The sequence below is a fragment of the Escherichia sp. B1147 genome, from assembly GCF_001660175.1.
Classification (GTDB): Bacteria; Pseudomonadota; Gammaproteobacteria; order Enterobacterales; family Enterobacteriaceae; genus Escherichia; species Escherichia whittamii.
This window is the reverse complement of the sequence record NZ_LFHY01000008.1, coordinates 172196-287538: the sequence shown is the minus strand read 5'-3', so window position 1 is coordinate 287538 and position 115343 is coordinate 172196. Positions and strand designations below refer to the sequence as shown.

General features: G+C 50.0%; 100 protein-coding genes, 1 tRNA gene, 1 other RNA gene and 1 pseudogene (2 of these 103 running past the window's edge). 58 read left to right on the top strand and 45 right to left on the bottom strand.

All coding sequences use genetic code 11. From position 1 onward, the window contains the following. A protein-coding gene (locus tag A9180_RS08665; protein ID WP_064527927.1) for a YiiG family protein crosses the window boundary here: on the top strand, positions 1-993 show its 3' portion. Its footprint begins 63 nt before the window's first position; only the last 993 of its 1056 coding nucleotides appear in the window; the start codon falls outside the window, past its left edge; its stop codon occupies positions 991-993. 125 nt (positions 994-1118) lie between these two features. Here A9180_RS08665 and A9180_RS08660 read toward each other — a convergent pair whose 3' ends face one another. Further along, positions 1119-3098 carry a glycoside hydrolase family 127 protein gene (locus A9180_RS08660; RefSeq protein WP_064527925.1) on the bottom strand — a complete coding sequence of 660 codons (1980 nt, stop codon included), beginning with the start codon at positions 3096-3098 and terminating at the stop codon, positions 1119-1121. Between the two features lie 10 nt (positions 3099-3108). Beyond that, the gene (locus tag A9180_RS08655; protein WP_064527923.1) at positions 3109-4509 is read right to left on the bottom strand and encodes an MFS transporter; all 1401 of its coding nucleotides are present in this window, start codon (positions 4507-4509) and stop codon (positions 3109-3111) included. Positions 4510-4734: 225 nt separating this feature from the next. On the opposite strand from A9180_RS08655, the gene A9180_RS08650 reads away from it, so the two are divergent. Continuing rightward, complete coding sequence (locus A9180_RS08650; RefSeq protein ID WP_064527921.1) at positions 4735-5550, top strand: helix-turn-helix domain-containing protein; 816 nt, start codon at positions 4735-4737, stop codon at positions 5548-5550. Between the two features lie 31 nt (positions 5551-5581). Here the strand turns inward: A9180_RS08650 and A9180_RS08645 are convergent, their stop codons facing one another. The 9 genes from A9180_RS08645 to yiaK all read right to left on the bottom strand — a co-directional run bounded on the left by A9180_RS08645 (position 5582) and on the right by yiaK (position 13872). After that, positions 5582-6442 (bottom strand): L-ribulose-5-phosphate 3-epimerase, encoded by an 861-nt coding sequence (locus tag A9180_RS08645; RefSeq protein ID WP_064527919.1) that lies wholly within the window; start codon positions 6440-6442, stop codon positions 5582-5584. Continuing rightward, positions 6435-7097 (bottom strand): 3-keto-L-gulonate-6-phosphate decarboxylase UlaD, encoded by a 663-nt coding sequence (gene ulaD / locus A9180_RS08640; protein WP_064527917.1) that lies wholly within the window; start codon positions 7095-7097, stop codon positions 6435-6437. Before ulaD ends, A9180_RS08645 begins: the two co-directional genes overlap by 8 nt. Next, complete coding sequence (gene lyxK, locus A9180_RS08635; protein ID WP_064527915.1) at positions 7094-8590, bottom strand: L-xylulokinase; 1497 nt, start codon at positions 8588-8590, stop codon at positions 7094-7096. Before lyxK ends, ulaD begins: the two co-directional genes overlap by 4 nt. A 3-nt stretch (positions 8591-8593) precedes the next feature. After that, a complete protein-coding gene (gene yiaO, locus A9180_RS08630; RefSeq protein WP_064527913.1) occupies positions 8594-9580 on the bottom strand; it encodes a 2,3-diketo-L-gulonate TRAP transporter substrate-binding protein YiaO in 987 nt (328 codons plus the stop codon). A gap of 12 nt (positions 9581-9592) precedes the next feature. Beyond that, positions 9593-10870 carry a 2,3-diketo-L-gulonate TRAP transporter large permease YiaN gene (gene yiaN / locus A9180_RS08625; protein WP_064527912.1) on the bottom strand — a complete coding sequence of 426 codons (1278 nt, stop codon included), beginning with the start codon at positions 10868-10870 and terminating at the stop codon, positions 9593-9595. Between the two features lie 2 nt (positions 10871-10872). Next, positions 10873-11340 (bottom strand): 2,3-diketo-L-gulonate TRAP transporter small permease YiaM, encoded by a 468-nt coding sequence (yiaM, locus tag A9180_RS08620; protein WP_064527910.1) that lies wholly within the window; start codon positions 11338-11340, stop codon positions 10873-10875. A gap of 114 nt (positions 11341-11454) precedes the next feature. Further along, positions 11455-12375 carry a DUF4862 family protein gene (locus tag A9180_RS08615; protein WP_064527908.1) on the bottom strand — a complete coding sequence of 307 codons (921 nt, stop codon included), beginning with the start codon at positions 12373-12375 and terminating at the stop codon, positions 11455-11457. Positions 12376-12397: 22 nt separating this feature from the next. Beyond that, on the bottom strand, positions 12398-12862 hold the full coding sequence (locus A9180_RS08610) for a YhcH/YjgK/YiaL family protein (protein ID WP_064527906.1): 465 nt from the start codon (positions 12860-12862) through the stop codon (positions 12398-12400). A gap of 11 nt (positions 12863-12873) precedes the next feature. Beyond that, positions 12874-13872, bottom strand: coding sequence for a 3-dehydro-L-gulonate 2-dehydrogenase (gene yiaK, locus A9180_RS08605; RefSeq protein WP_064527904.1), 999 nt, complete (start codon positions 13870-13872; stop codon positions 12874-12876). Positions 13873-14088: 216 nt separating this feature from the next. On the opposite strand from yiaK, the gene yiaJ reads away from it, so the two are divergent. Then, complete coding sequence (gene yiaJ, locus A9180_RS08600; protein ID WP_064527903.1) at positions 14089-14922, top strand: IclR family transcriptional regulator YiaJ; 834 nt, start codon at positions 14089-14091, stop codon at positions 14920-14922. Positions 14923-15023: 101 nt separating this feature from the next. Continuing rightward, the gene (locus tag A9180_RS08595; protein WP_064527901.1) at positions 15024-15497 is read left to right on the top strand and encodes a 4Fe-4S binding protein; all 474 of its coding nucleotides are present in this window, start codon (positions 15024-15026) and stop codon (positions 15495-15497) included. Positions 15498-15639: 142 nt separating this feature from the next. Here the strand turns inward: A9180_RS08595 and avtA are convergent, their stop codons facing one another. Next, on the bottom strand, positions 15640-16893 hold the full coding sequence (gene avtA, locus A9180_RS08585) for a valine--pyruvate transaminase (RefSeq protein ID WP_064527892.1): 1254 nt from the start codon (positions 16891-16893) through the stop codon (positions 15640-15642). Between the two features lie 174 nt (positions 16894-17067). Next, the gene (gene malS, locus A9180_RS08580; RefSeq protein WP_064528033.1) at positions 17068-19098 is read right to left on the bottom strand and encodes an alpha-amylase; all 2031 of its coding nucleotides are present in this window, start codon (positions 19096-19098) and stop codon (positions 17068-17070) included. A 320-nt stretch (positions 19099-19418) separates the two neighbouring features. Between malS and A9180_RS08575 the strand changes: the two genes are divergently transcribed. Beyond that, a complete protein-coding gene (locus tag A9180_RS08575; RefSeq protein WP_064527890.1) occupies positions 19419-20243 on the top strand; it encodes a protein bax in 825 nt (274 codons plus the stop codon). Between the two features lie 128 nt (positions 20244-20371). Here the strand turns inward: A9180_RS08575 and xylR are convergent, their stop codons facing one another. From xylR to xylF, 4 genes are all read right to left on the bottom strand, one after another. Then, positions 20372-21550, bottom strand: a complete 1179-nt coding sequence (gene xylR / locus A9180_RS08570; protein ID WP_064527888.1) for a D-xylose utilization transcriptional activator XylR — start codon at positions 21548-21550, stop codon at positions 20372-20374. Positions 21551-21627: 77 nt separating this feature from the next. Then, positions 21628-22809 carry a xylose ABC transporter permease XylH gene (xylH, locus tag A9180_RS08565; protein ID WP_064527887.1) on the bottom strand — a complete coding sequence of 394 codons (1182 nt, stop codon included), beginning with the start codon at positions 22807-22809 and terminating at the stop codon, positions 21628-21630. Continuing rightward, positions 22787-24328, bottom strand: coding sequence for a xylose ABC transporter ATP-binding protein (locus A9180_RS08560; RefSeq protein ID WP_064528031.1), 1542 nt, complete (start codon positions 24326-24328; stop codon positions 22787-22789). The genes xylH and A9180_RS08560 overlap by 23 nt, the downstream gene beginning before the upstream one ends. 77 nt (positions 24329-24405) lie before the next feature. Beyond that, the gene (gene xylF / locus A9180_RS08555; protein WP_064527884.1) at positions 24406-25398 is read right to left on the bottom strand and encodes a D-xylose ABC transporter substrate-binding protein; all 993 of its coding nucleotides are present in this window, start codon (positions 25396-25398) and stop codon (positions 24406-24408) included. A 366-nt stretch (positions 25399-25764) separates the two neighbouring features. On the opposite strand from xylF, the gene xylA reads away from it, so the two are divergent. From xylA to yiaA, 4 genes are all read left to right on the top strand, one after another. After that, positions 25765-27087 (top strand): xylose isomerase, encoded by a 1323-nt coding sequence (xylA, locus tag A9180_RS08550; RefSeq protein ID WP_064527882.1) that lies wholly within the window; start codon positions 25765-25767, stop codon positions 27085-27087. Positions 27088-27157: 70 nt separating this feature from the next. Beyond that, positions 27158-28612 carry a xylulokinase gene (gene xylB / locus A9180_RS08545; protein WP_064527880.1) on the top strand — a complete coding sequence of 485 codons (1455 nt, stop codon included), beginning with the start codon at positions 27158-27160 and terminating at the stop codon, positions 28610-28612. 166 nt (positions 28613-28778) lie between these two features. Continuing rightward, a complete protein-coding gene (gene yiaB, locus A9180_RS08540; protein ID WP_064527878.1) occupies positions 28779-29120 on the top strand; it encodes an inner membrane protein YiaB in 342 nt (113 codons plus the stop codon). Positions 29121-29161: 41 nt separating this feature from the next. Further along, a complete protein-coding gene (yiaA, locus tag A9180_RS08535) occupies positions 29162-29599 on the top strand; it encodes an inner membrane protein YiaA (protein ID WP_064527876.1) in 438 nt (145 codons plus the stop codon). 41 nt (positions 29600-29640) lie between these two features. Here the strand turns inward: yiaA and wecH are convergent, their stop codons facing one another. Further along, on the bottom strand, positions 29641-30636 hold the full coding sequence (gene wecH / locus A9180_RS08530) for an O-acetyltransferase WecH (RefSeq protein WP_064527874.1): 996 nt from the start codon (positions 30634-30636) through the stop codon (positions 29641-29643). A gap of 173 nt (positions 30637-30809) precedes the next feature. Between wecH and A9180_RS08525 the strand changes: the two genes are divergently transcribed. From A9180_RS08525 to glyS, 3 genes are all read left to right on the top strand, one after another. Beyond that, positions 30810-31109: a YsaB family lipoprotein gene (locus A9180_RS08525; protein ID WP_064527872.1), complete on the top strand. Its 300-nt coding sequence runs from the start codon at positions 30810-30812 to the stop codon at positions 31107-31109. Positions 31110-31204: 95 nt separating this feature from the next. Further along, on the top strand, positions 31205-32116 hold the full coding sequence (glyQ, locus tag A9180_RS08520) for a glycine--tRNA ligase subunit alpha (RefSeq protein WP_001168544.1): 912 nt from the start codon (positions 31205-31207) through the stop codon (positions 32114-32116). Positions 32117-32125: 9 nt separating this feature from the next. Beyond that, complete coding sequence (glyS, locus tag A9180_RS08515; protein ID WP_064527871.1) at positions 32126-34195, top strand: glycine--tRNA ligase subunit beta; 2070 nt, start codon at positions 32126-32128, stop codon at positions 34193-34195. A gap of 122 nt (positions 34196-34317) precedes the next feature. Here glyS and A9180_RS08510 read toward each other — a convergent pair whose 3' ends face one another. Then, on the bottom strand, positions 34318-35205 hold the full coding sequence (locus A9180_RS08510; RefSeq protein WP_064527869.1) for a LysR substrate-binding domain-containing protein: 888 nt from the start codon (positions 35203-35205) through the stop codon (positions 34318-34320). A 133-nt stretch (positions 35206-35338) separates the two neighbouring features. On the opposite strand from A9180_RS08510, the gene A9180_RS08505 reads away from it, so the two are divergent. The 5 genes and pseudogenes from A9180_RS08505 to A9180_RS08485 all read left to right on the top strand — a co-directional run. Then, positions 35339-36349 carry an aldo/keto reductase gene (locus A9180_RS08505; RefSeq protein WP_064527867.1) on the top strand — a complete coding sequence of 337 codons (1011 nt, stop codon included), beginning with the start codon at positions 35339-35341 and terminating at the stop codon, positions 36347-36349. 19 nt (positions 36350-36368) lie between these two features. Continuing rightward, positions 36369-37166 (top strand): SDR family NAD(P)-dependent oxidoreductase, encoded by a 798-nt coding sequence (locus A9180_RS08500; protein WP_064527865.1) that lies wholly within the window; start codon positions 36369-36371, stop codon positions 37164-37166. A gap of 25 nt (positions 37167-37191) precedes the next feature. Then, the gene (locus A9180_RS08495; protein ID WP_064527863.1) at positions 37192-37608 is read left to right on the top strand and encodes an SRPBCC family protein; all 417 of its coding nucleotides are present in this window, start codon (positions 37192-37194) and stop codon (positions 37606-37608) included. A gap of 154 nt (positions 37609-37762) precedes the next feature. Beyond that, on the top strand, positions 37763-37978 hold the full coding sequence (locus tag A9180_RS08490; protein ID WP_064527861.1) for a DUF1471 domain-containing protein: 216 nt from the start codon (positions 37763-37765) through the stop codon (positions 37976-37978). Beyond that, positions 37971-38158 (top strand): annotated as a pseudogene (locus A9180_RS08485) (alkene reductase); the annotation flags it as partial. The gene A9180_RS08490 and the pseudogene A9180_RS08485, both read left to right, overlap by 8 nt. A gap of 176 nt (positions 38159-38334) precedes the next feature. On the opposite strand, the gene cspA reads toward A9180_RS08485, so the two are convergent. Both cspA and A9180_RS08475 read right to left on the bottom strand, forming a co-directional pair. Next, entirely contained in the window at positions 38335-38547 is a 213-nt protein-coding gene (gene cspA, locus A9180_RS08480; protein ID WP_000014594.1) for an RNA chaperone/antiterminator CspA, read from the bottom strand. A 280-nt stretch (positions 38548-38827) separates the two neighbouring features. Further along, on the bottom strand, positions 38828-39118 hold the full coding sequence (locus A9180_RS08475) for an HTH-type transcriptional regulator (RefSeq protein ID WP_064527856.1): 291 nt from the start codon (positions 39116-39118) through the stop codon (positions 38828-38830). Positions 39119-39537: 419 nt separating this feature from the next. On the opposite strand from A9180_RS08475, the gene A9180_RS08470 reads away from it, so the two are divergent. Continuing rightward, positions 39538-40248: a DUF3053 domain-containing protein gene (locus A9180_RS08470; protein WP_064527854.1), complete on the top strand. Its 711-nt coding sequence runs from the start codon at positions 39538-39540 to the stop codon at positions 40246-40248. Positions 40249-40296: 48 nt separating this feature from the next. Here A9180_RS08470 and ghrB read toward each other — a convergent pair whose 3' ends face one another. Both ghrB and A9180_RS08460 read right to left on the bottom strand, forming a co-directional pair. Continuing rightward, a complete protein-coding gene (gene ghrB, locus A9180_RS08465; protein WP_064527851.1) occupies positions 40297-41271 on the bottom strand; it encodes a glyoxylate/hydroxypyruvate reductase GhrB in 975 nt (324 codons plus the stop codon). 103 nt (positions 41272-41374) lie between these two features. Further along, positions 41375-42034 (bottom strand): OmpA family lipoprotein, encoded by a 660-nt coding sequence (locus tag A9180_RS08460; protein WP_000747625.1) that lies wholly within the window; start codon positions 42032-42034, stop codon positions 41375-41377. A 152-nt stretch (positions 42035-42186) separates the two neighbouring features. On the opposite strand from A9180_RS08460, the gene bisC reads away from it, so the two are divergent. Continuing rightward, entirely contained in the window at positions 42187-44520 is a 2334-nt protein-coding gene (gene bisC, locus A9180_RS08455; protein WP_074399499.1) for a biotin sulfoxide reductase, read from the top strand. Here bisC and A9180_RS08450 read toward each other — a convergent pair. Beyond that, positions 44489-44929: an N-acetyltransferase gene (locus A9180_RS08450; protein WP_064527847.1), complete on the bottom strand. Its 441-nt coding sequence runs from the start codon at positions 44927-44929 to the stop codon at positions 44489-44491. The two genes, bisC and A9180_RS08450, sit on opposite strands and share 32 nt — an antisense overlap. Then, positions 44926-45489, bottom strand: coding sequence for a DNA-3-methyladenine glycosylase I (tag, locus tag A9180_RS08445; RefSeq protein WP_064527845.1), 564 nt, complete (start codon positions 45487-45489; stop codon positions 44926-44928). The genes A9180_RS08450 and tag overlap by 4 nt, the downstream gene beginning before the upstream one ends. A gap of 157 nt (positions 45490-45646) precedes the next feature. Between tag and A9180_RS08440 the strand changes: the two genes are divergently transcribed. The 15 genes from A9180_RS08440 (at position 45647) to dppF (ending at position 62784) form a co-directional block, all read left to right on the top strand. Next, on the top strand, positions 45647-46345 hold the full coding sequence (locus A9180_RS08440) for an autotransporter outer membrane beta-barrel domain-containing protein (protein ID WP_064527843.1): 699 nt from the start codon (positions 45647-45649) through the stop codon (positions 46343-46345). 228 nt (positions 46346-46573) lie between these two features. After that, positions 46574-47776: an MFS transporter gene (locus tag A9180_RS08435; RefSeq protein WP_064527841.1), complete on the top strand. Its 1203-nt coding sequence runs from the start codon at positions 46574-46576 to the stop codon at positions 47774-47776. Positions 47777-48096: 320 nt separating this feature from the next. Continuing rightward, complete coding sequence (gene lpfA / locus A9180_RS08430) at positions 48097-48621, top strand: long polar fimbrial major subunit LpfA (RefSeq protein WP_064527839.1); 525 nt, start codon at positions 48097-48099, stop codon at positions 48619-48621. 83 nt (positions 48622-48704) lie between these two features. After that, positions 48705-49391, top strand: coding sequence for a long polar fimbrial biogenesis chaperone LpfB (gene lpfB, locus A9180_RS08425; protein ID WP_064527837.1), 687 nt, complete (start codon positions 48705-48707; stop codon positions 49389-49391). Between the two features lie 23 nt (positions 49392-49414). After that, complete coding sequence (gene lpfC, locus A9180_RS08420) at positions 49415-51946, top strand: outer membrane usher protein LpfC (RefSeq protein ID WP_064527835.1); 2532 nt, start codon at positions 49415-49417, stop codon at positions 51944-51946. Positions 51947-51956: 10 nt separating this feature from the next. Beyond that, positions 51957-53009: a long polar fimbrial protein LpfD gene (lpfD, locus tag A9180_RS08415; protein WP_064528029.1), complete on the top strand. Its 1053-nt coding sequence runs from the start codon at positions 51957-51959 to the stop codon at positions 53007-53009. A gap of 5 nt (positions 53010-53014) precedes the next feature. Beyond that, positions 53015-53536 carry a long polar fimbrial protein LpfE gene (gene lpfE, locus A9180_RS08410; protein WP_064527833.1) on the top strand — a complete coding sequence of 174 codons (522 nt, stop codon included), beginning with the start codon at positions 53015-53017 and terminating at the stop codon, positions 53534-53536. 419 nt (positions 53537-53955) lie between these two features. Continuing rightward, positions 53956-55647 (top strand): kdo(2)-lipid A phosphoethanolamine 7''-transferase, encoded by a 1692-nt coding sequence (gene eptB / locus A9180_RS08405; protein WP_064527831.1) that lies wholly within the window; start codon positions 53956-53958, stop codon positions 55645-55647. 91 nt (positions 55648-55738) lie between these two features. Beyond that, a tRNA-Pro gene (locus tag A9180_RS08400) sits at positions 55739-55815 on the top strand. Positions 55816-55849: 34 nt separating this feature from the next. Continuing rightward, positions 55850-55984: non-coding RNA, RtT sRNA (locus A9180_RS08395), on the top strand. Between the two features lie 958 nt (positions 55985-56942). Next, the gene (gene dppA, locus A9180_RS08390) at positions 56943-58550 is read left to right on the top strand and encodes a dipeptide ABC transporter substrate-binding protein DppA (RefSeq protein WP_001222876.1); all 1608 of its coding nucleotides are present in this window, start codon (positions 56943-56945) and stop codon (positions 58548-58550) included. A gap of 307 nt (positions 58551-58857) precedes the next feature. Continuing rightward, positions 58858-59877 carry a dipeptide ABC transporter permease DppB gene (gene dppB, locus A9180_RS08385; protein WP_064527829.1) on the top strand — a complete coding sequence of 340 codons (1020 nt, stop codon included), beginning with the start codon at positions 58858-58860 and terminating at the stop codon, positions 59875-59877. Between the two features lie 9 nt (positions 59878-59886). Next, on the top strand, positions 59887-60789 hold the full coding sequence (dppC, locus tag A9180_RS08380; RefSeq protein ID WP_064527826.1) for a dipeptide ABC transporter permease DppC: 903 nt from the start codon (positions 59887-59889) through the stop codon (positions 60787-60789). Positions 60790-60799: 10 nt separating this feature from the next. Continuing rightward, complete coding sequence (dppD, locus tag A9180_RS08375) at positions 60800-61783, top strand: dipeptide ABC transporter ATP-binding protein (RefSeq protein ID WP_064527824.1); 984 nt, start codon at positions 60800-60802, stop codon at positions 61781-61783. Continuing rightward, a complete protein-coding gene (dppF, locus tag A9180_RS08370; protein WP_064527822.1) occupies positions 61780-62784 on the top strand; it encodes a dipeptide ABC transporter ATP-binding subunit DppF in 1005 nt (334 codons plus the stop codon). Before dppD ends, dppF begins: the two co-directional genes overlap by 4 nt. Positions 62785-62813: 29 nt before the next feature. Here dppF and A9180_RS08365 read toward each other — a convergent pair whose 3' ends face one another. Further along, positions 62814-64085, bottom strand: a complete 1272-nt coding sequence (locus A9180_RS08365; RefSeq protein ID WP_064527820.1) for an aromatic amino acid transport family protein — start codon at positions 64083-64085, stop codon at positions 62814-62816. A gap of 475 nt (positions 64086-64560) precedes the next feature. On the opposite strand from A9180_RS08365, the gene A9180_RS24200 reads away from it, so the two are divergent. The 3 genes from A9180_RS24200 to A9180_RS24190 all read left to right on the top strand — a co-directional run bounded on the left by A9180_RS24200 (position 64561) and on the right by A9180_RS24190 (position 65634). After that, positions 64561-64668 (top strand): type I toxin-antitoxin system toxin Ldr family protein, encoded by a 108-nt coding sequence (locus A9180_RS24200; RefSeq protein ID WP_074399497.1) that lies wholly within the window; start codon positions 64561-64563, stop codon positions 64666-64668. 375 nt (positions 64669-65043) lie between these two features. After that, on the top strand, positions 65044-65151 hold the full coding sequence (locus tag A9180_RS22805; protein ID WP_074399497.1) for a type I toxin-antitoxin system toxin Ldr family protein: 108 nt from the start codon (positions 65044-65046) through the stop codon (positions 65149-65151). 375 nt (positions 65152-65526) lie between these two features. Next, positions 65527-65634: a type I toxin-antitoxin system toxin Ldr family protein gene (locus A9180_RS24190; RefSeq protein WP_074399495.1), complete on the top strand. Its 108-nt coding sequence runs from the start codon at positions 65527-65529 to the stop codon at positions 65632-65634. 86 nt (positions 65635-65720) lie between these two features. Here A9180_RS24190 and bcsG read toward each other — a convergent pair whose 3' ends face one another. From bcsG to bcsE, 3 genes are read right to left on the bottom strand one after another with little or no spacing between them, the layout of a single operon-like run. Further along, the gene (gene bcsG, locus A9180_RS08340; protein ID WP_064527816.1) at positions 65721-67400 is read right to left on the bottom strand and encodes a cellulose biosynthesis protein BcsG; all 1680 of its coding nucleotides are present in this window, start codon (positions 67398-67400) and stop codon (positions 65721-65723) included. Beyond that, the gene (gene bcsF, locus A9180_RS08335; protein WP_064527814.1) at positions 67397-67588 is read right to left on the bottom strand and encodes a cellulose biosynthesis protein BcsF; all 192 of its coding nucleotides are present in this window, start codon (positions 67586-67588) and stop codon (positions 67397-67399) included. The genes bcsG and bcsF overlap by 4 nt, the downstream gene beginning before the upstream one ends. Continuing rightward, positions 67585-69156, bottom strand: coding sequence for a cellulose biosynthesis c-di-GMP-binding protein BcsE (gene bcsE / locus A9180_RS08330; protein ID WP_074399494.1), 1572 nt, complete (start codon positions 69154-69156; stop codon positions 67585-67587). The genes bcsF and bcsE overlap by 4 nt, the downstream gene beginning before the upstream one ends. Before the next feature lie 273 nt (positions 69157-69429). Here bcsE and bcsR point away from each other — a divergent pair, with 273 nt between their 5' ends. The 9 genes from bcsR (at position 69430) to A9180_RS08285 (ending at position 85171) form a co-directional block, all read left to right on the top strand. Next, positions 69430-69618 (top strand): cellulose biosynthesis protein BcsR, encoded by a 189-nt coding sequence (gene bcsR / locus A9180_RS08325; RefSeq protein ID WP_064527810.1) that lies wholly within the window; start codon positions 69430-69432, stop codon positions 69616-69618. Positions 69619-69629: 11 nt separating this feature from the next. Beyond that, on the top strand, positions 69630-70382 hold the full coding sequence (gene bcsQ, locus A9180_RS08320) for a cellulose biosynthesis protein BcsQ (RefSeq protein WP_064527808.1): 753 nt from the start codon (positions 69630-69632) through the stop codon (positions 70380-70382). After that, positions 70379-72997, top strand: coding sequence for a UDP-forming cellulose synthase catalytic subunit (gene bcsA, locus A9180_RS08315; RefSeq protein ID WP_064527806.1), 2619 nt, complete (start codon positions 70379-70381; stop codon positions 72995-72997). Before bcsQ ends, bcsA begins: the two co-directional genes overlap by 4 nt. Positions 72998-73007: 10 nt before the next feature. Next, a complete protein-coding gene (bcsB, locus tag A9180_RS08310) occupies positions 73008-75347 on the top strand; it encodes a cellulose biosynthesis cyclic di-GMP-binding regulatory protein BcsB (RefSeq protein WP_064527804.1) in 2340 nt (779 codons plus the stop codon). A gap of 6 nt (positions 75348-75353) precedes the next feature. Next, positions 75354-76460 (top strand): cellulose synthase complex periplasmic endoglucanase BcsZ, encoded by a 1107-nt coding sequence (bcsZ, locus tag A9180_RS08305; RefSeq protein ID WP_064528023.1) that lies wholly within the window; start codon positions 75354-75356, stop codon positions 76458-76460. Continuing rightward, positions 76442-79915: a cellulose synthase complex outer membrane protein BcsC gene (gene bcsC / locus A9180_RS08300; RefSeq protein WP_064527802.1), complete on the top strand. Its 3474-nt coding sequence runs from the start codon at positions 76442-76444 to the stop codon at positions 79913-79915. Before bcsZ ends, bcsC begins: the two co-directional genes overlap by 19 nt. 82 nt (positions 79916-79997) lie before the next feature. Further along, positions 79998-81986 (top strand): biofilm formation regulator HmsP, encoded by a 1989-nt coding sequence (gene hmsP / locus A9180_RS08295; RefSeq protein ID WP_074399493.1) that lies wholly within the window; start codon positions 79998-80000, stop codon positions 81984-81986. A 182-nt stretch (positions 81987-82168) separates the two neighbouring features. Then, a complete protein-coding gene (gene dctA, locus A9180_RS08290) occupies positions 82169-83455 on the top strand; it encodes a C4-dicarboxylate transporter DctC (protein ID WP_064527800.1) in 1287 nt (428 codons plus the stop codon). Between the two features lie 219 nt (positions 83456-83674). After that, positions 83675-85171, top strand: a complete 1497-nt coding sequence (locus A9180_RS08285) for a M16 family metallopeptidase (RefSeq protein ID WP_064527798.1) — start codon at positions 83675-83677, stop codon at positions 85169-85171. A 104-nt stretch (positions 85172-85275) separates the two neighbouring features. On the opposite strand, the gene kdgK is transcribed toward A9180_RS08285, so the two are convergent. After that, positions 85276-86205, bottom strand: coding sequence for a 2-dehydro-3-deoxygluconokinase (gene kdgK, locus A9180_RS08280; RefSeq protein ID WP_064528019.1), 930 nt, complete (start codon positions 86203-86205; stop codon positions 85276-85278). A gap of 231 nt (positions 86206-86436) precedes the next feature. Between kdgK and pdeH the strand changes: the two genes are divergently transcribed. Together pdeH and A9180_RS08270 are read left to right on the top strand one after the other, a co-directional pair. Then, positions 86437-87204 (top strand): cyclic-guanylate-specific phosphodiesterase, encoded by a 768-nt coding sequence (gene pdeH, locus A9180_RS08275; protein WP_064527796.1) that lies wholly within the window; start codon positions 86437-86439, stop codon positions 87202-87204. Between the two features lie 68 nt (positions 87205-87272). Beyond that, positions 87273-89333, top strand: a complete 2061-nt coding sequence (locus A9180_RS08270; RefSeq protein ID WP_064527795.1) for an AsmA family protein — start codon at positions 87273-87275, stop codon at positions 89331-89333. Between the two features lie 40 nt (positions 89334-89373). Here the strand turns inward: A9180_RS08270 and A9180_RS08265 are convergent, their stop codons facing one another. From A9180_RS08265 to A9180_RS08255, 3 genes are all read right to left on the bottom strand, one after another. Further along, positions 89374-90696 (bottom strand): MFS transporter, encoded by a 1323-nt coding sequence (locus tag A9180_RS08265; RefSeq protein WP_064527793.1) that lies wholly within the window; start codon positions 90694-90696, stop codon positions 89374-89376. A 388-nt stretch (positions 90697-91084) separates the two neighbouring features. Continuing rightward, on the bottom strand, positions 91085-92098 hold the full coding sequence (yhjD, locus tag A9180_RS08260) for an inner membrane protein YhjD (protein ID WP_064527791.1): 1014 nt from the start codon (positions 92096-92098) through the stop codon (positions 91085-91087). Positions 92099-92146: 48 nt separating this feature from the next. Next, positions 92147-93046 (bottom strand): LysR family transcriptional regulator, encoded by a 900-nt coding sequence (locus A9180_RS08255; protein WP_064528017.1) that lies wholly within the window; start codon positions 93044-93046, stop codon positions 92147-92149. Positions 93047-93561: 515 nt separating this feature from the next. On the opposite strand from A9180_RS08255, the gene A9180_RS08250 reads away from it, so the two are divergent. Continuing rightward, positions 93562-94164 carry a helix-turn-helix transcriptional regulator gene (locus A9180_RS08250; protein WP_064527789.1) on the top strand — a complete coding sequence of 201 codons (603 nt, stop codon included), beginning with the start codon at positions 93562-93564 and terminating at the stop codon, positions 94162-94164. Positions 94165-94213: 49 nt separating this feature from the next. Here A9180_RS08250 and A9180_RS08245 read toward each other — a convergent pair whose 3' ends face one another. Continuing rightward, positions 94214-95863 carry an alpha,alpha-trehalase gene (locus A9180_RS08245; RefSeq protein ID WP_064527787.1) on the bottom strand — a complete coding sequence of 550 codons (1650 nt, stop codon included), beginning with the start codon at positions 95861-95863 and terminating at the stop codon, positions 94214-94216. Positions 95864-96359: 496 nt separating this feature from the next. Between A9180_RS08245 and A9180_RS08240 the strand changes: the two genes are divergently transcribed. The 3 genes from A9180_RS08240 to gadW all read left to right on the top strand — a co-directional run bounded on the left by A9180_RS08240 (position 96360) and on the right by gadW (position 100066). Further along, positions 96360-97760 carry a glutamate decarboxylase gene (locus A9180_RS08240; protein ID WP_064527785.1) on the top strand — a complete coding sequence of 467 codons (1401 nt, stop codon included), beginning with the start codon at positions 96360-96362 and terminating at the stop codon, positions 97758-97760. A gap of 394 nt (positions 97761-98154) precedes the next feature. Continuing rightward, positions 98155-98970: a DNA-binding transcriptional regulator GadX gene (gene gadX / locus A9180_RS08235; protein ID WP_064528016.1), complete on the top strand. Its 816-nt coding sequence runs from the start codon at positions 98155-98157 to the stop codon at positions 98968-98970. A gap of 367 nt (positions 98971-99337) precedes the next feature. Further along, entirely contained in the window at positions 99338-100066 is a 729-nt protein-coding gene (gene gadW, locus A9180_RS08230; protein ID WP_064527783.1) for an acid resistance transcriptional activator GadW, read from the top strand. 363 nt (positions 100067-100429) lie between these two features. Here gadW and mdtF read toward each other — a convergent pair whose 3' ends face one another. Further along, positions 100430-103543 (bottom strand): multidrug efflux pump RND permease MdtF, encoded by a 3114-nt coding sequence (mdtF, locus tag A9180_RS08225; RefSeq protein WP_064527781.1) that lies wholly within the window; start codon positions 103541-103543, stop codon positions 100430-100432. A 24-nt stretch (positions 103544-103567) separates the two neighbouring features. After that, entirely contained in the window at positions 103568-104677 is a 1110-nt protein-coding gene (gene mdtE / locus A9180_RS08220; RefSeq protein WP_316246027.1) for a multidrug transporter subunit MdtE, read from the bottom strand. Positions 104678-104784: 107 nt separating this feature from the next. Between mdtE and A9180_RS24915 the strand changes: the two genes are divergently transcribed. After that, positions 104785-105138, top strand: a complete 354-nt coding sequence (locus A9180_RS24915) for a hypothetical protein (RefSeq protein WP_404825885.1) — start codon at positions 104785-104787, stop codon at positions 105136-105138. On the opposite strand, the gene gadE is transcribed toward A9180_RS24915, so the two are convergent. Continuing rightward, positions 105089-105616, bottom strand: a complete 528-nt coding sequence (gadE, locus tag A9180_RS08210) for an acid resistance transcriptional activator GadE (protein ID WP_064527778.1) — start codon at positions 105614-105616, stop codon at positions 105089-105091. The two genes, A9180_RS24915 and gadE, sit on opposite strands and share 50 nt — an antisense overlap. A gap of 721 nt (positions 105617-106337) precedes the next feature. After that, positions 106338-106907 (bottom strand): acid-resistance protein HdeD, encoded by a 570-nt coding sequence (hdeD, locus tag A9180_RS08205; RefSeq protein ID WP_064527776.1) that lies wholly within the window; start codon positions 106905-106907, stop codon positions 106338-106340. A 254-nt stretch (positions 106908-107161) separates the two neighbouring features. Here hdeD and hdeA point away from each other — a divergent pair, with 254 nt between their 5' ends. The 3 genes from hdeA to A9180_RS08190 all read left to right on the top strand — a co-directional run bounded on the left by hdeA (position 107162) and on the right by A9180_RS08190 (position 108648). After that, the gene (gene hdeA / locus A9180_RS08200; protein WP_064527774.1) at positions 107162-107494 is read left to right on the top strand and encodes an acid-activated periplasmic chaperone HdeA; all 333 of its coding nucleotides are present in this window, start codon (positions 107162-107164) and stop codon (positions 107492-107494) included. A 116-nt stretch (positions 107495-107610) separates the two neighbouring features. Further along, a complete protein-coding gene (hdeB, locus tag A9180_RS08195) occupies positions 107611-107937 on the top strand; it encodes an acid-activated periplasmic chaperone HdeB (protein WP_016158878.1) in 327 nt (108 codons plus the stop codon). Positions 107938-108000: 63 nt separating this feature from the next. Further along, positions 108001-108648, top strand: coding sequence for an MgtC/SapB family protein (locus A9180_RS08190; RefSeq protein ID WP_064528013.1), 648 nt, complete (start codon positions 108001-108003; stop codon positions 108646-108648). A gap of 42 nt (positions 108649-108690) precedes the next feature. Here the strand turns inward: A9180_RS08190 and A9180_RS08185 are convergent, their stop codons facing one another. The 3 genes from A9180_RS08185 to A9180_RS08175 all read right to left on the bottom strand — a co-directional run bounded on the left by A9180_RS08185 (position 108691) and on the right by A9180_RS08175 (position 111636). Next, positions 108691-109221, bottom strand: coding sequence for a helix-turn-helix domain-containing protein (locus A9180_RS08185; protein WP_064527773.1), 531 nt, complete (start codon positions 109219-109221; stop codon positions 108691-108693). A gap of 155 nt (positions 109222-109376) precedes the next feature. After that, positions 109377-109946, bottom strand: coding sequence for a Slp family lipoprotein (locus A9180_RS08180; protein ID WP_064527771.1), 570 nt, complete (start codon positions 109944-109946; stop codon positions 109377-109379). Positions 109947-110559: 613 nt separating this feature from the next. Beyond that, positions 110560-111636, bottom strand: a complete 1077-nt coding sequence (locus A9180_RS08175) for a permease (RefSeq protein WP_064527769.1) — start codon at positions 111634-111636, stop codon at positions 110560-110562. 105 nt (positions 111637-111741) lie between these two features. Between A9180_RS08175 and A9180_RS08170 the strand changes: the two genes are divergently transcribed. After that, positions 111742-112062 (top strand): ArsR/SmtB family transcription factor, encoded by a 321-nt coding sequence (locus tag A9180_RS08170; protein ID WP_064527767.1) that lies wholly within the window; start codon positions 111742-111744, stop codon positions 112060-112062. A gap of 20 nt (positions 112063-112082) precedes the next feature. Here A9180_RS08170 and arsC read toward each other — a convergent pair whose 3' ends face one another. Genes arsC through arsR form a run of 3 tightly spaced genes read right to left on the bottom strand, consistent with a single transcriptional unit; the run spans position 112083 to position 114218 of the window. Further along, positions 112083-112508 carry a glutaredoxin-dependent arsenate reductase gene (gene arsC, locus A9180_RS08165; protein ID WP_064527765.1) on the bottom strand — a complete coding sequence of 142 codons (426 nt, stop codon included), beginning with the start codon at positions 112506-112508 and terminating at the stop codon, positions 112083-112085. Between the two features lie 9 nt (positions 112509-112517). Continuing rightward, positions 112518-113810, bottom strand: coding sequence for an arsenite/antimonite:H(+) antiporter ArsB (arsB, locus tag A9180_RS08160; RefSeq protein ID WP_064527763.1), 1293 nt, complete (start codon positions 113808-113810; stop codon positions 112518-112520). 54 nt (positions 113811-113864) lie between these two features. After that, positions 113865-114218, bottom strand: coding sequence for an As(III)-sensing metalloregulatory transcriptional repressor ArsR (gene arsR / locus A9180_RS08155; RefSeq protein ID WP_064527761.1), 354 nt, complete (start codon positions 114216-114218; stop codon positions 113865-113867). Positions 114219-114962: 744 nt separating this feature from the next. Between arsR and dinQ the strand changes: the two genes are divergently transcribed. After that, positions 114963-115046 (top strand): damage-inducible type I toxin DinQ, encoded by an 84-nt coding sequence (gene dinQ, locus A9180_RS23865; protein WP_001295215.1) that lies wholly within the window; start codon positions 114963-114965, stop codon positions 115044-115046. 53 nt (positions 115047-115099) lie between these two features. On the opposite strand, the gene gorA is transcribed toward dinQ, so the two are convergent. After that, positions 115100-115343: the 3' end of a glutathione-disulfide reductase gene (gene gorA, locus A9180_RS08140; RefSeq protein ID WP_064527757.1), read on the bottom strand. 1109 nt of this gene lie beyond the right edge of the window; only the last 244 of its 1353 coding nucleotides appear in the window; the start codon falls outside the window, past its right edge; the stop codon is at positions 115100-115102.

Sequence of the window (115343 nt, the reverse complement as noted above, 5' to 3'; positions counted from 1 at the left end):
TGTGATGATAAAAAAGCCGAAACAGAAACTCCCCCGCCCGCCAATAGTCAACCTGCCGCGCCAGCTCCTGAAGCGAAACCTACTGAAGCCCCCGTTGCAAAAGCAGAAGCTAAACCTGAAACGCCTGCGCAACCGGTGGTCGATGAGCAAGCAGTTTTCGACGAAAAAATGGATGTCTATATCAAGTGCTACAACAAGTTACAGATCCCTGTACAGAGCAGTCTGGCGCGTTATGCTGACTGGCTGAAAGATTTTAAACAGGGGCCGACGGGTAAAGAGAGCCATGTTTATGGGATCTACAGCATTAGTGAATCCAATCTCACTGAGTGTGAAAAAGGAATAAAAAGAGTCGTGGCGTTAACGCCTGTGCTGGAGCCCATTGATGGCGTGGCGTTGAATTATATTAATGCCGCAGTCGCGTTGGGGAATACCATTAACGAAATGGATAAGTATTACACACAGGAAAATTATAAAGACGATGCGTTTGCGAAAGGCAAAACGCTGCACCAGACATTCTTAAAAAATCTTGAAGCCTTTGAGCCTGAAGCAGAATCTTATCACGCGGCGATTCAGGAAATTAATGATAAGCGCCAGCTTGCAGAACTGAAAAATATTGAACAAAGAGAAGGGAAAACATTCCACTACTACTCTTTGGCGGTCATGATTTCAGCGAAACAAATTAATAACCTGATATCGCAAGAGAATTTTGACGCCGAAGCGGCAATGAAGAAAGTGACTGAACTTGAAACGCTGGTGGCGCAGGCCAAAGAAGTGAGTAAAGACAGTATGAATTCTCTCTTCACAGGTGCAGCAGACCGATATCAACTCGCAGCTAAAAAATATGTTCGCCGCGTCAGAGATAAAGTCCCGTACTCTGACTGGGATAAAGAGCAACTTCAGGATGCAAATACAAGCTGGATGGTCGACGACTCATTTCCGCGAGCTTTACGCGAGTACAACGAAATGGTCGATGATTATAATCGCCTGCGTTAAACGTTTTTGATTTTGCTGAGAAAATAATGTCGGATGTGGCATAAACGCCTTATCCGACCCTTACAGTCACACCGACTTTTATGCCTGATAAGATGTGTTAAGCGTCGTATCAGGCAATCTGCGCTTTATCCTACCTGAGGATGGCGACGGTTCTCTTCATTCACCCAGATCCGCATTTCGCCCTCGCCACGGTTGGCCCAGCTAAACCAAGGGATAAACGTCATGGTTTGTGGCTGACGTTTGGCTGGGGCATTGTCGTAATGCCATAACGGTTGCTGCTCTGGATTGCTCTGTTCAAGCCGATAACCAGGCGCCTGAATGAGGATTTTATGGCTGAATAATCCCTTGCCTTCGAATGTTGTAAACGGCGCATCGGCGGGTAGCCACAGGTTATGCAATGACTCGCCGTTGTCGGCCTGCTCCAGACAATACACCAGCGGACCGCGCTGAATTGCTACTTTCCCAGCCACATGACGCACCAGCGGGTTGCCGTAAACGCGACGCACTGGCATCGGCAGCGTCAGATTCAGCGTATCGCCTTCCTGCCATTCACGGGTAATGTGCAGATAGCCTTTACGAATATCCTGCTCGACGATTTCTCCATTCAATGTGACCTGCGGCTGCGAGCACCAGTCCGGCAGACGTAAAGCCAGGGTATGACGCACTGGCTGCGGAGATTCAACCGCAATCGTCACCTGTTCATGCCACGGATAGTTCCCGCTAACCCGCAGGCGCAGCGTGCCATTTTCTACCGGCACTTCCATACTGTTTCCCGCATACATGTTGATATATAACGCATCCTCACGCGGCGTATAGAGATAATGGCCAATCGAGGTCAGCACGCGGGCGATAATTGGCGGACAGCAGGCGCAGCCGAACCAACGCTGGCGGATCGGTTTAACGTGATCGTAGATATGGTTGAATTTTAAGGTTTTTGGATGCACTTCCAGCGGATTCACGTAGAAGAAATGTTTACCATCCAGCGCCATTCCGCCGAGCACGGTGTTGTACAGCGCGCGCTCCATGACATCGGCATACTGACTATCGCCCTCCATTTCCAGCATTCGCCGGGCAAACATCATCAGACCGATGGAAGCGCAACTTTCGGCGTATACCGTGTCATTCGGTAGATCATAGTCGCTACTAAACGCTTCGCCACTGCCCTGTGAGCCAATGCCGCCGGTAATATATAACTGACGCTGGGCCATGTTGTTCCATAGCCGCAGGCAGTCCTGACGCTTGCTTTCATCGTGACTTAAACGCGCCAGATGTGCGACGCCAGTCATCAGGTAGACAAAGCGTACTGCATGGCCGATGGCGGTTTGTTGCTGTGCGATGGGCAAATGCGCCTGGCTGTAGGCTTTGTCTTTCACCATCCATGCCGGGCCGTAGGTGTGCCAGTGCGATGTCTGTCCGCGCTTTTCATATTCCAGGTCGTAATAGTGCGGTTGCGCACCGCGCTGTTCGACAAAATAGTGGGTCAGCGCCAGATAACGCGGCTCTTTGGTGACTTCGTACAGGCGCATCAGTGCCAGTTCAATTTCCGGGTGGCCGGGATAACCGTGTAACTTACTTTCATCTGGGCCAAATACGCTGTCGATATGATCGGCCAGATGGCAAACCACGTCCAGCAAGCGCCGCTTACCCGTTGCCTGGAAGAAGGCTACGCCCGCTTCAATCAGATGACCGGCGCAGTAAAGTTCATGACACTCCGCCAGATTGCTCCAGCGTTCTCCCGGCGCTTTCACCGTAAAGTAAGTATTGAGATAGCCATCTTCGCACTGAGCGGAGGCGACCAGTTCAATCACCTCGTCGGCGGTTTTTTCCAGTTCGGCGTCCGGCTTCTGGCACAGTGACCAGGCTACCGCTTCCAGCCATTTGGCGACGTCGCTATCCTGAAATACCATGCCGTAAAACTCCCCGTCTTGCAGTCCGGCGGCAATGCGAAAGTTTTCAATCGCATGGCTAGGTTCCGCTTCGGGAATGCGATCGTTTAACGCATCCCACTGATAAGGAATCACCACGTCGCGGACCAGTTGCTGATACTGGCCGAGGAACGGATCGCTAACCGTCAGTTTGTGCAGATCGACTTCCGAAATGTTCATCTTGTGCTCCTTAAGGCTGGACATGACGCTGACGCAGGTCGGCGGCAATGCGTGACATCATAGGGTTATTGAGTTTGCAAAAGCGGATTGCCAGCGCCAGCAGCAGGTGGAACAGCGCAGGCAGCAGAGTTTCCATTGCTGTGATACCCCCCAGCGAACTGGCGGTCTGGTTTTCTACGCCAGGCTGATAGGCAACAAAAATAAATAGCAGGCTGATGATCCCGGCGCTGGAGGCCCAGGCCAACTTGATGAAAAACAAATTAAAAGCAAAGTTCATGCCGGAGGAACGCACACGGGTTTTCCATTCGCCATAGTCATCGGCAAAAGCCATCAGCGAGAAGTGCAGCGGCAGAGTGAAACCGAGAATCACGCCGTTGCCGAGGATCACCGCCAGCCACAGCGTTTGGTAAGCGGGGCCGGAGGGCAGGAACCACATCAGTCCCGCCAGCGCGGCGAGAATCAGGTTGGTGTAGTAGTAAATTTTGACGGTATCAAAGCGTCGCGTTAATGGACTGACAATCACCGAGCCGATAATGGAGGCGAAAGTTACCATGGTGAAGAACAGCGACGTGTAGCCCGTACTGCCCTGTAGCACGTAGGTTATGAAGTACATATACCCGCCGCCGCGAATATTAAAGACGTTAATTAGCAGGAAGGACATTACCAGCATCAGCAGCAACTGGTCGTTGTTACGCAAACCGGCAAGGTGCTCGCGCAGAGTAAATTTCCCCATCGTGGAGAGCGGCACTCGTTCACGAACCCAGAAGAAACAGCACAGGAACATGACGACGGCGATGGCGCACAGCACGCCGACGCCCAGCTGATAGCCGCGTGCAGCGTTACCCTGACCGAAGAGATCCACCATCCACGGTAAGCCAACCGAAACCAGAAATCCCGCTACGCCGCAGAGAACGAATCGCCAGGACTGGCAGGAAATCACTTCGTTATGGCGGGTCGTCATGGTGTTGATCAGCGCGCAGTACGGCACGTTGATGGCGGTATAACCGACGGAAAGCAGCAGGTAGGTGCCGAACGCCCAGGCGATTTTCATCCCCATGCTGGCATCCGGTACGGTGAACGTCAGGATGCCGATAATGCCAATAGGGACGGCAATCCATAGCTGCCACGGACGAAAACGCCCCCAACGGCTTTGCGTCCGGTCGGCAATGATGCCCATCACCGGGTCGGAGATGGCATCAAACACGCGTAGTGCAATAAACAGTGTGCCAACCAGCGCAGGAGTTAAACCAAAAACGTCGGTGTAGAAAAAAGTAAGAAAGTTCATGATCAGGCAGGTTATGACGGTACCGCCTGCGTCACCCAGGCCGTAGCCTATTTTTTCCCGCACAGATAACGCATCGTCAATTTGACCATTGGCGATATCAGCGGTGGTAATCGGTGTAGAGGTCATAGATATTCCTCGCGAATAGGGAGCAATTTTTTGTTTTATTGAAATGACCTGATTAATTCTGCCGTGATCTGCAATATCAACAAGGCGAGAAAAGAGTAAAAAAAGGTGACGATTCCGACCTGAATTTAAAAGTGTGAAACAGATCGAGTGAAATTAATATTTTTGATTAATAATCAAAAGGTAATCTGTTTAATCCTCACCAGTTAAGCGGGAAAATACATATCGATGCTCGAATTATCCATAACATTACCGATTAAAGTACAAAACGGCGGATTATTTATTTCCCGTGGCATCGGGAGGCATCCGGCAAGGCGGCTTGAGTCATGGGAAATTATCTTTGTCGAAAAAGGTCGATTAACGATTCAGGAAGAAGAGCAGATATTTCAGGTTGATGCGGGAGAGAGTTTATTGCTCTGGCCGGAACGTCAGCACGTTGGTGTTGAGGATTTCCCCGCTGACCTTAAATTTTACTGGCTACATTTTGAGGTTAAAGCGCCAGACAACGATCCGCGCTGGCTCACTCATCTTAGCGTGCCGCAGCAAACCAAAGTCGCCGACCCTCAGGCGTTGAGTGCACTGTTTCGCCAGTTTTTAAGCGAGCAGGAAAAGCATCAGCGTAGCCCTGCACTGGAGTTTATTGTGTTGTTGATTTTACAGCAGATTACCTTCGATGTACGTCTTGATGAACAAGCCGATACTGCAGGCACCGCCCTTGCCTGGAAAGCACAAAAGCTGATCCGCACGCAATATCATCGCCCGCTTTCCACGGCAATTTTGGCCCGCGAACTCTACTGTAATGCCGATTATCTTGGGCGCGTGTATCGTAGGGTATTTCGTTTGACGTTGACGGAAGCTATCCATCGCCAGCGAGTGCGCGAAGCCGAAAAGCTGTTAATTAGCGACGCGCGATCGCTTACTGAAGTGGCAGCGTTGTGCGGATTTAATGACGTCGGCTATTTCAGGCAGATTTTTCGCAAACACACCGGTTTAACACCTGCGGTGTGGAAACGACGTTACAGCAAGGAACATATTAATTCGTAGCTCCGGAGCAACAATGCCCCGGAGTGAGAGATTACTCGCCGAATCCAGCCTCTGACATGCGTTCTTCAATCCACCGCCGCGCCTGAATAATCTCCAGCACCGGCTCTTTGGCTTTTTCGGTCCACATCTCAATCAGAAATGATCCGCGATAGTTCAGTTCATGCAGCGTTTTGAAAATGCCAACAAAATCGACGCAGCCTTCGCCAAACGGCACGTCGCGGAACTGGCCTGGGCTTTGCTCGGTGACTGGTTGAGTATCTTTCAGGTGGATCGCGGCGATACGGTCAATGCCCAGTTTCAGTTCGGCGGGAACATCATTGCCCCAGGCGCTAAGATTGCCGACATCCGGGTAGACGGTGAACCACGGCGAGGCGAGCATCTTGTCCCACTTTTTCCATTTGCTGATGGAGTTCATAAACGCGGTATCCATAATCTCTACCGCCAGCATCACCTGCGCGGCAGCGGCCTGTTCGACCGCCCACGCCAGCCCTTCGGCAAACCGTTGCTGGGTGCCTTCGTCATGCTCTTCGTAATAGACGTCGTAACCCGCCAGCTGGATGGTGCGAATGCCGAGATCGCGTGCCAGACGAATCGCTTTGCTCATAATCTCCCGCGCCCGCTGACGTACCGCCTCGTCCCGGCTGCCAAAAGGGAAACGGCGATGTGCGGACAGACACATTGACGGAATGGCGACGCCCGTTTCGATCATCGCGGTAACCAGCGAGGCACGTTGCGCGGTGCTCCAGTCAAGGCGTGACAAACGTTCGTCAGTTTCATCTACCGACATTTCGACAAAATCAAAACCGCAGCTTTTTGCCAACACCAGCCGCTCCGGCCAGGAGAGATCTTTCGCCAGCGCCTTTTCATAAATCCCTAACGGATGATTACGCACGCGCGCCTCCCCAGATAGCGTCGATTTGTGCATGGAAATCGGCAGCCACCTGTGCCGGATTTATTGCGCCTGCCAACGCCCGCCCGGCAATAAACGCTTTCACGCGGATATCTTTAAATAGCGGCAGGTCGGCAGGCGTAATACCGCCGGTAATGGAAAGTTCAAGACCGATATCAGAAAGCGCTTTCATGCGTGCCAGATCGGCCTCGCTCCACTGCTGCCCGCTGGCCTGCGCATCACGACCACGATGATATATCGCCTGCCGCACGCCAATACGATGCCAGTCGCGGGCGTCGTCCAGCGTCCAGTTACCAAACAGCTCTATCTGGATTTCACCACCGCAACTCTGCGCCACAGCGTGGCCTTTTTCCACCGTCGCGAGCGGTGCAGCGCAGATAATGGTCATCCAGTTAGCGCCTGCAGTAAATGCTTGTTGAGCGAGCGTTTCACCAGCGTCGGCCACCTTCCAGTCGGCGACGATGATTTTGTCCGGGCACTGTTCACGCAAGGCCTTCACCGCGCCAATCCCTTCGTTTAAGCAGAGAATCGTGCCTGCTTCGACAATATCGACGCTGTCTTTTAACAGCGTAACGTCGCGCTGCGCGGCTTCAAGTGATGAATGGTCGAGGGCCAGTTGCAGAAGTGGTCTGCTCATAATGTGTGCTCCTTGATGCGGGCGTGATAACCCTGAAGTGCGGCAATGAGATGCTGATAGCGTTGATATTTTCGTTGGTAAAGCTGATGCGCAGTCATATCCGGCAGCAGGATGCGCACCGGGTGCTGTAAGTCACGTTGGGCTTCGCTGAAGTTGCAATAAACCCCGGTGCCGACGCGGGCGGCAAGCGCTGCGCCAAAACAGCCGGTTTCTTCGACCTGCGGCAGCTCGATACGCAGACCGCTGACGTCCGCCAACATTTGCATCCAGACATCGGAATGCGCCGGGCCGCCAGTGACGCGCAGGGTGTGCACATCAGTAAAACGTTCGCGCATCCGGTTGAGATGGGTCATATGGCTGAACACCACGCCTTCATAGATGGCCTGCAACAGGTTCGCGCGGGTGTGAATGGCCTGCATCCCGTAGAAACCGCTGGTCATCTCGAGTCCAGCGTTACTGCCGTACAGGAACGGCAGGAAAAACAGATCGCCACCGGCTTTCGGTAAGCTGGCAACGGCCCGATTAATCTCATCAAACGAGATTTCGCCCCACTGCGCGGTAAACCATTCGAGGTTGCCGGAAGAGGTGGGGCTGGCTTCGTGAACGATAAATTGACCATCATTAACGTAGCGGCCATAGACATACGGATGCGCTTCACCGTCACCTAAACCACTGGTTATGCCGCTGGTCACCGCCCAGGTGCCCATTACCGCATTGAGGGTGAATTCGTCTTCTATTCCGGCGCAGAGTGCGGTAGAAACCACATCAAACAAGCCGCCGACAACGGGCGTACCCGCTTGCAGACCGGTCAGTGCGGCTGTCTGAGCGGTGATTTCTCCGCAGATTTCGGCAGATCCAACCACAGGCGGCAGGGCGTGGTTGATTTCACTGATCCCCAGCCAGTCGGTGAGGCACGGGTCATATTGACCGCTGCTCATGTTGTAAAGATTGGATTCGGAAATATTGCTCTCTTCGCAGCCTTTGACGCCGGTTAAACACCAACGCAGATAGTCGTGCGTCATCATCACGCAGCCAATTTGTGCGTAGCGTTGCGGTTCGTGCACTTTAAGCCAGCGTAACAATGACACCGGATGCCCGGTCCACAAGGTTTGTCGGGTCAGCGGGTAGAGTTTTTCCGGGATGCCATCTTCCTGCCAGCGACGAACGATTTCCATCGCCCGGCGGTCAGAGGACAAAATGGCGTTACCGAGCGGTTTGTCGTTTTTATCCAGCAAAAATAAGCCTTTCCCTTGTGCAGAGATACCGATACCAACTATTTGTTCCCCGCTAACGCCGGAATGGGTAAGCAGGGAGCGAATGACAGCCATGCAGCATTGCCACAGTTCTGCCATATCGCGCTCTACCCAGCCTGGCTGTGGGCTTAATGCGCACAGCGGCAGGCGCTGCACGCCTGCCTCCCGGCCTTCGCGGTCATACAGCCCGGCTTTCAGCCAGCTACCGCCACAATCTAACCCCAGCCAGTATTGCGTCATGGTTTATTGCACCTCATCCACGGCTTTCAGCAGTTCTGCGCCCTGCGGAACATCTTTAACAAACATGTCGCGGACTTGAGTACCCAGTGCGTCGCTAAAGGCTTTGCGGTCAAGATCGGTAATCACTTCCACGCCTGCTTCTTTCATGCCGTCGATGATTTTTTGCTGATCTTTGGCAACCAGTTTGCGCTGGTAGTTACCCGCTTCTTGTGCAGATGAAATTAGCGCTTGCTGGAACTCCGGAGTTAAGCCATCAAACTTCGCTTTGTTGATCACCACCAGAAGTGGGGAATAGGCGTGGTGCGTCAGAGAAAGGTACTTCTGTACTTCATAAAATTTTGCTGACCAGACGACGTTGATCGGATGTTCCTGTGCGTCGATAGTGCGGGTTTCCAGCCCGGTATAGACTTCGGCAAACGGCATTGGGATCGGGTTAGCGCCAAAGACTTTGAATGCGGCGATATTCATCGGGCTATTGTTGGTGCGAATTTTCAGGCCTTTCAGGTCGGCAGGCGTTTTAACCGGTGCGCGTGAGTTGGTAACATCTCGCCAGCCGTTTTCCCAGTAAGCCAGTACTTTCAGCCCTTTATCTTCAAGGGAGACTTTCAGGTCATCACCGACTTTGCCGTCGAGCGTTTTATGCGCATGGGCGGTATCGCGGAACAGGAAAGGGACGTCGAGCAAGTTCATCACTGGTGATAATCCGGCAAAGTTATTCGAACCGGACATCTCCATATCAATAGTGCCGCCACGCACGCCGCTAATCATCGCCTGCGCATTGCCGAGGGTGCTGTCCGGGAACAGTTTTAATTTCAGTTCGCCTTTGGTTTTTTCCTGCAATAATTCATTGAATTTTTTGGCCGCAATATGTTGTGAATCGGTTTGTGATGTTTCATAACCGAAACGTAATGATTGTGCCGCCATTGATGACGTGCTGAATGCCGCCACTCCGGCAATTAATAATGCGTAGGTTACAGAACGTAATTTCATTATGATTTCCTTTTAACTCATCCATTTAAGAGGAGCGGTAATCAGCTCCGGTATAAAAATAAATAATGCTAACAACATGAATAAAACCATGACGTAAGGCGCAACGCCTTTTACCGCATCGTCAAATTTAAGTTTCGCCACGCCGCATATCACGTTAAGAACGTTACCCACCGGAGGCGTAATCAGTGATATTGAACAGTTGATAATAAACATGATGCCGAAATAGACCGGATCTATTCCCGCTTCTTTCACCAAGGGCATTAATACTGGGGTAAGAATTAATACGGTGGGCGTTAAGTCCATTACCGTACTGATCACCATAATAGCGAGCATAATGACGATGAATAATAAGCGAGGTGAATCAACCAACGGTTGTAATAGCTCCGATACCATCATGGGTAATTCGGCGATAGTAATAAGCCATGCAGATACCGCAGCAGAGGCCACCAGGAACATGACTACGGAAGTGGTTTTCGCCGCGTTGATCAGGACATGATAAAGCGTGGAGAAGGTCATTTCGCGATAGACCACCACCGAGACGAACAGGGCATAGAAGGCGGCAACCGCGCCTGCTTCGGTAGGTGTGAATAACCCCGAACGGAAACCGCCAATAATAATTATTGGTAAAAAGAGCGCCCAAATACCGGAAATTAAGGATTGCCAGACTTCCCGCAGTGAGGCTTTCGGCTGACAAGGTAAATTCAGTCGTTTTGCCTGCCACCACCAGGTAACCATCAGCGTGACGCCCATCATGATGCCCGGCGCGATACCCGCCATAAAAAGTTTACTGATGGAGAGCCCGCTGGAGACGCCGAAGATAATGAGTGGAATAGAGGGAGGGATAATGGCCGCAATAATACCGCCGGAACCGATAAGCCCGGCGGCGCGGTTTACCGGATAGTTGGCCTGACGCATCATCGGCACCAGCAGCGCCGCGACGGCTGCGGTATCAGCAACTGCAGAACCGGAAAGGCTTGCCATGATCATTGCCGCCAGCACGCCAACGTAACCCAGACCGCCAGGTCTGTGGCCCACCAGTTTCATCGGTAAATCGACAATACGTTGCGACAGGCCGCCCGCGTTCATGATCTCACCCGCCAGCACAAAGAAGGGGATCGCCAGCAGGGAGAAACTGTCTGCACCGTTGACCAGCGTTTGCGCCAGAATTTGCACATCAAAGATATCCATCCAGAACATCAATGAGATGCCGCACAGTAATAATGCCCAGGCGATGGGAACGCCAAGGGCGATAGCCCCTAACAAGCTGACAATAAATATAAGGATTGTCATCGTCAGGCTCCTTGTTGGTTTCGGCTGGGGGCACTTGTTAACTGCCGATATAAATGACGCAATTCCAGCATTGCGATAATCAGGCTGGTGGGGATAGCGGCGGCGTACATTAAACCAACGGGTACGCCAAGAATGGGGGATAAGTTGCTCCAGTCCTGCGCTGTTTTTTCTATTGCCCCCCAGGCCAGGCCCAGACACAGCAATAAAATAAGCGTATGCGTTAGAAACGAGACGCGTTGTTGGTTGGTGGGGGATAGTTTTTCGACTATAAAAGTGACCTGTACATGACTGTTGTCCATATAAGCAACAATAGCGCCAATAAAGGTTAACCAGACAAATAAAAGGCGAGATAATTCATCAATCGATAATATACTTGTGTGGAATCCATATCGAAGAATTATATTAATAAAAATAATACAAGACAGTATTGCGATGATGACCGCAAGAATGCCTTCGAGTATCCGTTTCATAACGAGTCCTTCTTGTTATGCCATATGTTTTCATTAATTGATGTTGTTGGTATTCGTAATATTTATTGGAAAACGACTAATAAGACATTCAGTGTGCTATTTAAGTGAAACGGATTAACGAGATTCATTCAGAGAGTGAATGCCGTTGCGTAATATTTCGATTCGATGTTGCACATCAGACGTCGCATTTATTTCTAGCAGCTTGATGCCAGAAAAATGCAATGTTGACGGTTTTGCTGCATTAAATAACTCGCGAACATGCTCTGTGGTCATCAGGCTTTCCGCACAGAATGGAGCAAACGGTGCGTGCAAATCCTGCCATTCGCCGTATGTTCCGTTTAACGTCGTACCAGAGAACATCAGTGCGCCGAGTTTTCCGGCCTGTTTCGCCATTTGGGTGTGCGTCAGCGGCAGCGTTGTATTGCGCCCTTCAATAGCGGAGCGCGCCCAGTTGATACAGATGCTGACGTCATAATCGGCAATGACCTGCAGGGCATTTTCTAAAGGCAGAAAACCTTTGCGGGGTGCTGAAGACGTCATGGCATCGCAGTGTTCCAGCACCAGTTTGCACGGCCAGTCCCAGCTGGCGATTTCTTTCAATGAGCGGGCAAAAGCGTCTGTCGCTTGCATAACATTGGGATTCGTTGCTAATGGTGCAGCCTGGATCTCCAGTGCGAGTACTTTATTTGCCGGCAATGAGTTTATTTTATTTAACAAGTGGCGATAGTACGCCACGCAGGCCTGACGTTGCTCTTCATCGCTGGAGGCGAGGCCAAAACCGTGGTTTTCGTTGCGGCGGCGCATGGTTTCCATCACAGCGGTGACGACAAATTTCCAGCTCTCCGGCGTATGACGGAGCAACCATTGGTCGCCCAGCGGGTGGAAGTTTTCCAGGCAGGGTTGTTCCAGCCCGAAAATATCGGGTGTATCAGATAATTGTCGCCAGAATTCCTTCTCTTCCTCTTCACTTCTTTGATGAAAAGAAGGTGCACAGGGATACGCACCGATAATATAACCGGCATTATTCGCTTTCATTTTGTGCTCCAGTAATAACTTTTTATAAAGCGCAGAGGGCCACTTTAACCACGATTTTCCGGATTGCCGTTGGGGCATTTTTATTACATGCCGGGCGGTGAACATCTTGCGGGAAGAAAATCGCGTAACTACCCGGTATCATTTCTATAAATGATTCATGTTCATTGTCGTGATAAAAAATAATATCGCGCTGTTCTAATAATTCTTCGCTGACTTTATTATTCCCCGTGTCAATGGAAATGCCGATTTTCTCTTCGCCCCACGCCAGAAACTGAATATCGATATACCGACGATGCACTTCTGGACGGTTTTCGATTTTATCTCGCGTCGTTAAATCGATAATTTGCGCAAAAATATTTTTGCCGTCGATTTCGACAACGCCCGGCTCCTGGGCGTTGAAGTTGGTAGTGCGCAGAAAATCGAGCGCCTTTTCAATGGCTGCGGGCAAACGGCACGGATTGGGCTGCGCGATATGTCCAAAGATCATGGCTTATCTCCTTATAACGCCTGAATTTTTGCCCATACGCTGTCATCAACGGTGATGCCGTTACGGCGATTTTCAGCCAGCAGGGTAGTAAATTCGTGGCCGGGTAAACGAATGGCCTGATTTTCGTCAGCGCGCTCGGCACTGGTAACGTAATCCATGATGCGTTGTAGCTTGGCGTCGCGGGTGGTGCCTTCGATCAGTTTGTCTACTTCAATGGCGATAAAGATTTGCGAAACGCCGTATTCGTCGCTGTTATCCTGGGTGACTTCTGCAACCGATGCGCCATCAGAAAGGAGAGTGGCGATCATATCCAGCACAATCGACATGCCGGAACCTTTCCAGTAACCCATTGGCAAAATGCGGCGGTTTTTCTCAATGACGCCCGGCTCTTTGGTTAGGTTGCCTTCATCGTCGAAGCCACCGTCTACAGGCAGCTCGCGACCCGCCAGGCGGTTTACTTCTAACATGCCGTAGGAGAACATCGACATCGACATATCGACCATCGTAATAGGTGAGGAAGGAATAGCGACGATCAGCGGATTGGTGCCGATACGACATTCTTTTGCACCCCACGGCGGCATCACTGCGATGGAGTTGGTCCAGCAGATGCCAATGTAGCCTTTCTCCGCCGCCTGCCAGCCGTAGCTGCCGCCACGCATCCAGTGGTTGGCATTACGTAACGCCACCAGGCCAATCCCATGATTTGCCGCCAGTTCAATGGCACGATCCATCATCTTTTTCGCCGTCAGGTTACCGATCGAACGCTGGGCGTCCCACTGCTCAATTGCGCCGAGGCTGGTCACGCGTTTTGGTTGGGCGTCAGGAATGATATCGCCATTATCCAGTTGCTGAATGAAGCGTGGGAAACGGTTAACGCCGTGAGAATAAACGCCGGACTCGGTGGTACGGGCGAACATCTCGGCGCAGGCATCAGCCGTTTCGTTGTCAACGCCACGTGAAACTAGTACCCGATTAAAGGCTGCTTTTAACTGCTCAAATGTCACTTTCATCCCTGTCTTCCTTGTGTTTGTTGATCGCTTTTTTAGCTTAAAATTCCACTATGCGAAATTTGATTTCAAATATATCGATCGCTTTTTAACAAAGCAATCCGCACCATGATTTTCAAAAATCATATAAATCAAATAGTTATAAATTATCTGTCGAGATCGTGAACTACGACACACTTTGCGTTACCATCAGGGCGCGATAAAAAGGGGAAGAAAGCGATGGGAAAAAAAGAGCACGAGTTGGCGCAGGAAAAAGAGCGCCCAGCTGGAAGTCAGAGCCTGTTTCGTGGGTTGATGCTGATTGAGATTTTGAGCAACTATCCAAACGGTTGCCCGCTAGCGTATCTTTCGGAACTGGCAGGTTTAAATAAGAGTACCGTCCATCGCTTATTGCAGGGATTACAATCCTGTGGCTATGTGACTACCGCGCCCGCCGCAGGGAGTTACCGCCTGACCACTAAATTTATTGCCGTCGGTCAGAAGGCGCTGTCTTCGCTAAATATTATTCATATTGCTGCGCCGCATCTTGAGACGCTGAACATTGCCACCGGTGAAACCATTAACTTCTCCAGCCGCGAAGATGATCACGCTATTTTGATTTATAAACTCGAGCCCACCACCGGAATGCTGCGTACCCGCGCCTATATTGGCCAGCATATGCCGCTCTACTGTTCGGCGATGGGCAAAATCTACATGGCATTTGGTCACCCGGACTACGTGAAGTCGTACTGGGAAAGCCATCAGAATGAAATCCAGCCGTTAACCCGCAACACCATTACCGAGTTACCCGCGATGTTCGACGAACTGGCGCACATTCGTGAAAGCGGAGTCGCGATGGACAGAGAAGAAAATGAGCTCGGCGTCTCCTGTATTGCTGTTCCAGTATTTGATATTCATCGACGGGTGTCGTATGCCGTGTCGATTTCGCTTTCGACATCACGGTTGAAACAGGTGGGGGAGAAGAATCTTCTGAAACCACTGCGTGAAACCGCTCGGGCTATCTCTAATGAACTGGGATTTACTGTCAGGGACGACCAGGGCGCGATCACATAACGCTTTAGACAGGTGACAGAACTTTAACATATCCTTCGTTGGATCAAAGCAGTAGGGGGGCGCTCTCTGGCACTCTGCTGTTTTAGTGCAAAGGAGTGATCATGAACCGGTTTATTATTGCGGATGCGACGAAATGTATCGGTTGCCGTACCTGTGAAGTGGCTTGCGCGGTGTCGCATCAGGAAAATCAGGATTGCGCTGCGTTGTCGCCGGGCGAGTTTATTTCGCGAATTCGTGTCATCAAAGACCATACCTGGACCACGGTAGTTGCCTGTCATCAGTGTGAAGATGCGCCGTGTGCGAATGTCTGCCCTGTGGCGGCGATTCGCCGCGAACATGGGCATATCTTCGTTGAACAATCACGTTGTATTGGCTGTAAAAGCTGCATGGTGGCTTGCCCGTTTGGCGCGATGGAGGTGGTTTCGGCGCGCACAAAGGCGAGGGCAATTAAGTGCGATCTGTGCTGGCATCGGGCGACGGGACCGGCCTGTGTTGAAGCCTGCCCGACAAAGGCGTTGCAGTGTATGGATGTCGAAAAAATCCAGCGTCAACGGTTACAGCAGCAACCTGTTTGAGATGCTATTCAGTTTGTTGACACAGTGCGCTTTGTTTATGCCGGATGCGGCGTAAACGCCTTATCCGGCCTACAAAATATCGCAAATTCAATATATTGCAGAAATTCTGTAGGCCTGATAAGCGCAGCGCATCAGGCTATTTTTAATGGCTTTCAGCCCAGGCGTTTTCAATCTCTTCTGCCAGAATCTTCACGCCCGCCTCAATTTTCTCCGGATCCGGCACGTAGTTCATGCGCATACATTGATGTGTATGCGGCCACGGTTTATCCAGCCCCGGGAAGAAGTTGTGGCCCGGCACCATCAGCACGCCGCGTGCTTTCAGGCGCTGGTAGAGTTGCTCGGTGGTAATCGGCAAATCCTTAAACCATAACCAGAGGAATATTGCCCCTTCTGGTTTATGAATAAGGCAGCGATCTTCCGGTAAATAGCGGCGAATGATGGCGATAGTTTCCTGAACACGCTGGTAATAGAACGGCTTGATGACCGTTTCTGACAGGCGCAGCAGATCGTTACGCTTTATCATTTCACACATCATCGCCGGACCAATGCCGCCAGGCGCGAGGCTGATAATGCCGTTCATATTAGTGATGGCGGTGATGATTTTTTCATTGGCGATGATAATGCCGCAGCGCGAACCAGGTAGACCTAGCTTGGAAAGGCTCATGCATAGCACGATATTCGGATTCCACAGCGGGCGCGCTTCGCTGAAGATGATGCCCGGGAAAGGGACGCCATAGGCGTTATCAATCACCAGCGGGATCCCGTGCTGATTCGCCAGCGCATCCAGCTTCAGCAACTCTTCATCGGTTATCACATTACCTGTTGGGTTCGTCGGTCGCGAGACACAAATCATCCCCGTCTCTTCGCCAATGTGCAGATGTTCGAAATCGACGTGATATTTAAACTGGCCCTCTGGCAGTAGTTCGATATTCGGGCGCGTAGAGACAAACAGATCCTCTTCCAGCCCGGCATCCGCGTAGCCAATATATTCCGGTGCCAGCGGGAACAATACTTTTTTGACCCGGCCATCGGCACGGCGTCCGGCAAACAGGTTAAATAAGTAGAAAAAGGCGCTCTGGCTACCATTTGTTAGTGCAATATTCTGTGGTTCGATATCCCAACCCAGCTTCTCGCGTAACATACCGGCAAGCAGAGACAGCAGCTCCGTTTTCCCCTGTGGCCCATCGTAATTGCACAGCGCATCAGTGGCTTTGCCACTTTCCAGCATGTCGGATAGCAGCGTCTGGAAATAGTCCTGCATTTCCGGGATCTGCGCCGGATTGCCACCGCCAAGCATAATCGCGCCGGGGGTGCGTAAACCGTCATTCAGATCTTCCATCAGCAGCGTAATGCCGGAGTGGCGGGTAAATTTGTCACCAAAAAGGGAGAATGTCATAGCGGGATATCTGTCGAACTCTGTAGCAAGGAAGGTAACAATAACGCTACATTTGCCAGGGTGCAAATCACGCTGCGGACGGTGGATTGACACTTTATGCTGTAGTTTTCGATTAGGTTGGTATTTTAGGCTGGATGGCTTCCCGACGTACTGCCGCACGGGAAGCCAGAAAAATTACCGTTGCCCCGCCCAGACGACCATTACTTTATCGTCGCCGTGTTCACGGACAAATCCGTACCCCTGTTTCAGCGAAATCGCCGTTTGTTTGCCTGCGCCAATAGCTGGATGTCGTGCGCGGAACTGACTGATGCGTTGCCAGTGTGCGACGCTGGCGGCAGATTTACTGCTGATATCCTGCCAGTTCATATCAGAACGTGTGCCTTGTAGGGGATCAGAACCGGTAGGACCGAACGGACGTAAGGATTCATCACCATAAAAGATTTGTACTGCACCTGGCGCGAGTAACAATAACTCAGCTGCTTTGTCGCCCCCTTCGCGGAACAAGCGGGTATCATGTGAGGATAGGTAGCTCAACACGTTGAAATCTTGCAATTTCTCTGCCATTTGCTGCCAGGTGGTATCCATCTGAGCCAGGCAATCGACCGCTTTCGCCGCCTGTTCCTGATAATCAAAATTGATCATCGCGTCGAATCCGTGGCGATAGTAGTCGCTTTGCATTACGCCGTGACCCCAGGCCTCGCCGGTCATCCAGAAAGGTTTGTCATCTAACGCTTTCTCGGGGTTAGCTTTTTTCCATTCGTGAAGTGCGGCGCTGGCCTGAGTTTTCAGTTGCTGCCAGGCGGGCAATTCAACATGTTTAGCGGTATCGACCCGAAAACCATCAATACCGTAGTCGTGGACCCATTGGCTTAACCAGAGGGTTAAGTAATCGCGTGGCGTATAGCCGTCGATGGCTTTGGCGTGGGTATTCAGTTTGTTTTTATAGAACACCGGCAGACCAGAAGCGGTGGTGGATTCTGTTTTGATATCCGGCAAAAAGGCCAGCGACATGGTGAGATCGTCGAATCCAGGATTGTCGTAATCGCCGATATCCGTTCTGATCCAATTTTTCCCCCACCATTTATCCCAGCCAGCTTTGTCGCTGAAATTGATGTAATCGTTAAAACTATGCCAGGTTTGCCCGGCGGCGGGCTTCCAGTCGTTCCAGCGGTCACCCAGCGTTTTTTTCAGCTCATCACCAGAAAGGTATAACGCACCAAACTGATACTCCTGCATATCCGCCAGCGTGGCATAGCCAGTATGGTTCATCACCACATCAAAAATAATGCGGATACCGCGCTGGTGCGCGCCGTCAACCAGCGCACGCATATCGGCTTCGTTGCCCATATTTGCATCAAGATTCGTCCAGTCCTGTGTGTAATAACCGTGGTAGGCATAATGCGGGAAATCGCCTTTTGTACCACCGCCCACCCAGCCGTGAATTTGCTCAAACGGGGCGCTGATCCATAAAGCATTGACGCCCAGCTGCTGGAGATAATCCAGTTTGTTGGTCAGGCCGCGTAAATCGCCGCCGTGAAAAGTGCCAATTTCCGCCATACCGTCTTTATGACGACCGTAGCTCTGGTCATTGCTGGGATCGCCGTTTTCGAAACGGTCTGTCAGCACAAAGTAAACGGTGGCGTTATGCCAGTCGAAAGGGGCCGAGGTGTCAGTTTCTGCCCGTTCCAGTAGTAGTAAGCCGTTACTGGTGGCGGCAGGTTGTAATGTTATTTGGCCGTTTTTCACCGTCGTGATTTGCTGGCTGTAATAATCCCGGACTGCCGCACCTTCCGGGAAGGTGGCACTGACATCAAGCGTAAGTGGTCGTCCATCCCATTTCGGGCATTCACGGAGCTGGTTTGCTACCGGTTCGGCGTTGTTCTGGAGAGAAATCATCAACGTTGGCGTGCCGGAGCGGGTATCTATTTGCAGCGTATATTCACCGTTCCTGAACAATCGCCACTGGGGGGGCGTGCTATCGCAAGGTTTGAGAGAAAGCATCTGATTGAGTTTTATCGCATCCGCAGGCTGCCAGCACTGTTGGTTAAAATTTAGCGTTAGCGGTCGCGTACCTTTGGTCAGCTGCGCGTGACTAACAAATGTTCCTGTGCTTTGTTCAGCAAAGATGGGAAATCCCTGAGATGTCCAGTCGGCAGCAATGGCAACACCGGGCAGGAGTATCAGAAAACAGGCGGCAAGTTTCATAACGGGTGAGTCCTTGTTGCTGCGAATTTCACCAGTTTGCCAGTGATAATGCTGGTAAAACTCCTCCCTGATGCTCATTGCACCAGGATGAGACGAAAGGGGGAGTAGTTCACCTGAGATTTAAGCTTATTTTTTGCGATAAACCCCACATTTTCTGCGATTTAGCGCCAATCTGAACGGTTTATACGTGACATAGTTTCAGATTTGGACTATTCCTTGGGGTGCGTTTGACCGCTATTTTTGATATGATTTGAGATTCAACTCTCAAATTTGTGAAAAATATAAGGCGTTGGAATGATTAAATCCGACCAGGAGAACTGATGATTTTGACTCCCATACGACGATATGGGGCGATGATTCTTATGTTACTCACTCTGATGTTTTCGAGTGAGGTGTTAGCGAAAACGCACACGACAACAGCGAGTCAAAAGTCCCACATAACCAAAGCTAGTAATAAACAGGTAAGCAGTAAACAAGAGTATTCTCGCAATAGTGCAAAGAGTAGTTCACTTCCTGATTTGCGAAAATACCCTTCCGGAACACCAAGGAAAAAAGCGTTTCTCCGGACTGTAATGCCCTATATTACCAGCCAAAATGCTGCCATTACGGCGGAACGTAACTGGCTGATTTCAAAGCAGTACCAGGGTCAATGGTCACCTTCAGAGCGTGCACGTCTGCAAGACATTGCCAAACGCTATAAGGTGAAGTGGTCTGGTAATACACGAAAAATCCCGTGGAATACGCTACTTGAACGCGTAGACATTATCCCGACCAGTATGGTGGCGACGATGGCTGCGGCAGAAAGTGGTTGGGGTACGTCGAAGCTGGCGCGTAACAACAACAACCTGTTTGGCATGAAGTGCATGAAAGGGCGTTGTACCAATGCGCCGGGTAAAGTGAAGGGCTACTCACAGTTCAGTTCTGTAAAAGAATCGGTGAGCGCCTATGTCACTAACCTGAATACGCATCCGGCTTATGCTTCTTTCCGCAAATCACGTGCACAATTGCGTAAAGCGGATCAGGAAGTTACCGCTACGGCGATGATTCATAAGCTGAAAGGTTATTCCACGAAAGGACAGAGTTATAACAACTACCTGTTCGCGATGTACCAGGATAACCAGCGGTTAATCGCTGCGCATATGTAATTGCATTCCCTCGAGCCTTATCCGGCTTGTTGGTCGGATAAGGCTTTTGCTCGCATCAGGTGGTTGTGCTGCGTTACCTGATGCGACGCTGGCGCGTCTTATCATGCCAGGCGGCTTTTCCCCTCCCGCTACAACATGACCTCGCTATTTACATCGCGATACTCTTTTGGCGTCGTGTCATACGCTTTTTTAAATACAGAGTAGAAATATTGCAGCGATGGATAACCACACATTTGCGATATCTCATTGATCGACAAGGTAGTAGAAATCAGCAGGCTGCGCGCTTTTTCCAGCTTCTCGGCATGAATCATTGCGTGAATAGTTTCACCTACTTCTTCTTTAAACCGTTTCTCAAGATTGGATCTCGATATGCCCACCGCATCCAGCACCTGATCCACTTTAATCCCTTTGCAGGCGTGATTACGAATGTAATGCATGGCCTGAATAACAGCCGGGTCGGTCAACGAACGGTAATCCGTAGAACGCCGTTCAATGACGCGTACTGGTGGGACCAAAATCCGCTGCAACGGCATCGCTTCTTTATCTAACAACCGATGCAGAAGTTTTGCCGCCTGATAGCCCATGTGCCGCGCACCCTGGGCAACCGAAGAAAGCGCGACGCGAGAAAGATAGCGGGTCAGCTCTTCGTTATCGATGCCAATTACGCATAGTTTTTCCGGTACGGGAATATGCAGATGCTCGCAAACTTGCAGAATATGCCGCGCCCGAGCGTCAGTAACGGCAATAATTCCGGTTTGCGGTGGCAGCGTTTGCAACCAGTCGGCCAACCGGTTTTGCGTGTGCTGCCAGTTTTCTGGTGCTGTTTCCAACCCCTGATAAACGACACCACGGTACTTTTCCTCAGCAACGAGCTGGCGAAAAGCATATTCGCGTTCGGCTGCCCATCTTTTGCCACTCGACTCTGGCAGACCATAAAAAGCAAAGCGGTTAACGCCTTTTTCTTTTAAGTGCAAAAATGCGCTTTCAACCAGCGCATAGTTATCAGTGGCAATGTAATGTACGGGCGGGTAGCTTTCTGCCAGGTGATACGAGCCGCCAACCCCGACAATGGGGACGTCAACATCAGCCAACGCTTGCTCGATTTGGTTATCGTCAAAGTCGGCAATAACGCCATCTCCTAACCAGTCCTTGATTTTATCAATGCGGGCGCGGAAATCTTCTTCAATGAAAATATCCCATTCCGATTGTGACGCCTGTAAATATTCCCCCACACCTTCTACAACTTGACGGTCATAGGCTTTATTAGCATTGAACAGTAATGTGATTCGGTGACGTTTAGTAAACATGGTTCTTTTCCTGCTGAATCATGCAAAAACTCAGAACCGGCAACACGTTACCGGTTTTGAGAAAATTTTTATCAAAATCAGGAACGGCGTTTGGTTGCGGAGTCCATCCATACTGCCAGCAACAGAATCGCACCTTTGACGATATACTGCCAGAAGGTCGGAACATCCATCATACTCATGCCGTTATCCAGCGAAGCCATGATGAATGCCCCCATCACAGCCCCCGCAACACTCCCTACGCCGCCAGCCAGACTGGTGCCGCCAATCACGCAGGCTGCAATCGCGTCCAGCTCGGCGATATTACCGGCAGAAGGCGAGCCTGCGCCAAGCCGCGAACTGAGAATTAACCCAGCGATGGCCACCATCAAACCGTTGATAGCAAACACGGCAAGTTTGGTGCGTTCTACGTTAATCCCGGAGAGTCGCGCTGCTTCCAGATTGCCGCCAATAGCGTAAATGCGCCGCCCGAAGGCTGTCCTTGTTGCCATAAACATGCCGCCGAGTAACAGTAACGTCAGCAGCAGGACCGGAGTAGGAACGCCACGGTAATCATTCAGCAGCCAGATTGCGCCTAATACGATGATGGCGGTCAAAGCCTGACGACCGACCACCGCTGTAGATGCCGGAGACTGTAAACCCAAAGCCTGTCGGCGCATTCTTCCACGCCATTGCCAGCCGACAAAAGCCATTAAGCCAAGCGCGCCGATGATGAAACCGGTGCTGGCGGGTAGATAGCTTTGCCCAATTTGTGACATTGCGGCGCTGGTGGGGGAAACCGTCGTGCCGTTGGTGATACCAATAAGGATGCCGCGAAATGCCAACATACCTGCCAGGGTGACAATAAATGAAGGCACTTTGCGGTACGCGACCCACCAACCATTCCAGGCGCCGAGAAGCAGGCCCAGAACTAGCGTCACAATGATGGTGAATGGTAGAGGCCAGCCTAACCAGACGTCGCAGATAGCAGCGACGCCGCCTAATAGCCCCATCATCGAGCCGACCGAGAGGTCGATTTCGGCAGAAATTATGACAAACACCATCCCTACCGCAAGGATGCCGGTAATCGCGGTCTGGCGCAGCAAGTTGGAGACGTTACGGGCGCTTAGATAGGCACCGTCAGTAGTCCAGGTAAAGAACAGCATGATAGCGATGATTGCTGCAATCATCACGAAGACTTGTAAATTCAGTGATTTCAGCACAGAGAAGCCACCGGATGTCGGTACGGCTAATTTCACTTCAGACGGATTGCTTTTCGACATGATGTTCGCTCCTCAATGCGGCTTCCATCACCTGCTCCTGAGTCAGGTTATGATTTTTCAGGTTGGCTTTTAGTTTCCCTTCATGCATCACCAGTACGCGATCGCTAAGACCAAGCACTTCAGGTAATTCAGAAGAGATGACAATAACGGCGATACCCTGCTGGACGAGTTGGTTAATTAATTTGTAGATCTCGTATTTCGCGCCAATATCGATACCCCTGGTAGGTTCATCAAGAATGAGAATGCGCGGGTTGAGTAACAGACAGCGCGCCAGGATCGCTTTTTGCTGATTGCCACCGCTTAAACGTCCAATAGCAAGGTCGGGGGAAGATGTTTTCACTTTGAGTTGCTGGATGGATTCCAGAATACATTTTTGCTCTGCGGCATCATCAAGTTGGCTAATACCCCCGGTAAATTTATTGAGTGCGGCAAGGGTAATATTTTTACCAACCGCCATTACTGGAACGATGCCGTCGCGTTTTCTGTCTTCTGGCACCATCGCAATACCCTGGGCGATGGCTTGCTGGCAATTACGAATATCCACTTGTTTGCCATCAATATAGATTTCCCCTTCCCATTGCCCGGGCCAAACACCAAAAAGGCATTGAATAGTTTCGGTGCGACCAGCGCCAACCAGTCCGGCAATCCCCAGTATTTCGCCACGTTTCAGGGAAAACGAGACATCGTTAACCCGTTTAATATGACGATTAACCGGATGCCATGCCGTCAGGTGCTCGATACGTAATATTTCATCGCCAGTAGTATGCGGTTCGTTTGGGTAAAGTGCCGTTAATTCTCGCCCAACCATCATGGTGATAATATCGTCTTCGCTCATTCCGACTGCATCACGCGTACCTATGTGCTGACCGTCGCGAATAACACAAATTGTGTCGGAAATCGCTTTGACTTCGTTGAGCTTGTGAGAAATATAGATACAGGCGATGCCGTGTTGTTGCAGATCGCGAATAATATCCAGTAAAACTGTGGTTTCCAGCTCAGTTAATGAGGCTGTCGGTTCATCGAGAATTAATAAACGCACCTGTTTATTGAGTGCCTTGGCAATTTCAACGAGTTGTTGTTGCCCAAGCCCTAAATCACCAACGCGGGTATCTGGTGAAATGGATAAGCTGACTTGCGCTAACAGTTTCTGACAGCGTAGCGTCATCAGGTCATAATCCATAATCCCATTGCGGGTTATCTCATTGCCAAGAAAGATATTTTCCAGCACGGTCAACTCTTTCACCAATGCTAATTCCTGGTGAATGATGGCGATACCTTTGCGTTCGGTATCACGGATGTGACTTGCCTGTATTACTTCACCAGCAAAAGTAATTTCGCCTTCGTAACTGCCAAAGGGATAAATTCCGCATAGCACTTTCATTAATGTTGATTTACCAGAACCGTTCTCACCACAAAGTGAGACGATCTCACCAGCATTTAGCCGCAAACTGACGTTATCTATCGCCTTTACGCTGCCGAAAGATTTGGTAATGCTCTTCATTTCAAGTAGATAAGACATAACGACTCCACCTAAGCCAATCAGTTCATGCGGCATGGAGAGAAATCACGTCCCTGTTATCGACAGGGACGTAACGCTTAAAGCTCGCTCTCTTGGTGGAAACCGTCTTTAATCACCGTGTTTTTGATGTTGTTTTTATTCACATCAATAGGTGTCAGCAGGCGGGATGGCACATCTTTCAGCCCATTATTCAGCGTGGTATCTGCTTTAGGTTGTTGATTGTTACCCAGTTCAACGGCAATTTCTGCAGCAGTATTTGCCAGTAGAGTAATCGGTTTATACACCGTCATGGTTTGCGTACCCGCAGCAATACGTTTAATGCCGGCGAGATCTGCATCCTGGCCGGAAATGGCGACTTTCCCTGATAAACCTTGCGCGCTTAACGCCTGAATCGCCCCGCCAGCAGTAGCATCGTTAGAAGCAACAACAGCGTCAATTTTGTTATTGTTGGCGGTCAACGCGTTTTCCATAATTTTCAGCGCGTTTTCTGGTAACCAGCCATCAACCCATTGGTCACCGACGACTTTAATTTTCCCGGAGTCGACGTAAGGTTTTAATACTTTCATTTGCCCGGCGCGGAAAAGCTTGGCGTTGTTATCTACCGGAGAGCCGCCCATCAGGAAATAATTTCCTTGCGGGACGATATCGACCAGCGCTTTTGCTTGTAGTTCGCCCACTTTTTCGTTATCGAAAGAAATATAAAAGTCGATATCAGCATCATTAATCATGCGGTCGTAAGCTAATACTTTAATACCTTCTTGTTTTGCCTCTTTTACAACGTTACTTAATACCTGTCCGTTATACGGAATAATGACAAGAACATCGACTCCCCGGTTAATCATGTTTTCAATCTGCGACATTTGAGTTTCTTCATTACCATTTGCAGACTGCACAAATACTTTTGCGCCGAGAGATTCAGCTTTTTTCACGAAAATATCCCGGTCTTTCTGCCAGCGCTCAAGACGGAGATCATCAATAGCCATACCGATTTTGACTTCTTTGGCATGTGCCGCAACGTTGGTTAGCAGAAGTGATGTGCACAGGGTGAGTAAAATGTTCTTTATTTTCATGGTTCAGAGGCCTTCTTTTGTTAGAGGGTAGCTTTAAAAAGTAACAATCACCGCGTTAAACGTAACCAAGTTTTAGCAACTAAATAGGGGAAAACAATTACAGATTTTTATCTTTCGATTATGATTTTTAGTTTATTTCTTGATTTATGACCGAGATCTTATTTTTGTTGGTTAATCGAATTTGTTGCATTTTTCTCTTCGAGTAATTACCCAATTTCATCATTCCATTTTATTTTGCGAGCTAGCGCACACTTGTGAATTATCTCAATAGCAGTGTGAAATAACATAATTGAGCAACTGAAAGGGAGTGCCCAATATTACGACATCATCCATTACCCGCGGCATTACCTGATTATGGAGTTCATTATGCAGGCTTATTTTGACCAGCTCGATCGCGTTCGTTATGAAGGTCCCAAATCCTCTAACCCGTTAGCATTCCGTCACTACAACCCCGACGAACTGGTGTTGGGTAAGCGTATGGAAGACCATTTGCGTTTTGCCGCTTGCTACTGGCACACCTTCTGCTGGAACGGGGCGGATATGTTTGGTGTAGGCGCGTTTAACCGTCCGTGGCAGCAACCTGGCGAGGCGCTGGCATTGGCGAAGCGTAAAGCAGATGTCGCATTTGAGTTTTTCCACAAATTACATGTGCCTTTTTATTGCTTCCACGATGTGGACGTTTCTCCAGAAGGCGCATCGTTAAAAGAGTACATCAATAACTTTGCGCAAATGGTCGATGTGCTGGCAGGCAAACAAGAAGAGAGCGGAGTGAAACTGCTGTGGGGAACCGCTAACTGCTTTACTAACCCACGTTATGGCGCGGGCGCAGCTACGAATCCAGATCCGGAAGTTTTCAGCTGGGCAGCAACACAAGTCGTTACGGCGATGGAAGCGACGCATAAACTGGGTGGTGAAAACTATGTATTGTGGGGCGGTCGCGAAGGTTACGAAACTCTGCTGAATACCGATTTGCGACAGGAGCGTGAACAGATTGGCCGCTTTATGCAGATGGTGGTTGAGCATAAACATAAAATCGGTTTCCAGGGTACCCTGCTTATCGAACCGAAACCGCAAGAGCCGACCAAACATCAATATGATTACGATGCCGCGACGGTCTACGGCTTCCTGAAGCAGTTTGGCCTGGAAAAAGAGATTAAACTGAATATTGAAGCAAACCACGCAACGCTGGCGGGTCACTCTTTCCACCATGAAATTGCCACTGCCATTGCGCTCGGACTGTTCGGTTCTGTTGATGCCAACCGTGGTGACGCGCAGTTGGGCTGGGATACTGACCAGTTCCCGAACAGCGTGGAAGAGAATGCGCTTGTGATGTATGAAATCCTCAAAGCAGGCGGTTTCACTACCGGCGGTCTGAACTTCGATGCCAAAGTACGTCGTCAGAGCACCGATAAGTATGACCTGTTCTACGGTCATATTGGCGCGATGGATACGATGGCACTGGCGCTGAAAATTGCAGCACGCATGATTGAAGACGGTGAGCTGGATAAACGCGTAGCGCAACGTTATTCCGGCTGGAATAGCGAACTGGGCCAGCAAATTCTGAAAGGCCAAATGTCATTGGCGGATTTAGCAAAATATGCCCAGGAACATAATCTTGCACCGGTGCATCAGAGTGGTCGCCAGGAGCAGTTGGAAAATCTGGTAAACCATTATCTGTTCGACAAATAACGGCTAATTGTGCAGTCCGTTGGCCCGGTTATCGGTAGCGATGCCGGGCATTTTTTAAGGAACGATCGCTATGTATATCGGGATAGATCTTGGCACATCGGGCGTGAAAGTCATTCTGCTCAACGAGCAGGGTGAGGTAATCGCTTCACAAACAGAAAAACTAACCGTTTCGCGCCCGCATCCCCTCTGGTCGGAACAAGACCCGGAACAGTGGTGGCAGGCAACTGATCGTGCGGTGAGAACGCTTGCGCAACAATATTCTTTGCAAGAGGTTAAGGCGTTAGGGATTGCCGGACAGATGCACGGAGCAACGTTACTTGATGCTCGACAACAAGTATTACGTCCAGCCATTTTGTGGAATGACGGGCGCTGTGCGCAAGAGTGCGCTTTGCTTGAAGCACGAGTCCCGGATTCGCGCGCTATAACCGGCAATCTGATGATGCCAGGATTTACCGCGCCTAAGCTGCTGTGGGTGCAACGCCATGAGCCGGAGATATTCCGCCAGGTAGACAAAGTTTTATTGCCGAAAGATTATTTGCGTCTGCGTATGACCGGAGAGTTTGCCAGTGATATGTCTGATGCGGCAGGCACCATGTGGCTGGATGTCGCGAAGCGTGACTGGAGTGATGTCATGCTGCAAGCTTGCCAGCTGTCTCGTGACCAGATGCCAGCATTATACGAAGGCAGTGAAGTTACCGGGACTTTGCTACCCGAGGTGGCAACAGCATGGGGAATGGCGGCAGTGCCCGTTGTCGCGGGCGGCGGCGATAACGCGGCTGGCGCGATTGGTGTGGGTATGGTTGATGCCAACCAGGCAATGCTGTCGCTGGGAACTTCTGGTGTTTATTTTGCGGTGAGCGAAGGCTTTTTAAGCAAGCCGGAAAGCGCCGTACACAGCTTTTGCCATGCATTACCACAGCGTTGGCATTTAATGTCGGTGATGTTGAGTGCGGCATCGTGTCTGGATTGGGCCGCGAAATTAACCGGCCTGAGCAATGTCCCAGCCTTAATTGCAGCTGCGCAACAGGCAGATGAAAGTGCCGAGCCAATCTGGTTTTTGCCTTATCTTTCCGGCGAGCGCACCCCGCACAATAATCCACAGGCGAAGGGGGTTTTCTTTGGCCTGACCCATCAGCACGGCCCTAATGAACTGGCGCGAGCAGTGCTGGAAGGCGTGGGTTATGCGTTGGCCGATGGCATAGATGTAGTGCACGCCTGCGGCATTAAACCGCAAAGTATTACGCTGATTGGTGGTGGAGCGCGTAGTGAGTACTGGCGTCAGATGCTGGCGGATATCAGCGGTCAGCAGTTGGATTACCGCACGGGTGGTGATGTAGGGCCAGCACTGGGCGCAGCAAGGTTGGCGCAGATTGCGGTGAATCCAGCTAAATCGCTCAGTGAATTGTTACCGCAACTGCCGTTGGAGCAATCGCATATGCCGAACGCGCAGCATTATGCCGCTTATCAGCCACGACGCGAAACATTCCGTCGTCTCTATCAGCAACTTCTGCCACTAATGGCGTAAACGTATCCCCTGCCTGACCGGGCAGGGATAATTCCCGTCTATATATATTATCAATTCATTAATATTTAATATGAATTTATTCTGAAAATCATTTGTTAATGGTGTTTTTCAGTTTTGTCTTTCGTTGGTTACTCGTAATGTATCGCAGGTAGATACGGAGATCATTATGAAAACCTCAAAGACTGTGGCAAAACTATTATTTGTTGTCGGGGCGTTGGTTTATCTGGTTGGGCTATGGATCTCATGCCCATTGCTAAGTGGCAAAGGTTATTTTCTTGGCGTGTTAATGACGGCAACGTTTGGCAATTATGCTTATCTTCGCGCAGAAAAACTCGGGCAACTGGATGACATGTTTATTCGCATCTGCCAGTTAGTTGCGTTAATCACTATCGGTCTGTTGTTTATCGGTGTTTTAAATGCCCCCGTTAACGCTTATGAAATGGTGATTTATCCCATTGCCTTCTTCGCTTGCTTGTTTGGTCAGATGCGGTTATTGCGTTCAGCATGAGCTATGTAGCTCTTACAATGTAATATGAAAGGAACTCTGTGATGGAAAACAAAATATCAACCTATTCTCCGGCATTCAGTATTGTGTCATGGATAGCTCTCGTTGGTGGCATCGTTACTTATCTGTTAGGGCTATGGAATGCGGAGATGCAGTTAAATGAAAAAGGGTATTATTTTGCCGTGCTGGTTTTAGGACTGTTTTCTGCGGCGTCTTATCAAAAGACCGTTCGGGACAAGTATGAAGGCATACCGACCACCTCCATTTATTATATGACCTGCCTGACTGTCTTTATTATCTCTGTTGCATTACTGATGGTAGGCCTGTGGAATGCAACGTTATTACTCAGTGAAAAAGGCTTTTATGGTCTGGCCTTCTTTTTAAGCTTGTTTGGTGCAGTAGCGGTTCAGAAAAATATCCGTGATGCCGGAATCAACACCCCAAAAGAAACGATAGCTGCGCAGGAAGAATATAGCGAATAATCTCCGTAAGCCCGGTCAGTCCAGTGTGACCGGGCTTTTACTTAACTCACTAATCTGTTTTTATCGATTCGTTGCACCAGCACAGAAAGTAACAGACTTGCTGCCAGCGTCGCGCAAAAGATCCAAATAATATCCAGTATTGGCCAGCTTTTAAGCTCAATCCCTCGGGTGCGCAGCGCATGGATAATCAACGCGTGGAACCCGTATATACCCAAAGAATGGCGTGATATCAGCCCAAGCCAAGGAACAGTGCGTGTATCCAGCGTATTTTTTACCAGAATCAGTAACGCAATTGCGCAGATAAAAACCATCGGCCCACAGTAAAGATACCAGGTATCAGCAAAGTTTCCGCGCCACTGTAATTCATATAATGTCCCACGAGAGATAATAAATACCCCCGCAACAAACAGTGCGGCGCTCATCCACGACAGTGGTTTATGTTGCGTATCCATCATGCCAATGGCGCGGCCCAACATGCCATACAGGATGTAGTAAAAAGTATCGCCATTGATATATAAGTTAATCGGTAGCCATTCGAAGCCGTCGATCTTCTGTGGAACGGTGTTTGGGTTAGCGATGATGCCAATCACCCCCATTAGTACCAGCAACATTTTACCGCTAACGTTTTTCACCTGAACCAGTGGCGAAACCAGATAAATCACCGCAATCGCGAAGAAAAACCATAAGTGATAAAACACAGGCTTTTGTAGCAGGTTTTTCAGTGCTAACTCCACATTGATAGCGGTAAAAAGTGCAATGTAGATCAACGCGATGACACTATAAAACAGCAGGCATAAGCCGATACGCAAGAAATGACGCGGCTGGGCGCTACGCTCGCCAAAAAAGAGATAGCCGGAAATCATGAAAAATAATGGCACGCTGACACGGGAGGCAGAATTTAGAACATTCGCGATATCCCAGGTTACGGGGCTAACGCTATGGGCGTTGGTTACATACCAGGTGGTGGTATGAATCATCACCACCATTAAACAGGCTATCCCTCGCAGGTTATCAATCCAATAAATTTTGGGTTGCATCTGTGTCTCTGTAACTGGTTAAAAAAGGTCTGACCGATAAATCATTCGGCTGGTGCACTGGAATAATCCGAGTTTTATCTCTACAGCTTATAGGGGCTTGAGGAAATTCGTTAGAGTCAGCCACTATACCGATATTAATAATAAGACTCACCTGCAAATAAGACGGTAATTTAATGATGATGAACTATTTCTTTCCGGCAATGGCGCTTATTGTGTTAGTGGGATGCTCGACACCGCCACCCGAGCAGAAAGCACAGCGGGTAAAGGTTGAGCCGCTGCGTTCATTGAATATGGAAGCGTTGTGCAAGGGGCAGGCGGCAAAACGTTATAACACCGGCGAGCAAAAAATCGACGTCACTGCATTTGAACAGTTCCAGGGGAGCTACGAAATGCGTGGTTATACCTTCCGGAAAGAGCAGTTTGTCTGTTCTTTTGACGCAGATGGCCATTTTTTGCATCTTTCCATGCGTTAAGGCCAGCCTTTTTCCCGTTTCGTACTGTATATCTTCCATCCAGCGGGTATACTGATCCCTTCCTTTAAATCCACACGTATCCAGCACGAAATAATATGCAAAAGTTTGATACCAGGACCTTCCAGGGCTTGATCCTGACCTTACAGGATTACTGGGCTCGCCAGGGCTGCACCATTGTTCAACCATTGGACATGGAAGTCGGCGCGGGAACCTCTCACCCAATGACCTGTCTGCGCGCGCTGGGGCCAGAACCGATGGCGGCTGCTTATGTCCAGCCTTCTCGTCGCCCGACCGATGGTCGCTACGGCGAAAACCCCAACCGTTTACAGCACTACTATCAGTTCCAGGTGGTGATTAAGCCATCACCGGACAATATTCAGGAGCTGTACCTCGGTTCTCTGAAAGAGCTGGGCATGGATCCGACTATCCACGATATCCGTTTTGTGGAAGATAACTGGGAAAACCCGACGCTGGGTGCCTGGGGTCTGGGCTGGGAAGTGTGGCTGAACGGCATGGAAGTGACACAGTTCACTTACTTCCAGCAGGTTGGCGGTCTGGAATGTAAACCGGTTACCGGCGAGATCACTTACGGTCTGGAGCGCCTGGCCATGTACATTCAGGGCGTAGACAGCGTTTACGACCTGGTCTGGAGCGACGGCCCGCTGGGTAAAACCACCTACGGCGACGTATTCCATCAGAACGAAGTGGAGCAGTCCACTTACAACTTCGAATACGCGGATGTGGACTTCCTGTTCACCTGCTTCGAGCAGTACGAGAAAGAAGCCCAGCAGTTGCTGGCGCTGGAAAATCCGCTGCCGCTGCCAGCCTACGAGCGTATTCTGAAAGCCGCCCACAGCTTTAACCTGCTGGATGCGCGTAAAGCCATCTCCGTCACCGAGCGTCAACGCTACATTCTGCGTATTCGCACCCTGACCAAAGCAGTGGCAGAAGCATACTACGCTTCCCGTGAAGCCCTCGGCTTCCCGATGTGCAACAAAGATAAGTAAGAGGCGGCCATGTCTGAGAAAACTTTTCTGGTGGAAATTGGCACTGAAGAACTGCCACCAAAAGCACTGCGCAGCCTGGCTGAGTCCTTTGCTGCGAACTTTACTGCGGAGCTGGATAACGCCGGCCTCGCACACGGCACCGTTCAATGGTTCGCTGCTCCGCGTCGTCTGGCGCTAAAAGTGGCTAACCTGGCGGAAGCACAGCCAGATCGCGAAATCGAAAAACGCGGCCCGGCAATTGCCCAGGCGTTCGACGCCGAAGGCAAACCGAGCAAAGCGGCGGAAGGTTGGGCGCGTGGCTGCGGGATCTCCGTTGACCAGGCCGAGCGCCTGACTACTGACAAAGGCGAATGGCTACTGTATCGCGCCCACGTGAAGGGCGAAAGCACCGAGGCGTTGGTGCCGAATATGGTCGCGACTTCTCTTGCGAAGCTACCGATCCCGAAACTGATGCGCTGGGGCGCGTCTGACGTGCACTTCGTACGTCCGGTTCACACTGTGACTCTGCTGCTGGGCGACAAAGTCATTCCGGCAACTATTCTGGGTATTCAGTCCGATCGCGTGATTCGCGGCCACCGCTTTATGGGCGAGCCGGAAATTACTATCGATAATGCCGATCAGTATCCGGAAATTCTGCGTGAGCGCGGTAAAGTCATCGCCGATTACGAAGAACGTAAAGCGAAGATTAAAGCTGATGCCGAAGAAGCGGCGCGTAAGATTGGCGGTAACGCTGACTTAAGCGAAAACCTGCTGGAAGAAGTGGCTTCTCTGGTTGAATGGCCGGTTGTTCTGACTGCGAAATTCGAAGAGAAATTCCTCGCGGTGCCATCTGAAGCGCTGGTTTACACCATGAAAGGTGACCAGAAGTACTTCCCGGTGTACGCGAACGACGGCAAACTGCTGCCGAACTTTATCTTCGTTGCCAACATCGAATCGAAAGATCCGCAGCAAATTATCTCCGGTAACGAAAAGGTTGTTCGTCCACGTCTGGCGGATGCCGAGTTCTTCTTCAATACCGACCGCAAAAAGCGTCTGGAAGATAACCTGCCGCGTCTGCAAACGGTACTGTTCCAGCAACAGCTGGGTACGCTGCGTGATAAAACTGACCGCATCCAGGCACTGGCTGGCTGGATTGCTGAACAGATTGGCGCTGACGTTAACCACGCAACCCGTGCGGGCCTGCTGTCTAAGTGTGACCTGATGACCAACATGGTCTTCGAGTTCACCGACACCCAGGGCGTTATGGGGATGCACTACGCGCGTCACGATGGTGAAGCGGAAGATGTGGCAGTGGCGCTGAACGAGCAGTATCAGCCGCGCTTTGCCGGCGATGACCTGCCGTCTAACCCGGTAGCCTGTGCGCTGGCGATTGCTGACAAGATGGATACTCTGGCGGGTATCTTCGGTATTGGTCAGCATCCGAAAGGCGACAAAGACCCGTTTGCGCTGCGTCGTGCGGCACTTGGCGTGCTGCGTATTATCGTTGAGAAGAACCTCAACCTTGATTTGCAAACGCTGACCGAAGAAGCGGTGCGCTTGTACGGTGATAAGCTGACTAACGCCAATGTGGTTGATGATGTTATCGACTTTATGCTCGGTCGTTTCCGCGCCTGGTATCAGGACGAAGGTTACACCGTCGACACCATCCAGGCGGTACTGGCACGTCGTCCGACTCGTCCGGCAGATTTCGATGCCCGTATGAAGGCGGTATCGCACTTCCGTACGCTGGATGCAGCGGCAGCACTGGCGGCGGCGAACAAGCGCGTATCTAACATTCTGGCGAAATCAGACGAAGTGCTGAGTGATCGCGTTAATGCCTCCACCCTGAAAGAGCCAGAAGAAATTAAGCTGGCGATGCAGGTGGTTGTGCTGCGCGACAAACTGGAGCCGTACTTCGCGGAAGGTCGTTACCAGGAAGCGCTGGTTGAACTCGCCGAGTTGCGTGAACCGGTAGATGCTTTCTTCGATAAAGTGATGGTCATGGTTGATGACAAAGAACTGCGTATCAACCGTCTGACTATGCTGGAGAAACTGCGCGAATTGTTCCTGCGCGTTGCGGATATTTCTCTGTTGCAGTAATAACTCCTTTAATAAAAAACCTGCCATCTGGCAGGTTTTTTTATCGCTATAACCCGTCCTGAATAGTGTTGACACGTTCTGGTCGGGGCTCAAGCGGGAACTAATGGTTCCCGCTTAACGTTTTATTCACCGCGCAGAATCTGGCGGAAATGGGAAACCAGCGGACGTTGGTTGGCTTTATGCCATGCTGCCCATAATTGCGTTGAATAATTCATCCACGGCAATTCACGTAATACCACCCCTTCCGGCGCATTATGACGCAGACTATGTTGAATTAAGGCCAGACCTAATCCCGCAGCGACCAGACCTAATGCCGTGAGTGGTTCACCCGCTTCCAGGCGAATATCAGGATTAAACCCGGCGTTAACACAGGCGGCGACAAAATGATCGCGAGAATGCGCATCGTCGTTATGAATCACCGCAATCCACTGCTGATCGCCAAGTTGCGGCGCAACAAGGTTTTCCTCCTGCGCCAGAGGATGATTTTGCGGTAAGGCCAACAACATTCGATCATCCAGAACCTGAATATATTCCAGATCCTGCTCGCTGTCGGCGGGCGGCGTATCGACCAGGGAAAAATCGAGACTGCGCTGGCGCAGGCCTTCAATCTGGGTGGCCGGTGGTTGGCTGTAAAGTGCGATATGCACATTCGGACGCGATACACGTAACGTACGTAGCGCAGTAGAAAGCACACCGGAATGCATGGCGTTTTCAATATAGCCAATACACAAGCCGCCATCTTCACCACGCCCCAGGCGTTTGCCTAACGACTCCAGACGGTTGGCGTGTGTCAGCAACGAACGTGTTTCGGCAAGGAATGTATGTCCATCAGCGGTCAGGCGAATGCGCTGCTGATTACGCTCAAACAGCGTCAGCCCCAGCCGTTCTTCCAGTTGTGCAATCTGGCGGCTCAGTGGTGATTGCGAGATATGTAATCGCTCGGCTGCGCGTCCCACATGCTCTTCTTCTGCGACCACCACGAAGTACTTCAGTTGGCGTAAATCAATCATGTTAGACCTCAAAGGACTTAAGTCAGACGAATTATGTCCTATCAGGTCACAGCATTGCAATGTATTGTGATCCTCGTCACAGGGCGATAGCAAAAAAACGCCCGAACCCAAACTGAATAATTGAGGACATCTTATGAGCATCAAAAATTTACTTCCCGGCAAAATTGGCTTAGGCGGCGCACCACTCGGCAACATGTTCCGTGCCATTCCGGAAGAAGAGGCCCACGCCACCGTGAGCGAAGCCTGGAACCTGGGCGTGCGTTACTTTGATACCGCGCCGCTGTACGGCTCTGGCCTTTCTGAAATCCGCATGGGTGAAGCGCTGTCTCAATATCCACGCGATGAATACGTTCTGAGCAGCAAAGTCGGCCGCATCATGCTGGACGAAATGGAAGATCCGGCAAAACGTGATTTCGGTGAAAAAGGTGGCCTGTTCGAACACGGCCTGAAAAACAAAATTCTGAATGACTACTCTGCTGACGCCACGCTGCGCTCGATTGAAGACAGCCTGAAACGCCTGAAAACAGACCGTCTGGATATTGTCTGGATCCACGACCCGGCGCAGGACTTCTACGGTGACAGCTGGCTGGAGCAGTTCAACATTGCCCGTACCGGTGCGTTTCGTGCGCTGACACGTTTGCGTGACGAAGGTGTGATTAAAGCCTGGGGACTGGGTGTGAACCGCGTCGAACCTTGCGAACTGACGCTGGCGCTGGACGAACCGAAGCCAGATGCGTTCCTGCTGGCGGGGCGTTATTCCCTGCTGGATCACGAACGTGCGCTGCAACGCTTGATGCCAGAAGCACTGGAACAGAACGTGGATATTGTTGTGGGCGGTCCGTACAGCTCTGGCGTACTGGCAGGTGGCGAGCACTTTGAATATCAGAAAGCCTCTGCGGCCATCCAGCAGAAAGTGGCACAAATTAACGCCATTGCCACACGTTTCAATGTGAACGTTAAAGCAGCTGCGCTGCAATTCGCGCTGGCAAACCCGGCCGTTGCGGCGGTTATTCCTGGCTCCAGCCGTCCTGGTCGTATGGCAGAAGATCTGGCTGCACTGAATGCGCCTGTTTCGGCTGAATTTTGGGCAGAAATGCGCCGTCAAAATCTGGTTGCGGAAAACGCTCCGCTGCCGACCCGTTAATCAACCTGGTGAGAATACGATGAAACTGGATCTGACAGGTAAAGTCGCGGTGGTCAGCGGCTCAACCTCCGGCATTGGGCAGGGTATTGCCGCCGGACTGGCAAAAGCAGGCGCAACGGTGGTTGTCGTCGGCCGTAAACAGAGCGGCGTTGATGACGCCATGGCTGCGATTGCGGCACAAACTCCCACGGCGTCACTGCGCGGCGTGGTGGCCGATCTCAGCACCGAAGACGGCGTGGCTACGCTGATCACTGCAGTCCCAACGGCTGATGTGCTGGTCAATAATCTGGGTATTTTCAACGATAAAGATTTCTTTAGCGTTCCGGATGATGAGTGGATGCACTTCTATAACGTCAACGTCCTCTCTGGCGTTCGTCTGGCGCGTCACTATGCGCCAGGTATGGCGGAGCAGGGCTGGGGGCGGATTATCTTTGTCTCGTCCGAATCCGGCGTGGCAATCCCTGGCGACATGATCAACTACGGCGTCACCAAAGCCGCGAATCTGGCGGTTTCTCATGGTCTGGCGAAACGACTGGCGGGGACCGGTGTGACCGTCAACGCCATTCTGCCAGGGCCAACCTTTACCGATGGCCTGAAAGAGATGCTGGCGGATGCCGCTGCACAGTCGGGACGCAGTGCGCGTGAACAGGCCGATGAGTTTGTTAGAACCTCGCGTCCGAGCTCCATCATCCAGCGTGCGGCGGATGTGGAAGAAGTGGCGAATCTGGCGGTTTATCTCGCGTCACCGCTTTCCTCGGCAACCACAGGGGCAGCTCTGCGCGTCGATGGCGGCGTCGTCGACACCTTGACTATGTAACCCTATAAATTAAGAGAAAATTATCATGGCTAAAACAACTGTATCGATCGAAATTCCGGCGTCTGCCGACGCCGTATGGCAATTGATGGGCGGCTTTGATGCGCTGCCAGACTGGCTACCCTTCATCCCGAAAAGCGTGGTGACAGAAGGTGGTCGCGTTCGTTCGCTGACAACCTCTGACGGCGGCACTGTGGTTGAACGTCTGGAAGCGTTCGATAACCGCCAGCGCAGTTATACCTATTCTATTATTCAGGCACCGTTCCCGGTTGTGGATTATCTCTCCACCATCACGGTTCAGGAGACTGCCGACAGCCAGGTTTCCCGTGTGGAATGGTCAGGTGAATTCACCCCTGTGAACGTGAGCAATGAAGAGGCCGAGGCGCTGTTTACCGGCATCTACCGTGATGGCCTCAAGGCGCTGAAAGACAACTTTGTTGCCTGATGCGAACGACAGGCGTTGGAATGTCCGGCGCCTGATTATTAACAATATAGAATAGCCTATTGTCATTTGTATCATTTATGTCATCAAACAACAGGCGTGTTCTCCTCTCATCGCGTTATCCGACGCACTTAATCAATATATTCTGGATATAACTATGAAAACTATTATCGCAATTGTTACCGCTTCCCTGTTCTCTGCTGCGGCGTTCAGCGCTTCTGCGCAATCCGTAACGGCAACGGGTACCACGCTGGATTCTGCGGAAGCGGTTATTGCGCAGAAAGCGAAAGAGATGAATGCCTCTGAATACAAAATTACCAGCGCTCGCATGGGCAATACCGTCACCATGAGTGCCGAACTGTATATACACTAAAGCGCGCGCCGAAGAGGCGCTGGCTAACGGCTGGGCGGATCTGATTGGTTTTGGTCGCCCGTTTATTGCCAACCCGGATCTTCCGCATCGTCTGGAAAACGATTTACCGCTGAATGCGCCATCAAAGAGAAATTCTTTGGCGGTGGTAAAGATGGATATCTGGATTATCCGGTTCTCTGAATTTGTTTTTTGTCAGTGTGTCGTGATTGCCACATGCCGGACTTTTGTCCGGATATTCCTGTGCCGGATCTGGATTGTTCCTGCGACTGCTCTTCTCTACATTTAAAGCGTTTTTTCAAATAAAAAAATCCCCGCCAATTGGCAGGGATCTTAGATTCTGTGCTTTTAAGCAGAGATTACAGGCTGGTTACGTTACCAGCTGCCGGGCCTTTAGCGCCGCTTTCGATGGTGAAGGACACTTTCTGACCTTCGTCCAGAGATTTGTAACCATCGTTCTGGATAGCAGAGAAGTGTACAAACACGTCTTTAGAGCCATCGTCAGGAGTGATGAAGCCGAAGCCTTTGTCAGCGTTGAACCATTTTACGATACCAGTCATTTTACCGGACATAGTGTATTACCTTTAATAATTAAGTGTGCCTTTCGGCGATATGGCGTGCTTTACAGATTTTTGAAGCGTTAAAGGAATGTGCACTACGAGGGGTATCAACGATAACTCTTGAAGGGACTTGCCTTACTACACTGCTTTAATGGTCTGTACGTCAAACCGTTGAGTGCATTAAGCCACGCATTGGGGGCCGATGCAACAATTATTTTTCAAATTTATGATTAATTGGTCGGAAAGCGGTCCTGTCATCAGGACCGTAAACATCAAAAAAGTTAATAAAACTCTATTCCATCAACTGTTTACTTAATGCCGGATTGGCCTGAATCAGACGCATTAATTTTAGTTCAGCACTGGAAGGCTTCACTCGTCTGGATTCCCATTCCTTTACCATCGCAACGGATACGCCCAAAACCCGGGCGAAATCATCAATTTTTAACCCCGTTCCTTTGCGTAATTGCTCAATCTCGGTACAGGGCGTTGGTATGTGCGTCAGGGTAATCTTCTGTGTTTCATCTTTAAAAACAATTTGTTCCAGGCTGCTCAACAGCTCATACATTGGATCTTTATATTCCATTGAAAACTCCTCAAATCACACTGCGGGATCGTGAATTGCATTGAAGCTCATTAAGAATAGCCGGGAAACACAGACTCAGCGGGAAGCAGCCGGAGTGTGATTCGATTCAGCTTATCAATAACTGTGACTTATAGTTACCTAACGATATGATTAATGCCGATATATTTTGCAGAATCCAGTATTGTAAAGATTCCGAAAATTTCACCTATTGAAGAGAAGTAAAGTTCTGGCTAAAAAACGCAATAGCAATGCCTGTTTTTAACAATGAAACAACAAATTAACCTTCCTTCATTTTCTACATCATTTTCCCAGGAAGATTATGCATAAAGGGTATCTTGCAAGCTTGTCCTGGACTATCCTTGTCACGTCAGACACACGTGTGTCGTTGTGCGCTTTTTTTGGGTGAAAGGAGTAAGAAAATGGCGACAGGAAAGTCCTGCTCTCGCTGGTTTGCGCCTCTTGCGGCGTTATTAATGGTAGTTAGCCTGAGTGGGTGTTTTGATAAAGAAGGTGATCAGCGTAAAGCGTTTATCGACTTCCTGCAGAATACAGTGATGCGTAGCGGTGAGCGTCTACCAACCCTGACTGCCGATCAGAAAAAACAATTTGGTCCTTTTGTCTCTGATTACGCGATTCTGTATGGCTATTCCCAACAGGTGAATCAGGCGATGGATTCCGGTCTGCGTCCGGTTGTAGACAGCGTTAACGCAATTCGAGTACCACAGGATTATGTCACGCAAAGTGGTCCACTGCGTGAAATGAACGGTTCGCTGGGTGTACTGGCGCAACAGCTACAAAATGCGAAGTTGCAGGCCGATGCAGCGCACTCTGCGCTGAAACAGACTGATGACCTGAAACCAGTCTTTGATCAGGCATTCACCAAAGTGGTGACGACACCGGCTGATGCGTTACAACCGTTGATTCCGGCGGCGCAAACCTTTACACAACAACTGGTAATGGTTGGGGACTATATTTCCCAGCAGGGTACTCAGGTAAGCTTTGTGGCGAATGGTATTCAGTTCCCGACTTCGCAGCAGGCGAGTGAATATAACAAACTGATTGCGCCATTACCGGCACAGCATCAGGCGTTTAATCAGGCCTGGACCACTGCAGTAACTGCAACCCAATAAAGAGTAAAAGCCCGAGAGATTTTCGGGCTTTTCTCCACGCAGTCGCGGTTAGTCTGCGACTTGCGGATTCACACAGTTCTTCTCGACATTCCCTTGTAACGCATTAATCAAATTATCCACAGCACAGGCGGCCATGCCATAACGCGTCTCATGGGTGGCAGAGCCAATATGTGGGACTGCGACGACATTTGCCATTGAGAGCAGCGGTGAATCTACTGACAGTGGCTCTCGTTCGAAGACATCCAACCCGGCGGCGTGAATTTCCCCTTTCTGCAATGCCGCAATCAGTGCATTTTCGTCAACCACCGGTCCACGTCCTGCATTAATGAAGATGGCGGAGGATTTCATTTTGGCGAATTGTTCAGCGCCAAACAGGTGATGAGTTTCTTCTGTCAGCGGTAGGATCAGGCAAACGAAATCCGATTCTTGTAACAGCGTATCCAGATCGCAATAACGGGCGTTAAAGCGTTCTTCAGCTTCTTTATGGTGGCGGCGAGCGTTATAGAGAATCGGCATATTGAAACCAAAGTGTGCCCGCTGCGCCAGTGCCATGCCGATCCGTCCCATCCCGACAATGCCAAGTGTTTTATGATGCACGTCGCTGCCGTACCAGTCCGGGCCGATGCTCGCGGTCCATTCACCTGCTTTTACGCGTTCAGCTACCTCGACAACCCGACGCGCGGTACACAGCACCAGCGCCATCAGCGTATCGGCCACCGTCTCCGTTAATACGGTTGGCGTATGCATTAGCAGGATTTTTCGGGCGGTAAGCGCATCGACATCGAAATTGTCATAGCCTACAGAGATAGTTGATGTGGCACGCAGTTTCGGCATTTTTTCCAGCAACACGGCATCAACATTTTTATTTGAGCCTAACAAGCCCTCGGCTTCGGCAAAAATCTGCGCGTTTTGCTCAACGGTTTGTGGAGTCAGATCTGTCACCTGGTGAACGGTGAAATGCGCTTGCAGGCGTTGCAGTAAATCATCAGGTAAGGCTTTGTAGAGGATAACGGACGGCTTCATGCTTCTCTCCATTCACTGATAAGGGGATCACCTTAGCCTGAAAAATGAAGCAGGAAAACCTAAGAATACCAGGTGATTGAATCACCACCTGGCATGAAAGTGATTACAGCGGGCTTAACGTAATTTCTACGCGACGGTTTTGGGCTTTGCCTTCTGCGGTGCTGTTGCTGGCGATTGGATTAGCCGGGCCAAGACCCTGGGTACGAATACGGCTGGCGTCAACGCCCTGGGTAATCAACGCGCTGGCAACGGAATCAGCACGCTGCTGCGAAAGGCGCATGTTCAGGTCATGACCGCCAGTGCTGTCGGTGTAGCCAATCACGTTAACCGCCGTTTTCGGGTACTCTTTCAGCACCATTGCAACACCGGTCAGGGTGTTAGCACCTGCTGGTTTCAGAGTGGCGCTGCTGCTGTCGAAGGTCACATTGTTCGGCATGTTGAGGATAATGTTGTCCCCGCTACGGGTTACGCTAACGCCTGTGCCGCGCATTTTGTCGCGCAGTTTCGCTTCCTGTACATCCATGTAATAGCCAACGCCGCCGCCCAGTGCCGCGCCTGCTGCTGCGCCAATCAGTGCGCCTTTACCGCGATCTTTCTTCGAAGAAGAGAGTGCGCCAATACCCGCGCCAACGAGAGAGCCCAGACCCGCGCCAATAGCAGATTTACCCGCTTCGCGTTCGCCGGTGTAAGGGTTAGTTGTACAGCCAGATACCGCCAGAGCGCCACTCACAACGGCGGCAATAAGATAAACACGTTTCTTCATTGTTAATCCTTAATAACCTTTTTATTCTTTGCCACGGGTTTCGTGGCGGAAGATTATGCCGCGTGAACATGAAGATTATTCCTGGGAATACTCGGAAATTTGTAAGTAATATTTAACTGCTCAATACATCTAACTTTTCAGGAGCCTTCGGTTTGGCCAACTCATCCTCACGTTATTCTGTTCTTACTGCTGCCCACTGGGGACCCATGCTGGTTGAAACCGACGGTGAAACAGTTTTTAGCTCGCGTGGTGCGTTAACCACAGGAATGGAAAACTCCTTGCAGAGTGCGGTTCGCGACCAGGTTCATAGCAATACGCGGGTGCGATTTCCGATGTTGCGTAAAGGCTTTCTTGCGTCACCGGCAAACCCACAAGGCATTCGCGGGCAGGACGAATTTGTGCGCGTGAGTTGGGATGAGGCACTGGATCTTATTCACCAACAACACAAACGTATTCGTGGAGCTTATGGTCCTGCGTCGATTTTTGCTGGTTCCTACGGCTGGCGTTCAAACGGCGTGCTGCATAAAGCGTCAACCTTATTACAACGCTATATGGCGCTGGCAGGCGGCTATACCGGCCATCTGGGGGATTATTCGACCGGCGCGGCACAGGCGATTATGCCGTATGTTGTGGGCGGCAGCGAAGTTTATCAGCAGCAGACCAGTTGGCCGCTGGTGCTGGAACATAGCGATGTGGTGGTGCTGTGGAGTGCTAACCCTCTAAATACGCTGAAAATTGCGTGGAATGCATCCGATGAGCAGGGGCTTTCTTACTTTTCCGCACTGCGTGACAGCGGGAAAAAGTTGATCTGTATTGATCCCATGCGATCGGAAACCGTCGATTTCTTTGGCGATAAAATGGAATGGGTGGCACCGCATATGGGAACTGATGTGGCGCTGATGCTGGGGATAGCCCATACGCTGGTGGAAAACAGCTGGCACGACGAAGCGTTTCTGGCACGTTGCACTACCGGCTATGACGTCTTCGCCTCTTATTTACAGGGCGAGAGTGATGGCATAGCGAAAACTGCCGAATGGGCGGAGGAGATTTGTGGTGTTCCGGCAGATAAAATTCGCGAACTGGCGGCTATTTTCCATCAAAACACGACCATGCTGATGGCGGGATGGGGAATGCAGCGTCAGCAGTTTGGCGAGCAAAAGCACTGGATGATCGTCACGCTGGCGGCAATGTTAGGGCAAATTGGCACACCTGGTGGCGGTTTTGGCCTTTCCTACCATTTTGCTAATGGCGGTAACCCTACGCGCCGCGCCGCAGTGCTCTCTTCCATGCAAGGCAGTTTGCAGGGGGGGACGGATGCGGTAGATAAAATCCCTGTCGCCCGTATTGTCGAGGCTCTGGAAAACCCAGGTGGCGCATATCAACACAACGGCATGAATCGTCACTTTCCGGATATACGCTTTATCTGGTGGGCGGGCGGCGCCAATTTTACACATCATCAGGACACTAATCGTCTGATTCGTGCCTGGCAAAAACCGGAGCTGGTGGTCATTTCAGAATGCTTCTGGACGGCGGCAGCGAAACACGCCGATATCGTCCTGCCTGCAACCACGTCTTTTGAGCGTAACGATCTCACCATGACCGGAGATTACAGCAATCAGCATCTTGTTCCGATGAAACAAGTGGTGCCACCGCGTGACGAAGCGCGTAATGATTTTGACGTCTTTGCTGAATTAAGCGAACGCTGGGAGAAGGGCGGCTATGCACGGTTTACGGAAGGGAAAACTGAGCTGCAATGGCTGGAAATGTTTTATAACGTTGCCCAGCAGCGTGGGGCAAGTCAGCAGGTTGAATTGCCACCGTTTGACGAGTTCTGGCAAGCCAACCGGTTGATTGAGATGCCAGAAAGTCCTGACAGTGAGCGGTTTATTCGCTTCGTCGATTTTCGTCGCGACCCACAGGCGCATCCGTTAAAAACTGCCAGTGGCAAGATTGAAATCTTCTCGCAGCGTATTGCGGATTACGGTTACCCGGATTGTCCGGGGCATCCCATGTGGCTGGAGCCGGATGAGTGGCAGGGTAATGCCGAACCGGAACAGTTGCAGATACTTTCTGCCCACCCCGCACATCGTTTGCACAGCCAGCTAAATTACAGTTCTCTGCGTGAATTATACGCGGTGGCAAACCGCGAACCTGTCACCATCCACCCTGATGATGCACGAGCGCGAGGCATAAAAGAGGGCGACACGGTACGCGTGTGGAACTCGCGCGGGCAAATTCTTGCCGGAGCGGTCATTAGCGAAGGTATTAAACCTGGCGTGATTTGCATTCACGAAGGGGCATGGCCCGATCTGGATTTAACCGCTGGCGGCATTTGTAAAAACGGCGCGGTGAACGTGCTGACGAAAGATCTCCCCAGCTCGCGGCTGGGGAATGGATGCGCGGGTAACACTGCGTTAGCGTGGCTGGAGAAATACACTGGCCCGGAACTGCCACTTACGGCGTTTGATCCGCCTGCCAATCCATAATCCAGGTGGGAAGTTGGGTTTCTTCCTGCCAGGCGCAGTCGACAATATGGAATCCTTGCGCATGGTAAAAATTTATCGCGGGCTGGTTTTTCTGGTAAACCTCCAACAATAAATGGGGATGGCGTTGTTGCACATGTTGCATCAGCGCCTTACCAATACCGCGCCTGACGGCCTTTGGTGTGACAAACATCGCAGCCAAAAATCGTCCTTCCATCACGCTGACAAAACCGAGAAACTTGCCGTCTTCTTCCCACACCCAGTTTTGCGCGTTGGCAAGATAAGCGTCACGCACCAGCGGAATGCAGTCACGCCAGTAGCTTTCTTCTATAAAAGGATGTCCCCAGGTTGTACTTTCCAGCCATAATTCAAGGATCGCAGGTAATTCCAAACGTTGCGCTTCTCGAATCATGATTTCCTCCCCGGATGGCAACAGCAGCCAACGACATGATCGTTCACTAGTCCGCATGCCTGCATAAAGGAGTAACAAATCGTCGTGCCAACAAATTTGAAGCCGCGTTTTTTCAGTGCTTTGGAAAGCGCATCAGAGGCGGGCGTTGACGTGGGGATTTCGCTCAACGTTTTGGCTTGTGTCACCTGTGGCTGATGGTTTACGAACGACCAGACAAAGTCGGCAAACGGTTCGCCGTTCTGCTCCATTTGCAGGTATGCCCGTGCATTACCAATTATCGCCTGAATTTTCCCACGATGGCGGATAATCCCGGCATCAAGCACCAGTCTTTCGACGTCCTCTTCCTGCATTGCCGCGACTTTTACCGGATCGAACTGATGAAAACAGGCGCGATAGTTTTCACGTTTTTTGAGAACGGTAATCCAGGATAACCCTGCCTGTTGCCCTTCAAGGCAGATCATTTCGAACAGTTTATTACTGTTGGTTTCAGGCACGCCCCACTCATTATCGTGGTAGGCAATATAAAGCGGGTCCTGACTCACCCAGCCGCAACGTTCCATACTTTCCCTCGCTATGTACCCGATCGTAAATATTTCACCCTCTTTTCTTGACGCATCGGTGAAAAAGTCAATATTTAATACAGGGCTAAGATGCCCGACATCCTACATACAATGACAATAATATTGCCGAATTCGGCTCTTCCCTGGAGTCGTGTTAATGATCATAAAAAAATGCGGTGGTCGCTGGCCCCTAAGTCTGCTGGCGAGCGTGGTAATCAGTTCTTTTTTTCTCAACACAGCTTACGCCTGGCAACAAGAATATATCGTTGATACGCAGCCAGGACATACCACAGAGCGTTATACCTGGGATAGCGATCACCAACCGGATTACAACGATATTTTGTCGCAACGTATTCAAAGTAGCCAAAGAGCGCTGGGACTGGAAGTTAATCTGGCGGAAGAAACCCCGGCGGATGTGACCAGCAGTATGAGTATGGGCTGGAATTTTCCTTTATATGAGCAGGTTACAACGGGACCAGTCGCTGCATTACATTACGATGGCACAACCACCTCGATGTATAACGAGTTTGGTGACAGTACTGCAACACTGACCGATCCGTTATGGCATGCCAGCGTCAGTACGTTAGGCTGGCGTGTTGATTCCCGACTTGGCGATTTCCGTCCCTGGGCGCAAATCAGCTACAACCAGCAATTTGGTGAAAATATCTGGAAGGCTCAATCAGGCCTGAGTCGCATGACGGCGACAAATCAGAATGGTAACTGGCTTGATGTGACCGTAGGCGCCGATATGTTGCTTAACCAACATATTGCCGCCTATGCCGCGTTATCCCAGGCAGAGAATAGCGCCAATGATAGTGATTATTTGTATACCATGGGCGTTAGCGCCAGATTTTAACGTATTTTTTACAACTATGGGCTGCTAATAACAACCATTGCAATGATAGTGGGTGCTAACTGACCAAATAATTATTGTGGTGAATATTTGTCACGTCATTCATTCCTGAACTAAGGCATTTCATTCCGTTCTGATGGCATTTCATGCCTTTTTTTCCCCTGCATAAAATGCACTTCGTTATGTTTGTCGGCAGAGAATTTTCCTTTTTACTACCGCAGGAATACTGCCATGACACCTTCAAACTATCAGCGTACGCGCTGGCTTACCCTTATCGGTACCATTATCACCCAGTTTGCGCTGGGGTCAGTTTATACCTGGAGCCTGTTTAATGGCGCGCTCTCTGCCAAACTGGATGCGCCGGTCAGTCAGGTTGCTTTCTCCTTCGGTCTGTTGAGTCTGGGACTGGCGATTTCTTCTTCTGTTGCAGGCAAGTTACAGGAACGTTTTGGTGTCAAGCGCGTCACAATGGCTTCCGGTATTCTGCTGGGATTGGGTTTCTTCCTTACCGCGCATTCCAACAGCCTAATGATGCTGTGGTTGAGCGCTGGTGTGCTGGTCGGTCTGGCAGATGGTGCGGGCTACCTACTGACCCTTTCTAACTGCGTGAAGTGGTTCCCGGAGCGTAAAGGTCTGATCTCCGCATTCGCCATTGGTTCTTATGGTCTGGGAAGCCTGGGTTTCAAATTTATCGACACACAATTGTTGGAAACGGTCGGTCTGGAAAAAACCTTTGTAATTTGGGGCGCGATTGCGCTGGTGATGATTGTCTTTGGCGCGACTTTAATGAAAGATGCGCCGAAACAGGAAGTAAAAACCAGTAACGGCGTGGTGGAAAAGGACTACACCCTGGCAGAGTCTATGCGTAAACCGCAATACTGGATGCTGGCGGTAATGTTCCTGACGGCCTGCATGAGCGGCCTGTATGTGATTGGGGTAGCGAAAGATATTGCTCAGAGCCTGGCGCATCTTGATGCAATCTCCGCGGCCAATGCGGTAACAGTTATTTCTATTGCTAACCTTTCTGGTCGTCTGGTGCTGGGCATTCTGTCTGACAAAATCGCCCGTATCCGCGTCATCACTATTGGACAGGTTATTTCGCTGGTGGGTATGGCTGCACTGCTATTTGCACCGTTGAATGCGGTGACGTTCTTCGCGGCGATTGCCTGTGTGGCGTTTAACTTCGGTGGCACAATTACCGTCTTCCCGTCACTGGTGAGCGAGTTCTTCGGCCTCAATAACCTGGCGAAAAACTACGGTGTGATTTATCTCGGCTTTGGTATCGGTAGTATCTGCGGTTCGATTATCGCCTCACTGTTTGGCGGTTTCTATGTGACCTTCTACGTGATTTTCGCCCTGCTGATTCTGTCTCTGGCGCTTTCAACGACCATTCGCCAGCCAGGGCATAAAATGTTGCGTGAGGCACATATTTAGAAATATGTTGCTGCTAAAATAAATGCCAGAGGGGAGACTTCAATGTCTCCCTTTTTTATGATTGCATGTTAATAGAACAATAATATTAATTTCGCAAATGTATTTTTTTTATATATACGCATCATCAATATAAATGTATTCCTAAAAAACGCATTCATCAGATGGTTTTTGTTTGTAATTATTTGAAATTAAAACGAGTTTGTTTTTTCAAAAATTAATATCCAGCAAAAATAATTTTGTTTTTTAGCACCATTTGTATAATCTACGCTCCGTTGTATGAACAACATCAAGCATATTTATCTATATAAATGGAGTTATAAATGAAAAAGGTTCTGTTTGCCTTATCTGCGCTTGCGCTGACCTCTACTTCCGTATTCGCAGCTGATGCGGGCGACGGTACTGTTAAATTCACCGGTGAGATTGTTGACGCGGCATGTGTTGTTTCTCCAGACACTCAAAAACAAGAAGTCGTTCTGGGCCAAGTAAATAAGTCGGTGTTTACCGCTACTGGTGATAAATCCACAGCAACTCCGTTCAAAATCAAACTGGAAAACTGTGATATCTCCACTTTTAAAAATGTTGAGATCAGCTTTAACGGTGTAGGTGATGCGGACAACAATAAACTGATTTCTGTAAGCACTGAACCAGGCGCGGCAACTGGCGTGGGTATCGGTATTTATGATAACACCAATACACTGGTTGACCTGAATACTGGTAAATCTGCTACCGTCCTGAAAGCAGGCCAGACTGTCCTGTATTTCACCGCTAACTATGTCTCCACCAAAGATGCAGTAACCATCGGTTACGGTAACGCAGAAGTCGACTTTAACCTGACTTACAACTAATCGATCCTGACGGAACGATTATTTCTCAATGGCAACAGATTATCTGTTGCCATTATTTACACCAATGACTCAGGGACCGAATCATGAAACGTATTAGCCTTGCCGTTCTGGCACTTTTAATGACCGCACAACATTGTTTTGCTGGTGGCGTAGCCCTAAGTACAACGCGTGTTATTTATGATGGCGGTAAGAAAGAAGCGTCGCTGACCGTTGAAAACCATAATAAAAATGAAGAGTTTTTGATACAGTCATGGATTGATGATGTGAATGGCAATAAAAAAACACCGTTTATTATTACACCTCCATTATTCAAGCTCGATCCTGAAAAGAATAACGTCTTACGTATTGTCAATATTGAAGATACCTTACCTAAGGATCGTGAATCTGTTTACTGGATCAATGTAAAAGCGATTCCTGCGAAAAGTGCCGAGAATGAAAATAAAAACGTATTACAGATAGCTGTTCGTACTCGTCTGAAGTTGTTCTATCGCCCGAAAGGTTTGCCTGGAAGTAACCTTGAGGCGATGAAACAGTTACGTTTCCAACGTCAAAATAACCAAATTGTGGTTAATAACAATTCATCTTATAACCTGACTTTCAATCAATTTTCAGTTAATGGACAGAAGATTGAACGGGCGGGAATGGTTCTCGCGAAAGGAACGTTAAATATTAACCTTCCTGCCGGTACAGGCAACGCGAACGAAGTGAAATACAGCATTATTAATGATTTCGGTGTTTCCGGCGAAATGCTGACGAAGCCGATTAACTGATTCTTTTACAAGGCGCTTTTACTATGCATTGGATGCATTTACCTCTCTATCACTACAGAGCGCATTTTTCCTTCTCTCTGCTGGCATTAACTATTGCCAGCTCGTTGCCTGTGTATGGAGGAAAATTTAACCCAAAATTTCTCGAAAACGTACAAGGTGTCGATCAACACGTCGACTTGTCGGTATACGACTCACCTGTCGCCCAGCAAATACCCGGTAAATACCGGGTTTCGGTGTTTGTTAACGAAGAAAAAATGGCTTCCCGGACGCTGGATTTTAGTACCGCCAGCGAAGCACAACGCAAAGCCAGCGGCGAATCGCTTATGCCTTGCCTTAGCCGGGTACAACTGGAAGAAATGGGGGTGCGCGTTGACAGCTTTCCGGCGCTAAAGATGTCGCCACCTGAAGCCTGTGTAGCGTTTGATGAAATCATTCCCCGGGCCACCAGTCACTTTGATTTTAATAATCAGACGCTGAATCTCTCCTTCCCACAAGCAGCAATGATGATGACTGCTCGTGGCACGGTTGACCCCTCTCGCTGGGACGAAGGGATTCCTGCTCTGCTGCTGGACTACAGCTTTAGCGGCAGCAATGGGCGCAGCGAAGGTACAGGTTCATCTTCAGACTCGACCAGTGACAGTTATTACCTGAACTTACGCAGTGGTTTGAATATTGGTCCGTGGCGTTTGCGTAATAACAGTATCTGGAACCGTACCGATGGCAAAAACCAGTGGGATAACGTTGGAACATCACTAAACCGTGCCATTATTCCACTCAAATCGCAGATAACGCTGGGTGATACCGCAACGCCTGGCGAGATTTTTGATAGCGTACAAATGCGCGGGGCGTTACTGGCATCCGACGATGAAATGTTGCCGGACAGCCAACGTGGCTTTGCTCCAGTAGTGCGCGGTATCGCCAAAAGCAACGCTGAAGTCAGCATCGAGCAGAACGGCTATGTTATTTATCGCACCTTTGTACAGCCGGGCGCATTTGAGATTAATGACCTCTACGCAACCTCTGGTAGTGGTGACCTGACGGTGATTATTAAAGAAGCCGACGGAAGTGAACAACGTTTTATCCAGCCATTCTCGGCGGTAGCGATTTTCCAGCGTGAAGGATATCTGAAATACAGTCTTGCTGCTGGTGAGTATCGTGCCGGTAACTATGACAGTGGCAAACCTCGATTTGGACAGTTTACCGCCATGTACGGCTTGCCATGGGGGATGACCGCTTACGGTGGTGCGTTGCTGTCGGCAGACTACAACGCCTTAGCACTGGGGCTGGGGAAAAACTTCGGCACGATTGGTGCGGTATCGGTGGATGTCACCCAGGCGAAAAGCCAGTTGCGTAACAATGAAAAAGATGAAGGCCAGTCTTATCGGTTCCTGTATTCGAAAAGTTTTGACGGCGGTACTGACTTGCGTCTGCTGGGTTACAAGTACTCAACCAGTGGCTTTTACACTTTCCAGGAAGCTACTGACGTTCGCAGTGATGCCGACAGTGACTACCGCCGTTATCATAAGCGCAGTCAAATTCAGGGCAATATTACTCAGCAATTGGGAGATTATGGCTCTGTTTACTTCAATATGACGCAGCAGGACTACTGGAATGTTGACGGTAAGGAAAACTCCTTAAGTGCAGGTTATCACGGTCATATTGGTCGAGTGAATTACAGCATCGCCTACACCTGGACCCGAAGCCCGGAATGGGATGAAGACGATCGTCTGTGGTCATTCAGTGTTTCGATCCCTCTGGGGGGCGCGTGGAGCAGTTATCGCATGACCACCGACCAGAATGGCAAAACGTCACAACAGGCTTCAGTCAGCGGCACATTGCTGGAAGATCGTAATCTAAGCTATAACATTCAGGAAGGTTACACCAGTAATGGCGTTGGCAACAGTGGCAGCGCCAGCCTTAGCTATATGGGGGGGTCCGGCAACATAGATGCTGGCTATAACTACTCAAAAGATAATCAACAGGTTAACTATGGTGTGCGTGGCGGTGTCATTGTTCATAGTGAAGGGATTACGTTATCACAACCGTTAGGTGAAAGCCTGGCGATTGTTTCAGCCCCTGGCGCTCGTGGTGCACATGTAATTAACAGCAGTGGCGTTGAAGTTGACTGGATGGGTAATGCCGTCGTGCCATATTTGACGCCATATCGTGAAACTACTGTTGAGATTCGCAGTGATACATTGGGTGAAAACGTTGAGTTGCAGGAAGCTTTTCAGAAAGTAGTTCCAACGCGCGGTGCAATAGTGCGTTCTCGCTTTGATACACGTGTTGGTTACCGCGTACTCATAACCTTAAAACAAGCTAATGGTAATGCCGTTCCGTTTGGTGCGACTGCAGTGTTAAAGGATGAGAGCAAACCTACCAGCAGTATTGTTGGAGAAGAAGGGCAACTTTATATTAGCGGAATGCCGGAAGAGGGCGAATTGCAGGTGAGTTGGGGCAAAGATCAGGCACAGCAATGCCTGGTGCCGTTCCAGTTACCGGAGAAAAAGGACAATTCGGGTATCGTGATAGTTAATGCGACATGCCAGAAATAGGGATATGAAGATGAAAATAAAAAATATGATGGCTTGCGTCGTGCTTTTGGGAACCAGCACCTTTGCAGGAAATGTATGGTCGGCGGATTGGGGCGCATGTCAAACAGCAAACGGTCAACCTTATGAATATTCTTTTGACCTGGTACAAACAATACAAGAACCTTCAGAAAATAGAGTTGGAAAATTAATACAACAGAATTTTAGTCTGGGGGGATCTTATCAGGCTGGGTGCGATTGTCCTGACCCCGTAACCAATAAAGTGGTGACGTATTTTAAAGGAGAGTCACTGCTACCTGAACCGGGTGTTAATGCGGGATACTTTAAATTTAATTATAATATTGACGTTCTCCCGGCAATTTACGTGTATAGCCAGGGTACAATTCCTGTTCCTTTTACAGACAAGAGTAATAGCTCACCTGGAGATGAGTGTAATGCTATTGCCTCGACCACAACCTGGACTACAGGAAGTAGAGGTAATATCAAACTGATTATCGCTCATCCTTTTGTCGGGCAGTTGACTATACCCAGAACGCCAGTTGCTGCTCTTTATGCTACAAAGAAAAAATCTGTGTACAATAATTCACCCTTGGTTATTCTGAATGTCTCCGCTGATATAACCGTAACGCAAGGTTGCGAACTTGCTGCGGGAACTGTGCTGGATATTCCTTTTGGTGAATATCAGGCACACGATTTCAAAGGCCGTGCGGGACAACCTCCGCAAGGGGTGCGTAAGATCCAAAAAGAGTTAAGTTTTGACTGCACCAATATTTCCGATGGCGTCAAAATTTACCTGAGTATTGATGGTACGCCTAATAATGACTATCCGAGTGCTGTCGATTTAGGGAATCCAGATGTCGGCGCGGTTATCGAAGATGGAAACGGCAATATTCTGAAACCCAACGATAATAGCAGTCTATTGGAAATGGACTCCGGTACATTATATGACGAGACTAAGCGTACAGCGAAAACAATCATAACCGCTTATCCGGTCAGCACTACCGGGAAATTACCCGCAGCCGGAGATTATGACGGTGTTGCGACGATACATGTTGAGCTGGAGTAGCATTTATGAAACGGAGATTATTTGCTTTATTGCTGCTGCCTGTTTCCTTATCGACAATGGCGCTTACGGATCTGGGAGCTAAGGGTGATTTAAAATTCACTTTGCAGATCCGCCAGGGCGCCTGTGAACTGGTAAAAGAAAATATTGATGTCGATATGGGAAAAGCTGTTCTTAAACGCCCGGTAAGAATTGGCAGCGATTTGAATCCAACGCCCTTTTCGATTGGTCTGAAGAATTGCAGTGAGGTCATCAGAGTTTACGTCACCATGGACGGCCAGCCTGATACAGACGATCCAAATCTTTTTGCTTTGGATGCTGGAGGGGCTACGGGCGTTGGGTTAAAAATCAAAACGGCGGATGGCGTGCAGCAGTACCCCAAAAGTACGCACCTGACTCCACTGGAGTTTGCGATTGCCAGCAATGGTTCTCATCAACTGAACTATATTGCCAGTTATGTACCGTTGCGTGCAGATGCCACCATCGGGCGGGCTGATGCCACTGTCGATTTTACCGTCCAGTACGAATAATTAAAAAAGCAGGAGCCGGGCTGCTGGCTCTTGAGCTGATGACAAATAAAGGTTACTCAATGTGCAAGGCGATTGGATTACAGGTAAATCGCAATCTATTTAATATAAAATTTATAAGCTGAGTAAGGTGTTCACGCCGCACCCGGCAAGAAACATTGAGTCTTTTCCTGTGCTTTAAAACTCCAGATTACTGAGTCATTTAAGGACAACACCTAACGTTAAAGTCTCCTTTCATACTTGTATTTTTGTAAATTTGTGCTTCAAGTGCACTCTTTCCCCACACTTTTTCCCTTTGCTGTGGTCTACTTATCTGTGTGTGCAGATTTTCCTTATCTGACGACCTTCGCACTTTTCCCTTGCCTGGCTTGAAAGGCCATTATGCAGGGTGTTATCACCTGTTTTTTCCAGGGTTTGTTTGCATGAGATATATCAAAACGATAACACAGCAACAGCTAAGTTTTTTGCTCGCTGTCTATATCGGCCTGTTTATGAATTGCGCAGTCTATTTCCGTCGGTTTGACGGTTACGCGCATAACTTCACTTTTCTTAATGGTGTCTCGGCGGTTATCGAACTGGCAGGGACGGTTCTGGCTACCTTCTTCTTTTTACGCTTAATTTCACTTTTCGGCAGAACAGTCTGGAAAGTGCTGGCCTCGTTGCTGGTGCTGATTTCTGCCGGAGCCAGCTACTACATGACATTTATGAATGTCATGATTGGCTACGGAATTGTCGCTTCGGTGATGACCACCGACATTGACCTGTCGAAAGAAGTGGTTGGCTGGACGCTTATCGCATGGGTTGTACTGGTAAGTATTATCCCGTTGCTATTTATCTGGATGAACCGCTCACAAGATACTTTCTGGCGTCAGCTTCGTACCCCGAAAACTCGCTGGCGTAGTGCGCTTACCGTGCTGTTGGCGGGCTTATTGGTATGGGGACCAATCCGTCTGATGGATGTAGTGCAAAAGCGTGCAGACCGTATGGCCGGAGTGGATATGCCGAGCTACGGCGGCGTACTGGCGAACTCTTATTTGCCTTCTAACTGGCTTTCTGCTTTGGGGCTGTATGCCTGGGCGCAAGTGGATGAATCGTCAGACAATCGGTCGCTGATGAATCCGGCAAAAAAATTCACCTATACCCCGACGCAAAATCTCGACGATACCTATGTGGTTTTCATTATTGGCGAAACTACGCGTTGGGATCATATGGGGATGCTGGGCTACGAGCGCGATACCACGCCGAAGCTGGCCAAAGAGAAAAACCTGGTGATGTACCGTGGTTATTCTTGTGATACCGCCACTAAATTATCACTACGCTGTATGTTTGTGCGTGAAGGTGGAACGGAAGATAACCCTCAACGTACGCTCAAAGAGCAGAACGTATTTGCGGTTCTCAAACAGTTGGGCTTTAGCTCTGATTTGTACGCTATGCAGAGTGAGATGTGGTTCTATAGCAACACCATGGCTGACAACATTGCCTATCGCGAGCAAATTGCAGCAGAGCCGCGTAACCGTGGGAAAGCGGTGGACGATATGTTGCTGGTCAATGAAATCGAGCGTTCTCTGGAGAAAAAACCAGAAGGTAAGCATCTGATTGTGCTGCATACTAAAGGGTCGCACTATAATTATACTCAACGTTATCCCCGTGAGTTTGCCCAGTGGAAGCCAGAGTGCTATGCAATTGACCGCAAATGCCCACGCGCGCCGATGATTAACTCATACGATAACTCCATCACCTACGTTGATCATTTTATCGACACCGTGATCGACAAATTCCGCGATAAGAAGGCCATTATTTTCTATGCAGCGGACCATGGTGAATCAATTAACGAGCGTGAGCATTTGCATGGCACACCCCGTGAATATGCGCCGCCGGAGCAGTTCCGCGTACCGATGATGGTCTGGATGTCGGATAAATATCTGGAGAATCCGGCCAACGCGCAGGCGTTCGCGCAATTGAAGAAAGAAGCGGATATCAAAGTGCCACGCCGTCATGTGGAACTGTACGACACCATTTTAGGTTGCCTTGGTTATACTTCACCGGATGGTGGTATCAACGAAAACAACAACTGGTGTCGAATCCCTGAGACGAAGAAGGCAGAAGCTAACTAAATGCACTGCTGAGTTTCTAGCCGATCAACTGGCATTTTATCATTAAGGGATTGACGAAGGCGTATCTGAGCAGTAAGATGCGCCCCGCATTCGGTGATTGGCGCAGCCTGGTAGCGCACTTCGTTCGGGACGAAGGGGTCGGAGGTTCGAATCCTCTATCACCGACCAAATTCGAAAAGCCTGCTCAACGAGCAGGCTTTTTTGCATCTGTAGCCTAAAGAGGATGAGAACCTCCGGGGGCAGGGAGGTTCGACTCGAGCGAAGCGAGAGAACGTTGCGCCAGCAACGGCCCGCAGGGCGAGCCACGAAGTGGCGAGTAATCCTCTATCACCGACCAAATTCAAAAAGCCTGCTCAACGAGCAGGCTTTTTTGCATCTGTGCCTGCTCGAACCCAGGCCTGATAAGACGCGTCAGTGTCGCATCAGGCAAATGTGCCAGCCTGTTGTCGGATGCGGCGTAAACACCTTATCCGACCTACATGAGTGTGCTAATTCAATAAATTGCATCTCTCCCGGTAGGCCTGATAAGACGCGCCAGCGTCGCATCAGGCAAATGTGCCAACCTGTTGTCGGATGCGGCGTAAACACCTTATCCGACCTACAGGATTGTGCTAATTCAATAAATTGCATCTCTCCCGGCAGGCCTGATAAGACGCGTCAGTGTTGCATCAGGCAAATGTGCCAGCCTATTGTCGGATGCGGCGTGAACGAACGCCTTATCCAACCTACACTCCACACATTTCCCCGCCAAAATTGCGCCCCACATCTCACTATCCATTAACGGATTTGTGACAGAATCCATTGTCTTTTTTTATATTTGCTTAAATCTTTTTTTGCGTTACTTATGGCTGGCGCTGGCATTTTCCGCTGTGCGGTTTAGCGTTCATGGTATTAATCGCTCAGATATCCACCTTTTCATCAGATTTTTTTCACGAAAAGCATAAAATTTAATCACCAATTGTTGATAAATATTAAGCTGATTGTTCTGGTTATGTTGGAGTAGCACAAATTTCTCTGCTGCAAATAGTTGTTTGAAGTTTTTTTAATCTTTGTTTGTGGATTCTCACCGTTGGTGTAAATCCCGGTTGGCTGTATTGACGTTTTCACATTCTGTTGACAGATTGTAGGTCACGAGGGGCATTTTATGGAGGATCCGCACTGTAACACTGATGTTAATTAGTACGGCATCCCCACCTCATAACGTTGACCCGACCGGGCAAAAAACAAAAAAGGTCAGGCAGCGACAACCCACTGCAAAGGGTTAAAACAACAAACATCACAATTGGAGCAGAATAATGCGTATTTCCTTGAAAAAGTCAGGGATGCTGAAGCTTGGTCTGAGCCTGGTGGCTATGACCGTCGCAGCAAGTGTTCAGGCTAAAACTCTGGTTTATTGTTCAGAAGGATCACCGGAAGGGTTTAACCCGCAGTTGTTTACCTCTGGCACCACCTATGACGCCTCTTCCGTGCCGCTTTATAACCGTCTGGTTGAATTTAAAATCGGCACCACTGAAGTGATTCCGGGGCTCGCTGAAAAGTGGGAAGTCAGCGAAGACGGTAAAACCTATACCTTCCACCTGCGTAAAGGTGTGAAGTGGCACGACAACAAAGAATTCAAACCGACGCGCGAACTGAACGCCGATGACGTGGTGTTCTCGTTTGATCGTCAGAAAAACGCCCAGAACCCGTACCATAAAGTTTCTGGCGGCAGCTACGAATACTTCGAAGGCATGGGCTTGCCGGAGCTGATCAGCGAAGTGAAAAAGGTGGATGACAACACCGTTCAGTTCGTGCTGACTCGCCCGGAAGCGCCATTCCTCGCTGACCTGGCAATGGACTTCGCTTCTATTCTGTCAAAAGAATATGCCGACGCGATGATGAAAGCCGGTACGCCGGAAAAACTGGATCTCAACCCAATCGGCACTGGTCCGTTCCAGTTGCAGCAGTACCAGAAAGATTCCCGTATTCGCTACAAAGCGTTTGATGGCTACTGGGGTACTAAACCGCAGATCGATACGCTGGTCTTCTCTATTACCCCTGACGCTTCCGTGCGTTACGCTAAACTGCAGAAAAATGAATGCCAGGTGATGCCGTACCCGAACCCGGCAGATATCGCCCGTATGAAGCAGGATAAATCCATCAACCTGATGGAAATGCCGGGGCTGAACGTCGGCTATCTCTCGTATAACGTGCAGAAAAAACCGCTGGATGACGTGAAAGTTCGTCAGGCACTGACCTACGCGGTGAACAAAGACGCCATCATCAAAGCGGTTTATCAGGGCGCGGGTGTGGCCGCGAAAAACCTGATCCCGCCAACCATGTGGGGCTATAACGACGACGTTCAGGACTACACCTACGATCCAGAAAAAGCGAAAGCCTTGCTGAAAGAAGCGGGTCTGGAAAAAGGCTTCTCTATCGACCTGTGGGCAATGCCAGTACAACGTCCGTATAACCCGAATGCTCGTCGCATGGCAGAAATGATTCAGGCTGACTGGGCGAAAGTGGGAGTACAGGCCAAAATCGTCACCTACGAATGGGGTGAGTACCTCAAGCGTGCGAAAGATGGCGAGCACCAGACGGTGATGATGGGCTGGACTGGCGACAACGGGGACCCGGATAACTTCTTCGCCACCCTGTTCAGCTGCGCCGCCTCTGAGCAAGGCTCTAACTACTCAAAATGGTGCTACAAGCCGTTTGAAGATCTGATTCAACCGGCACGTGCCACCGACGACCACAACAAGCGTGTTGAATTGTACAAACAAGCACAGGTCGTGATGCACGATCAGGCTCCGGCACTGATCATTGCGCACTCCACTGTATTTGAACCGGTACGCAAAGAAGTCAAAGGCTATGTGGTTGATCCATTAGGCAAACATCACTTCGAAAACGTCTCTATCGAATAATTAAAAGCCATACGAGATTAATGACAAACGCAATACTGCCTGATGCGCTCCGCTTATCAGGCCTACGAAAATTCTGCAATGTATTGAGTTTGCAAGATTTTGTAGGCCGGATAAGGCATTCACGCCGCATCCGGCATGAACAAAGCGCACTTTGTCAACAATCTGCATACCCGGTGGCGCTGTGCCTCTGCGCGCAGCGCCATCCGGCAGCAATACTTCATTCCCTGTCCGGGCTGGACGGGAATTGATTTGTGAGCAATACAGACACGCAGTTCCAGGCTGCGGGTCACTATAGAGAATCCGGGTTATGTTGCAGTTTATTCTCCGACGTTTGGGACTCGTCATCCCCACGTTTATCGGTATTACCCTTCTCACATTTGCCTTTGTCCAAATGATCCCGGGCGATCCGGTGATGATCATGGCGGGCGAACGTGGGATCTCCCCAGAGCGTCACGCACAGCTGCTGGCTGAACTCGGCTTAGATAAACCGATGTGGCAGCAGTACCTCCACTATATTTGGGGCGTTATGCACGGCGATTTAGGCATTTCGATGAAAAGCCGCATCCCGGTATGGGAAGAGTTCGTGCCGCGCTTCCAGGCTACGCTGGAACTTGGCATCTGCGCGATGATTTTTGCGACCGCGGTTGGCATTCCGGTTGGTGTGCTGGCGGCGGTTAAACGTGGTTCTATTTTCGATCACACGGCAGTTGGCCTGGCGTTGACCGGCTACTCAATGCCTATCTTCTGGTGGGGCATGATGCTGATCATGCTGGTTTCGGTGTACTGGAACCTGACGCCCGTCTCCGGTCGTGTGAGCGACATGGTGTTCCTCGATGATTCCAATCCGTTAACCGGTTTTATGCTGATCGACACTGCCATCTGGGGTGAAGACGGCAACTTTATCGACGCCGTCGCGCATATGATCTTACCAGCGATGGTGCTGGGCACAATTCCGCTGGCGGTTATCGTTCGTATGACGCGCTCCTCGATGCTGGAAGTGCTGGGTGAAGACTACATTCGCACTGCGCGCGCCAAAGGTCTGACCCGCCTTAGGGTGATTATCGTCCATGCGCTGCGTAACGCGATGCTGCCGGTGGTGACCGTTATTGGCCTGCAGGTAGGGACGCTGCTGGCGGGGGCGATCCTGACCGAAACCATCTTCTCGTGGCCCGGTCTGGGGCGCTGGTTGATTGACGCGCTGCAACGCCGCGATTATCCGGTGGTGCAGGGCGGCGTATTGCTGGTGGCGACGATGATTATCCTCGTCAACCTGCTGGTCGATCTGCTGTACGGCGTGGTGAACCCGCGTATTCGTCATAAGAAGTAAGGGGACATCATGTCACAGATTACTGAAAATAAAGTGATTAGCGCACCAGTGCCGATGACCCCGTTACAGGAGTTCTGGCACTATTTTAAACGCAACAAAGGCGCGGTCGTCGGACTGGTTTATGTCGTCATCGTGCTGTTTATCGCGATTTTTGCCAACTGGATTGCGCCGTATAACCCGGCGGAACAGTTCCGCGATGCACTGCTCGCCCCGCCAGCCTGGCAGGAAGGCGGCAGCATGGCGCACTTGCTGGGTACAGATGACGTAGGGCGTGATGTGCTGTCGCGCCTGATGTACGGCGCACGCTTGTCGCTGCTGGTCGGCTGTCTGGTGGTGGTGTTGTCGCTGATTATGGGCGTCATTCTCGGCCTGATCGCTGGTTACTTTGGCGGCCTGGTCGATAACATCATCATGCGCGTGGTCGATATCATGCTGGCGCTGCCAAGTCTGCTGTTGGCACTGGTACTGGTGGCAATTTTCGGCCCGTCGATTGGTAACGCCGCGCTGGCGCTGACCTTTGTTGCGCTGCCGCACTATGTGCGCTTAACCCGCGCCGCCGTGCTGGTGGAAGTGAACCGCGACTACGTCACCGCGTCTCGCGTGGCAGGAGCCGGGGCGCTGCGCCAGATGTTTATCAATATTCTTCCCAACTGCCTTGCACCGCTGATTGTCCAGGCGTCGCTCGGTTTCTCTAACGCCATTCTCGATATGGCCGCCCTTGGCTTCCTTGGCATGGGGGCGCAGCCGCCAACGCCGGAGTGGGGCACCATGCTCTCCGACGTGTTGCAGTTCGCGCAAAGCGCCTGGTGGGTCGTGACCTTCCCGGGGCTGGCGATCCTGCTGACGGTGCTGGCATTTAACCTGATGGGTGACGGTCTGCGTGACGCGCTCGATCCCAAACTGAAGCAGTAAGAGGTTCGAGATGGCGTTATTAAATATAAATAAATTATCGGTGCATTTCGGCGACGAAAGCGCACCATTCCGCGCCGTAGACCGCATTAGCTACAGCGTGAAACAGGGCGAAGTGGTTGGGATTGTGGGTGAGTCAGGCTCCGGTAAATCGGTCAGTTCACTGGCGATTATGGGGCTGATTGATTATCCGGGCCGCGTAATGGCGGAAAAGCTGGAGTTTAACGGCCAGGATTTGCAGCGTATCTCGGAAAAAGAGCGCCGCAATCTGGTGGGTGCCGAAGTGGCGATGATCTTCCAGGACCCGATGACCAGTCTTAACCCGTGCTACACCGTTGGTTTCCAGATTATGGAAGCGATTAAGGTGCATCAGGGCGGTAATAAAAGTACTCGCCGTCAGCGGGCGATTGACCTGCTGAATCAGGTCGGCATTCCCGATCCGGCGTCGCGTCTGGATGTTTACCCGCATCAGCTTTCTGGCGGCATGAGCCAGCGCGTGATGATCGCGATGGCGATTGCCTGTCGGCCAAAACTGCTGATTGCCGATGAACCGACCACCGCGCTGGACGTGACCATTCAGGCGCAAATCATCGAACTGCTGCTGGAATTGCAGCAGAAAGAGAACATGGCGCTGGTGTTGATCACTCATGACCTGGCGCTGGTGGCGGAAGCGGCACATAAAATTATCGTGATGTATGCAGGCCAGGTGGTGGAAACGGGCGATGCTCACGCTATCTTCCGTGCGCCGCGTCATCCGTATACTCAGGCATTGCTGCGTGCGCTGCCGGAATTTGCCCAGGACAAAGAACGTCTGGCATCGTTGCCTGGCGTCGTTCCCGGCAAGTACGATCGCCCGAACGGTTGTCTGCTTAACCCGCGCTGCCCCTACGCCACTGACAAATGCCGCGCTGAAGAACCGGCGCTGAATATGCTCGCTGACGGGCGTCAGTCCAAATGCCACTACCCACTTGATGATGCCGGGAGGCCCACACTATGAGTACGCAAGAGGCCACCTCGCAACAACCATTGTTGCAGGCTATCGACCTGAAAAAACATTATCCGGTGAAGAAAGGCATGTTTGCGCCGGAACGTCTGGTAAAAGCGCTGGATGGCGTTTCGTTTACTCTTGAACGTGGCAAAACGCTGGCGGTGGTAGGTGAATCCGGCTGCGGTAAATCGACGCTTGGTCGATTGCTGACGATGATTGAAACGCCGACCGGCGGTGAGCTGTATTACCAGGGACAGGATCTGCTCAAGCACGACCCGCAGGCGCAGAAGCTGCGTCGGCAGAAAATCCAGATCGTCTTCCAGAACTCCTATGGCTCGCTGAATCCGCGTAAAAAAGTTGGGCAAATTCTCGAAGAGCCGTTGCTGATAAATACCAGCCTAAATAAAGAACAGCGTCGGGAAAAAGCCCTGTCGATGATGGCGAAAGTCGGCCTGAAAACCGAGCACTACGATCGCTATCCTCATATGTTCTCCGGCGGTCAGCGTCAGCGTATCGCCATCGCCCGTGGTCTGATGCTCGACCCAGATGTGGTGATTGCCGACGAACCGGTTTCCGCGCTGGACGTCTCAGTGCGTGCGCAGGTGCTGAATCTGATGATGGATTTGCAGCAGGAACTGGGGCTTTCTTATGTCTTTATCTCGCACGACCTGTCAGTGGTTGAGCACATTGCCGATGAAGTGATGGTGATGTATCTGGGCCGCTGTGTGGAGAAGGGGACGAAGGACCAAATCTTCAATAACCCGCGTCATCCGTATACTCAGGCACTGCTCTCTGCGACGCCGCGCCTGAATCCGGACGATCGACGCGAGCGCATCAAACTCACCGGCGAACTGCCAAGCCCGCTGAATCCACCGCCGGGCTGCGCGTTCAACGCCCGCTGTCGTCGACGCTTCGGCCCCTGTACCCAGTTGCAGCCGCAGCTAAAAGACTATGGCGGGCAACTGGTGGCCTGCTTTGCTGTTGATCAGGATGAAAATCCGCAGCGTTAACTTACAAAACCGGGGCTATGCGCTCCGGTTTACTCAATCAGCTTCAACAGTGGCGACAAGCACAGCAAAATGCCATAAAACAGGATAAGCCATGTTTTTAGCCCGCGTAGTTTTTTCAGTTGTGAAACTTTAGAGATCAGGAAAAACGGAATCAGGCACGACACAATGCCATACAACGGGCTTCCCAACTGAAAGAACACCAGCACCGATACACGAAACGAAACCCAAATCGTCAACGTAATGACGATAAAAGCGCAAATTGCCAAAGTCAGCATGCGCGAGTTAATTTTCTGGATATCAATAATTCGGCTTAACAGATTGAGAATAATGCCTTTAATGGCCTCGTGGAAACCGAGGTAAATGCCAAAGAAAGCGGTCAGTACGGCAAAGATATTCAACACCGTAGAGGTGATATGAATGATATGTCCGGGGATCACCTGCGCGGCCAGTGCCAGTGCCGAGATATTTTGCTCAAAGGCAGAAACCGCCTCTTCATGGCTTATCGAAAAGGTAAACGAAAAGGCAAAAAACAGGATCACCGCGATGAGCGTGATATAGCTAATCCGGTGGGTACGCAGCGCGAGCCGAGTTGCCAGTACTTTATCCGTTTCCCGTTTACGATAGGCAATATTCATCGGGTTAAGCACCTGAATAAATACCGCAGAAAAGAAACAAAATGGAATGGTGAGCAGGACGTCGCGAAAAAATACGGAGGCTTGTGGGAAGGCGGCTATATTGGCGAAATTCCAGTGTGGGATCATCGCAAAACCGAACACGACAATAATCCCTACTTTGACCACCACCATTGGCCCAGAGATCTTAAACAGCAACCTTTCACCGCCAGACGCAATCGCAACCAGTACGGCGAAAATAGCGACTTTATAAAGTAGAGATTGTGAAAGATCGGCATCGGTTAAACCGAAGGTTTTCAGGTATGAGGCGCTGTCGAAAACCACGGAGAGAGAGTAGATAAAAATCCCGTGGATAATCATCAAAAAGTAGATAACTCCGAGGAAAATTCCCCAGTTTTTGCCCAGGTAATGACTGATAATATCTGTATAGTCATTACAGGAATCACTTTCTGAAAGTGTCTTTAAATAAATGTCCTGCACTATCCAGGTAGCTGGATAAGCAATGATTGCAGCGGTAATAAATACCCAAATTCCCTTCAGGCCAATTTGTACCGGCATCAGTACGGTTCCGGCACCAATCGCCATTCCTATGCATAATAAAACCCAGCCGAAGTCGTAGCGCGTAAACGGCAATTTGTGATCGTGTAATGGTTGTGTGTTGTGCTGCATAAAGTCCTGTCCAGAAAGAAGTCAGCCTCGTAAAAATGAATAACCCCAGCTTCTCTTGCGCAACTGGTAGAGAAGTTGAATACGCAGTGTGTAACGAATGAGACAACAGATTCACTGGGGAGAACGCGAGGAGGCGCAATTCTACAAAATTGCGCATTTCACTACCAGTCTGGAGTCAGCCCGGATATTAACTGCAACTATTGTAAACAAAGAAATTAAGCTGGAAGGCATCACGCAATGAGGAAGATTGCCGGGTGCTGACGGTAAAAAGCAATCGTAGAATCAGCGGCAAGCCGGAAGGATTCCGGTGAGGCGCAATGTTGCGGGGGCTTTATCCCTGGTGGCATTGGTTGCTGGAGAGAGAAAACCCCCGCACGTTGCAGGTATACACCTGACAATATGACGGGGGCTAATCTTGAACCTTAACAACTCAAGGATAGCCGCGAAACGTTGTCATTACAACAGAGGCGGCTATATGACGCTCGCAGAGTTGAGCATGGCCTTCTGGCATGATTTAGCGGCTCCGGTCATTGCTGGCATTCTCGCCAGCCTGATCGTGAGCTGGCTGAATAAGCGGAAGTAACATGCCATGCGGGCGTCAGGCTGCCGTAATGGCAATTTGCGCCCGGACCAGGCCGCAGGGATAAAACTCTGCGGCCTTTTTCGTAAGAAAAATGTAACGGTTGCAAGCCGGTCATCTTCTGCGGAACGCGCAGCACAGAGTGAAGAAGTGATGGATTTCGAAGCAGAAAAACAGACGTAGAATCAGCGGTAAGCCGGAAGGATTCCGGTGAGGCGCAATGTTGCGGGGGCTTTATCCCTGGTGGCATTGGTTACTGGAGAGAGAAAACCCCCGCACGTTGCAGGTATGAACCTGACAACATCACGGGGGCCGTTCTTGCATCTAGACCATTCAAGAATAGCCGCGAAACGTTGTCATTACAACAGAGGCGGCTATATGACGCTCGCAGAGTTGAGCATGGCCTTCTGGCATGATTTAGCGGCTCCGGTCATTGCTGGCATTCTTGCCAGCCTGATCGTGAGCTGGCTGAATAAGCGGAAGTAACGTGTCATGCGGGCGTCAGGCTGCCGTAATGGCAATTTGCGCCCGGACCAGGCCGCAGGGGTGAAACTCTGCGGCCTTTTTCGTAAGAAAAATGTAACGGTTGCAAGCCGGTAATATTCTGCGGAACGCGCAGCACAGAGTGAAGAAGTGACGGATTCCGCAGCACAAAAACAGTCGTAGAATCAGCGGCAAGCCGGAAGAGTTCCGGTGAGGCGCAATGTTGCGGGGGCTTTATCCCTGGTGGCATTGGTTGCTGGAGAGAGAAAACCCCCGCACGTTGCAGGTATGCACCTGACAACATCACGGGGGCTAATCTTGAACCTAGACCACTCAAGAATAGCCGCGAAACGTTGTCATTACAACAGAGGCGGCTATATGACGCTCGCAGAGTTGAGCATGGCCTTCTGGCATGATTTAGCGGCTCCGGCCATTGCTGGCATTCTCGCCAGCCTGATCGTGAGCTGGCTGAATAAGCGGAAGTAACATGCCATGCGGGCGTCAGGCTGCCGTAATGGCAATTTGCGCCCGGACCAGGCCGCAGGGGTGAAACTCTGCGGCCTTTTTCGTAATTACTGCGGATAAGGCACCCAGTCGCCACCGTTCAGGCGAACATACGGTTTATTTTGATATTGAATGACCACCGCATTCGAGTTCTCGGAAACAGGCGCCGTCTGCGGTAATCCACTGGTAAGTTTTTTCCAGTCAACATTGTCTTCGGTGAAAATCTTGCCATCGAGAACGCGAACCACCAAATCAGAGATTGCCAGGAAGCTGCTTGGTTGGTCGATGACAATTGGCGCTCCCTGATGTGGTGTTTTCATGCCGAAGAATTTCACGCCAACCGGTACATCAGTGATTGCCGGACTAGGAATATCACGCAAACCAGACACTTGCATTCTGTCACCTTTCAACGCGCCACCGTGTTCCGGCACTACGACCACCATCACTTTACGGCCAGATTTCTCCAGCTCGGTAAAGAACGCATCCAGTTCATCAAAGAATTTCTGCGCCCGCGCTTTGTAGTCTGCTGTTTTGCTGACTCCCGGATAATGGTTGCCATCATGCAGTGGAAGCGTGTTGTAGAACGTAGCGCTACGAGTGTTTTTATCTTTTTCGGTAACGTCCAGCCAGCGATTAAGCACGGCGGTATCGTCATAAACCGGTGAGCCATCAAAGCCCAGCAAAATGACGGGAAGATTTGTTTGATCCATTAACTCCGTTTGCATACCGCCATTTTCGCGAACTTCTTTCAGGAAGCCGCCAAACTGGCCGTTATGTCCCATCATCAGGTGCTGGGTAAAGCCCAGTTTTGACAAGTTATCGAACAGATAGCAGTCATTATTTGCCGGTTGATACAGATTGGTGTGCGATGGCTGGCCGCAGCTGGCGCGCAGCAGACGAATCGCCGCCGGACCGCTGTATGAGGTTGCAGAGTTAAAATTCTTGAACTCAATATCGAAATGCGACCACAACGGATGTGACATTAATCCGGCAGCTTCAATATCCGACCATGAAAGCGAGCAGATATTAATCACCAGAAGCTCAAATGGTTGCGCATCCGCTGGCAGCGCGGATGGGAAGGCCGATTTACGTTTCGCCTCGGCGTTATAGAAATTGTTCAGCCAGGCATTGAGGTTTGCGGTTGTCGGCGGTGCAGTTTGCGCTGGCATATCTCCAACTACTGGCGTGCCACCGGTTGCCGCGACAGTTGCCGCTGCGTTACCGCCCGTCGTTGTTACCGTGGTAGTCGGTTGACCGGCTGGCCACAGGGAGAAACTTGGGCCAGCCAGCGTAAGTACGTTCAGCCACACCAGAATGGCGACCACAAAAACGGTGATGCGAATCCATTGCGAAAGGAATAACCAGGCCACTAGCAAAACAAAGACAGCACCAATCATCTGCCAGTTAATAAAGCGCGTGACCAGGTCGATTAAATAATCGGTACTAAAGCCTGCCACCTGTGACCCCTGACTCATAATACTTTCCGGGCCAGGTAGCCAGGTATCATGCCAGAAGAGGGCAAAGCCGATCGGCAGGGCGATCCAGTGGCGCAGGCGATGCAGGCTGTAGCGCGGAATCGGCATTAGCAAGAATGCGGCAAACACCAGATTGAGTAGCGGATGGAAGTTAAGGTAGCCCGCCCACAACAGGCCGAACTTAACCAGAAAATAAAAGTTCCAGCCAGAAAGGCCGCGCCAGTATTGCCAGAGGGAAGAAGGCATAGTGGTATTTTGGGTAAATTGAGTCATTTTTTGGTAGCCCTGGCTTTTTCTGCACGGCGTAACGTACCGGTCGGTTTTACATAACGAGGTTTCGCAAATAACAAACGCAGGGTGTCACGAATGCGCCGTAGGGAATGGCGCGCCAGATAGCCCAGCGGGAAAAAAACAAGCGCACAAACGACAATGATTTCAATGATATCGCTGATGGTCATCATGAAGAATGCTCCACAGGATCACTCAACAGTCGCAGCGGTTCCGGTATTCGTCGCCAGTTACGCCCATCATGCTCGGCATTGATTACCGGCATGGAGGCCTGAGTTAAAGGCAGTGGTACCCCCCACTGTTCCGGGGCCAGCAGACGCATTTGCACCAGCTCGGCGCTGATTTGGTCATCTTCAAACCAGACCATACGGTTAGAGAAAATATCGCCGGTAGGCAACGGGAAAATGTGATTCAACGCAGTATCCAGATCGTTGATCCGGCAGAATGAGAGGAACAGGACCAGCCGATTGCCACCAACGGTCATAATGTCGCCAGTGCGATTTGGACGGCATAGTGTCAGGGCTTGCTCAACACGAATGCCAGGAACCGGGCGCAGTGCTACCAGCACCCCTTTACCATGTGCAGGCAGCAACGTGTTGTTCATCATATTATTTACTGCGTTACAGAACACATCCCACTTTTGAAAACCGCGCAGTTTCAGTGGTTGGGTCATGGACAGCAAGGTCGCGATATCTTCCGGAACATAGCGGCTGAACTTCTGCCCTTGCACGCTTTCAATCATCGTCAGACAACGGGAGAGCGGAGCATTCCACGGAATCACCATATTCGCACCGCAGGCCAACAACAAACGTTCATCCGTGGCGCGCAGGCTGGCGATATTTTCCCGTACGAGGATTTTGAACGCACTACCGCGCTGGCGACGCAGGGTATGAATGCTGCGGGCCAGTGGCTCAATTTGCGCATTTTGCTGTAAAGAAAATACCACCGTTGCCGCCTGAGCGGTACGGGCTTCATTGAACAGGGCTTCGTTGTTGTCGAACAGTTGCCAGTGTTCTGATAGCGGGGGGGCGCCTTCCAGCACAGCAATATTGCTAAGAATGCGTTTTTCATCGCTGCGTGGTTGGATCTCCGCTTCTTCGCGCTGAACTAACGTCCAGCTCCCCTCTTGCTGCTGAACGATGAGTTGCTGACGGGCGCTAACCCCTTTTTCGTTGCACCAGAAGGCGATATCCAGCAGATGTTGCTCGCCCTGAAAACGCAAACTGGCGAGGCCAAAAAGAGAACGGTACTCTTCAAGCAACAATGAAAATTGTTTATCGTTATTATTTCCTGGATTAATTACCAGCAGTGAACAATGGTATAATCTACTCCACTTGTTCATTTTATCCAGCCATGAACGAAGCCGCTCAGTTGGAATGTTTTGCCATGCGTTATTGGTGCAAACAAGAATAAAAAGATAATTTTCGGGATCAATAGAACATTGTAAATCACGGGGCAAATAGTATAGCCCCTTTTCATGATTTAGCATTGAAAATAATTTTATTTTTTCCGGTCCGTGAGAATCATCTAATTTGAAGGTTTTTCCGGGATCGCCATCCATGCTAATGACCGCGACTTTCGCGGTTTCAGCTTGAGAAGCTATCGTTTGATTCACAAGGCTGATAGCATCTTCTTGACGATCGACGTTAAACCACCAGACGCCGCCTGCTGGCATATGCCGCAACTCATCCCACAATGATGAGATACCGATAGAGAATACAGGGTCCACAATGTCCCTCAAGTCACCATTTTGTCTGATTATCAGTTTACTAGCGAAAGCTAAGAAATAAACCTACCATTGAAATTAAAACTTATCAGATTTAGCATGTGAATCAATTTAGCAGGCTGGAAGCCTTATGATATCAGTCTTTTCGTTTTTTACTTTCTTTAGTTGCATACATGAAAGTTAAAAAATGAACGGATGGCGTATTGCCGTCTGGCATTATACGGGCAAAATTCTGTCGATTAGAATTGACTGATGCGTGGCGAGTATATTTTATCGAGATTAAGCATAATGAATAACAACGAACAGGATACTCTGCCTGATCCCGCGATAGGCTATATCTTTCAGAATGATATTTTGGCGTTAAAGCAGGCGTTTTCACTGCCTGATATCGATTATGCCGATATTTCTCAGCGTGAGCAGTTGGCAGCGGCGTTAAAACGCTGGCCATTGTTGGCTGAGTTTGCGCAACAGAAGTAGGGGAGTAATGAATGGCCGTACTGGGATTGCAGGGGGTTCGGGGAGGTGTGGGTACGACAACCATCACCGCCGCGTTGGCCTGGTCATTGCAAATGTTGGGAGAAAATGTTCTGGTTGTTGATGCCTGCCCGGACAATTTGTTGCGCTTGTCGTTCAACGTTGATTTTACCCATCGTCAGGGCTGGGCCAGAGCCATACTGGATGGTCAGGACTGGCGAGATGCCGGGATGCGCTATACCTCGCAGCTCGATCTGCTGCCTTTTGGACAGTTAACCATTGAAGAGCAAGAGAATCCCCAGCACTGGCAAACTCAGTTGGGGGCAATTTGCACAGGCCTACAGCAACTGCAGGCCAGTGGGCGTTATCAATGGATTTTGATTGACTTACCGCATGACGCCTCGCCTATAACGCATCAAATTCTGAGCCTGTGCGATCACTTGCTGGCAATCGTCAAAGTGGATGCCAACTGCCATATTCGGCTGCATCAGCAAGCACTGCCTGCTGGCGCGCATATATTGATTAATGATTTCCGCATTGGCAGCCAGGTTCAGGAAGATATTTACCAGTTGTGGTTACAAAGCCAGCGCCGGTTACTGCCAATGTTGATTCATCGCGATGAAGCGATGGCTGAATGCCTGGCGGCGAAACAGCCGCTAGGTGAATACCGCAGTGATGCGCTGGCGGCGGAGGAAATTCTGACGCTGGCAAACTGGTGCCTGTTGAACTATTCCGGGCTGAAAACGCCAGTCGGGAGCACGTCATGAGTATCTTGACCCGGTGGTTGCTTATCCCGCCGGTCAACGCGCGTCTTATCGGGCGTTATCGGGATTACCGCCGTCACGGCGCATCGGCTTTCAGCGCGACGCTTGGCTGCTTTTGGCTGATCCTGGCCTGGGTGTTCATTCCGCTTGAACACCCGCGCTGGCAGCGTATCCGCGCAGAACATAAAAACCTTTACCCACATATCAACGCTTCGCGTCCGCGCCCGTTGGATCCGGTCCGCTATGTCATTCAGACTTGCTGGTTGCTGATCGGTGCTTCACGCAGAGAGACGCCAAAACCACGCTGGCGAGCATTTTCTGGCTTGCAGAATATCCGTGAGCGTTACCATCAATGGATGGACGAACTGCCAGAACGTGTCAGCCAGAACACGCAACATCTTGATGAGAAAAAAGAACTGGGCCATCTGAGCACTGGAGCACGGCGTTTTATTCTTGGCGTCATTGTGACTTTCTCGCTGATTCTGGCGCTGATTTGCGTCACTCAACCTTTTAATCCGTTGTCGCAATTTATCTTCCTGATGTTGCTGTGGGGCGTGGCGCTAATGGTGCGGCGTATGCCAGGGCGCTTCTCGGCGCTGATGTTGATTGTGCTGTCGCTGACTGTCTCGTGTCGCTATATCTGGTGGCGCTACACCTCCACACTGAACTGGGACGATCCGGTCAGTCTGGTATGTGGCTTAATCCTGCTATTTGCGGAAACGTATGCGTGGATTGTGCTGGTGCTTGGCTACTTCCAGGTGGTGTGGCCGCTGAATCGTCAGCCAGTACCACTGCCGAAAGACATGTCGCAATGGCCGTCGGTGGATATCTTTGTACCAACCTACAACGAAGATCTCAGCGTGGTGAAAAACACCATTTATGCCTCGCTGGGTATCGACTGGCCGAAAGACAAACTCAACATCTGGATCCTTGATGACGGTGGCAGGGAAGAGTTCCGCCAGTTTGCGCAAAACGTTGGGGTGAAATATATCGCCCGAACGACGCATGAACATGCGAAAGCAGGCAACATCAACAATGCGCTGAAATATGCCAAAGGCGAGTTCGTGTCGATTTTCGACTGCGACCACGTTCCCACACGCTCGTTCCTGCAAATGACCATGGGCTGGTTCCTGAAAGAAAAGCAGTTGGCGATGATGCAGACGCCTCACCACTTCTTCTCGCCAGATCCGTTCGAACGCAACCTGGGGCGTTTTCGTAAAACGCCGAACGAAGGCACGCTGTTCTACGGTCTGGTGCAGGACGGTAATGACATGTGGGATGCCACTTTCTTCTGCGGTTCCTGTGCAGTGATTCGTCGTAAGCCGTTGGACGAGATTGGCGGCATCGCCGTCGAAACCGTTACTGAAGATGCACATACTTCTCTGCGTTTACACCGTCGTGGCTACACTTCCGCTTATATGCGTATTCCCCAGGCTGCGGGGCTGGCGACTGAAAGCCTTTCGGCGCACATTGGGCAGCGTATCCGTTGGGCGCGCGGGATGGTGCAAATCTTCCGTCTTGATAACCCGCTTACTGGTAAAGGGCTGAAGTTCGCCCAGCGGCTGTGCTACGTCAACGCTATGTTCCACTTCTTGTCGGGTATCCCACGGCTGATCTTCCTGACCGCGCCGCTGGCGTTTCTGCTGCTGCACGCCTACATCATTTACGCGCCTGCGTTGATGATAGCCCTGTTTGTGCTGCCGCATATGATTCACGCCAGCCTGACCAACTCGAAGATTCAGGGTAAATATCGCCACTCCTTCTGGAGCGAAATCTACGAGACGGTACTCGCCTGGTATATCGCCCCGCCGACGCTGGTGGCGCTGATTAACCCGCACAAAGGCAAATTTAACGTCACCGCCAAAGGTGGTTTGGTGGAGGAAGAGTACGTCGACTGGGTGATCTCGCGACCGTATATCTTCCTCGTATTACTCAACCTGGTCGGTGTTGCTGTCGGTATCTGGCGTTACTTCTACGGCCCGCCGACCGAAATGCTCACCGTGGTCGTTAGTATGGTTTGGGTGTTCTACAACCTGATTATTCTCGGCGGCGCAGTAGCAGTATCGGTTGAAAGTAAACAGGTTCGTCGTTCGCATCGTGTTGAGATGACCATGCCAGCGGCGATTGCCCGGGAAGATGGGCATCTTTTCTCCTGCACCGTTCAGGACTTCTCTGACGGCGGTCTGGGGATCAAGATCAACGGTCAGGCGCAGATTCTGGAAGGACAGAAAGTAAGCCTGCTGCTCAAACGCGGTCAGCAAGAGTATGCCTTCCCGACTCAGGTTGCGCGTGTGATGGGTAACGAAGTGGGGCTGCAATTGATGCCGCTCACTACCCAGCAACATATCGATTTTGTGCAGTGTACGTTTGCCCGTGCGGATACATGGGCGCTCTGGCAGGACAGCTACCCGGAAGATAAGCCGCTGGAAAGTCTGCTGGATATTTTGAAGCTCGGCTTCCGTGGCTACCGCCATCTGGCGGAGTTTGCGCCTTCTTCGGTGAAGGGCATTTTCCGCGTACTGACTTCTCTGGTTTCCTGGGTTGTTTCGTTCATTCCGCGTCGACCGGAACGGAGTGAAACGGTACAACCATCGGATCAGGCTTTGGCTCAACAATGATGATAACGCGATGAAAAGAAAACTATCCTGGATTTGTGCAGTGGCTATGGGGATGAGCGTATTCCCCTCCTTCATGACGCAGGCGACGCCAGCAACGCAACCACTGATCAATGCTGAGTCAACTGTGCCTGCCCAGGCGGAGCAAAATCCGCGGGTCGGACAGGTGATGCCAGGCGTGCAGGGCGCGGACGCGCCCATTGTGGCGCAGAATGGTCCTTCACGCGATGTGAAGCTGACCTTTGCGCAAATCGCGCCGCCGCCGGGCAGCATGGTGCTGCGTGGTATCAACCCGAACGGCAGCATTGAGTTTGGTATGCGCAGCGATGAAGTGGTGACGAAGGCGATGCTCAACCTCGAATACACGCCATCCCCATCGTTACTGCCTGTCCAGTCGCAGTTAAAGGTTTATCTCAATGATGAACTGATGGGCGTGCTGCCAGTGACCAAAGAACAGTTGGGTAAAAAGACGCTGGCGCAAATGCCAATTAACCCACTGTTTATTACCGACTTCAACCGTGTGCGGCTGGAGTTTGTCGGTCATTATCAGGATGTGTGTGAAAACCCAGCCAGCACCACGCTTTGGCTGGATGTTGGACGCAGTAGTGGACTGGATCTGACGTATCAATCACTGAATGTGAAAAATGACCTGTCACACTTCCCGATCCCGTTCTTTGACCCGCGAGATAACCGTGCCAACATCTTGCCGATGGTCTTTGCGGGTGCGCCGGATGTTGGTCTGCAACAGGCTTCGGCGATTGTTGCGTCGTGGTTTGGCTCCCGTTCTGGCTGGCGTGGGCAGAACTTCCCGGTACTCTATAATCAGCTTCCGGACCGCAATGCGATTGTTTTTGCGACTAACGACAAACGCCCGGACTTCCTGCGCGATCATCCGGCAGTAAAAGCCCCGGTGATTGAGATGATCAACCATCCGGAAAATCCTTACGTCAAACTGCTGGTGGTCTTTGGGCGTGACGACAAAGATCTATTGCAGGCGGCGAAAGGCATTGCTCAGGGCAATATTTTGTTCCGTGGCGACAGCGTAGTGGTGAACGATGTTAAACCGCTGCTGCCGCGTAAACCGTACGATGCGCCGAACTGGGTGCGAACCGATCGTCCGGTCACCTTTGGTGAGCTGAAAACCTATGAAGAACAGTTGCAGTCCAGCGGGCTGGAGCCGGCAGCGATTAATATCTCGCTGAACTTGCCGCCAGACCTCTACCTGATGCGCAGCACCGGTATCGATATGGATATCAACTATCGCTACACCATGCCGCCGGTAAAAGACAGCTCGCGGATGGATATCAGCCTGAACAACCAGTTCCTGCAATCTTTTAACCTGAGCAGTAAACAGGAGGCGAACCGCCTGCTGCTGCGGATTCCAGTGTTGCAAGGTTTGCTGGATGGTAAAACCGATGTCTCCATTCCGGCGCTGAAACTGGGGGCGACCAACCAGTTGCGTTTCGATTTTGAGTATATGAATCCGATGCCGGGCGGTTCGGTGGATAACTGTATTACCTTCCAGCCGGTGCAGAACCATGTGGTGATTGGCGACGACTCCACCATCGACTTCTCGAAGTATTACCACTTCATTCCGATGCCGGACCTGCGCGCGTTTGCCAATGCGGGCTTCCCGTTCAGCCGGATGGCGGATTTGTCGCAAACCATCACCGTGATGCCAAAAACGCCAAACGAAGCACAGATGGAAACGCTGCTTAATACCGTGGGCTTTATTGGCGCACAGACGGGCTTCCCGGCGATCAACCTGACGGTGACCGATGACGGCAGCACCATTCAGGGGAAAGACGCCGATATCATGATAATCGGCGGTATTCCGGACAAATTAAAAGATGACAAGCAGATCGATCTGCTGGTGCAGGCTACCGAAAGTTGGGTGAAAACGCCGATGCGACAGACTCCGTTCCCCGGCATTGTGCCTGATGAAAACGACCGCGCAGCAGAAACGCAGTCCACACTGACCTCTTCTGGCGCGATGGCGGCGGTGATTGGCTTCCAGTCACCGTATAACGACCAGCGCAGCGTAATTGCGTTACTGGCGGATAGTCCACGCGGTTACGAGATGCTCAACGATGCGGTGAACGACAGCGGTAAACGCGCCACTATGTTTGGTTCCGTAGCGGTGATTCGCGAGTCCGGTGTTAACAGCCTGCGCGTTGGTGACGTCTATTACGTCGGTCATCTGCCGTGGTTTGAACGTTTATGGTACGCACTGGCGAACCATCCGATTCTGCTGGCGATACTGGCGGCAATCAGCGTGGTGCTGCTGGCCTGGGTACTGTGGCGTCTGCTGCGCATCATCAGCCGTCGTCGTCTTAATCCGGATAACGAGTAATAGATGATGAAAGTTTTGCGTAGTGGGATCGTGACGATGCTGCTGTTGGCTGCCTTCAGTGTTCAGGCAGCCTGCAACTGGCCTGCCTGGGAGCAGTTCAAAAAGGATTACATCAGTCAGGAAGGGCGTGTCATTGACCCCAGTGACGCACGCAAAATTACCACTTCTGAAGGGCAAAGCTACGGCATGTTCTTTGCCCTGGCGGCTAATGATCGTGCGACATTTGACAACCTACTTGACTGGACCCAGAACAATCTTGCTCAGGGGTCCTTAAACGAACATTTGCCTGCCTGGCTGTGGGGCAAAAAAGAGAGCAGTAAGTGGGAAGTGCTGGACAGCAATTCGGCCTCTGATGGTGATATCTGGATGGCCTGGTCGTTGCTTGAGGCGGGCCGATTGTGGAAAGAGCAACGTTATACCGACATCGGCAGCGCATTGTTAAAGCGCATTGCGCAAGAGGAAGTGGTGACGGTGCCGGGGCTGGGCTCCATGTTGTTACCGGGAAAAGTCGGCTTTGCCGAAAATAATACCTGGCGTTTGAATCCGAGTTATCTACCACCGACGCTGGCACAGTATTTCACCCGCTTTGGCACGCCCTGGACTACGCTGCGCGAAACGAATCAACGTTTGCTGCTGGAGACTGCCCCGAAAGGTTTTTCGCCTGACTGGGTGCGTTATGAAAAAGATAAAGGCTGGCAGCTGAAAGCTGAAAAAACGCTGATCAGCAGCTATGACGCCATTCGCGTTTATATGTGGGTTGGCATGATGCCCGACAGCGATCCGCAAAAAGCGCGGATGCTCAACCGTTTTAAACCGATGGCAACATTTACTGAGAAGAACGGCTATCCGCCGGAGAAAGTTGATGTCGCTACGGGTAAAGCTCAGGGTAAAGGGCCGGTAGGTTTTTCTGCGGCTATGTTGCCGTTTCTTCAGGACCGTGACGCGCAGGCTGTACAGCGCCAGCGTGTGGCAGATAACTTTCCTGGCAGCGATGCCTATTACAATTATGTGCTGACCCTGTTCGGACAAGGCTGGGATCAGCACCGTTTCCGCTTCTCGACAAAAGGTGAGTTATTACCGGACTGGGGCCAGGAATGCGCAAATTCACACTAAATATCCTCACACTTTCTCTCGGTCTGGCTGTGATGTCGATGGTCGAGGCGGCGCCAACCGCCCAGCAACAATTACTGGAGCAGGTACGAGTTGGCGAAGCGACTCATCGCGAAGACCTGGTGCAGCAGTCGCTGTATCGTCTGGAACTTATTGATCCGAATAACCCGGACGTCGTTGCTGCCCGCTTTCGCTCTCTGTTACGGCAGGGGGATGTTGATGGGGCGCAAAAACAACTCGACCGATTGTCGCAATTAGCGCCGAGTTCGAACGCTTACAAATCGTCGCGGACTACGATGTTGCTTTCCACGCCGGATGGTCGTCAGGCACTGCAACAGGCACGATTGCAAGCCACCACCGGGCATGCGGAAGAAGCCGTAGCAGGTTACAACAAACTGTTCAACGGGGCGCCGCCGGAAGGAGATATTGCCGTCGAGTACTGGAGTACAGTGGCGAAAATTCCGGCGCGCCGTGGCGAAGCGATTAATCAGCTAAAACGCATCAATGCGGATACGCCGGGCAATACGGGCTTGCAAAACAATCTGGCGTTATTGCTGTTTAGCAGCGATCGCCGTGACGAAGGTTTTGCCGTCCTGGAGCAGATGGCGAAATCCAACGCCGGGCGTGATGGGGCCGCTAAAATCTGGTACGCACAGATAAAAGACATGCCTGTCAGTGATGCCAGCGTGCAGGCGCTGAAAAAATATCTCTCAATTTTTAGCGATGGCGATAGTGTGGCTCTGGCGCAATCGCAACTGGCAGAACAACAAAAACAACTGGCCGATCCTAATTTCCGCGCTCGTGCGCAAGGTTTAGCGGCAGTGGACTCTGGCATGGCAGGTAAAGCCATTCCTGAACTGCAACAGGCAGTGCGCGCTAACCCGAAAGACAGTGAAGCCCTTGGGGCGCTGGGCCAGGCGTATTCCCAGAAAGGCGATCGCGCGAATGCGGTGGCTAATCTGGAGAAAGCCCTCGCGCTGGACCCGAACAGTAGCAACAACGATAAGTGGAACAGCCTGCTGAAAGTGAACCGCTACTGGCTGGCGATCCAGCAGGGCGATGCCGCGCTTAAAGCGAACAATCCTGATCAGGCGGAACGGTTGTTCCAGCAGGCGCGCAGTGTCGATAACACCGACAGCTATGCGGTGCTGGGGCTGGGTGATGTGGCGATGGCGCGGAAAGATTACCCCGCAGCCGAACGTTATTATCAACAGACGCTGCGGATGGATAGCGGCAACACCAACGCCGTGCGCGGTCTGGCGAATCTCTATCGCCAGCAATCGCCGGAAAAGGCCGAAGCATTTATTGCCTCGCTCTCTGCCAGCCAGCGGCGCAGCGTTGACGACATTGAACGCAGCCTGCAAAACGACCGTTTGTCACAGCAGGCCGAAGCGCTGGAAAAACAGGGCAAATGGGCGCAGGCGGCAGAACTTCAGCGGCAACGGCTGGCGCTGGACCCCGGCAGTGTGTGGATTACTTACCGACTTTCGCAGGATCTCTGGCAGGCTGGACAACGCAGTCAGGCTGATACTCTGATGCGCAATCTGGCGCAACAGAAGCCGAACGACCCGGAGCAGGTTTACGCCTACGGGCTGTATCTCTCCGGCCATGATCAAGACCGGGCGGCACTGGCGCATATCAACAGCCTGCCGCGCGCGCAGTGGAACAGCAATATTCATGAACTGGTGAACCGGCTGCAAAGCGATCAGGTGCTGGAAACAGCTAATCGCCTACGTGAAAGCGGCAAAGAAGCCGAAGCGGAAGCGATGCTGCGCCAGCAACCGCCTTCCACGCGCATTGACCTCACCCTGGCCGACTGGGCGCAGCAACGGCGCGATTACACCACCGCCCGCGCGGCGTATCAGAACGTCCTGACGCGCGAGCCAACTAACGTCGACGCCATTCTTGGGCTGACGGAAGTGGACATTGCTGCAGACGATAAAGCTGCGGCGCGTAGCCAGTTGGCGAAACTCCCGGCAACGGACAATGCTTCGCTGAATACCCAGCGGCGCGTGGCGCTGGTACAGACGCAGCTTGGCGATACCGCAGCGGCGCAGCAGACGTTTAACAAGCTGATCCCGCAGGCAAAATCTCAGCCGCCGTCGATGGAAAGCGCGATGGTACTGCGTGATGGTGCGAAGTTTGAAGCGCAGGCGGGCGATCCGCAGCAGGCGCTGGAAACCTACAAAGACGCGATGGTCGCATCCGGTGTGACCACGACGCGTCCGCAGGATAACGACACCTTCACTCGTCTTACGCGCAATGATGAGAAAGATGACTGGCTGAAACGTGGTGTGCGCAGCGACGCGGCGGATCTCTACCGTCAGCAGGATCTTAACGTCACCCTGGAGCATGATTACTGGGGATCGAGCGGCACTGGCGGTTACTCTGATCTGAAAGCGCACACCACTATGTTGCAGGTGGATGCACCGTATTCTGACGGACGGATGTTCTTTCGCAGTGATTTCGTCAATATGAATGTCGGCAGTTTTTCCGCCGACGCTGAGGGTAAATGGGATAACAACTGGGGTACCTGTACGTTACAGGACTGTAGCGGCAACCGCAGCCAGTCGGATTCCGGCGCAAGCGTGGCGGTCGGCTGGCGAAATGACGACTGGAGCTGGGATATCGGCACCACGCCGATGGGCTTCAACGTGGTGGATGTGGTCGGTGGCATCAGTTACAGCGACGATATCGGGCCGCTTGGTTACACCGTTAACGCCCATCGCCGACCTATTTCCAGTTCATTACTGGCCTTCGGCGGGCAAAAAGACTCTCCGAGCAATACCGGGAAAAAATGGGGCGGTGTGCGTGCCGATGGTGTGGGGTTAAGCCTGAGCTATGATAAAGGCGAGGCAAACGGCGTCTGGGCATCACTTAGCGGCGACCAGTTAACCGGCAAAAATGTCGAAGATAACTGGCGTGTGCGCTGGATGACGGGCTATTACTATAAAGTCATCAACCAGAATAATCGTCGCGTCACTATCGGTCTTAACAACATGATCTGGCATTACGACAAAGACCTGAGTGGGTACTCACTTGGGCAGGGCGGCTACTACAGCCCGCAGGAATATCTGTCGTTTGCCGTACCGGTGATGTGGCGTGAGCGCACGGAAAACTGGTCATGGGAGCTGGGCGCGTCTGGCTCGTGGTCGCATTCGCGCACCAAAACCATGCCGCGTTATCCGCTGATGAACCTGATCCCGAACGACTGGAAAGACGACGCCGCTGACCAGACCAACGGTGGTGGCAGCAGCCAGGGCTTTGGTTATACGGCGCGAGCGTTACTTGAACGGCGCGTCACATCCAACTGGTTTGTCGGCACGGCGATTGATATCCAACAGGCGAAAGATTATGCGCCAAGCCATTTCCTGCTCTATGTGCGGTATTCTGCCGCCGGATGGCAGGGCGATATGGATTTACCGCCACAGCCGCTGATACCTTACGCCGACTGGTAAGTTTTCAGATAGCGCCTCTCTTAATGCCGCTGCGATCGGGTATACTCGGGCGGCAGTCTTGGATTTCCGGGGGAGAGATAATTTGCGCGTTAGTCGTTCGTTAACAATCAAACAGATGGCAATGGTGGCGGCCGTTGTCCTGGTGTTTGTCTTTGTTTTTTGCACCGTTTTGCTGTTCCACCTGGTACAGCAGAATCGCTATAACACGGCTACGCAACTGGAAAGCATTGCTCGTTCTGTCCGCGAACCTTTGTCCTCAGCTATCCTCAAGGGGGATATTCCCCAGGCGGAGGCCATTCTTTCCAGCATTAAACCTGCGGGCGTGGTCAGCCGCGCAGATGTGGTGCTGCCTAACCAGTTCCAGGCGCTGCGTAAAAGTTTTATTCCTGAACGCCCGGTGCCGGTAATGGTTACCCGGCTGCTCGAACTACCGGTACAAATCTCGCTGGGCGTCTACTCGCTGGAGCGCCCGGCAAACCCACAACCGATTGCTTATCTGGTGTTACAGGCGGACTCCTTCCGCATGTATAAGTTCGTGATGAGCACGCTCTCCACGTTAGTGACCATTTACTTACTTTTGTCGCTCATCCTGACAGTGGCGATTAGCTGGTGTATTAATCGGCTGATTTTGCACCCTTTACGTAATATCGCCCGTGAGCTTAACGCCATTCCGCCGCAGGAGATTGTCGGCCATCAACTGGCGTTGCCGCGTCTGCATCAGGACGATGAAATAGGCATGCTGGTGCGTAGTTATAACCTTAACCAGCAATTGTTGCAGCGCCATTATGAAGAGCAGATCGAAAACGCGATGCGCTTCCCGGTATCGGACTTGCCAAATAAAGCCTTGCTGATGGAGATGCTGGAACAGGTGGTGACGCGTAAACAGACTACTGCGCTGATGATTATCACCTGCGAAACCCTGCGTGACACCGCCGGAGTGCTGAAAGAGGCACAGCGGGAAATCCTGCTACTGACGCTGGTGGAAAAACTCAAGTCGGTGCTGTCGCCGCGCATGATCCTCGCGCAGGTCAGTGGCTATGACTTCGCTGTTATCGCCAACGGTGTGCAGGAACCGTGGCACGCTATTACTTTAGGTCAGCAAGTGCTCACTATCATGAGCGAGCGTTTGCCGATTGATCGCATTCAACTGCGCCCACACTGTAACATCGGCGTGGCGATGTTCTATGGTGATATCACCGCCGAACAACTTTATGGTCGTGCTATTTCTGCAGCGTTTACTGCTCGTCATAAAGGGAAGAATCAGATTCAGTTCTATGATCCGCAGCAGATGGAAGCCGCTCAACAGCGGCTGACGGAAGAGAGCGATATCCTTAATGCGCTTGAAAATCATCAATTTGCGATTTGGTTACAACCACAAGTTGAGATGACCAGCGGCAAATTAGTCAGCGCGGAAGTGTTACTGCGTATCCAGCAACCGGATGGGAGTTGGGACCTACCGGATGGGTTAATTGATCGTATTGAGTCTTGTGGACTGATGGTTACCGTCGGTCACTGGGTGCTGGAAGAGTCATGCCGACTGCTTGCCGCCTGGCAGGAGCGCGGCATTATGCTGCCATTATCAGTAAACATCTCAGCTCTGCAGTTGATGCACCCGAATATGGTGGCGGATATGCTGGAACTGCTAACGCGCTATCGTGTCCAGCCAGGAACGTTGATTCTGGAAGTGACAGAAAGCCGACGCATTGATGACCCTCACGCGGCGGTGGCAATCCTTCGTCCGCTGCGTAATGCCGGAGTACAAGTGGCACTGGATGATTTCGGTATGGGCTATTCAGGGCTGCGTCAGTTGCAGCACATGAAATCTCTCCCGGTGGACGTATTGAAAATCGACAAAATGTTCATTGATGGTTTGCCGGAAGATAGCAGCATGATTGCCGCGATTATCATGCTGGCGAAAAGCCTGAATCTGCAAATCATTGCCGAAGGCGTGGAGACAGAAGCGCAGCGCGACTGGCTGGCAAAAGCGGGCGTTGGTATTGCCCAGGGCTTCCTTTTTGCCCGTCCACTCCCCATCGAAATCTTCGAAGAGAATTACCTGGAAGAAAAGTAGCTACCCCAAACTGATTACAAAACTTTAAAAAGTGCTGGTTTGTGCGAGCCAGCTCAAATTTTTTAACCTTTTTGTTTCAATTATGATCCAGGTACATTTCTGTGATGTTGTCTGGGTGTTATTTTAAGGCCGCAGGTACCCCATAACCTTACAAGACCTGTGGTTTTACTAAAGGACACCCTATGAAAACCTCTCTGTTTAAAAGCCTTTACTTTCAGGTCCTGACAGCGATAGCCATTGGTATTCTCCTTGGCCATTTCTACCCTGAAATAGGCGAGCAAATGAAACCGCTTGGCGACGGCTTCGTTAAGCTCATTAAGATGATCATCGCTCCTGTCATCTTTTGTACCGTCGTCACTGGCATTGCGGGCATGGAAAGCATGAAGGCGGTCGGTCGTACCGGCGCAGTCGCACTGCTTTACTTTGAAGTTGTTAGTACCATTGCGCTGATTATTGGTCTTATTATCGTTAACGTTGTACAGCCAGGTGCTGGAATGAACGTCGATCCGGCGAGTCTGGATGCGAAAGCGGTAGCCGTTTACGCCGCGCAAGCGAAAGACCAGGGCATTGTCGCTTTCATTATGGATGTCATCCCGGCGAGCGTCATTGGTGCCTTTGCCAGCGGTAACATCCTGCAGGTGCTGCTGTTTGCCGTACTGTTTGGTTTTGCGCTTCACCGTCTGGGCAGCAAAGGCCAGCTGATTTTTAACGTTATCGAAAGTTTCTCGCAGGTCATCTTCGGTATCATTAATATGATCATGCGCCTGGCACCGATTGGGGCGTTCGGGGCGATGGCGTTTACCATCGGCAAATACGGCGTCGGAACACTGGTGCAGCTGGGGCAGCTTATTATCTGCTTCTATATCACCTGTATCCTGTTTGTAGTGCTGGTACTGGGTTCGATCGCTAAAGCGACCGGTTTCAGTATCTTCAAATTTATCCGCTACATCCGCGAAGAACTGCTGATTGTGTTGGGAACATCGTCTTCCGAATCGGCGCTGCCACGTATGCTCGACAAGATGGAAAAACTCGGCTGCCGGAAATCGGTGGTGGGGTTGGTCATCCCGACAGGCTACTCGTTTAACCTTGATGGCACATCGATATACCTGACGATGGCGGCGGTATTTATCGCCCAGGCTACCAACAGTCAGATGGATATTGTCCACCAAATCACGCTGTTAGTCGTGTTGCTGCTTTCTTCAAAAGGGGCGGCTGGGGTAACGGGCAGTGGCTTTATCGTGCTGGCGGCGACACTTTCAGCCGTAGGCCATTTGCCGGTGGCGGGGCTAGCGCTGATCCTCGGTATTGACCGCTTCATGTCGGAAGCTCGTGCGCTGACTAACCTGGTCGGTAACGGCGTAGCAACCATCGTGGTCGCTAAGTGGGTTAAAGAACTGGACCACAAAAAACTGGACGATGTGCTGAATAATCGTGCGCCGGAAGGCAAAACGCACGAATTATCCTCTTAATCTCACCACTTATACCCGCACTCCCTTCCCCGAGTGCGGGTGTTTGCGCATAATTGACCCCTGTGCCTGAACTTACCACCTGGGTGAGTTCAGGTTTATTTCACTTCTTCCGTGACATTTTCATATTCTTGCGGTCTAACACGAAGTGTTTTTAATGTCATTTAGACTGACCGACAACGGGCAGTTTTTTATTACCAGGATAGTTGATCAGGGGTTCACATGCAGGGCACAAAAATTCGACTTTTAGCGGGCGGTTTGCTGGTGATGGCCACTGCTGGCTATGTGCAGGCAGATGCGCTCCAGCCTGATCCAGCATGGCAACAGGGGACGCTCTCCAACGGTTTACAGTGGCAAGTGCTGACCACGCCCCAGCGTCCCAGCGATCGTGTTGAAATTCGCCTGCTGGTTAATACCGGTTCGCTCGCCGAAAGTACCCAACAGAGCGGTTACAGTCATGCTATTCCCCGCATCGCGCTGACACAAAGCGGTGGTCTGGATGCAACACAGGCACGTTCATTGTGGCAACAGGGGATCGACCCTAAGCGCCCGATGCCGCCGGTGATCGTCTCTTACGACACCACGCTATTTAATCTTAGTTTGCCAAATAACCGTAACGATCTGCTGAAAGAAGCGCTCTCTTATCTGGCGAATACAACCGGCAAGCTGACCATCACACCAGAAACGGTTAACCATGCGTTGCAAAGTCAGGACATGGTGGCAACCTGGCCTGCCGATACCAAAGAAGGCTGGTGGCGTTATCGTCTGAAAGGATCAACCTTGTTAGGTCATGATCCTGCCGATCCGCTGAAACAACCCGTTGAAGCAGAAAAGATTAAAGACTTCTACCAGAAATGGTACACCCCGGATGCAATGACGCTGCTGGTGGTGGGGAACGTGGATGCGCGTTCAGTCGTCGACCAAATCAACAAAACGTTTGGCGAACTGAAAGGCAAACGTGAAACGCCAGCTCCGGTGCCGACGCTTTCTCCGCTGCGCGCGGAAGCGGTGAGCATTATGACCGACGCGGTGCGCCAGGACCGGTTATCCATCATGTGGGATACGCCGTGGCAGCCGATTCGTGAGTCAGCGGCACTCCTGCGCTACTGGCGTGCGGACCTGGCCCGTGAGGCGCTGTTCTGGCATGTTCAGCAAGCATTAAGCGCCAATAACAGCAAAGATATCGGTCTTGGTTTTGACTGCCGCGTGCTGTATCAGCGTGCGCAATGTGCCATCAACATCGAGTCGCCAAACGACAAACTGAACAGCAATCTAAATCTGGTGGCGCGTGAACTGGCGAAAGTTCGTGATAAAGGTCTGCCGGAAGAAGAGTTCAATGCATTAGTGGCGCAAAAGAAACTGGAATTGCAGAAATTGTTTGCTGCTTATGCGCGAGCTGATACCGATATTCTGATGGGCCAGCGGATGCGTTCGTTGCAAAATCAGGTTGTCGATATCGCGCCGGAACAATATCAGAAACTGCGTCAGGATTTCCTCAACAGCCTGACGGTGGAGATGTTAAATCAGGATCTGCGTCAGCAGTTGTCGAACGACATGGCGTTAATTCTGCTACAGCCGAAAGGCGAGCCGGAATTTAACATGAAAGAGTTGCAGGCCGCATGGGATCAAATCATGGCCCCATCGACTGCAGCTGCAGCGACGTCTGTCGCCACGGATGACGTGCATCCTGAAGTTTCGGATATTCCACCCGCGCAGTAATAACGTGATCTGCCTGATGGTGATGAGTTAGCACAATCATCAGGCGTTATGGAAGAGCTGGATAGAGGACTAACACGCTATCCAGCTTTTTTCATAGGCCGTTTTTACGCTGGCATCGCCTCACGCGGGATAATCGCGCCGCGATACTGAATAACGGTACTTGCAGTCAAATGTCCGCGTTTTGCCGCTTCTTCTGCACTTCCCCCGGTCAGGCGTACCGCCAGATAACCGGCGCTGAAAGAGTCACCCGCAGCGGTGGTGTCGATCACTTTTTCTTTCGGCAGTTTCACCGCTGGGACATCCACTAACCCTTCGCCTTCAATAGAAACCAGGCAAGAATCCGCCCCGCGTTTTACCACCACTTCTTTCACGCCCGCTTTATGGGTACGCGCAATAACGTCTTCCACCGGCTGTTGACCCCACAGTGCGTCTTCATCGTCCAGCGTCAGGAAGGCGATATCTGTGCATTCCAGCATTCGCTGATACACCTGCTGCGTCTCTTCTTTGCTGGCCCACAGGCGCGGACGGTAGTTATTGTCGAAAATCACTTTTCCGCCATTGGCGCGGCATTCGCGCAGCAGAGCAAGCAGCTTCTCGCGGCTGGTTGGGCTTAAAATCGCCAGGCTAATCCCGCTAAGGTAGAGATAATCGAATTTCGCCAGCTCTGCACAAATCGCCGCTGACTGCTCGCTCTCCAGCCAGAATTTGGCCGCTGCTTCGTTACGCCAGTAGTAAAATGTACGTTCGCCAGTGTCATCGGTTTCAATGTAGTAAAGACCCGGCAGGCGGTTTTCCATCCGTTGGGTCAGGGACGTATCGACGTTCTCGCCGTGCCAGGCGTCCAACATCTGCTGACTAAAACTGTCCGTTCCCAGCGCAGTCACGTAATGAACTGTTAATGCCGTAGAGTCGACCTGACGGGCGATGTAAACGGAGGTGTTCAGGGTATCGCCGCCGAAACCGCGCTTAACGTCTGCGCCTTTCTCGGAAAGCTCAATCATGCATTCGCCAATCACGGCAATCTTTTTGGACATAGTCGTGAACCTGATCTGTAAAAAATTAGCGTTAGTTTGCGCTGTGGTGGTTTGCTGGTCAACTATATTAAAACACTGTTCCATTATTTTTTTGAGCCAGAACGTATTCCTGGAAGATTTCGCCACAGGACGGGCAAATTTAGCCGCTTCGGGCGGTAAAGTTCTGGCGTTGTGCGCCGATAACATTTGTCGAGTCCGGGCAGCATCACTTTTAAATACAGGACATCTTCGATGATAAGGCAGGTTATTCAGCGAATAAGCCATCCTGAAGCAAGTATTGAAAGCTTGCAGGAACGACGCTTTTGGTTGCAGTGTGAACGTGCTTACACCTGGCAACCGATTTATCAGACATCCGGTCGGTTGATGGCCGTGGAGCTATTAACGGTCGTTACTCATCCTGAGGCCCCTTCGCAACGACTGCCGCCGGATCGTTATTTTGCTGAAATCACTATCAGACATCGTATGGATGTGGTGAAAGAACAGATTGATTTGCTGGCGCAAAAAGCCGTGTTCTTTGTTGAACATGGCCTGCTGGCATCGGTTAATATTGATGGTCCGACACTTCTCGCCCTACGTCAGCAGCCGGAAATTTTGCGCCAGATTGACCGCCTTCCCTGGCTGCGTTTTGAACTGGTAGAACATATCCGCCTGCCGAAAGATTCAACCTTTGCCTCGATGTGCGAATTTGGTCCGCTATGGCTTGATGATTTTGGCACCGGGATGGCAAATTTCTCCGCGCTAAGTGAAGTCCGTTATGACTACATTAAAATCGCTCGCGAACTGTTTGTGATGCTGCGCCAGTCGCCGGAAGGCCGTACGCTCTTTTCGCAGCTTTTGCATTTGATGAATCGCTATTGTCGCGGAGTAATCGTCGAAGGTGTAGAAACGCAGGAGGAGTGGCGTGATGTACAGAACTCTCCCGCATTCGCCGCACAAGGCTGGTTTCTTTCGCGTCCGGCACCGATAGAAACGCTGGATACGGTGGCTCTGGTGGTGTAGCCGCCTCATTTTCCGCCTGGCTGGACTATCTTTAGGACTGGCCCAGGAAGAATATGAGGAAGCGAACTATGAGCAAGGCAGGCAAAATAACCGCCGCGATTTCAGGGGCTTTCTTGTTGTTGCTCGTCGTGGCGATCATTTTGATTGCGACTTTTGACTGGAATCGACTCAAACCGACCATCAATCAGAAAGTCTCTGCGGAGCTGAATCGTCCGTTCGCTATTCGTGGCGATCTGGGCGTGGTGTGGGAGCGGCAGAAACAGGAAACCGGCTGGCGCAACTGGGTACCGTGGCCCCATGTACATGCAGAGGACATCATTCTCGGCAACCCGCCAGACATTCCCGAAGTCACAATGGTGCATTTGCCACGGGTAGAAGCAACGCTGGCCCCTCTGGCGCTACTGACCAAAACGGTCTGGCTGCCGTGGATCAAACTGGAAAAGCCCGACGCACGCCTCATTCGCCTCTCAGAAAAGAACAACAACTGGACGTTTAATCTCGCCAGCGATGACAACAAAGACGCGGATGCAAAGCCGTCGGCGTGGTCGTTTCGGCTGGATAATATTCTGTTCGATCAAGGGCGGATCGCCATTGATGACAAAATCAGCAAAGCGGATCTGGAAATTTTTGTTGATCCATTAGGCAAGCCGTTACCGTTCAGTGAAGTCAGCGGATCGAAAGGTAAGAACGAGAAAGAAAAGGTGGGCGATTACGTTTTTGGCCTGAAGGCGCAGGGGCGCTATAACGGTGAATCGCTCACTGGCACGGGTAAAATTGGCGGTATGCTGGCGCTGCGTGGCGAAGGGACACCGTTTCCGGTGCAAGCTGATTTTCGTTCCGGTAATACTCGTATCGCCTTTGATGGCGTAGTGAATGACCCTATGAAAATGGGGGGCGTCGATTTACGGCTTAAATTTTCCGGTGATTCGTTGGGTGAACTCTATGAACTGACAGGCGTTCTGCTGCCCGATACCCCACCGTTTGAAACCGATGGTCGGCTGGTTGCGAAAATCGACACGGAAAAATCGTCGGTCTTTGATTATCGTGGCTTTAACGGGCGTATTGGTGATAGCGACATTCACGGTTCTCTGGTCTATACCACCGGCAAGCCACGGCCAAAACTGGAAGGTGACGTCGAGTCGCGGCAATTGCGGTTGGCAGATTTAGGGCCGTTGATTGGCGTTGATTCCGGGAAAGGGGCGGAAAAGTCGAAACGGTCTGAACAGAAGAAGGGCGAGAAAAACGTTCAGCCTGCGGGAAAAGTGCTGCCGTATGACCGCTTCGAAACCGATAAATGGGACGTCATGGATGCTGATGTTCGATTCAAAGGCCGTCGTATCGAGCATGGCAGCAGCCTGCCGATTAGTGATCTTTCAACCCATATCATCCTCAAAAACGCTGACCTGCGTCTGCAACCGCTGAAATTTGGTATGGCGGGCGGCAGCATTGCAGCGAACATCCACCTGGACGGCGATAAAAAACCGATGCAGGGGCGGGCAGATATTCAGGCCCGTCGGCTGAAACTGAAAGAGCTGATGCCAGATGTGGAACTGATGCAAAAAACGCTGGGGGAAATGAACGGTGACGCGGAACTACGTGGTAGCGGTAACTCAGTGGCGGCGCTTTTGGGGAACAGTAACGGTAACCTGAAACTGTTGATGAATGACGGGCTGGTGAGCCGTAACCTGATGGAGATTGTCGGGCTGAATGTTGGTAACTACATTGTCGGTGCGATTTTCGGTGATGATGAGGTGCGGGTGAACTGCGCGGCAGCAAATCTGAATATTGCTAACGGCGTGGCGCGTCCGCAGATTTTTGCTTTTGATACTGAGAACGCGTTGATTAATGTTACCGGCACGGCAAGTTTTGCTTCGGAACAGCTGGATTTGACTATTGATCCTGAGAGTAAAGGGATTCGGATAATCACGCTGCGTTCGCCACTGTATGTGCGTGGGACGTTTAAAAATCCGCAGGCTGGGGTGAAAGCTGGGCCGTTGATTGCCCGAGGTGCTGTTGCGGCGGCACTGGCAACGCTGGTGACGCCTGCGGCGGCGTTACTGGCGCTGATCTCGCCTTCCGAAGGGGAGGCTAATCAGTGCCGGACCATTTTGTCGCAGATGAAGAAGTGATGGAAATTGCCGGATATCTGGCATCCGGCAATTAAACAGATTACAACGACTGATGTCGCGTCTCATGGGTCAGCAGCAGGGCGATTAACGTCAAGCCAGCCATTGCCGCCAGATATAACCCTACCGCACCTAACCCGTAGTTAGTCTGCAACCAGGCCGCGATATATGGCGCAACGGAAGCTCCGAGAATCGACGATACGTTATAAGAGAACGACGCCCCGGTATAACGTACTTCTGTCGGGAACAGCTCTGGCAGCAGTGCGCCCATCGGTCCAAAGGTCAGCCCCATCAGGCTTAACCCCAGCAGCAGGAAAGCAAAAACCAGAATCGGATTGCCAGAACCAAGCAGTGGATTAAAGGCGAACAGCGCGAACAGGATGATAAGCGTCGTGATGATCACCATGCTTTTACGACGCCCAAAGGCATCAGCCAGCAATCCGGCTACCGGCACCATCACGCCAAAACCAATCACGGCCATCATCAGCATCCACAGCACTTCATTACGCGGCAGGCCAAGCCCAACTGGCGCGGCGGCGGTACTGAAGGTCATTGAGTAGACAGTCATGATGTAAAACAGCGTGTAGGTCGCCAGCATGATAAAGGTGCCCAGTACCGTGACGCGTACGTGTTTGGTCAGCAGCGTACCCAGCGGGATCTTCACCTGCTTTTTCGCTTTTGCGACTTTTTCAAACACTGGCGACTCATGCAGCGACACGCGAACATACAGACCGATAATTACCAGCACCGCCGAGAAGATAAACGGCACGCGCCAGCCCCAGCTCATAAACTGCTCGTCGGTCAGCAGCCAGGAAAGCAGCAGAAAAGTGCCGTTGGCAAAGAAGAAGCCTATCGGTGCGCCCAGTTGTGGGAAGGAACCATACAGGGCACGTTTACGCGGTGGTGCGTTCTCGGTTGCCAGCAGCGCTGCGCCACCCCATTCACCGCCTAATCCCAGACCCTGACCAAATCGAGCCAGCGCCAGCAGCAGCGGGGCGAAAATACCAATCGTGGCATAGCCCGGCAGCAGACCAATCACCACCGTCGAAATCCCCATCGTTAGCAAAGAGGCGACCAGCGTCGCTTTACGCCCAACGCGATCGCCGAAATGACCAAATACGGCAGAGCCGATGGGGCGCGCGACGAAGGCAATGGCGAAGGTGGCAAGCGATTGTAGGGTCGCCGCTGCGGGATCGCCCTGCGGGAAGAAGATATGCGGGAACACAATAACGGCCGCAGTGGCGTAAATGTAGAAGTCGAAGAACTCAATGGCCGTGCCAATGAGGGAGGCGACGAGGACTTTATTACGCGAGTTTATCGGCGTGTATTCTTGCTCGTTGTCGAGTGTTGTGGCTGTTGCTTGCATAATCTTTTCTTATTTTTTGGCTAACGAATAGCCATATTACGCACAGCAAAAGTGATATTTCAATGTGTAACAAATCGCGGAAATGTTCAAAAACCAGGCAAAAAGGGGATAATGTTTAGGCCAGTGATTTTTCTTCTATGAAATGCTTCACACAATTTCATAAATGGTGAATAAAACTGGTTTAAGGTTAAATAAAAGTTACTAACTGGATTTATATGCTGATATGGTAAGGAGGGGTAGTAAAATACCCGGTTGATGGTTTTGATGCCGGTGTCGGATGCGACGCTTGCGCGTCTTATCCGACCTACAGGGGCTTATCCGGCCAGGGGGAGCCAGGTCGAATAAATTCGTAGGCCGGACAAGGCGTTTACGCCGCATGCGGCATATTTTAATGCTGTGTTTTCCCCGGCATTCGCGGGTCGTCTTTATATTCGGCGGTGGCAATCCACGCCGCACAAAACAGCGCCAGACGGGCAAAGAAGTAAAAAAACGCCATCAGCCCCAGTACGGAACCAAATGCCGCGCCAGAGGGGGATTTCATCAACGACGGCAGGGTATACGTCATCACGATTTTAATCACTTCAAAACCAATCGCCGCAAGGAATGTCCCGCGAATCAGCGCCTTTCTACGCGGGCGGTGGCGCGGCAACCGCCAGAAGATCCAGAAGAAAAGCAGATAGTTGGCAAAGATAGAAATTCCCAGGCCAATCAACCGCCACGTTGGTTTCAGCCACTCAATGCTATTAAGGTGCAGCGCGCTAATAATCATTTGTTGCGCAGAACCGGCAACGGAGGTGATCGAGAGCGTCACAATCAGCGCAATCAACAAACCAATCAGCGAAATAAAGTCACGCAGATATTTAACCCAGAACTTCTCTTGATCTTGCGGCGAACGTTCCCAGACATCGCGCGATTGGGCGCGAATTGCTTCACGCAAATTTCCCATCCAGTTAATCCCGGAATAAAGCGCCACCGCCAGGCCGACAAGCCCTACGGTAGTACGCTGTTGAACGGCGGTGTTGATGGTGTTTTTCAATGTGGCCGCCAGCGTCGGATCGCTGATGTTTTGCAGAATTTTGTCGAAGATATCCTGCAATAGCATGGGATGGGATGCCAGCACGAAACCCCCTGCGGCAAATGACACCATTAAAATCGGGATCATCGATAAAAACGAGAAATAGGTGATAGCCGCACCAAACTGGTTACCCAGCCGATCGTTAAAGCGTTCTGTCGCGCGTATCAGGTGCGCGATGATTGGTTGACGTTGGATTTTCTCGGCAGTGGTGGTGACGGTTTCCAGTGCCTGACTGACTTTGCTGCCTTTATCGCTATTATCCAGATGTTTAATCGGCTCGTGTTCCAGTTCCTGGGTGGGACGTTTGATCTCGTTTTCCTGCGTCATCCGCTCTTTAGTCCTTCTGTCGTTGTCTGTCTTTAAAAGTATAGTCGGTCAGTCCAGGTGCTCTTTTATTACGCCAGCCAGCCACTGCATAAACAGATTTACACGGCGGGAAAGCTCCCGACGCTGGGGATAAACCAGAGAAATGGATAGCGGCTCGGCGCGGTAGTTGGGCAACACTTCAATAAGCCGCCCGGCGCGTAGGGCTTCGCGTACGGCGACGCGGGGGATCTGAATGATTCCCAGACCCGCCAGGCCAGCGGCGAGATAGGTTTCGCTACTGTTTACCGTCAACATGCCACCGGACTTAAACCACTGGACGCCATTACTGGTGGCAACCTCAAAACCTAATGGATGCGCGCCCAAATGCGGCGTGTAATGCACCACCGCGTGCGAAGTCAGATCGTCCACACTTTGCGGATAACCAAAACGCGTCAGATAGTGCGGGCTGGCACAGTTGATCATCGTCAGTTTGCCGAGGGGGCGGGTAATAATACCCTCGTCGTGCAACGAGCCCGTGCGTATCACGCAATCATAGCCATCACGAAGAATATCAATCGCCCGGTCACTGCTAGTTAATTCCAGTTCAATCCCTGGGTACTGATGAAGAAATTCTGGCAGGCGCGGCAGCAACAGGTTTTTCGCAATTCCGAGCGGGATATCGACGCGTAATTTGCCGCTGATGCTGGTGGTATCCTGCTGAAACAGGCCGTCCAGTTCGTTGAGATTACTCAACACATCTTTCGCTCGTTGGTAATAGGTCATGCCGTCGGGGGTAAGTTTGACCCGCCGCGTAGTGCGCTGCAGCAACTGGGTGCCAAGCTGATGTTCCAGCGCCTGTATCTGGCGTGAAACACTTCCCTTTGGCAGAGCAAAGAAATCCGCTGCGCGGGAAAAACTTTCCAGCTCTGCGACCTTAATGAACAACTGCATTGCGTGAATTTTATCCATTTCTTTGGCCGATTGTTGTTCACAGCGAAACAGTAGCGCGTATATCGCATTATTTATTGTTTTTTCTAGCATCTAATGCAAGGTTTCACAATGTAGTAATGATTAATACAGGTATTTTTTAGAAGGAAATGTCTGATTAGCTGCATGGAAAAGGAAAATTAACGTTTGAAAGACTGTCTTTTCAGCAATTTCCTGCAAAATAGTAAATGTAGTATTGGCTATTCGTGCGCAATTTAATCGTTTTGCGGTCAGGTATTTAGCCAGCTCTCGCGAAAATCATGGTTTATTTGAATGCCTGGCAGACGAAGATATAAGGATATCCTCAAAAATGTTTTAAATAATGCCCTCGACATGTAATTTCAGGCCGTCAGCTGTAACTATTTATATCGGTAACTATTTTCCACATTGCATATCTGTAGAATGGCCACCGCCAAATGGCGAATTCTTATTTTGCCTCTCGGGTAATACCCTTCCCCTACTTAAGAGTTTTAACGTATCCAGGTGGAGATTCAGTAATGCATATAATCATGTTTGACAGGCAGTCAATATTTATTCACGGAATGAAAATCAGCTTACAGCAGCGTATTCCTGGAGTGAGTATTCAGGGCGTCGATCAGGCAGATGAACTGTGGCAAAAGCTGGAAAGCTCCCCTGAAGCCTTAGTCATGCTTGATGGTGATCAGGATGGTGAGTTTTGCTATTGGTTACTGCAAAAAACCGTAGTGCAATTTCCTGATGTTAAAGTGTTGATAACGGCGACAGATTGCAGCAAACGATGGTTACAGGAAGTTATCCATTTTAATGTGATGGCAATTGTACCGCGTGATTCAGCCGTAGAGACGTTTGCGTTGGCGGTAAATAGCGCGGCGATGGGAATGATGTTTCTGCCCGGAGACTGGCGAACTACACCGGAAAAAGACACAAAAGACCTCAAATCGCTAAGTGCCCGCCAGCGGGAAATTTTAACTATGCTGGCGGCAGGTGAATCAAATAAAGAGATCGGCAGGGCGTTAAATATCAGTACCGGAACGGTTAAAGCGCATCTGGAATCGCTTTACCGCCGTCTGGAAGTGAAAAACCGCACTCAGGCGGCGATGATGTTAAATATCGCCTCCTGAAGAGGGTAATTTTATAGCCAGCAGGTTGTTAGTGGCTGGCTGTAAAATATTACGGTTCGCCGTACAAACCAATCAGGCGCCGTACCACACCGTTGGTCCAGCCAAATCCATCCTGCAGCGGATATTCGCCCCCGCCGCCCTCACGGGAAATGCCATCGGCAATATGGTATTTCTCGATCAGTTTGTGGTGCTCCAGGTAAAACTGGTTCACTGTCTTCAGCCAGCTACGCGCGATTTCATCACCCAGATGGTCATCGCCGTACATTTTAAATCCCTGAATCGCCATCCATTGCAATGGCGCCCAGCCGTTGGGTTTATCCCACTGTTCTCCGGTTTCATACTCGCTCGCCAGAATTCCACCCGGCGTCAGTAAACGGCTACGTACGGCGTTTGCCAGGCGGTCTGCCTGTTCGTGATTCGCCATGCCCACGTATAACGGCACAATAGCGGCAGCGGAAAAGAGGGCTAACTGCTCGCGCCGCCAGTCGTAATCACGGTAGATGCCGTTTTCATCATCCCAGAGATAGCGGTTGACTGCATCGCGACGGGCGTTGGCTTTCTGACGGAACAGCGTTTCCGTCTCTTTCTCACCTTTCAGTGCTGAGATGTTGGCAATGGCGCTCTCCAGTTTAAACAGGAAAGCATTAAGGTCGATGGGGATGAATTGGGTCGTGCGAATGCTTGCCAGACGGCCCGCGTCACGTAGCCAGCGTGATGAGTAATCCCAGCCAGAAGCGGCACCTGCGCGTAAATCGCGATACACCTCGTTAGGCGGACGACCGGAGTGCTTCGCGGTTTCCACATCTTCCAGCCAGGATTCATCACGCGGCGTGTCGCGGTCATCCCAATAACGGTTTAGCAGGGCGCCGTCCGGCATCCGCACCACATGGCGATAGGCCTGATTCGGAATCAGTGATTCCGAGCCGTCCATCCAGAAGGCATATTCCATTTTTAGATGATCAAGGTAACGGCGCACGCCGCGCACACCATCTTCTTCAAACAGCTCCACCATCAACGCAAAAACCGGTGGCTGTGAGCGGCTCAAATAATAGGTGCGGTTGCCGTTGGGGATGTGACCATAGTTTTCTATCATCCAGGCGAAGTTATCGGCCATGCATTTCAGTAAATCCTCACGCCCGCTCTCCGCCAGCCCCAACATGGTGAAATAGGAATCCCAGTAGTAGGTTTCGCTAAAACGGCCCCCCGGTACAATGTACGATTGCGGCAGCGCCAGCAGAGAGGACCAGGGGATATGATCCTGGGGTTCGCGGGTTAACACCGGCCATAGTTGGTCGATATGCTCTTTCAGTGAGTTTTGCGGGTCTGATACATACTCGCTGGAGCAGACTTCCGGCAGCCAGAAGTGCTTTTCAACAAACTGGCGTAAGTCGAAATCGCGATGACGGCGCACTTTACGATAGCGGATTAAGATATCCAGCGGGTCCATTTTGGGGGCGCAGTCGGGGAAGGTTTTGCTGTCAGGGAAAATTTTCGCCGACTGGACATGCTCGAACAGTTCGAGATAACGATCGGCAGGGGTCAGCGCATCAGAGGCGGGTAGCCCCTCAATCATCTCGGGTTCTGGCTCTGCCTCCATCATCTCATCCAGTTTTAATTCATACGGATCCAGCTCATAGCAGAGATCGACTTCGATCATCAGTTCATCTGGATTAATGTTTTGAATTTTCTGATTGAGCATAAGGATCCGACCTCCGAAATTCGTCTCTAATTATCGGGCTTTCCTTTAAGAGTAGTCATTCGCTGCGGTCGATGGGGGCAAAGTGTGCGGCAGATCACGTTTATTAATGTGTCAAAAATATAACTCGTTAATATATAAGGAGAATGAGTGATAAACGTTTTTCTGCAAATTTTCATTTTCGGAATATTCACGCACTTCATGATAAAAGCAAGAGCATCGTTGTTGTTACAAATACGAGTAACGGTTATCTGTGGAAAAATACCGAAGGAAGTAAATCCTTTTCGGTAATTAAAATAAATAACAGGAATTACTTGATTATATATTTAAACTTAATCCGGTGATTTCTGGTATTAATATTATTGGTGTTTTCTTATTATATAAATAAATCAATTTATGCTTAGGATTTTGTTATTTAAATTATACCCGTAACTCCTTGCACCCATTCCAGATAAATCCTACTTTTTTATTGCCTTCAAATAAAATTAAGGAGTTCGAAATGGACCAGAAGCTGTTAACGGATTTCCGCTCAGAACTACTCGACTCGCGTTTTGGCGCAAAGGCAATTTCTACTATCGCGGAATCTAAACGTTTTCCGCTGCATGAAATGCGCGATGATGTCGCATTTCAAATTATCAATGATGAATTATTTCTCGACGGTAACGCTCGTCAGAACCTGGCAACTTTTTGCCAGACCTGGGACGACGAAAATGTCCATAAATTGATGGACCTGTCGATCAATAAAAACTGGATCGACAAAGAAGAATATCCACAATCCGCAGCTATCGACCTGCGCTGTGTAAACATGGTTGCTGACCTGTGGCATGCGCCTGCACCGAAAAACGGCCAGGCCGTTGGCACCAACACCATTGGTTCTTCCGAGGCCTGTATGCTCGGCGGGATGGCGATGAAATGGCGTTGGCGCAAACGAATGGAAGCCGCAGGTAAGCCGACCAATAAACCAAACCTGGTCTGTGGGCCGGTGCAAATCTGCTGGCATAAATTCGCCCGCTACTGGGATGTTGAGCTGCGCGAGATCCCTATGCGCCCCGGCCAGCTATTTATGGATCCGAAACGCATGATTGAGGCCTGCGACGAAAACACCATCGGCGTGGTGCCGACTTTCGGCGTGACCTACACGGGTAACTATGAGTTCCCGCAACCGCTACACGATGCGCTGGATAAATTCCAGGCGGATACCGGTATCGACATCGACATGCACATCGACGCCGCCAGTGGTGGCTTCCTTGCGCCATTCGTGGCACCGGATATTGTCTGGGACTTCCGCCTGCCGCGCGTGAAATCCATCAGTGCTTCAGGCCATAAATTCGGTCTGGCTCCGCTGGGCTGCGGCTGGGTTATCTGGCGTGACGAAGAGGCGCTGCCGAAAGAACTGGTATTCAACGTTGACTATCTCGGCGGTCAGATTGGTACTTTCGCCATCAACTTCTCCCGCCCGGCGGGCCAGGTGATTGCACAGTACTATGAATTCCTGCGCCTCGGTCGTGAAGGTTATACCAAAGTACAGAACGCCTCTTACCAGGTCGCCACTTATCTGGCGGATGAAATCGCCAAACTGGGGCCGTATGAGTTCATCTGTACGGGGCGCCCGGATGAAGGTATCCCGGCGGTGTGCTTCAAACTGAAAGACGGGGAAAATCCAGGATACACCCTGTATGACCTCTCTGAACGTCTGCGCCTGCGCGGCTGGCAGGTGCCGGCATTTACCCTCGGCGGTGAAGCCACCGACATCGTGGTAATGCGCATTATGTGCCGTCGCGGCTTCGAAATGGACTTCGCTGAACTGTTACTGGAAGACTACAAAGCCTCCCTGAAATATCTCAGCGATCACCCGAAACTGCAGGGTATTGCCCAGCAGAACAGCTTTAAACATACCTGATAACAGGATGTCACCTGCATGCTCTGAGCATGCAGGCTTAATGCCTTCATGGTAAAGAAATATATCCTATAAATAAGAGCCGTGGCGTAATGATCAGAATGCTAATTCTGATCATTTTTTTTGTTTTTGGGGAATTCATATAATTGAATAATTTGAAATGTAAATTAAAATCTGTGCGAATTATAGCTGGATGCATGAGCTATTATTCATATCCGTTATTATTGTTCATTTTTGCTCTAATAGATTGAAAAATAAGTGTTCTGGAACAATGCTTCTAGCCACTTAGGATGCTATTCTTTTTTTCGGTTAAGCTTTGTTTAAGTATCGATTTGACTTAGGGTGTTTGCGTGCTACATTAAATACAATAATATGTTTTTGTTATAGTGTATTAATGATGCAATCACTACATGGAACTTGTTTAATTGCGTACGCAAAGCATAAATATATTCTCACCATGCAGAGTGGTGAATGTCGCTGTTTTAACAGTGGTGATTTGGTTTTTGCGGATGCAAACCAGATTTTAGTTGATAAATGTGCAGAGAACGTAGTCTTTGTCACGAGGGAAACACTTTCATTATTTCTCCCGATGCTCAAGGTGGAGGCATTAAATCTTCATGCCTATAAAAAAGTTCCTTCGTTAATCGTTCATCACTGTACCCGAGATATACCTGTTTTTCAGGAAGTTGTACAGCTTTCGCAGAGTAAAAATCTCCACTATGGTGAGGTTTTACGTAACAGGGCATTAATATTCGCGATATTTTCGGTTTTTCTTGAAGATGAACAATTTATACCGCTACTCATGAATATCTTACAGCCCAATATGCGAACGCGGGTTTGTACGGTCATTAACCGTAATATCGCTCATGAATGGTCATTGGCGAAAATAGCCAGCGAGTTATTGATGAGTCCAAGTTTGTTAAAGAAAAAATTGCGCGAAGAAGAGACGTCTTATTCACAACTGCTTACCGAATGCAGAATGCGGCGAGCGATACAACTCATTGTAATACATAATGTTTCTATAAAGAGAGTGGCCGTGTTGTGTGGCTATAACAGCGTGTCGTATTTTATTTATGTTTTTCGCAATTATTATGGCATGACACCGACAGAGTATCATGAACGAATAGCTGAAAGAGGAGGGGATAACCATCTGATGATGCATGTTTGTGTACCAGAAAAGTGTTGTCACCATGAAAGGATAGTAAGGTTATAATTGCTTTTTGAAGTTAAAAAAAACCCGGCATAGGGGACCGGGAAGAGGATAGTCTGCCGTCTCCAGACTAATAAGCCGTTATAACACTCCATGTTGGCACGGGAAACTTTGTGCTCTCAGTGGTTTAAATATAACTTTTACTGGAGATAAGATCAGCCAATTTTTTATAAATATAAGCTATACACAAATTTAAGATATATCACACAGGCATTTACTTTTTATGGTTTAGCTGATATGTGCGCTTATGTATGTGATTACTTTTGGTCCTACCAATTTTGGCAGTTTTGATTTTTTACAGGAGTCATACATCATTTCATTTGTATACTGAAATTGTAATGGTTGTAGTAATGGAATATAAGGGCTTGTCATGGCACACGTTTGCTCGGTGATCCTCACCCGCTGTTCATTTGATATATATCATGAGCAGCAAAAAATCTCTTTACAAAAAGAGAGTATTCTTTTGATGGGCAAAAATATGGTGGAGAATTTTCCTTTTGATGAATCCCTCGTCCGCAGACTAGATATCGATGAAAGGGTCATTAGCCATTATTTGCACAATATCCGTCCTTCTGGTCGGTGTTTAGGGCTGCATAGTAAAAAACGGTTGTTAGTTAACCCAACACCACCGATGCCGCTGGTCACTGCGATATTTGATAGTTTTGCTCAAGAAGATATTGCGTCCAAAACATTAAGTAATATGCTTTACTTTTCCTGCCTTTCAATGTTTTCACGGAATAAAGAACTTATTCCCTTCCTTTTTAATAGCATTAGTACTGTTTCAGGTAAAGTTGAACGCATTATTGGCTTTGATATTGCCAGACGCTGGTATCTGCGTGATATCGCCGAAAAAATGTATACCAGTGAAAGCTTAATCAAGAAAAAATTGCAGGATGAAAAAACCTGCTTTAGCAAAATTTTATTGGCTTCACGAATGTCGATGGCCAGGCGACTACTCGAGTTACGACAAATCCCGTTGCCGATGATCGCAGAAAAATGTGGCTATAGCAGTACGTCGTACTTTATTAATACTTTCCGCCAGTATTATGGCATAACGCCACACCAGTTTGCACAACAGTCAACAGGGACCTTTTCCTGACTGGATTTCTCATTCGAAAGTCGGTCAGGATCTCCCTCACACTTCATGTGAAAATCTTTCCTCATTAACTCTGCCGGGCCATCGGCAAGTTTGCTTTCGCAGTTTGCAAAACAGTAAACGTATTTTCAGGAGGAAAAGACGCGGCATGTTCAGGATTATTAAGTTTGCAATTCATACGATTACGGGAATTCTGGTCAGTGTCGTGTTGTTTAAATTGATCACCAACGGTTGGAGCGGCTTCTACTTTCAATGCTGTTTACTGAGTCTGGTGTTCCTGGCAGTAAGCTGGTTGTTGAGTGGCGAGTGGTTAGCGGAAAAGAGTAAGGCTGAACCCTCACGTTCAACCTTACTCTCGTTTACGCGTTACGCTTTTTTAAAGCGGGCAAAGAGATGTTCCACCACAACGAAAAAGACCGGAACGAAGTAAATCGCCAGCACAGTTGCTGCAAACATCCCCCCCATAACACCTGTACCTACTGCGTTTTGCGCACCGGAACCTGCGCCATGACTGATAACCAGTGGCAGCACGCCGAGAATAAAGGCCAGAGAAGTCATCAGGATTGGGCGTAAGCGCATCCGTGCCGCTTCGATAATCGCTTCCATCGGTGACTTTCCTTCTTTTTGCATCATCTCAACCGCAAACTCGACAATCAGGATGGCGTTCTTGGCGGAAAGCCCAATGGTGGTCAGCAAACCAACCTGGAAGTAGACGTCATTGCTTAAACCACGCAGGTCTGTAGCCAGTAACGCGCCAATTACCCCAAGCGGTACGACCAGCATTACCGAGAACGGAATCGACCAGCTTTCATAAAGTGCGGCGAGGGCAAGGAACACCACGACCAGCGAGATGGCATATAGTGCCGGTGCCTGGTTGGAAGATAACGCTTCCTGATATGACAGCCCTGTCCATGAGTAGCCAACGCCAGCCGGAAGTTTTGCGACCAGATCCGCCATAAATTTCATTGCGTCACCAGTACTTTTTCCTGCCGCCGCTTCACCTAAAATCTCCATTGATGGAATACCGTTGTAGCGTTCCAGACGTGGTGAGCCGTAGGTCCATTCTGTTGAAGAATAAGCAGAAAGCGGCGCCATCGTGCCGGAGGCGTTGCGTACATACCATTGGTTGATGTTGTCCGGTAGCATACGGAACGGCGTTCCGGCCTGGACATACACTTTTTTCACCCGTCCCTGGTTGAGGAAGTCGTTGACGTAGCTACTGCCGAAGGCGGTAGAGAGGGTCTGGTTGATATCAGACAGCTCCACGCCCATCGCTTCGGCTTTTGCGGCGTTGACGTTCACTTTGAACATTGGCGTATCTTCCAGGCCGTTCGGGCGAACCGCGGTTACCTGGTCAGGCGATTGTGCTGCCAGTGACAGCAATTCGTTTCTCGCCTGGGTCAACTTTTCATGCCCCAGGTTGCCGTTGTCCAGCAGTTCCATATCAAAACCTGACGCTGTCCCCAGTTCTGCTACCGCCGGTAAGTTGAACGGGAAAATGACTGCTTTATTGATGCGGCCCAGAGCCGCCATCGCCCGCTGAATGATTGCGGTCACCGAGTTTTCCTCGCCGACGCGTTCAGACCACGGCTTCAGGCTGATAAACGCCAGGCCGTTGTTTTGCCCCTGGCCGCTAAAACCGAAGCCACCAACGGTGAACACTGACTGGACATTATTTTTCTCTTTTGTCAGATAGTAATCAGTTACCTGTTGCAGCACTTTCGTGGTGTTAACCATTGTGGAACCTGACGGTAACTGCGCGGTGGTCATAAAGACCCCCTGATCCTCTTCTGGTAAGAAAGAAGTCGGCGTACGCAGGAACAGCACCGCCATCCCGGCACAAATCAGCAGGTAAACCACCATATAGCGGCCCGTGCAGCGCAGAAGCGAGCGGGTGCTGTCGGTATAGTGCTGGGTCGATTTTTCAAACAGATGGTTAAAACGAGCAAATAAAGCATTCGGTTTGTGACCGCCTTCCGGCGCGGCTTTCAGAATGGTGGCGCAAAGGGCAGGGGTCAGACTCATTGCCACAAACACCGAAAGCAACATGGATGAGATCAGCGTGATGGAGAACTGGCGGTAAATCTCGCCCGTAGCGCCACTCATAAAGGCCATCGGCATAAACACCGCAGACAGAACAACGGCAATCCCGACCAGCGCGCGTTGGATTTGCCCCATCGATTTATGCGTCGCTTCTTGCGGCGGCAGTTTATCTTCCGCTATCACACGTTCGACGTTTTCTACCACCACGATGGCATCATCAACCAGCAACCCTATTGCCAGCACCATCCCGAACATCGTGAGAGTGTTGATGGTAAAACCGACCGCCGACAAAATCGCAAATGTGCCGAGAATAACCACCGGAACGGCGATAGTCGGGATAATCGTAGCGCGAATGTTTTGTAAAAACAGGTACATGACCAGGAAGACGAGGATGATCGCCTCAACCAGCGTTTTGAAAACTTCCTGAATTGAAATTTGGATAAACGGTGTAGTGTCGTAAGGATAAACCGTCTTCAGGCTGGCGGGGAAGTACGCTGATAAGCGGTTGAGCTCTGCTTTTACCGCCCGCGAGGTATCCAGCGCATTTGCCCCGGTCGCCAGTTTGATGGCGATACCGGCGGCAGGTTTGCCGTTATAGCGCGCCACGGTGGAATAATCTTCTGCCCCCAGCTCGACGCGAGCGACGTCGCGCAGCAATACTTGCGAACCATCTTGCTGAACTTTCAGCAGGATTTTGCCAAATTCTTCCGGCGTTTGTAGGCGCGTCTGCACAATGATTGAGGCGTTCAGTTGCTGGTCTGCCGCCTGTGGCATCCCCCCCAGTTGACCGCCGGAAATCTGGTTGTTCTGTACCTTGATTTGGGAAATAACATCAGAAGGAACGAGATTGTATTTATTGAGTTTTTGCGGGTCCAGCCAGATACGCATGGCGTACTCTGAACCAAAGAGCTGTACGCTACCGACACCTGCGGTACGGCTGAGTGGGTCTTTAATATTAGAAGCCACATAGTCCGCGATGTCGTACTGGTTGAGGCTGCCGTTATCAGAGATAAACGCCGCTACCATCAGGATGTTGCTGCTCGACTTATTAACGCTAATCCCTTGTTGCTGCACCGCTTCTGGTAATGAAGGCATCGCGAGTTGCAGTTTATTTTGTACCTGAACCTGCGCGATATCGGGCGATGTTCCCGTTTCAAAGGTCAGGGTGATGGAGGCATTACCTGCCGCATCGCTGGTTGATGACATATACATCAAGCCATCCAGCCCATTCATATTTTGCTCAATCACCTGAGTGACCGAGTCTTCTACCGTTTGCGCATCGGCACCTGGATAGGTTGCGCTGATGGTAATTGTTGGCGGCGCGATTTGTGGATATTGCGCAACGGGTAGGTTCATGATCGCCAGTCCGCCCGCGAGCATCATAATAATGGCAAGTACCCAGGCAAAAACTGGGCGATCAATAAAATAGTTAGCCATGAAAGTCCCCTTAAGCCTGCAACGTTATTGTTTCGATTCGGTGCTGGCGTTTTCCTGGCTGGAGGAAATTGCGCGTGCCTTGATACCCGGACGAATGCGTTGCAAACCGGAAACGATCACCCGATCGCCAGCCTGCAAACCAGAGGTAACAACCCACTGATTTCCGATAGCTTTGGTAGCGTCAATTTCGCGTAACTGCACGACATCGTCTTTATCCAGAATGAGCGCCGTCGCTTTGCCCTGGGAGTTGTGGGTGACGCCTTCTTGCGGTACTAACAACACATTCTGGCGGCTACCTTCATCCACTAAAGCCGTAACGTACATACCAGGCAGCAAGTCGCCATTCGGGTTGGGGAAAATTGCACGCAACGTGACGGAACCTGTGGTTTCATCTACCGTCGGGTCAGAAAATTTCAGCGTGCCGGTCTGGCTGTAACGTTTGCCATTTTCCAGGTTAAGCTGTACTGGCGTACTGCCCTGAACCTGTTTGATTTGCCCACTGGCGACTTCCTCTTTCATGCGCAAAAAATCCTGCACTGACTGGGTGAGATCGACATAAATCGGGTCCAGACGCTGCACGGTTACCAGAGAGTCTCCCTGATTAGCGGTGACTAATGCGCCGACGGTCACCGACGATTTCCCGCTGACGCCAGTAATAGGCGAGGTGACATTAGCGTATTGCAGATTGATGGTCGCCTGCTCAACGGCAGCTTTGGCGACGGTGACATTCGCTTCAGCTTCATTGAGTTGAGTTCGCGCCGTGTCATAGTCCTGGCGGCTGACGTAGTTGGTTTTCAGCAACGATGCCTGGCGGTTAAAGGTAATGCGGGCATTGCTGGCGGTGGAGAGAGCTTTAGCCAGCGAACCTTTGGCAGAGTTTAATTCTGCTTGTAACGGAGCAGGGTCAATCTGATACAACGAATCGCCCTGGTTAACTTTATCGCCTTCGATAAAATTGCGTTTAATGATGATGCCGCCCACCTGCGGGCGAATCTCAGCAACTTCATAAGGAACAGTTCTGCCGGGCAGTTCACTCATGACATTGATTGAGCCGGGGGAGAGCGTCACCACGCCCACTTCTGGCGTCATGGAAGCTGCATTTTGCGCTGATTTGTCATCGCAGGCGGTGAGTATTACGCCGCAGAATAACAACGGTATTAACAGTATTCTTTTTCTGTTCATTTTAGTCCCTGAAAACTCGTGAGAAATAACGGTTCTTTGAATTGCGTGCGGGGAGAGGTATGAGGGATTTACAGACCAGCGACATAGTGCAGGTCATGGGGATGTATGCCTGTGATGGTGCGAGCAGGTCGAGTGACCAATGTGGCGATTTAGATGGCAAAAAAAATGTTGCCGTTCTGCCGACAGTCTCTGTCTGCATCCGGGCAACGAAGGTTTCTACTGGTGGATACATAAACCAGGGGAATAAGTTCGTTTTCGCTTCTCCTTTGGTTATCACCGGGAGTAATGGAGTCAGCATTTGCATCCCTCGTCATGCCAGCCGTCAATTTCAGGCACTTATTGCCGGGCCACATCAACTCCTTCTTAAAAATAAGAAGAGATCCCCAGAGTCACGATGTCGCTCATACGTCTAAGTTTCAGCTTGTACATAATATTGAATTTCTGGATCTTTAATGTCTGCTGCGAAATTTTCAGCGTTGACGTGATATTACTTTCATTTTTATTTTTCAGGATTAATTGCATAATTTTGAATTGATTATGCGAGAAACATAATTGAGAATTCTTATGGGGTAAGTGTTTTCCATAAGTAATATCAATCAGATTTTTAATGCTTTCTTTACGGCTGATAAAAAAGATAGGCGACTGACTTTTAAGTTTACTGATGTGGTAAGGTGCCAGAACAATGATTCTTTCGGCATCTAATTTCTCAAGAAACTTAATCGCTTCTTCATCAAGGATATGATTATGATAGGTATCAATGATCACCTTGAATGGTTTGTTGCCTATGCTTTTGATCTCTGACAGGGAATTGATTTTTATCATTTCGTGATTATCTTTCAACTGCAAAAAGCCCTGTAAAAGAAAAGAATCCTTCGTCATGAGAAAAATCATAACTTGCTCCTTAGCCGTTATTGTTTCGAACATGTCATCCTTTTCATTATTTACATCCATGTCCGAATTCGTTGTTCAATATAGTAAACGCCTATAAGAACGTTGCCCTTCGTGAACTAATACGTCTATTAACACTAATCAAAACTTGAAAATTATCCATCACACACTCCATATATTGATCCTAGGTAACATTCCTGGTTGTTATAAATTTGTTGGTGCTAACATGAAATTAACATCTTCCATTTTTTTACCAAGAATAAGTTATCAATTTAAAGTTTGTGATTTCTAAATAATAAAACTAGAATAAAAAAGTAATCCGATTTAAATATCGAGTCTCCTTGTTTCTACTTAAGCTGGCAATTGGATTGCCAGCTTTCTTTTTAAATTTCTTAGAAAATTAACATTAACTACATTAATTCCCCGCTCGTTGAGTCAATGCTTGCTGAATCTTGATTTCATTTTCCCACAGCACTTTTAAACATTAAACCTGACTACAGAAAATATCAGCCATGATAATGTTTGAAATGGCTAATTTGCTGTGGAATAAACAAAAACACAAAGGTTTCAGAGAGTTGTTTAATGAATCGCACGATAATTATTTCAAAGATGGTTTATGTTTTGCCATGGTGGCTATATGAAGCTGGAGTGTTATATGCCTCATAGTCACTATGAGTGATTATGAGGCAGTGTGGAAAATACTGTGCCGACGGTCTGGTACTGATTATTTTTTAACGAATAAACTAGCGAAGCTAAACAAGCTGGCAGCGCTGAATATTAGTTCTATCCCCACCAGTGTAGAAACTAGTGTTACAGAAACCATTGGCGTTGCACCCAGGAATAACCATGCGATGACAATATCCAGGATACCAATGACTAGCTGTAGCCAGCTGCCTTTCATTGAACGCTGGCGATACCAACTCATCAAGCGAATAACCCCAGCGACACAGAACAAGCCAGCGATAAACGCTGCAATAGCAAATATTCCCAGTTCCGGTGCGCGGATGAAGAAATAGCCGATCAATAAATAGGCGACAGCGACAAGGAAACCGGATAATACAGGCCAGAAATTATGACTCCGGTTGCTGAATAAACCGACAATAAGCGCAATGCCTGAGCAGATTAATAATGCACCAACGACCGTGCTAAGGATATCGCCAGAGACAAACGGAAAGCTTATACACAGCAAACCGACAATAAACAGTAGCACAGCAATAAACTGGATTGCTCTCCGATGCTTCTTAAGCATATCCAGATCAAATTTCAAAATTGTTGCCTTATCTATATACAACATAGAACCACCCTATAAATTTAAGAAGAAAAACCCCTACTATCAATCTATGCCAAAAATGCATCCAGGAATGCATGTGATTTAATAAAAATTTCCTAATTAATGCGTCTGATACCTATGTAACATGTTGTATTTAAATAAAAATATCTGATTTTGATATTTTATCTCAACATGACATTCCCCAAAAACCAGGTTATAACCTCAATGTCGAAATTGATGCGTGACGGCTCTTTCACTTTATAGTTGAGGACATTGCGATGAAAAAAGTATTAGGTGTAATTCTTGGTGGTCTGCTTCTCCTGCCTGTTGTGAGCAATGCAGCGGATGCACAAAAAGCAGCTGACAATAAAAAACCTGTCAACACCTGGACCTGTGAAGATTTCCTGGCTGTGGACGAATCCTTCCAGCCGACTGCAGTCGGTTTTGCTGAAGCACTGAATAACAAAGATAAACCAGAAGATGCGGTTTTAGATGTTCAGGGTATTGCAACCGTAACCCCGGCTATCGTTCAGGCTTGTACTCAGGATAAAAAAGCCAGCTTTAAAGATAAAGTTAAAGGCGAATGGGACAAAATTAAGAAAGATATGTAATTACGGGAATGCGTTACATCGTATTTCCTTAAATATTGAACAGGCCGGAATATATTGCTTTTAAAGCAGGTAATCCTCCTGTTTATATATAAATTATTTATTGAATGGGTTGTAAAATGAATATTGCATCTCTACGTAAAGCCATTGTTTTCGTTGGCGCTGTAGCGGCACTATCACTGGTTAATGCGCAATCTGCACTGGCTGCCAATGAATCGGCTAAAGATATGACTTGTCAGGAATTTATTGACCTGAATCCGAAAGCGATGACACCTGTTGCATGGTGGATGCTGCATGAAGAAACGGTTTATAAAGGTGGCGATACTGTAACCTTAAATGAAACTGACCTGACTCAGATCCCTAAAGTGATTGAATACTGTAAGAAAAATCCGCAGAAAAATTTGTATACCTTTAAAGATAAATTGGCAAATGTCCTGCCAAATTAACAGGAATAAAGCAAAAAGGAGTAGCAAGTTGAGCCATCTTGCTGCTCCTTTTTGCATTTTTATATGACTGCAGAATTTATTATTCGTCTCATCCTGGCCGCTATTGCCTGTGGTGCTATTGGCATGGAAAGGCAAATGCGCGGCAAAGGGGCTGGGCTTCGTACACATGTCTTAATCGGTATGGGTAGCGCCCTGTTTATGATTGTGTCGAAATATGGGTTTGCTGACGTACTGGCGCTGGATCATGTCGGACTGGACCCCAGCCGTATCGCCGCTCAGGTTGTCACTGGCGTCGGTTTTATCGGTGCGGGTAACATCCTCGTTCGTAATCAAAATATTGTCGGCCTCACCACTGCAGCGGATATCTGGGTAACGGCAGCCATCGGCATGGTGATTGGCAGTGGTATGTATGAACTGGGTATCTATGGTTCAATAATGGCTTTGCTGGTGCTGGAAGTTTTTCATCAATTAACCTACCGCTTGATGAATAAAAATTACCATTTACAGCTTACGTTGGTGAACGGTCATACGGTGTCGATGCTCGATTGGTTTAAGCAGCAAAAAATCAAAGCTGACTTAGTCTCATTACAAGAAAATGAAGATCATGAAGTAGTTGCTATTGATATTCAGCTTCGGGCTATGACATCAATTGAAAATCTATTGCGGTTATTGAAGGGAATGGCAGGCGTGATAGGTGTCTCGATAAGTTAATGTGTGCGGCAGGGAAGCCTGGTTTGCCGTACCGCTCACAACTCAGACCAGATAATCAATATGTTGATGGCGCACCAGTTCATTGATCCGCTTAAGGTTGAGGATCATCATGATATTGTGCTTATGACAGTAAAACGTTTTTAATGATATTTTTAGTTGTTCCAGAATATCTTCCGTCGTCATTTGATTGGCAATGCAGGTAAGAACCTGATGCTGTTTGCATGAGAGTGAAACATCAGCTTCTGGCGCAGAGCAGTAACTGCCATTGATGAGCGCGATAAAGTCGATGATCGTGATGGCCCGCTGAACAAACGTCACCGGTATTTTCCCCAGACAACGTTTTATATTAAACGGTGAGAAAATGATTACATGAATGGGATTCAATCGTTTAATTTTATTGAGCAATGTTGAATGAAATACATTATTCATTAATGTATCAATAATGACTAAGGAATTTTGGTGCAACGTTAAGTCGATTTCTTCTTCGGTCTGTATATGGACGACATTACCTTTATTCAGGATGCTTTTCATCGCGGTGAAGAACATCATATCCCTGGTAATTATAAGAAACATAACCGACTCCTGTTGCGGACATTAACTTTATAATCAGGCTGCCAAAAGTAATTAACAGGACAGTGCTTATAATTATACTAATGAGCTTGCTGTGCATTAATTGGATGTGTTCGAAGATGCAGATACTTCATCAATATCCGCATCTTCAAGTAATGTTATTTGACCAGTTCTGGCGTTACCTGGCTAACCGCATCGGTATAGTAAGGTGTGCCGCCCCAGCCGGGTTCTGGCCAGAATGCGCCGTAGCCGTAATCCCACAGGTTGTAGGTGGTGTTCACTACTTCTCGTAAATGCCACACCTGAATTCCCTGCATATTCACTTCAACGAAGTTATATGGGACTTTATTGATAAAGCCAGGTTGTTCGCCCTGAATGGTTCCGAGGATGGTGACATAGTGGTTACGGTAGTTTACTGGGTCGAGGAAACCACTTTGTCTGGCAAGAAGCCGGCCCTGATAATTTGCTTCAATCTCCGGTTTTGCATAGCTATCCAGCGGTAATACTGCGATTTCTAACAGTGTATCTGTTTTACCATTAATGACGTTAAGCACTTTACCGCCAAAACGAGCCTGCTGACCAACGTATAAATTGGGTTGGTTATGTACAGCAACAAAACTTTTCTGAATATCAGGCTGGTTGTTACCTTTGATATTTTGTGGAATAGAACTACACGCGGCAAGCAATAATGCAAGGCTGACGATGAGAGCACCTTTTGACTTGTTCATGTTACTATCCTTATCAACAAATGTTAAAACCATAATAGATATTTATTTATGGTTTTCATCTGATTCTTAAGTGATATGCCTGATAGTAGTGAAAAACTGTCTGATATTTATATGGCTTGCGTTTAGTTCAATGCGGGAAATATTGGGGGTGATATTATTATATGTGGTATGGAACATAATCTATTTATTTTAAAATCACAAAAATCATATTATTCATTTGATGACTATAGAGTGTTAATCTTCAACGCGATGATAACACATTCAGATGAAATTTTGTATGCTTTTTCACCACTTAGAATATCGATTTTCAATCTATGTTTAGTGTCTTTTACATCAGACCATGGATGCATGTTTAAATTATTTGAAATCGTGCTGTATTAGTTATTAAAGTCTCTTCTTTAAAAATGAGCAAAACAGTTAGAAAGATATATTGCTTCTCTGACAAGAAGTCAGAGAAGCACGATTGTCCTTTTCTTGTTGATGGGACTATCAATTTTTTAGTCAATTCGTTAATTAAGATTATTGTGATTTTTAATTGATGTTGAATCCATGATTTTCTACTTAGATTGATTAGGAACTAACAATTCTATCTATAACATTATATTAGACTTTTTTAAAACAGCACTTGAGTCAAATAACCCATCAAGATAGCCATACTTAAAATAACCGTCAAAAATGCGATTATCATCGGCATTCTGAACATTGATTTAAGCAATATTACTTCTGTCAGGCTTGCTCCGGCACTACCGATAATCAGGGCCATTAATGCTCCCAGACCCATTCCTTTCGTCATCAGAACGGATGCAAGCGGTATCACTGCCTCAGCCCTGATATACAGCGGAATACCGACAATTGCACTTAGCGGAATGGCGAAGGGATTATCTGCTCCTGCATGAGTGGCAATCCATTCTGAAGGGATAAAACCATAAATAAAAGCGCCTATTAAAACGCCTAACAAAAGATAGGGCAGTACGTCTTTAAACTGCTGCAATGCATCATTCATAGCTAATTTTATGGGATTAATACTTACCTCAGCTTCGGCACTGCAACAGTTTACTGTGGATTTCTCAATGGGGTTAGCAGGGCAGCACCCTGATACGTACTGCTCGTTTCGTATTGTCTGTATGTTAATGATGGGGTTTGCGGCTGAACTACAGCAACTCACTTTGAGCGGCGTATATGTTGTCTCTGGCGCAGTTGTTGTCGAAGCTTTGGACGGAGTACAACAACTTGCTGATGAGCTTTTATTGGCAATGATATGGCGTTCAAATCCCAGAGAATCCAGGACAATACTGGCGAGGACTGAGACACCGGCAGCGATAATTGCGTACAACAATGTGACTTTCCAGCCAAAGGTCACCCACATTAGCCCGACGATAATGGGATTAAGTAGCGGTGAGACAAATAAAAAAGTGAGGGTCGGACCAAACCCGGCTTTTGCCGATAACAATCCACGTAACATAGGTATTGTCGAGCAACTACAGAAAGGGGTAACGGCCCCTAATAGAGCTGCCAGAAGGTAGCCTTTCCCTTTTCTTGCCCCCATCATCTGCTGGATTTTATGGTCAGGCACCTTTTGTCTTATCAGACTGACACCGGCACTAATCACTATAAACAGTAAAGAAAGCTCGACGGCGAGAAACACAAACATCTCTGCGGCATCTTGCAGCATCGCAAGCCAACTACTCATATGTAACCTCATTGGATAAATCTATATTTCCAGAATAATCGAAATAAAATTCAGATCAAGATATTTCTGGTATTATCGAAATGTCAACCAGACAGAGGGGGTCACATGCAGTTGGAAGAAGTTGCTAAAGCGCTGAAAGAGCTAGGTCACCCGACCCGTTTGTTCATATTTAAACATCTTGTCAAAGCCGGGGAACAAGGTTTACCTGTCGGTGATTTGCAAAAGCAGCTTGGGATCCCGGGCTCGACACTCAGCCACCACATTTCCGCACTGGTATCCGTAGGGCTGGTTAAGCAAAACCGTGAGAGCCGGACGCTGATGTGTGTTTCGCAATACGCAATGCTGGAAGCGATAATTGAATTCTTACGCGAGGAGTGCTGTGTAAACAGCAAAACAGATGGCGAAGGAGCCGCGGAGAACAAATAAGGGGGCATATCCCCCTTTAGTCATTTCAGGCGTTTACCCGCCTCATCAACCACTTTCTCGCCGTCTTCCTTGGTGAATGCGCTTTTTTGCGCATCTGGCAGAATTTCCAGCACGACTTCTGAAGGGCGGCACAATCGCGTACCCAGAGGCGTCACAACAATCGGGCGGTTAATGAGGATGGGATGTTGCAGCATAAAGTCGATTAACTGAGCGTCAGTTAAATCATCTTCTTCAAGGTTTAGCGCTTCATAAGGTTCAACGTTCTTACGTAGCAGCGCACGAACGGAAATCCCCATATCGGCAATGAGTTTTACCAGCTCATCACGCGTCGGTGGTGTTTCCAGATAATGGATAATGGTCGGTTCTGTACCACTGTTACGGATCATCTCCAGCGTGTTACGCGACGTGCCGCAGGCCGGGTTGTGATAAATGGTAATGTTGCTCATTTCAGTATCTCATTGCAAAGTGAAAGAGAGGCGTAGCGCCAGCGCGGCCAGCGTTACAAACAGCACAGGCAGGGTCATGATAATCCCTGTACGGAAGTAATATCCCCAGCTGATTGTCATATTCTTCTGCGAAAGTACATGCAGCCAGAGCAGCGTCGCCAGGCTACCAATCGGTGTAATTTTTGGCCCCAAATCGCAGCCAATCACGTTGGCGTAAATCATCGCTTCTTTGATAACGCCAGATGCCGTGCTGCCATCAATGGACAATGCGCCAACCAGTACCGTTGGCATATTGTTCATAATAGAAGAGAGGAAAGCGGTGAGGAATCCAGTACCGAGCGTCGCGGCCCACAGGCCGTGATTCGCCAGCACGTTGAGTACGCCAGAAAGAGATTCCGTAAGTCCGGCATTGCGCAGGCCATAAACCACCAGATACATGCCGAGCGAGAAGATGACAATCTGCCAGGGCGCACCGCGTAGCACCTTACCCGTATTAATCGCATGACCGCGTTTAGCGACCACAAACAAAATCAGCGCACCTACCGCTGCAATGGCGCTCACCGGAATACCGAGTGGTTCAAGGACGAAAAATCCTACCAGCAGAAGCAGTAAAACAACCCAGCCAGTTTTGAAGGTAGCGGGATCTTTAATCGCTTCTGCGGGAGATTTCAGCCGCGCCATATCGTAGTTTTGCGGAATGTCTTTGCGAAAATAGAGATGTAACATCACCAGAGTGGCAACAATCGCGGCGATATCAACAGGCACCATCACCGAGGCATATTCGCGAAAACCGAGGCCAAAGAAATCTGCCGAAACGATATTCACCAGGTTGGAGACAATAAGTGGCAGGCTGGCGGTATCGGCAATGAATCCGGCAGCCATCACGAACGCAAGCGTAGTGCCTTTACTGAACCCTAAAGCCAGCAGCATGGCGATGACAATCGGCGTCAAAATAAGCGCCGCACCATCATTGGCAAACAGGGCGGCAACGGCGGCACCGAGCAGGACAATCCAGGTAAACAGCAAGCGACCGCGTCCATTGCCCCAGCGTGAAACGTGCAGCGCCGCCCATTCAAAAAAGCCGGACTCATCCAGCAGCAGACTAATAATAATAACGGCAATAAATGCGGCAGTTGCGTTCCAGACAATATTCCATACCACTGGAATATCGTGTGGATGGACCACTCCCGTAACTAACGCCAGTACTGCGCCTAATGTCGCACTCCAGCCGATGCCTAAACCTTTCGGTTGCCAGATAACCAATACGATGGTCAGGACAAATATAGCGCCTGCCAGTAACATAATGCCTCCCTGATAAAACACATTCGATAATCCATATGTCTTTAGATAAATTTTTTAACTGCAAATGTTCTTACTGTCTGCGGAACAATTTTGTCGGGCCAGATTACGGACAATAGCCTGAACTTTTTCCTGTTCACATCGCCAGGCCTGCTCAATAATTTTCGCCGCCCAGGAAGGAATATGCGGTGATAAGCGGTAATGAACCCACTTACCTTGCTTGCGATCCAGCAATAACCCGCTTTCACGCAGCAATGCCAGGTGGCGTGAGATCTTGGGCTGCGACTGATTCAGGGCTGTACAGAGATCACAGACGCATAACTCACCCATCTCACTGAGCAGTAAAACGATGCCCAGACGCGTTTCATCGGCAAGAATTTTGAAGAGTTGGATGGGTAGCAGAAATGACATATTGCGCTCCTGATTGTTGCAGGTAGTGTCTATCTTTGAAGCGGATAAGTCAAAAACATATATGGTTTAACGAATGCGTAGGTACAGAGGATGGTAATAGGTGTGAATTTTGAGTTGGGTATTCATTTGAAAAAATGACCCGAATCAGGACGTAAAAAAACCGACTTTGCGTCGGTTTTTTACTTTCCAGCCCCGAGTTGGTGGCTCTGGCCGGAGTGAGAATGCCATCATCTAACAGCTCAATACTATTAGCCAGTGGCTAACATTGCAAGCGTTAGCGATTTCTTCAGCTGGCGGAGGGGGCTCTTCGGTATATATCGCAGTGAAAGACGATTTATATACTTTCACCGGGTCATCGCCGTATTAAGCCTTGTCCGAATCAGGACGTAAAAAAACCGACTTGTCGTCGGTTTTTTACTTTTCAGCCCTGAGTTGGTAGCTCTGGCTGGAGTGAGATAGCCATCATCTAACGCATCAATGCTAATACCATACTGAAACTATTGCAAGGACGTGCTGGTTTTATCACCTACACGTACTGTATGATTATCCAGTTAGCTCTGAGGCATTTTCACTCTGGCAATGCGCATAAACGCTTTCAAAGTCCTGGTCAGAAGTACGGGTGGTGCCGTTAACTGATGCTCTGGCCGGAGTGAGATAGTCGTCATCTAACAATGGGACATGCGCCGTGACAGGCAATGGATGAGTAAGCGGATGCATTCTCACTCCATCGCATGGAGAAAACGGGTGATTGATAAAGCAATCATCGTTCTTGGGGCGTTAATTGCGCTGCTGGAACTGATCCGCTTCCTGCTTCAGCTTTTGAACTGATAGCGGAAACGTAGCTAAGGGCTAAGAGCACACTACTCTTAGCCCTTTAACATTTAACGCATGGTAACGAACTCTTCTGCCGCCGTTGGGTGAATGGCGACGGTATTGTCGAAGTCTTTCTTGGTTGCGCCCATCTTCAGCGCCACCGCGAAGCCCTGCAACATTTCATCCATACCAAAACCAATGCCGTGAATACCGACAATCTTCTCTTCCGCTCCAACGCATACCAGTTTCATGCGGCACGGTTGGCGGTGTGTGGTGACGGCGGTATACATCGCGGTGAAAGAGGATTTATAC

Bases quoted from the DNA above. Each gene is read 5' to 3' on its own strand.
- A9180_RS08660 (WP_064527925.1), bottom strand. From the start codon at position 3,098: ATGAACATTTCGGAAGTCGATCTGCACAAACTGACGGTTAGCGATCCG.
- A9180_RS08655 (WP_064527923.1), bottom strand. From the start codon at position 4,509: ATGACCTCTACACCGATTACCACCGCTGATATCGCCAATGGTCAAATT.
- A9180_RS08650 (WP_064527921.1), top strand. From the start codon at position 4,735: ATGCTCGAATTATCCATAACATTACCGATTAAAGTACAAAACGGCGGA.
- ulaD (WP_064527917.1), bottom strand. From the start codon at position 7,097: ATGAGCAGACCACTTCTGCAACTGGCCCTCGACCATTCATCACTTGAA.
- lyxK (WP_064527915.1), bottom strand. From the start codon at position 8,590: ATGACGCAATACTGGCTGGGGTTAGATTGTGGCGGTAGCTGGCTGAAA.
- yiaO (WP_064527913.1), bottom strand. From the start codon at position 9,580: ATGAAATTACGTTCTGTAACCTACGCATTATTAATTGCCGGAGTGGCG.
- yiaN (WP_064527912.1), bottom strand. From the start codon at position 10,870: ATGACAATCCTTATATTTATTGTCAGCTTGTTAGGGGCTATCGCCCTT.
- yiaM (WP_064527910.1), bottom strand. From the start codon at position 11,340: ATGAAACGGATACTCGAAGGCATTCTTGCGGTCATCATCGCAATACTG.
- A9180_RS08615 (WP_064527908.1), bottom strand. From the start codon at position 12,375: ATGAAAGCGAATAATGCCGGTTATATTATCGGTGCGTATCCCTGTGCA.
- A9180_RS08610 (WP_064527906.1), bottom strand. From the start codon at position 12,862: ATGATCTTTGGACATATCGCGCAGCCCAATCCGTGCCGTTTGCCCGCA.
- yiaK (WP_064527904.1), bottom strand. From the start codon at position 13,872: ATGAAAGTGACATTTGAGCAGTTAAAAGCAGCCTTTAATCGGGTACTA.
- yiaJ (WP_064527903.1), top strand. From the start codon at position 14,089: ATGGGAAAAAAAGAGCACGAGTTGGCGCAGGAAAAAGAGCGCCCAGCT.
- A9180_RS08595 (WP_064527901.1), top strand. From the start codon at position 15,024: ATGAACCGGTTTATTATTGCGGATGCGACGAAATGTATCGGTTGCCGT.
- avtA (WP_064527892.1), bottom strand. From the start codon at position 16,893: ATGACATTCTCCCTTTTTGGTGACAAATTTACCCGCCACTCCGGCATT.
- malS (WP_064528033.1), bottom strand. From the start codon at position 19,098: ATGAAACTTGCCGCCTGTTTTCTGATACTCCTGCCCGGTGTTGCCATT.
- A9180_RS08575 (WP_064527890.1), top strand. From the start codon at position 19,419: ATGATTTTGACTCCCATACGACGATATGGGGCGATGATTCTTATGTTA.
- xylR (WP_064527888.1), bottom strand. From the start codon at position 21,550: ATGTTTACTAAACGTCACCGAATCACATTACTGTTCAATGCTAATAAA.
- xylH (WP_064527887.1), bottom strand. From the start codon at position 22,809: ATGTCGAAAAGCAATCCGTCTGAAGTGAAATTAGCCGTACCGACATCC.
- A9180_RS08560 (WP_064528031.1), bottom strand. From the start codon at position 24,328: ATGTCTTATCTACTTGAAATGAAGAGCATTACCAAATCTTTCGGCAGC.
- xylF (WP_064527884.1), bottom strand. From the start codon at position 25,398: ATGAAAATAAAGAACATTTTACTCACCCTGTGCACATCACTTCTGCTA.
- xylA (WP_064527882.1), top strand. From the start codon at position 25,765: ATGCAGGCTTATTTTGACCAGCTCGATCGCGTTCGTTATGAAGGTCCC.
- xylB (WP_064527880.1), top strand. From the start codon at position 27,158: ATGTATATCGGGATAGATCTTGGCACATCGGGCGTGAAAGTCATTCTG.
- yiaB (WP_064527878.1), top strand. From the start codon at position 28,779: ATGAAAACCTCAAAGACTGTGGCAAAACTATTATTTGTTGTCGGGGCG.
- yiaA (WP_064527876.1), top strand. From the start codon at position 29,162: ATGGAAAACAAAATATCAACCTATTCTCCGGCATTCAGTATTGTGTCA.
- wecH (WP_064527874.1), bottom strand. From the start codon at position 30,636: ATGCAACCCAAAATTTATTGGATTGATAACCTGCGAGGGATAGCCTGT.
- A9180_RS08525 (WP_064527872.1), top strand. From the start codon at position 30,810: ATGATGATGAACTATTTCTTTCCGGCAATGGCGCTTATTGTGTTAGTG.
- glyQ (WP_001168544.1), top strand. From the start codon at position 31,205: ATGCAAAAGTTTGATACCAGGACCTTCCAGGGCTTGATCCTGACCTTA.
- glyS (WP_064527871.1), top strand. From the start codon at position 32,126: ATGTCTGAGAAAACTTTTCTGGTGGAAATTGGCACTGAAGAACTGCCA.
- A9180_RS08510 (WP_064527869.1), bottom strand. From the start codon at position 35,205: ATGATTGATTTACGCCAACTGAAGTACTTCGTGGTGGTCGCAGAAGAA.
- A9180_RS08505 (WP_064527867.1), top strand. From the start codon at position 35,339: ATGAGCATCAAAAATTTACTTCCCGGCAAAATTGGCTTAGGCGGCGCA.
- A9180_RS08500 (WP_064527865.1), top strand. From the start codon at position 36,369: ATGAAACTGGATCTGACAGGTAAAGTCGCGGTGGTCAGCGGCTCAACC.
- A9180_RS08495 (WP_064527863.1), top strand. From the start codon at position 37,192: ATGGCTAAAACAACTGTATCGATCGAAATTCCGGCGTCTGCCGACGCC.
- A9180_RS08490 (WP_064527861.1), top strand. From the start codon at position 37,763: ATGAAAACTATTATCGCAATTGTTACCGCTTCCCTGTTCTCTGCTGCG.
- cspA (WP_000014594.1), bottom strand. From the start codon at position 38,547: ATGTCCGGTAAAATGACTGGTATCGTAAAATGGTTCAACGCTGACAAA.
- A9180_RS08475 (WP_064527856.1), bottom strand. From the start codon at position 39,118: ATGGAATATAAAGATCCAATGTATGAGCTGTTGAGCAGCCTGGAACAA.
- A9180_RS08470 (WP_064527854.1), top strand. From the start codon at position 39,538: ATGGCGACAGGAAAGTCCTGCTCTCGCTGGTTTGCGCCTCTTGCGGCG.
- ghrB (WP_064527851.1), bottom strand. From the start codon at position 41,271: ATGAAGCCGTCCGTTATCCTCTACAAAGCCTTACCTGATGATTTACTG.
- A9180_RS08460 (WP_000747625.1), bottom strand. From the start codon at position 42,034: ATGAAGAAACGTGTTTATCTTATTGCCGCCGTTGTGAGTGGCGCTCTG.
- A9180_RS08450 (WP_064527847.1), bottom strand. From the start codon at position 44,929: ATGATTCGAGAAGCGCAACGTTTGGAATTACCTGCGATCCTTGAATTA.
- tag (WP_064527845.1), bottom strand. From the start codon at position 45,489: ATGGAACGTTGCGGCTGGGTGAGTCAGGACCCGCTTTATATTGCCTAC.
- A9180_RS08440 (WP_064527843.1), top strand. From the start codon at position 45,647: ATGATCATAAAAAAATGCGGTGGTCGCTGGCCCCTAAGTCTGCTGGCG.
- A9180_RS08435 (WP_064527841.1), top strand. From the start codon at position 46,574: ATGACACCTTCAAACTATCAGCGTACGCGCTGGCTTACCCTTATCGGT.
- lpfA (WP_064527839.1), top strand. From the start codon at position 48,097: ATGAAAAAGGTTCTGTTTGCCTTATCTGCGCTTGCGCTGACCTCTACT.
- lpfB (WP_064527837.1), top strand. From the start codon at position 48,705: ATGAAACGTATTAGCCTTGCCGTTCTGGCACTTTTAATGACCGCACAA.
- lpfC (WP_064527835.1), top strand. From the start codon at position 49,415: ATGCATTGGATGCATTTACCTCTCTATCACTACAGAGCGCATTTTTCC.
- lpfD (WP_064528029.1), top strand. From the start codon at position 51,957: ATGAAAATAAAAAATATGATGGCTTGCGTCGTGCTTTTGGGAACCAGC.
- lpfE (WP_064527833.1), top strand. From the start codon at position 53,015: ATGAAACGGAGATTATTTGCTTTATTGCTGCTGCCTGTTTCCTTATCG.
- eptB (WP_064527831.1), top strand. From the start codon at position 53,956: ATGAGATATATCAAAACGATAACACAGCAACAGCTAAGTTTTTTGCTC.
- dppA (WP_001222876.1), top strand. From the start codon at position 56,943: ATGCGTATTTCCTTGAAAAAGTCAGGGATGCTGAAGCTTGGTCTGAGC.
- dppB (WP_064527829.1), top strand. From the start codon at position 58,858: ATGTTGCAGTTTATTCTCCGACGTTTGGGACTCGTCATCCCCACGTTT.
- dppC (WP_064527826.1), top strand. From the start codon at position 59,887: ATGTCACAGATTACTGAAAATAAAGTGATTAGCGCACCAGTGCCGATG.
- dppD (WP_064527824.1), top strand. From the start codon at position 60,800: ATGGCGTTATTAAATATAAATAAATTATCGGTGCATTTCGGCGACGAA.
- dppF (WP_064527822.1), top strand. From the start codon at position 61,780: ATGAGTACGCAAGAGGCCACCTCGCAACAACCATTGTTGCAGGCTATC.
- A9180_RS08365 (WP_064527820.1), bottom strand. From the start codon at position 64,085: ATGCAGCACAACACACAACCATTACACGATCACAAATTGCCGTTTACG.
- A9180_RS24200 (WP_074399497.1), top strand. From the start codon at position 64,561: ATGACGCTCGCAGAGTTGAGCATGGCCTTCTGGCATGATTTAGCGGCT.
- A9180_RS22805 (WP_074399497.1), top strand. From the start codon at position 65,044: ATGACGCTCGCAGAGTTGAGCATGGCCTTCTGGCATGATTTAGCGGCT.
- A9180_RS24190 (WP_074399495.1), top strand. From the start codon at position 65,527: ATGACGCTCGCAGAGTTGAGCATGGCCTTCTGGCATGATTTAGCGGCT.
- bcsG (WP_064527816.1), bottom strand. From the start codon at position 67,400: ATGACTCAATTTACCCAAAATACCACTATGCCTTCTTCCCTCTGGCAA.
- bcsF (WP_064527814.1), bottom strand. From the start codon at position 67,588: ATGATGACCATCAGCGATATCATTGAAATCATTGTCGTTTGTGCGCTT.
- bcsR (WP_064527810.1), top strand. From the start codon at position 69,430: ATGAATAACAACGAACAGGATACTCTGCCTGATCCCGCGATAGGCTAT.
- bcsQ (WP_064527808.1), top strand. From the start codon at position 69,630: ATGGCCGTACTGGGATTGCAGGGGGTTCGGGGAGGTGTGGGTACGACA.
- bcsA (WP_064527806.1), top strand. From the start codon at position 70,379: ATGAGTATCTTGACCCGGTGGTTGCTTATCCCGCCGGTCAACGCGCGT.
- bcsB (WP_064527804.1), top strand. From the start codon at position 73,008: ATGAAAAGAAAACTATCCTGGATTTGTGCAGTGGCTATGGGGATGAGC.
- bcsZ (WP_064528023.1), top strand. From the start codon at position 75,354: ATGAAAGTTTTGCGTAGTGGGATCGTGACGATGCTGCTGTTGGCTGCC.
- bcsC (WP_064527802.1), top strand. From the start codon at position 76,442: ATGCGCAAATTCACACTAAATATCCTCACACTTTCTCTCGGTCTGGCT.
- dctA (WP_064527800.1), top strand. From the start codon at position 82,169: ATGAAAACCTCTCTGTTTAAAAGCCTTTACTTTCAGGTCCTGACAGCG.
- A9180_RS08285 (WP_064527798.1), top strand. From the start codon at position 83,675: ATGCAGGGCACAAAAATTCGACTTTTAGCGGGCGGTTTGCTGGTGATG.
- kdgK (WP_064528019.1), bottom strand. From the start codon at position 86,205: ATGTCCAAAAAGATTGCCGTGATTGGCGAATGCATGATTGAGCTTTCC.
- pdeH (WP_064527796.1), top strand. From the start codon at position 86,437: ATGATAAGGCAGGTTATTCAGCGAATAAGCCATCCTGAAGCAAGTATT.
- A9180_RS08270 (WP_064527795.1), top strand. From the start codon at position 87,273: ATGAGCAAGGCAGGCAAAATAACCGCCGCGATTTCAGGGGCTTTCTTG.
- A9180_RS08265 (WP_064527793.1), bottom strand. From the start codon at position 90,696: ATGCAAGCAACAGCCACAACACTCGACAACGAGCAAGAATACACGCCG.
- yhjD (WP_064527791.1), bottom strand. From the start codon at position 92,098: ATGACGCAGGAAAACGAGATCAAACGTCCCACCCAGGAACTGGAACAC.
- A9180_RS08255 (WP_064528017.1), bottom strand. From the start codon at position 93,046: ATGGATAAAATTCACGCAATGCAGTTGTTCATTAAGGTCGCAGAGCTG.
- A9180_RS08250 (WP_064527789.1), top strand. From the start codon at position 93,562: ATGCATATAATCATGTTTGACAGGCAGTCAATATTTATTCACGGAATG.
- A9180_RS08245 (WP_064527787.1), bottom strand. From the start codon at position 95,863: ATGCTCAATCAGAAAATTCAAAACATTAATCCAGATGAACTGATGATC.
- A9180_RS08240 (WP_064527785.1), top strand. From the start codon at position 96,360: ATGGACCAGAAGCTGTTAACGGATTTCCGCTCAGAACTACTCGACTCG.
- gadX (WP_064528016.1), top strand. From the start codon at position 98,155: ATGCAATCACTACATGGAACTTGTTTAATTGCGTACGCAAAGCATAAA.
- gadW (WP_064527783.1), top strand. From the start codon at position 99,338: ATGGCACACGTTTGCTCGGTGATCCTCACCCGCTGTTCATTTGATATA.
- mdtF (WP_064527781.1), bottom strand. From the start codon at position 103,543: ATGGCTAACTATTTTATTGATCGCCCAGTTTTTGCCTGGGTACTTGCC.
- A9180_RS24915 (WP_404825885.1), top strand. From the start codon at position 104,785: ATGAGGGATTTACAGACCAGCGACATAGTGCAGGTCATGGGGATGTAT.
- gadE (WP_064527778.1), bottom strand. From the start codon at position 105,616: ATGATTTTTCTCATGACGAAGGATTCTTTTCTTTTACAGGGCTTTTTG.
- hdeD (WP_064527776.1), bottom strand. From the start codon at position 106,907: ATGTTGTATATAGATAAGGCAACAATTTTGAAATTTGATCTGGATATG.
- hdeA (WP_064527774.1), top strand. From the start codon at position 107,162: ATGAAAAAAGTATTAGGTGTAATTCTTGGTGGTCTGCTTCTCCTGCCT.
- hdeB (WP_016158878.1), top strand. From the start codon at position 107,611: ATGAATATTGCATCTCTACGTAAAGCCATTGTTTTCGTTGGCGCTGTA.
- A9180_RS08190 (WP_064528013.1), top strand. From the start codon at position 108,001: ATGACTGCAGAATTTATTATTCGTCTCATCCTGGCCGCTATTGCCTGT.
- A9180_RS08185 (WP_064527773.1), bottom strand. From the start codon at position 109,221: ATGTTTCTTATAATTACCAGGGATATGATGTTCTTCACCGCGATGAAA.
- A9180_RS08180 (WP_064527771.1), bottom strand. From the start codon at position 109,946: ATGAACAAGTCAAAAGGTGCTCTCATCGTCAGCCTTGCATTATTGCTT.
- A9180_RS08175 (WP_064527769.1), bottom strand. From the start codon at position 111,636: ATGAGTAGTTGGCTTGCGATGCTGCAAGATGCCGCAGAGATGTTTGTG.
- A9180_RS08170 (WP_064527767.1), top strand. From the start codon at position 111,742: ATGCAGTTGGAAGAAGTTGCTAAAGCGCTGAAAGAGCTAGGTCACCCG.
- arsC (WP_064527765.1), bottom strand. From the start codon at position 112,508: ATGAGCAACATTACCATTTATCACAACCCGGCCTGCGGCACGTCGCGT.
- arsB (WP_064527763.1), bottom strand. From the start codon at position 113,810: ATGTTACTGGCAGGCGCTATATTTGTCCTGACCATCGTATTGGTTATC.
- arsR (WP_064527761.1), bottom strand. From the start codon at position 114,218: ATGTCATTTCTGCTACCCATCCAACTCTTCAAAATTCTTGCCGATGAA.